Annotated in this window: 99 protein-coding genes (1 of these 99 running past the window's edge); 48 read left to right on the top strand and 51 right to left on the bottom strand. The window is 64.7% G+C overall.

Going from position 1 to position 115,343, the window contains the following annotated elements:
* Positions 1-5: 5 nt before the first annotated feature.
* The 5 genes from pcaF to SALB1_RS05160 form a co-directional block, all read right to left on the bottom strand.
* Positions 6-1,214 (bottom strand): 3-oxoadipyl-CoA thiolase, encoded by a 1,209-nt coding sequence (gene pcaF / locus SALB1_RS05185; protein ID WP_109992889.1) that lies wholly within the window; start codon positions 1,212-1,214, stop codon positions 6-8.
* 390 nt (positions 1,215-1,604) lie between these two features.
* On the bottom strand, positions 1,605-2,378 hold the full coding sequence (locus tag SALB1_RS05175; RefSeq protein ID WP_109992887.1) for a CoA-transferase subunit beta: 774 nt from the start codon (positions 2,376-2,378) through the stop codon (positions 1,605-1,607).
* On the bottom strand, positions 2,375-3,196 hold the full coding sequence (locus tag SALB1_RS05170) for a CoA transferase subunit A (protein WP_109992886.1): 822 nt from the start codon (positions 3,194-3,196) through the stop codon (positions 2,375-2,377). The genes SALB1_RS05175 and SALB1_RS05170 overlap by 4 nt, the downstream gene beginning before the upstream one ends.
* A gap of 160 nt (positions 3,197-3,356) precedes the next feature.
* On the bottom strand, positions 3,357-4,691 hold the full coding sequence (locus SALB1_RS05165; protein WP_109992885.1) for an adenylosuccinate lyase family protein: 1,335 nt from the start codon (positions 4,689-4,691) through the stop codon (positions 3,357-3,359).
* A 198-nt stretch (positions 4,692-4,889) separates the two neighbouring features.
* A complete protein-coding gene (locus SALB1_RS05160) occupies positions 4,890-5,687 on the bottom strand; it encodes an IclR family transcriptional regulator C-terminal domain-containing protein (RefSeq protein ID WP_255414504.1) in 798 nt (265 codons plus the stop codon).
* 265 nt (positions 5,688-5,952) lie between these two features.
* Between SALB1_RS05160 and aroQ the strand changes: the two genes are divergently transcribed.
* The 3 genes from aroQ to SALB1_RS05145 all read left to right on the top strand — a co-directional run bounded on the left by aroQ (position 5,953) and on the right by SALB1_RS05145 (position 9,043).
* On the top strand, positions 5,953-6,399 hold the full coding sequence (gene aroQ, locus SALB1_RS05155; protein WP_109992884.1) for a type II 3-dehydroquinate dehydratase: 447 nt from the start codon (positions 5,953-5,955) through the stop codon (positions 6,397-6,399).
* 156 nt (positions 6,400-6,555) lie between these two features.
* Positions 6,556-8,010: an aldehyde dehydrogenase family protein gene (locus tag SALB1_RS05150; protein WP_109992883.1), complete on the top strand. Its 1,455-nt coding sequence runs from the start codon at positions 6,556-6,558 to the stop codon at positions 8,008-8,010.
* 238 nt (positions 8,011-8,248) lie between these two features.
* Positions 8,249-9,043 carry an alpha/beta fold hydrolase gene (locus tag SALB1_RS05145; protein WP_109995283.1) on the top strand — a complete coding sequence of 265 codons (795 nt, stop codon included), beginning with the start codon at positions 8,249-8,251 and terminating at the stop codon, positions 9,041-9,043.
* 355 nt (positions 9,044-9,398) lie between these two features.
* Here the strand turns inward: SALB1_RS05145 and SALB1_RS05140 are convergent, their stop codons facing one another.
* Positions 9,399-10,787, bottom strand: coding sequence for a sigma-54-dependent Fis family transcriptional regulator (locus SALB1_RS05140; protein ID WP_109992882.1), 1,389 nt, complete (start codon positions 10,785-10,787; stop codon positions 9,399-9,401).
* A 166-nt stretch (positions 10,788-10,953) separates the two neighbouring features.
* Here SALB1_RS05140 and speB point away from each other — a divergent pair, with 166 nt between their 5' ends.
* The 3 genes from speB (at position 10,954) to SALB1_RS05125 (ending at position 13,708) form a co-directional block, all read left to right on the top strand.
* Positions 10,954-11,910 carry an agmatinase gene (gene speB / locus SALB1_RS05135; RefSeq protein WP_109992881.1) on the top strand — a complete coding sequence of 319 codons (957 nt, stop codon included), beginning with the start codon at positions 10,954-10,956 and terminating at the stop codon, positions 11,908-11,910.
* A gap of 58 nt (positions 11,911-11,968) precedes the next feature.
* The gene (locus SALB1_RS05130; protein WP_109992880.1) at positions 11,969-13,414 is read left to right on the top strand and encodes a cytosine permease; all 1,446 of its coding nucleotides are present in this window, start codon (positions 11,969-11,971) and stop codon (positions 13,412-13,414) included.
* Positions 13,415-13,489: 75 nt separating this feature from the next.
* Positions 13,490-13,708: a DUF3820 family protein gene (locus SALB1_RS05125; protein WP_109995282.1), complete on the top strand. Its 219-nt coding sequence runs from the start codon at positions 13,490-13,492 to the stop codon at positions 13,706-13,708.
* Between the two features lie 25 nt (positions 13,709-13,733).
* Here the strand turns inward: SALB1_RS05125 and SALB1_RS05120 are convergent, their stop codons facing one another.
* The gene (locus tag SALB1_RS05120; RefSeq protein WP_109992879.1) at positions 13,734-15,350 is read right to left on the bottom strand and encodes an FGGY-family carbohydrate kinase; all 1,617 of its coding nucleotides are present in this window, start codon (positions 15,348-15,350) and stop codon (positions 13,734-13,736) included.
* 258 nt (positions 15,351-15,608) lie between these two features.
* Here SALB1_RS05120 and SALB1_RS05115 point away from each other — a divergent pair, with 258 nt between their 5' ends.
* The 4 genes from SALB1_RS05115 (at position 15,609) to SALB1_RS05100 (ending at position 20,305) form a co-directional block, all read left to right on the top strand.
* The gene (locus SALB1_RS05115) at positions 15,609-16,565 is read left to right on the top strand and encodes an ABC transporter substrate-binding protein (RefSeq protein ID WP_109995281.1); all 957 of its coding nucleotides are present in this window, start codon (positions 15,609-15,611) and stop codon (positions 16,563-16,565) included.
* Between the two features lie 64 nt (positions 16,566-16,629).
* Positions 16,630-18,171, top strand: a complete 1,542-nt coding sequence (locus SALB1_RS05110) for a sugar ABC transporter ATP-binding protein (RefSeq protein WP_109992878.1) — start codon at positions 16,630-16,632, stop codon at positions 18,169-18,171.
* On the top strand, positions 18,168-19,154 hold the full coding sequence (locus SALB1_RS05105) for an ABC transporter permease (RefSeq protein ID WP_109992877.1): 987 nt from the start codon (positions 18,168-18,170) through the stop codon (positions 19,152-19,154). The genes SALB1_RS05110 and SALB1_RS05105 overlap by 4 nt, the downstream gene beginning before the upstream one ends.
* Before the next feature lie 422 nt (positions 19,155-19,576).
* Complete coding sequence (locus SALB1_RS05100) at positions 19,577-20,305, top strand: SDR family oxidoreductase (RefSeq protein ID WP_109992876.1); 729 nt, start codon at positions 19,577-19,579, stop codon at positions 20,303-20,305.
* A 24-nt stretch (positions 20,306-20,329) separates the two neighbouring features.
* On the opposite strand, the gene SALB1_RS05095 is transcribed toward SALB1_RS05100, so the two are convergent.
* Positions 20,330-21,361 carry a LacI family DNA-binding transcriptional regulator gene (locus tag SALB1_RS05095; RefSeq protein ID WP_109992875.1) on the bottom strand — a complete coding sequence of 344 codons (1,032 nt, stop codon included), beginning with the start codon at positions 21,359-21,361 and terminating at the stop codon, positions 20,330-20,332.
* 158 nt (positions 21,362-21,519) lie between these two features.
* Positions 21,520-23,028 carry a DHA2 family efflux MFS transporter permease subunit gene (locus tag SALB1_RS05090; protein WP_109992874.1) on the bottom strand — a complete coding sequence of 503 codons (1,509 nt, stop codon included), beginning with the start codon at positions 23,026-23,028 and terminating at the stop codon, positions 21,520-21,522.
* Between the two features lie 114 nt (positions 23,029-23,142).
* Here SALB1_RS05090 and SALB1_RS05085 point away from each other — a divergent pair, with 114 nt between their 5' ends.
* Positions 23,143-23,526 carry a DUF2267 domain-containing protein gene (locus SALB1_RS05085; RefSeq protein WP_109992873.1) on the top strand — a complete coding sequence of 128 codons (384 nt, stop codon included), beginning with the start codon at positions 23,143-23,145 and terminating at the stop codon, positions 23,524-23,526.
* Between the two features lie 27 nt (positions 23,527-23,553).
* Here the strand turns inward: SALB1_RS05085 and SALB1_RS05080 are convergent, their stop codons facing one another.
* From SALB1_RS05080 to SALB1_RS05045, 8 genes are all read right to left on the bottom strand, one after another.
* Positions 23,554-24,402, bottom strand: coding sequence for a nuclease (locus tag SALB1_RS05080; RefSeq protein WP_109992872.1), 849 nt, complete (start codon positions 24,400-24,402; stop codon positions 23,554-23,556).
* Between the two features lie 214 nt (positions 24,403-24,616).
* Positions 24,617-25,084, bottom strand: coding sequence for a nuclear transport factor 2 family protein (locus SALB1_RS05075; protein ID WP_109992871.1), 468 nt, complete (start codon positions 25,082-25,084; stop codon positions 24,617-24,619).
* A 36-nt stretch (positions 25,085-25,120) separates the two neighbouring features.
* Positions 25,121-25,828 carry an MgtC/SapB family protein gene (locus SALB1_RS05070; protein ID WP_199678701.1) on the bottom strand — a complete coding sequence of 236 codons (708 nt, stop codon included), beginning with the start codon at positions 25,826-25,828 and terminating at the stop codon, positions 25,121-25,123.
* Positions 25,829-25,914: 86 nt separating this feature from the next.
* Positions 25,915-26,685, bottom strand: coding sequence for an SDR family oxidoreductase (locus SALB1_RS05065; protein WP_109992870.1), 771 nt, complete (start codon positions 26,683-26,685; stop codon positions 25,915-25,917).
* Positions 26,686-26,694: 9 nt separating this feature from the next.
* A complete protein-coding gene (locus SALB1_RS05060) occupies positions 26,695-27,537 on the bottom strand; it encodes an amidohydrolase (RefSeq protein ID WP_109992869.1) in 843 nt (280 codons plus the stop codon).
* Between the two features lie 9 nt (positions 27,538-27,546).
* Positions 27,547-28,827: an L-fuconate dehydratase gene (locus tag SALB1_RS05055; RefSeq protein WP_109992868.1), complete on the bottom strand. Its 1,281-nt coding sequence runs from the start codon at positions 28,825-28,827 to the stop codon at positions 27,547-27,549.
* Entirely contained in the window at positions 28,824-29,666 is an 843-nt protein-coding gene (locus tag SALB1_RS05050; RefSeq protein ID WP_109992867.1) for a fumarylacetoacetate hydrolase family protein, read from the bottom strand. The genes SALB1_RS05055 and SALB1_RS05050 overlap by 4 nt, the downstream gene beginning before the upstream one ends.
* 31 nt (positions 29,667-29,697) lie before the next feature.
* Positions 29,698-30,435, bottom strand: coding sequence for an SDR family oxidoreductase (locus tag SALB1_RS05045; protein ID WP_109992866.1), 738 nt, complete (start codon positions 30,433-30,435; stop codon positions 29,698-29,700).
* A gap of 147 nt (positions 30,436-30,582) precedes the next feature.
* Between SALB1_RS05045 and SALB1_RS05040 the strand changes: the two genes are divergently transcribed.
* The 5 genes from SALB1_RS05040 (at position 30,583) to SALB1_RS05020 (ending at position 36,311) form a co-directional block, all read left to right on the top strand.
* Positions 30,583-31,341: a FadR/GntR family transcriptional regulator gene (locus SALB1_RS05040; protein WP_109992865.1), complete on the top strand. Its 759-nt coding sequence runs from the start codon at positions 30,583-30,585 to the stop codon at positions 31,339-31,341.
* 233 nt (positions 31,342-31,574) lie between these two features.
* On the top strand, positions 31,575-33,119 hold the full coding sequence (locus SALB1_RS05035) for a sugar ABC transporter ATP-binding protein (protein WP_109992864.1): 1,545 nt from the start codon (positions 31,575-31,577) through the stop codon (positions 33,117-33,119).
* A gap of 36 nt (positions 33,120-33,155) precedes the next feature.
* Complete coding sequence (locus tag SALB1_RS05030; protein WP_199678700.1) at positions 33,156-34,148, top strand: ABC transporter permease; 993 nt, start codon at positions 33,156-33,158, stop codon at positions 34,146-34,148.
* A 51-nt stretch (positions 34,149-34,199) separates the two neighbouring features.
* Positions 34,200-35,156 (top strand): ABC transporter substrate-binding protein, encoded by a 957-nt coding sequence (locus SALB1_RS05025; RefSeq protein WP_109992863.1) that lies wholly within the window; start codon positions 34,200-34,202, stop codon positions 35,154-35,156.
* A gap of 75 nt (positions 35,157-35,231) precedes the next feature.
* A complete protein-coding gene (locus tag SALB1_RS05020; protein WP_199678699.1) occupies positions 35,232-36,311 on the top strand; it encodes an alpha-hydroxy acid oxidase in 1,080 nt (359 codons plus the stop codon).
* 40 nt (positions 36,312-36,351) lie between these two features.
* On the opposite strand, the gene arnF is transcribed toward SALB1_RS05020, so the two are convergent.
* The 7 genes from arnF to arnB are packed head-to-tail and all read right to left on the bottom strand — an operon-like array spanning position 36,352 to position 43,768.
* Positions 36,352-36,762, bottom strand: coding sequence for a 4-amino-4-deoxy-L-arabinose-phosphoundecaprenol flippase subunit ArnF (gene arnF, locus SALB1_RS05015; RefSeq protein WP_109992862.1), 411 nt, complete (start codon positions 36,760-36,762; stop codon positions 36,352-36,354).
* On the bottom strand, positions 36,741-37,079 hold the full coding sequence (arnE, locus tag SALB1_RS05010; protein ID WP_109992861.1) for a 4-amino-4-deoxy-L-arabinose-phosphoundecaprenol flippase subunit ArnE: 339 nt from the start codon (positions 37,077-37,079) through the stop codon (positions 36,741-36,743). Before arnE ends, arnF begins: the two co-directional genes overlap by 22 nt.
* 3 nt (positions 37,080-37,082) lie before the next feature.
* Positions 37,083-38,741 (bottom strand): lipid IV(A) 4-amino-4-deoxy-L-arabinosyltransferase, encoded by a 1,659-nt coding sequence (arnT, locus tag SALB1_RS05005; RefSeq protein ID WP_109992860.1) that lies wholly within the window; start codon positions 38,739-38,741, stop codon positions 37,083-37,085.
* Complete coding sequence (arnD, locus tag SALB1_RS05000; protein ID WP_109995277.1) at positions 38,728-39,639, bottom strand: 4-deoxy-4-formamido-L-arabinose-phosphoundecaprenol deformylase; 912 nt, start codon at positions 39,637-39,639, stop codon at positions 38,728-38,730. Before arnD ends, arnT begins: the two co-directional genes overlap by 14 nt.
* On the bottom strand, positions 39,635-41,632 hold the full coding sequence (gene arnA / locus SALB1_RS04995) for a bifunctional UDP-4-amino-4-deoxy-L-arabinose formyltransferase/UDP-glucuronic acid oxidase ArnA (protein ID WP_109992859.1): 1,998 nt from the start codon (positions 41,630-41,632) through the stop codon (positions 39,635-39,637). Before arnA ends, arnD begins: the two co-directional genes overlap by 5 nt.
* Entirely contained in the window at positions 41,629-42,612 is a 984-nt protein-coding gene (locus tag SALB1_RS04990; protein ID WP_109992858.1) for a glycosyltransferase, read from the bottom strand. Before SALB1_RS04990 ends, arnA begins: the two co-directional genes overlap by 4 nt.
* Positions 42,605-43,768, bottom strand: a complete 1,164-nt coding sequence (gene arnB / locus SALB1_RS04985) for a UDP-4-amino-4-deoxy-L-arabinose aminotransferase (protein WP_109992857.1) — start codon at positions 43,766-43,768, stop codon at positions 42,605-42,607. Before arnB ends, SALB1_RS04990 begins: the two co-directional genes overlap by 8 nt.
* Before the next feature lie 193 nt (positions 43,769-43,961).
* Here arnB and SALB1_RS04980 point away from each other — a divergent pair, with 193 nt between their 5' ends.
* Positions 43,962-44,609, top strand: a complete 648-nt coding sequence (locus SALB1_RS04980; RefSeq protein ID WP_109992856.1) for a hypothetical protein — start codon at positions 43,962-43,964, stop codon at positions 44,607-44,609.
* 21 nt (positions 44,610-44,630) lie between these two features.
* Here the strand turns inward: SALB1_RS04980 and SALB1_RS04975 are convergent, their stop codons facing one another.
* Both SALB1_RS04975 and asd read right to left on the bottom strand, forming a co-directional pair.
* A complete protein-coding gene (locus tag SALB1_RS04975) occupies positions 44,631-45,713 on the bottom strand; it encodes a low specificity L-threonine aldolase (protein ID WP_109992855.1) in 1,083 nt (360 codons plus the stop codon).
* A 379-nt stretch (positions 45,714-46,092) separates the two neighbouring features.
* Positions 46,093-47,208 (bottom strand): aspartate-semialdehyde dehydrogenase, encoded by a 1,116-nt coding sequence (asd, locus tag SALB1_RS04970; RefSeq protein WP_109992854.1) that lies wholly within the window; start codon positions 47,206-47,208, stop codon positions 46,093-46,095.
* On the opposite strand from asd, the gene purU reads away from it, so the two are divergent.
* The 6 genes from purU to SALB1_RS04940 all read left to right on the top strand — a co-directional run bounded on the left by purU (position 47,174) and on the right by SALB1_RS04940 (position 54,473).
* Entirely contained in the window at positions 47,174-48,457 is a 1,284-nt protein-coding gene (gene purU / locus SALB1_RS04965) for a formyltetrahydrofolate deformylase (RefSeq protein WP_222843059.1), read from the top strand. The two genes, asd and purU, sit on opposite strands and share 35 nt — an antisense overlap.
* The gene (locus SALB1_RS04960; protein ID WP_179950707.1) at positions 48,390-50,093 is read left to right on the top strand and encodes a folylpolyglutamate synthase/dihydrofolate synthase family protein; all 1,704 of its coding nucleotides are present in this window, start codon (positions 48,390-48,392) and stop codon (positions 50,091-50,093) included. The genes purU and SALB1_RS04960 overlap by 68 nt, the downstream gene beginning before the upstream one ends.
* A 12-nt stretch (positions 50,094-50,105) precedes the next feature.
* Entirely contained in the window at positions 50,106-51,059 is a 954-nt protein-coding gene (locus tag SALB1_RS04955; RefSeq protein ID WP_109992852.1) for a PLP-dependent cysteine synthase family protein, read from the top strand.
* 242 nt (positions 51,060-51,301) lie between these two features.
* Positions 51,302-52,492 (top strand): glycine cleavage T C-terminal barrel domain-containing protein, encoded by a 1,191-nt coding sequence (locus SALB1_RS04950; protein WP_109992851.1) that lies wholly within the window; start codon positions 51,302-51,304, stop codon positions 52,490-52,492.
* Positions 52,493-52,516: 24 nt separating this feature from the next.
* Positions 52,517-53,395, top strand: a complete 879-nt coding sequence (locus SALB1_RS04945; RefSeq protein WP_109992850.1) for a methylenetetrahydrofolate reductase — start codon at positions 52,517-52,519, stop codon at positions 53,393-53,395.
* Positions 53,396-53,594: 199 nt separating this feature from the next.
* Positions 53,595-54,473 (top strand): glycine betaine ABC transporter substrate-binding protein, encoded by an 879-nt coding sequence (locus SALB1_RS04940; protein ID WP_109992849.1) that lies wholly within the window; start codon positions 53,595-53,597, stop codon positions 54,471-54,473.
* A 46-nt stretch (positions 54,474-54,519) separates the two neighbouring features.
* Here SALB1_RS04940 and SALB1_RS04935 read toward each other — a convergent pair whose 3' ends face one another.
* From SALB1_RS04935 to SALB1_RS04920, 4 genes are all read right to left on the bottom strand, one after another.
* Entirely contained in the window at positions 54,520-55,176 is a 657-nt protein-coding gene (locus tag SALB1_RS04935) for an amino acid ABC transporter permease (protein WP_109992848.1), read from the bottom strand.
* A complete protein-coding gene (locus SALB1_RS04930; protein ID WP_109992847.1) occupies positions 55,173-55,958 on the bottom strand; it encodes an amino acid ABC transporter ATP-binding protein in 786 nt (261 codons plus the stop codon). The genes SALB1_RS04935 and SALB1_RS04930 overlap by 4 nt, the downstream gene beginning before the upstream one ends.
* 9 nt (positions 55,959-55,967) lie before the next feature.
* Entirely contained in the window at positions 55,968-56,627 is a 660-nt protein-coding gene (locus SALB1_RS04925) for an amino acid ABC transporter permease (RefSeq protein ID WP_109992846.1), read from the bottom strand.
* 80 nt (positions 56,628-56,707) lie between these two features.
* A complete protein-coding gene (locus SALB1_RS04920) occupies positions 56,708-57,532 on the bottom strand; it encodes a transporter substrate-binding domain-containing protein (protein ID WP_109992845.1) in 825 nt (274 codons plus the stop codon).
* Positions 57,533-57,721: 189 nt separating this feature from the next.
* Here SALB1_RS04920 and SALB1_RS04915 point away from each other — a divergent pair, with 189 nt between their 5' ends.
* The 3 genes from SALB1_RS04915 (at position 57,722) to SALB1_RS04905 (ending at position 61,726) form a co-directional block, all read left to right on the top strand.
* Positions 57,722-58,021, top strand: a complete 300-nt coding sequence (locus SALB1_RS04915) for a hypothetical protein (protein WP_109992844.1) — start codon at positions 57,722-57,724, stop codon at positions 58,019-58,021.
* A 322-nt stretch (positions 58,022-58,343) separates the two neighbouring features.
* On the top strand, positions 58,344-60,275 hold the full coding sequence (locus SALB1_RS04910; RefSeq protein ID WP_109992843.1) for an OPT family oligopeptide transporter: 1,932 nt from the start codon (positions 58,344-58,346) through the stop codon (positions 60,273-60,275).
* 146 nt (positions 60,276-60,421) lie between these two features.
* Positions 60,422-61,726, top strand: coding sequence for an NAD(P)/FAD-dependent oxidoreductase (locus tag SALB1_RS04905; protein WP_109992842.1), 1,305 nt, complete (start codon positions 60,422-60,424; stop codon positions 61,724-61,726).
* A 17-nt stretch (positions 61,727-61,743) separates the two neighbouring features.
* On the opposite strand, the gene SALB1_RS04900 is transcribed toward SALB1_RS04905, so the two are convergent.
* Positions 61,744-62,811 carry an NAD(P)/FAD-dependent oxidoreductase gene (locus SALB1_RS04900; protein ID WP_158590631.1) on the bottom strand — a complete coding sequence of 356 codons (1,068 nt, stop codon included), beginning with the start codon at positions 62,809-62,811 and terminating at the stop codon, positions 61,744-61,746.
* Positions 62,812-62,921: 110 nt separating this feature from the next.
* Here SALB1_RS04900 and SALB1_RS04895 point away from each other — a divergent pair, with 110 nt between their 5' ends.
* Positions 62,922-64,253 (top strand): alpha/beta hydrolase, encoded by a 1,332-nt coding sequence (locus tag SALB1_RS04895; protein WP_109992840.1) that lies wholly within the window; start codon positions 62,922-62,924, stop codon positions 64,251-64,253.
* A complete protein-coding gene (locus tag SALB1_RS04890) occupies positions 64,250-65,014 on the top strand; it encodes a VacJ family lipoprotein (protein ID WP_109992839.1) in 765 nt (254 codons plus the stop codon). Before SALB1_RS04895 ends, SALB1_RS04890 begins: the two co-directional genes overlap by 4 nt.
* 234 nt (positions 65,015-65,248) lie before the next feature.
* Here SALB1_RS04890 and SALB1_RS04885 read toward each other — a convergent pair whose 3' ends face one another.
* The 3 genes from SALB1_RS04885 to SALB1_RS04875 all read right to left on the bottom strand — a co-directional run bounded on the left by SALB1_RS04885 (position 65,249) and on the right by SALB1_RS04875 (position 71,808).
* Positions 65,249-69,058: an SIR2 family protein gene (locus SALB1_RS04885; RefSeq protein ID WP_109992838.1), complete on the bottom strand. Its 3,810-nt coding sequence runs from the start codon at positions 69,056-69,058 to the stop codon at positions 65,249-65,251.
* Between the two features lie 573 nt (positions 69,059-69,631).
* Positions 69,632-70,585: a magnesium/cobalt transporter CorA gene (gene corA / locus SALB1_RS04880; protein ID WP_109992837.1), complete on the bottom strand. Its 954-nt coding sequence runs from the start codon at positions 70,583-70,585 to the stop codon at positions 69,632-69,634.
* 92 nt (positions 70,586-70,677) lie between these two features.
* Positions 70,678-71,808 carry a glycerate kinase gene (locus SALB1_RS04875; protein WP_158590630.1) on the bottom strand — a complete coding sequence of 377 codons (1,131 nt, stop codon included), beginning with the start codon at positions 71,806-71,808 and terminating at the stop codon, positions 70,678-70,680.
* A gap of 98 nt (positions 71,809-71,906) precedes the next feature.
* On the opposite strand from SALB1_RS04875, the gene SALB1_RS04870 reads away from it, so the two are divergent.
* Positions 71,907-72,428, top strand: a complete 522-nt coding sequence (locus SALB1_RS04870; RefSeq protein ID WP_109992835.1) for a gamma-glutamylcyclotransferase family protein — start codon at positions 71,907-71,909, stop codon at positions 72,426-72,428.
* Here the strand turns inward: SALB1_RS04870 and SALB1_RS04865 are convergent.
* The 3 genes from SALB1_RS04865 to SALB1_RS04855 form a co-directional block, all read right to left on the bottom strand.
* Positions 72,415-73,527: a glycosyltransferase family 9 protein gene (locus tag SALB1_RS04865; RefSeq protein ID WP_109992834.1), complete on the bottom strand. Its 1,113-nt coding sequence runs from the start codon at positions 73,525-73,527 to the stop codon at positions 72,415-72,417. The genes SALB1_RS04870 and SALB1_RS04865 overlap by 14 nt on opposite strands.
* Positions 73,528-73,865: 338 nt before the next feature.
* Positions 73,866-75,143 carry a HAMP domain-containing sensor histidine kinase gene (locus SALB1_RS04860; protein ID WP_109992833.1) on the bottom strand — a complete coding sequence of 426 codons (1,278 nt, stop codon included), beginning with the start codon at positions 75,141-75,143 and terminating at the stop codon, positions 73,866-73,868.
* Between the two features lie 47 nt (positions 75,144-75,190).
* Positions 75,191-75,871, bottom strand: a complete 681-nt coding sequence (locus tag SALB1_RS04855) for a response regulator transcription factor (RefSeq protein WP_109992832.1) — start codon at positions 75,869-75,871, stop codon at positions 75,191-75,193.
* Positions 75,872-76,088: 217 nt separating this feature from the next.
* Between SALB1_RS04855 and SALB1_RS04850 the strand changes: the two genes are divergently transcribed.
* The 3 genes from SALB1_RS04850 to SALB1_RS04840 all read left to right on the top strand — a co-directional run bounded on the left by SALB1_RS04850 (position 76,089) and on the right by SALB1_RS04840 (position 78,763).
* Complete coding sequence (locus tag SALB1_RS04850) at positions 76,089-76,910, top strand: mannosyl-3-phosphoglycerate phosphatase (protein ID WP_109992831.1); 822 nt, start codon at positions 76,089-76,091, stop codon at positions 76,908-76,910.
* 49 nt (positions 76,911-76,959) lie between these two features.
* A complete protein-coding gene (locus SALB1_RS04845; RefSeq protein WP_109992830.1) occupies positions 76,960-78,195 on the top strand; it encodes a glycosyl transferase in 1,236 nt (411 codons plus the stop codon).
* 133 nt (positions 78,196-78,328) lie between these two features.
* The gene (locus SALB1_RS04840; RefSeq protein ID WP_109992829.1) at positions 78,329-78,763 is read left to right on the top strand and encodes an Ivy family c-type lysozyme inhibitor; all 435 of its coding nucleotides are present in this window, start codon (positions 78,329-78,331) and stop codon (positions 78,761-78,763) included.
* A gap of 57 nt (positions 78,764-78,820) precedes the next feature.
* Here the strand turns inward: SALB1_RS04840 and SALB1_RS04835 are convergent, their stop codons facing one another.
* Positions 78,821-80,545, bottom strand: a complete 1,725-nt coding sequence (locus SALB1_RS04835) for a sugar phosphorylase (protein WP_109992828.1) — start codon at positions 80,543-80,545, stop codon at positions 78,821-78,823.
* A gap of 277 nt (positions 80,546-80,822) precedes the next feature.
* Between SALB1_RS04835 and SALB1_RS04830 the strand changes: the two genes are divergently transcribed.
* The 7 genes from SALB1_RS04830 to SALB1_RS04800 all read left to right on the top strand — a co-directional run bounded on the left by SALB1_RS04830 (position 80,823) and on the right by SALB1_RS04800 (position 90,613).
* On the top strand, positions 80,823-82,196 hold the full coding sequence (locus tag SALB1_RS04830) for a DUF945 family protein (RefSeq protein ID WP_158590628.1): 1,374 nt from the start codon (positions 80,823-80,825) through the stop codon (positions 82,194-82,196).
* A 267-nt stretch (positions 82,197-82,463) separates the two neighbouring features.
* Positions 82,464-84,380: a tRNA uridine-5-carboxymethylaminomethyl(34) synthesis enzyme MnmG gene (gene mnmG / locus SALB1_RS04825; protein WP_109992826.1), complete on the top strand. Its 1,917-nt coding sequence runs from the start codon at positions 82,464-82,466 to the stop codon at positions 84,378-84,380.
* Between the two features lie 222 nt (positions 84,381-84,602).
* Entirely contained in the window at positions 84,603-86,234 is a 1,632-nt protein-coding gene (locus SALB1_RS04820; RefSeq protein ID WP_158590627.1) for an ABC transporter substrate-binding protein, read from the top strand.
* Between the two features lie 70 nt (positions 86,235-86,304).
* A complete protein-coding gene (oppB, locus tag SALB1_RS04815; protein ID WP_109992824.1) occupies positions 86,305-87,219 on the top strand; it encodes an oligopeptide ABC transporter permease OppB in 915 nt (304 codons plus the stop codon).
* Entirely contained in the window at positions 87,219-88,106 is an 888-nt protein-coding gene (locus tag SALB1_RS04810; protein WP_109992823.1) for an ABC transporter permease subunit, read from the top strand. The genes oppB and SALB1_RS04810 overlap by 1 nt, the downstream gene beginning before the upstream one ends.
* 6 nt (positions 88,107-88,112) lie before the next feature.
* Complete coding sequence (locus SALB1_RS04805) at positions 88,113-88,916, top strand: ABC transporter ATP-binding protein (RefSeq protein ID WP_109992822.1); 804 nt, start codon at positions 88,113-88,115, stop codon at positions 88,914-88,916.
* A 248-nt stretch (positions 88,917-89,164) separates the two neighbouring features.
* Positions 89,165-90,613, top strand: coding sequence for a phosphatidylserine/phosphatidylglycerophosphate/cardiolipin synthase family protein (locus SALB1_RS04800; RefSeq protein ID WP_109992821.1), 1,449 nt, complete (start codon positions 89,165-89,167; stop codon positions 90,611-90,613).
* Positions 90,614-90,660: 47 nt separating this feature from the next.
* On the opposite strand, the gene SALB1_RS04795 is transcribed toward SALB1_RS04800, so the two are convergent.
* A complete protein-coding gene (locus SALB1_RS04795; RefSeq protein ID WP_109992820.1) occupies positions 90,661-91,461 on the bottom strand; it encodes an endonuclease/exonuclease/phosphatase family protein in 801 nt (266 codons plus the stop codon).
* A 162-nt stretch (positions 91,462-91,623) separates the two neighbouring features.
* Here SALB1_RS04795 and SALB1_RS04790 point away from each other — a divergent pair, with 162 nt between their 5' ends.
* Positions 91,624-92,655, top strand: coding sequence for an ABC transporter ATP-binding protein (locus tag SALB1_RS04790; protein WP_255414503.1), 1,032 nt, complete (start codon positions 91,624-91,626; stop codon positions 92,653-92,655).
* A gap of 9 nt (positions 92,656-92,664) precedes the next feature.
* Positions 92,665-93,909 (top strand): hypothetical protein, encoded by a 1,245-nt coding sequence (locus tag SALB1_RS04785; RefSeq protein ID WP_109992818.1) that lies wholly within the window; start codon positions 92,665-92,667, stop codon positions 93,907-93,909.
* Positions 93,910-94,021: 112 nt separating this feature from the next.
* Here the strand turns inward: SALB1_RS04785 and SALB1_RS04780 are convergent, their stop codons facing one another.
* Positions 94,022-94,294 (bottom strand): RNA-binding protein, encoded by a 273-nt coding sequence (locus tag SALB1_RS04780; protein WP_109992817.1) that lies wholly within the window; start codon positions 94,292-94,294, stop codon positions 94,022-94,024.
* 228 nt (positions 94,295-94,522) lie between these two features.
* Positions 94,523-95,332 carry a M48 family metallopeptidase gene (locus tag SALB1_RS04775; protein ID WP_255414502.1) on the bottom strand — a complete coding sequence of 270 codons (810 nt, stop codon included), beginning with the start codon at positions 95,330-95,332 and terminating at the stop codon, positions 94,523-94,525.
* Between the two features lie 84 nt (positions 95,333-95,416).
* Here SALB1_RS04775 and uvrD point away from each other — a divergent pair, with 84 nt between their 5' ends.
* Both uvrD and SALB1_RS04765 read left to right on the top strand, forming a co-directional pair.
* The gene (gene uvrD / locus SALB1_RS04770; protein ID WP_109992816.1) at positions 95,417-97,588 is read left to right on the top strand and encodes a DNA helicase II; all 2,172 of its coding nucleotides are present in this window, start codon (positions 95,417-95,419) and stop codon (positions 97,586-97,588) included.
* Between the two features lie 75 nt (positions 97,589-97,663).
* Entirely contained in the window at positions 97,664-98,818 is a 1,155-nt protein-coding gene (locus tag SALB1_RS04765; protein WP_109992815.1) for a transporter substrate-binding domain-containing protein, read from the top strand.
* Positions 98,819-98,823: 5 nt separating this feature from the next.
* On the opposite strand, the gene SALB1_RS04760 is transcribed toward SALB1_RS04765, so the two are convergent.
* The 9 genes from SALB1_RS04760 to SALB1_RS04715 form a co-directional block, all read right to left on the bottom strand.
* Complete coding sequence (locus tag SALB1_RS04760) at positions 98,824-99,666, bottom strand: SPOR domain-containing protein (protein WP_109992814.1); 843 nt, start codon at positions 99,664-99,666, stop codon at positions 98,824-98,826.
* Between the two features lie 32 nt (positions 99,667-99,698).
* Positions 99,699-101,366 carry an arginine--tRNA ligase gene (argS, locus tag SALB1_RS04755; RefSeq protein WP_109992813.1) on the bottom strand — a complete coding sequence of 556 codons (1,668 nt, stop codon included), beginning with the start codon at positions 101,364-101,366 and terminating at the stop codon, positions 99,699-99,701.
* Positions 101,367-102,001: 635 nt separating this feature from the next.
* Complete coding sequence (locus SALB1_RS04750) at positions 102,002-102,286, bottom strand: hypothetical protein (protein WP_109992812.1); 285 nt, start codon at positions 102,284-102,286, stop codon at positions 102,002-102,004.
* Between the two features lie 441 nt (positions 102,287-102,727).
* Complete coding sequence (locus SALB1_RS04740) at positions 102,728-104,929, bottom strand: primosomal protein N' (protein ID WP_109992810.1); 2,202 nt, start codon at positions 104,927-104,929, stop codon at positions 102,728-102,730.
* A 281-nt stretch (positions 104,930-105,210) separates the two neighbouring features.
* Positions 105,211-105,804: a CoA pyrophosphatase gene (locus SALB1_RS04735; RefSeq protein WP_158590626.1), complete on the bottom strand. Its 594-nt coding sequence runs from the start codon at positions 105,802-105,804 to the stop codon at positions 105,211-105,213.
* A gap of 101 nt (positions 105,805-105,905) precedes the next feature.
* On the bottom strand, positions 105,906-107,303 hold the full coding sequence (locus SALB1_RS04730; RefSeq protein ID WP_109992808.1) for an NAD(P)(+) transhydrogenase (Re/Si-specific) subunit beta: 1,398 nt from the start codon (positions 107,301-107,303) through the stop codon (positions 105,906-105,908).
* A gap of 34 nt (positions 107,304-107,337) precedes the next feature.
* Positions 107,338-107,622 (bottom strand): NAD(P) transhydrogenase subunit alpha, encoded by a 285-nt coding sequence (locus SALB1_RS04725; RefSeq protein ID WP_109992807.1) that lies wholly within the window; start codon positions 107,620-107,622, stop codon positions 107,338-107,340.
* A gap of 30 nt (positions 107,623-107,652) precedes the next feature.
* Positions 107,653-108,852, bottom strand: coding sequence for an NAD(P) transhydrogenase subunit alpha (locus tag SALB1_RS04720; RefSeq protein WP_109992806.1), 1,200 nt, complete (start codon positions 108,850-108,852; stop codon positions 107,653-107,655).
* 203 nt (positions 108,853-109,055) lie between these two features.
* Positions 109,056-109,826: a hypothetical protein gene (locus SALB1_RS04715; RefSeq protein ID WP_109992805.1), complete on the bottom strand. Its 771-nt coding sequence runs from the start codon at positions 109,824-109,826 to the stop codon at positions 109,056-109,058.
* Between the two features lie 68 nt (positions 109,827-109,894).
* Here SALB1_RS04715 and SALB1_RS04710 point away from each other — a divergent pair, with 68 nt between their 5' ends.
* The 4 genes from SALB1_RS04710 (at position 109,895) to SALB1_RS04695 (ending at position 113,932) form a co-directional block, all read left to right on the top strand.
* Positions 109,895-110,773, top strand: coding sequence for a 5'-3' exonuclease H3TH domain-containing protein (locus tag SALB1_RS04710; protein WP_109992804.1), 879 nt, complete (start codon positions 109,895-109,897; stop codon positions 110,771-110,773).
* On the top strand, positions 110,770-111,648 hold the full coding sequence (locus tag SALB1_RS04705) for a fructosamine kinase family protein (RefSeq protein ID WP_109992803.1): 879 nt from the start codon (positions 110,770-110,772) through the stop codon (positions 111,646-111,648). Before SALB1_RS04710 ends, SALB1_RS04705 begins: the two co-directional genes overlap by 4 nt.
* Before the next feature lie 92 nt (positions 111,649-111,740).
* Positions 111,741-112,577, top strand: a complete 837-nt coding sequence (ttcA, locus tag SALB1_RS04700; protein WP_109992802.1) for a tRNA 2-thiocytidine(32) synthetase TtcA — start codon at positions 111,741-111,743, stop codon at positions 112,575-112,577.
* A gap of 149 nt (positions 112,578-112,726) precedes the next feature.
* Entirely contained in the window at positions 112,727-113,932 is a 1,206-nt protein-coding gene (locus SALB1_RS04695; RefSeq protein WP_255414501.1) for an acyl-CoA desaturase, read from the top strand.
* Positions 113,933-114,077: 145 nt separating this feature from the next.
* Here the strand turns inward: SALB1_RS04695 and SALB1_RS04690 are convergent, their stop codons facing one another.
* On the bottom strand, positions 114,078-114,671 hold the full coding sequence (locus SALB1_RS04690; protein WP_199678694.1) for a C40 family peptidase: 594 nt from the start codon (positions 114,669-114,671) through the stop codon (positions 114,078-114,080).
* Positions 114,672-114,783: 112 nt separating this feature from the next.
* Between SALB1_RS04690 and SALB1_RS04685 the strand changes: the two genes are divergently transcribed.
* On the top strand, positions 114,784-115,343 hold the start of the coding sequence (locus SALB1_RS04685; RefSeq protein ID WP_109992801.1) for a Ppx/GppA phosphatase family protein. It continues 967 nt past the right edge of the window; 560 of the gene's 1,527 nt are visible here — the first part of the coding sequence; the start codon lies at positions 114,784-114,786; its stop codon lies beyond the right edge, outside the window.

Genomic DNA, 115,343 nt, shown 5'->3' with positions numbered 1-115,343 from the left:
GCATATCAGACCCGCTCCAGCACGGTGGCAATCCCCTGGCCGACGCCGATGCACATGGTCGCCAGCCCGTAGCCGGCGTTGCGGCGTACCATTTCGTGCAGCGCGAACTGGATGATGCGCACGCCGGACATGCCGAGCGGGTGGCCGAGCGCGATAGCGCCCCCGTTGGGGTTGACGCGCTCGTCGTCGTCGGCGAGGCCCCAGCCGCGCATGACCGCCAGCGTCTGGCTGGCAAACGCCTCGTTGAGCTCGATGACATCCATGTCGTCGATCGACAGCCCGAGGCGGGCAAGCAGTTTGTTGGAGGCGTGCAGCGGGCCCATGCCCATGATCCGCGGCTCGACCCCGGCGGTGGCCATGCCGCGGATGCGGGCCATGGGTTTCAGGCCGAAATCCTTGACCGCCTGTTCGCCGGCCACCAGCAGCGCGCCGGCGCCGTCGTTGACGCCCGAGGCGTTGCCGGCGGTGACCGTGCCGTTGTCACGAAAGGGCGTGGGCAGCTTGGCCAGCTTGTCGAGGGTGGATTCGGGGCGCGGGTGCTCGTCGCTATCGAAGACCAGCGGCTCTTGCTTGCGGCGCGGGATCTCGATGGGCGTGATCTGTTCGGCCAGCCGCCCGGCCTCGCGCGCCGCCCAGGCTGTCTGCTGCGAGCGGTAAGCGAAGGCGTCCTGATCCTCGCGGGATACCTCGAACTGCTCGGCGACGTTCTCGCCGGTCACGGGCATGGAGTCGACGCCGTACTGCTTCTTGAGCAGGGGATTGATGAAGCGCCAGCCGATGGTCGTATCTTCCATGGTCTGGCTGCGGGCGAACGCGCTCGGCGCCTTGGAAACCACATACGGCGCCCGCGACATCGATTCCACGCCACCGGCCAGCATCAGTCCCGTCTCGCCGGCCTTGATCGCCCGCGCGGCGGTGCCGACCGCGTCCATGCTCGAGCCGCACAGGCGGTTGATGGTGGCCCCGGGCACGGTGTGCGGCAGGCCGGCCAGCAGCAGCGACATGCGGGCGACGTTGCGGTTGTCCTCGCCGGCCTGATTGGCGCAGCCGGCGATCACGTCGTCGATCGCGGCCGGGTCCAGGTTCGGCGCTTCGGCCAGCACCGCCTTGAAGACATGCGCGAGCATGTCGTCGGGCCGGACCGCGGCCAGCGTGCCGCCGAAGCGGCCGACCGCGGTGCGGCGGGGTTGGCAGAGAAAGACTTCGTTGGCCATGGGTTACTCCGGGAAAGAGATTCGTTTTTTTCCGCAGATCGACGCCGATCTACGCAGATACAAAGAAGACGATTTCGAGTGCTGGTCTTGCTTCGAGTCGGTTCAGGGGCTGCGAGTCCGCGAACGAAACTCGATTCGCCAGTTGCTGAACACGAAATCCATGCAAGCGATCTCTTAAATTATGTACAAAGTTCAGTCCAAGCCTTGAGGGTGCCATTGCTAGCGCACCTGAAGCAGCAGTGCCTTGATCTTGCTTCTTATTTGCGCTCATTCGCGTGCATTTGCGGACAAAATGCCCCGGCTTATTCAGCCCGCTGAGTGTCGTACATAATCAAGCGCGACCTTACTTTCTTCATCTGCGTGAATCTGCGGACAAATCCGCAAGAAAGATCACGCCTCGCTGTGATGGCGCTCCGTGCGTGCCTTCAACTCGCGCAGCACGGTCAATTCGTTGTCGTCCGGCTCGGCGGTGGTGGTCAGGTCGTCGGCGAAAGCGATGTCCCAGCCGGTGGCGCCGGTCACATCCTCGCGCGAGATGCCGGGATGCAGCGAGGTCACTGTCAGTTCCTTCGTCGCCGGGTCGGGCTGCATGACGCACAAATCGGTGATCACGCGGGTGGGGCCTGCGCCGATGTTGGGCACGCCGTCGCGGGCGGTGCCGTCACGGCCGAAGCCGACGGTGGTCACGAAATCGACCGCTTCCACAAACGTCCGCCTGGAATGCTTGAGGGTGATGAAGATCTCGCCGGTGCAGGTGGCCATTTCCGGCGCCCCGCCGCCGCCCGGCAGGCGCACCTTGGGTTCGCGATAGTCGCCGATCAGCGTGGTGTTGAGGTTGGCGTATTTGTCGACCTGGGCCGCGCCCAGAAAGCCGACATCGATCTTGCCGCCCTGGACCCAGTAACGAAACATCTCCGGCACGGAGACAGTGGTCAGCGCGGTTTCGCACAGCTCGCCGTCGCCGATCGACAGCGGCAGTACCTCGGGTTTGGTTTCGAGCGTGCCGGACTCATAGATCAGCACCACATCGGGCGCGTGGGTCAGGCGGGCCAGGTTGGCGGCTTCGCTCGGCAGGCCGATGCCGACAAAGCAACTCTGGCCGTTGCGCAGGGCGCGCGAGGCGGTGACCGTCATCATTTCGGCGGCACTATAGTGTTCGCTCATGCCGAGGCTCCGTGGGTGTGGAACACGTGTTCGTCCAGCCAGGCGGAAAATGCCTCGCGGTCGCGGGAAATCGGGTCCCAGTCCTTGTAGAACTTGTTCGAGCGCGGGTAGTAGCCGTGCGTGTACGAGGGCCGGGCGCCGCCCGGCGCCGCGCAGACCGCGCCGATTACCCAGGCCGGGATCACGCAGGCGTTGGGGCCGCAGTCCAGCTCGTCGACAATCTCCTCGACCGTGACGATCGAGTGCTTCGCGGCCATGACCGCTTCCTTCTGCACGCCGACGATCCCCTCGACCAGTACGTTGCCGTGCCGGTCGGCCTTCTGGGCGTGCACGATCGATACATCCGGCCGGATCGACGGCACGGCGGCCAGACGCTCGCCGGTGAACGGGCACTCGATGAACTTGATCTGGTCGTTGACCTTGGGCAGGTCCGAGCCGATATAGCCGCGCAGGATCGCCAGCGGCAAACCAGCCGCACCCGCTTCAAAGGCGTTGGCCATGGCCGCATGGCTGTGTTCGAGAATCTCGATCGGATGCGGCCAGCCGTGTTCGACCGCATCGCGCAACCGGTGCAGCGAGCCCACGCCCGGGTTGCCGCCCCAGGAGAAAATCAGCTTCTTCGCGCAGCCGGCGCCGATCATCTGGTCGTAGATCAGATCCGGCGTCATGCGGATCAGGGTCAGCTCGCGTTTCTTCTGGCGAATGATCTCGTGGCCGGCCGCAAATGGAATCAGATGCGTAAAGCCTTCCAGGGCCACGGTGGCGCCATCGGCCACATATCGATCCACCGCCTCTGCCAGGGGCAGGAATTCGGACATGGATGCACTCCGGCTTGCTGATTCGCTATGCGAACCAAGGTTTGCTATGCGAATAATCTAGGGCGGCCGGCGCCGATCGTCAATTCGTCTTTGGTCAACCGTGGATCAAGGCGCTGCAGAGTCGACGCGCCGTGGGGCTTGCTATGGGCAGCGATGAGCGTCAGCGATTGCGCAGCGCAGCCTCGACACGTGATACCTGGGCCGCACTGGTGCCGACGTAGGCGGCGGGATCGACCGCCGCGCGAACGCGCTCGGCCTCGAACGCCGCGGCGATCTCGGGAATGGCCAGCAGCGCATCGGCGTAGTCGCAGCGCTCCCGCAGCGCGGTTTCCGCGGCCTGTGCCGCCAGTGTTCGGGCGCGATCGAGCGGCATCGCCTTTCGTAACAGCGCAACCGTCGGTGCCGAGAGATTGGCGCCGCCGGACAGCGCCAGATTGGTACGCATGGCTTCGGTATCGACTTGCAACTCGCCGACCAGCGGCACGAGTGTTTCGAGCGCGCCTTCGAGTAGCAGCACGGCATCGACCATCGGCGCCCATTCGGCATGCCATTCGCCGAAGGCGCGTTCATGGGCCTGGGCGCCCGCGCTGTGCATCGTGCCCACGGCGGCATGGATCTGGCGTGCCGCGGCCCGGATTCGCGCGCTGCCCACCGGGTTGGCCTTGTGTGGCATGGACGACGAGCCGCCGGCGCCGGTCGCGGCCGGTTCGCGCGCTTCGCCGACCTCGGTCTGGGCCATCCAGGCGATGTCGGTCGCCATCTTTTCGGCCGCCACGGCGACCGCGCCCACCGCATCCACGATCGAAAGCATCGGTTGGCGATCGGTATGCCAGGGCAGTAGCGGGCAGTTCAGCCCCAGTGCCGCGGCCAGCGCCGTCATCAGCTCGAGCCCATCGTCCAGGCCGTGATGCGCCGCCACCGGGCCGCCGAACTGCACGAACAGGCCTTCGGCCGCCACCTGCTTCAGGCGTTTTTCGGCGGCGGCCAGACCCGTCAGCCATTGCCCGACCTTGGCGCCGAAGGTGATCGGCAGGGCCTGCTGGGTCAGCGTTCGTCCGATCATCGGGGTGTCGCGGTGATGCCGCATGAGCGCGCTGCCGCCATCGATGGTCGCCTCGATATAGCCCAGACAGCATTCCAGGCGCGGCTTGATCATCAGCATGAGCGCCGAGTCGATCACGTCCTGGCTGGTCGCGCCCTTGTGGAAATAGGGTTTGAGTTCGCCGGGCAGCAGGGCCTTGGCCTGCTTGACGAACGGAATGGCGACATTGCCGCCATCGGCGGCCTCGCGGGCCAGCATTTCGGCATCGAATGCCTCGGCGCGAATCGTGCCGGCGATGGCCTCTGCGGTGCCCGCGGGCAGATGACCGGCCGCTTCCTCGACCCGGGCCAACGCGATCTCGAACCGACACATGGCTTCGATGAACGCCTGCGCGTCGCAGGCGGCGATGCCGGCCGGGCTCATGAACGGATGACGGAGGAACAGGTCGTACATGGCGTTTCTGCAGTAATGGATGCCGGCTGGTGGCGTCAACGCGCGCAATGGGGCCTAGTGCACGCCAACGTCGTTCTGTATGACGGGCCTCGCGAGCACGTTACGCGATCAAGTCTTCGGCCCGACACGCACGATAGCCAGCCGAGCGTGTCGCCGGCAAACCGGCGGAGCGCCCGCCGTCGGCCCCGCCCGGGTTGTTCACTCGACCGTGCGTTCGATTTCGCGGGCCGTCTCCAGCAGCAGCGGCAGGAAGTCCTGTTCCAGCGTGTCGCGGGCAACGCGTGCCGCATTGGTGCTGACGTTCAACGCGCCCAGCAGTTTGCCGTGCTGATTGTGCACCGGCACCGCCAGAGACCGTAGGCCGGACTCCAGTTCCTGATCGACAATACAATACCCATTGCTGCGTACCTCAGCGATGCAGGCGCGCAGCGCCTTCGCATCGGTGATTGTGTTCGGGGTATGGGCCACCAGGGCGTCCCGGGCCAGAATCTGGTCGAGCCGATCGGGCGTGAACGCCAACAACACGCGCCCCATCGAGGTCGCGACCGCGGGCAGGCGCGAGCCGATGTTGAGTGCGACGGTCATCAATCGGTGCGGAGCGGCGGAACGCGCGACATAGATCACGTCGGCGCCGTCCAGTACGCCCATCGAGGAGGATTCGCCGGTCACTTCCGTGATGTGTTCGAGATGCTGGCGCACGATGGATTGATAACCATTGGCCGACAGGAAGGCATAGCCGAGATCGAGCGTTCGCGGCGCCAGCTCGAAATAGCGGTCCTGTTTGCGGACATAGCCCAGCCCGTGGAGAGTGAGCAGAAAGCGCCGCGCCTTGGCCCGGTTGATGCCGTTGCGGGCCGCGACTTCGCTGAGCGTCATCCGGGGATGCTCGCGATCGAAGGTACGGATGATTTCCAGCCCCGTGGCCAGGGCGCTGACGAAATCGCGATGATCGGGCGCCAGGGCGGCGGTTTCGGTCTCCGGGAGATCCTGTTTCAAGCTGCGCAATCCTCTATCGATGTGCATGGGCGACACGCGCGGCGACAGTTTGGCAGCTTTTGTGCGCAATGCGAACAAGGTGACGGTGTCGGCGCGGCGATAAGCCCATGCGTGGGTGGCCTGCGCGCTCTTGCCGCGAAACGCCGGGCACTGCCCCGCGCCGGTCGTGTGAACGGCCCCGGATCGCGCTCGAGAGACGCGCCTGTCGGTACATGTCGCCGGGCGGCTATGATGGGGCCGATTCATTCAGGCGTGGGAGCGCGGCGTGAAGATTCTGTTGCTCAATGGGCCCAACCTCAATCTGCTCGGCGAGCGCGAACCCGAGATCTACGGCGCGACCACGCTGGCCGATATCGAAGCCGCGCTGGCGCGCCGTGCCGAGGCCGGCGGGGCGTCGCTCGAGACCTTTCAGACCAACCATGAGGGCGAGGCGATCGAGCGCATTCACGCCGCCCGTAGGGCCGCCGATGCCATCATCATTAATCCGGCGGCCTGGACGCATACGTCCGTGGCTTTGCTGGATGCGCTGAACGCGTTCGATGGGCCGGTGGTGGAGGTGCATTTGTCGAACGTGCACAAGCGGGAATCGTTTCGCCACCATTCCTATGTCTCGATGCGGGCCGATGGCGTCATCGCCGGTTTGGGCGCCTTCGGCTATGCCGCCGCGCTGGATTTCGTGCTTCGGCAGCGCGAAGGGGCCGCCTTCCCCTGACACGGCCACCGGCCCGGCGTGATCGGTCGGCCTTGTTGTGCGACTTGCGGCCAACTGGTCGTAGTGCGAACTTAAGGCGAGCGCTGGCTGGACCGATGGGGCAAAGGTGCTCACGGTCTGTGGCGCAATGAATTCGAATAACGAGGAGCGACCGACATGAAGGAACTGGCATTGCTGATCGGCGGGCAAGCGCGCGCCGCGGCCAACGGCGCGACGTTCGAACGGTGCAATCCGGCGGGGGGCGATGTGGTGACGCGGGCGTCGGCGGCGGCGGTGGCCGATGCCGAAGCGGCGGCCGAGGCCGCGTCGAAGGCATTCGCGAATTGGTCCGCAACCGGTCCCGGCGAGCGCCGAACCCGGTTGCTGGCCGCCGCCGAGGCGCTCGAAGCCCGCGCCCAGGCTTTTACCCGCGCCATGGTCGAAGAGACCGGGGCAACCTCCGGTTGGGCCGGTTTCAACGTGCACGTGGCCGCCGGCATGCTGCGCGAGGCGGCCGGGCTGACCACCCAGATTCAGGGCGCGACCATCCCGACCGACGTGCCGGGCAACCTGGCGATGTCGATGCGCGTGCCCTGTGGCCCGGTGCTGGGTATCGCGCCGTGGAATGCGCCGGTGATCCTGGGCGTTCGTGCCATTGCGACGGCGCTGGCCTGCGGCAACAGCGTGGTGCTCAAGGCCTCGGAGCAGTGCCCGGCCGTGCATCACCTGATCGGCGAGGCGCTGATCGAGGCCGGCATGGGGGAGGGCGTGGTGAATGTCGTGACCAACGCGCCGGAAGATGCGGCCGACGTGGTTCGGGCCCTGATCGAACATCCGGCGATTGCGCGCGTGAACTTCACCGGCTCGAGCCCGGTCGGGCGGATCATTGGCCAGACCGCGGCCGGGGTGTTCAAGCCGGCGCTGCTGGAACTGGGCGGCAAGGCGCCGTTTGTGGTCGCCGATGACGCGGATCTGGATGCTGCCGTCGCCGCGGCCGCCTTCGGGGCGTTCTTTCACCAGGGCCAGATCTGCATGTCGACGGAACGGCTGGTGGTCGCCGAGGCGGTGGCCGATGCCTTTGCCGAAAAGCTCGCGGCCAAGGTCGCGACGCTCAAGGCCGGTGATCCGCGCCATGAGGATACGCCGCTCGGCACGTTGATCGGCGAGCCGTCGCGCGTTCATCTCAACGAGCTGATCGCGGATGCCCGCGCCAAGGGGGCGGCCGTGCTCGTTGGCGGCGAAGCGGATTCGGTGATCATGCAGCCGACCGTGCTCGATCAGGTGACCCCCGACATGCGTATCTACGGCGAGGAATCCTTCGGCCCGGTGGTTGCCATGGTGCGCGTGGCCGGCGGTGACGATGAACTGGTGCGAGTGGCCAACGATACGGAATACGGGCTGTCGGCAGCCGTATTCTCCGGCGATGGCGCCCGCGGCATGGCGATCGCCCAGCGCATTCGCTCGGGCATCTGCCACGTCAACGGCCCGACCGTGCATGACGAGCCGCAGATGCCCTTCGGCGGCGTGAAAGCGTCGGGCCACGGCCGTTTCGGCGGCCAGGCCGGGATTGCGGAGTTCACCGAGCTGCGCTGGGTCACGCTGCAGACCGGGCCGCGCCACTACCCGATCTGAACCGTGTTGCGCGCGGCGGCCCTCGGCGAGGGCCGCGGCTGACGCGATCCGCCGGGTCGTGATTGCCTATTATTAATCCGACGCTAAAACAGCTGACTTCATCCGCTGTTTTCAAAGGTTTCGCGGCCGATGGCCGCGACGAGCATGCGGTCGCATACTCGCGCTATTAACCTGACAAAATCATCTATTTCTGTGCAGGGTTGATAGCTTGGCCGCCAACAACAAGGGAGGCACAGCCATGCCGATAGCGCCCGTCAACGGTCAGCATTTGTTCTATCGCGATACCGGAGGCGATGGTCCGGTCCTTGTGTTTTCGCACGGGCTGCTGATGGATCACGAGATGTTCGAGCCGCAATTAGCGGCGTTCGGCTCGACCTGCCGCTGCATCGCCTGGGACGAACGTGCCCACGGCCAGACCGCCGACGACGATGTCGCGCCATTCAGCTACTACGACTCGGCCGACGACCTGGTGGCGTTGCTCGATTATCTGGGCATCGAGCGGGCTGTGCTGGTCGGCATGAGCCAGGGCGGCTATCTGTCGCTGCGCTGTGCGCTCACCCATCCGCAGCGTGTGGAGGCACTGGTATTGATCGATACCCAGGCCCGTGTCGAGGAGCCGGCCAAGCTAGCCGGCTATGAGCAGATGCTCGATGTCTGGACCAACCAGGGCCTGCCGGAGTCCATCGCCGACGATATTGCTGAAATCATTCTCGGACCAGCCTGGCACGGCGCCGAACAATGGAAGGCCAAGTGGCGTGGCTGGCAAGCGCATAATCTGAACCAGGCCTTCCGCACCCTGATTGACCGCGACGACATCAGCCACGATATCGCCCGTATCGAGGTTCCGGCGTTGGTCATCCACGGCGAGGCGGATCAGGCGATCACGCTGGATCGGGCCGAGGAAATGGCCGGGCACCTGCGGCATGCCGAGATGGTCACCGTGCCCGAAGCCGGCCATGCGTCGAATCTGACCCATCCGGAGCCCGTCAATGCGGCCATAAGCCGGTTTCTGAAACAGCTGGGATACATCTGAGGCAGCGCGCTTCGCTGGCACGTCCCTGGCCGTGCGGCCGATCGTGCATGATTTCGAACTTATAGGCGCCTGCTCCGCGTCGAAACGTGCGATAGATGTTCTGCCACGGCGCAAACGTTGCCGGGAACATGCACGCGCATAGCCCGTGTTTGCGACTTAAACAGCAGGCATCGACCCGTTACTGTGGGACCGAACAACAGGCGCTAATCCGGCCTGCGTAACGATCCGATATCGCTTTGATCCGCAGCCGTTGTTGGGTCGATACCCTCTTTTCCCTGCGGCATTTATCCGCAGATGAGCGCCGACTGACGGGGGCGTCTGCCCCGGGGTTACTGGCGCCGTGACCGGCGCGGATTCAGGAGGCGTTGGCGGTCAGGCCGTATTTTCGAAGCTTTCGGAAAATCGTGGGCTGGCTGGCGCCGAGTTCGCGGGCGATCTGATACGTGCTTGTACAGCGTTTCAACGCCGCCGCCAGGCAGTCCCGTTCCGCGGCTTCGACCGCCTCGCGCAGGCTCGGCAACGGGCTGGTTTCGCCCGCGCGGCCGGCGTCGTGAGTCGCGCCGGGCACGGGACCGAGGCTTGGTGCTGCATGAATCGTGGTTTCGTCGCTCAGGACGTAAAGCCGCTCGATCCCGTTTTCCAGTTCGCGCAGATTGCCGTCCCAGCGTTGTGTCAGCAGCGCCGACCAGGCATCCGGCGCCAATGATTTGCGTTTTCCGTAGCGCTGGTTGAGCGCTGCCAGCATGCGTTGGATGAATAGCGGGATATCTTCGGCCCGGTCTCGCAGCGCCGGAATCGTGATCGGCACGACATTGATCCGGTGATACAGATCGAGACGGAAATGCCCGTCCGCCACCATGGCATCGAGGTCGCGGTTGGTCGCTGCCACGAGTCGGAAGTCCGCCACACGCGATTCGGTGCTGCCCAGCCGCGTGACGCGTCGGTCCTGCAGGATGCGCAGCAGCTTGGTCTGCATGGCCGGCGAGAGTTCGGCAACCTCATCCAGAAACAGCGTGCCGCCGTGGGCGCGCTCGGCCAGCCCGGGCTTGCCGTTGCGCGCCGCGCCGCTGAACGCGCCCGCGACATAGCCGAACATCTCCGACTCGAACAGCGTCTCCGGAATGGCGCCGCAATTGGCTTCGACGAACGAGCCGTCCGCGCGTGGGCTGCGGCGGTGGAGCAGGCCCGCGATCCGTGTCTTGCCCACGCCGGTTTCCCCCAGCAACACGACACTCGCATCGGTGGGGGCCACGCGTTCCAGCAGCGACACGATCTCGCGCATGCGCGGGTTGCAGGTCGGGATATCCGCGTCGGCATCGAGTGCGGTCGGCGGGGCGGTTTCGCGCGCGGCCAACTGGCGCTGCAGCAATTCGTACTCGCGCTGCAGCGTACGGATGTCGGTCATGTCCTTGGACAGACTCACGACCCGAACCAACCGGTCGCCATCCCAGACCGGGTAGGCGCTGGCCATCACCGAGCGGCCGGTACGCGTGGCCTGCATGAGGTGGCAGGGTTGGCGCTGTTCGAGTACGCGCACCGTGATCGACGGCGAAAGAATGCCATCGCGCTGCAGATCGTATGTGGAGGCGTTGATGAAGTCTCGCAGCGGCAGGCCATAGACGCCGGCGCAACTTTCGCTGGCCTTGAGAATGCGGCCGCGCTCGTCGGTGATCACGATGTGGTCGTGGGAATAGGCGAGAACCGCATCGAGTTCCAGGGCATTCAGGGGGGCGATTGACGGCATGGCGATCGAGTCGTAATTGAATCAGATAAATCTATTTTGAATCGCCTGTCTCCGTCAAAGATTCATTACTGAATTGCTCAGCCGGCTCGCTCGTCGAAGAATCAAGGGGTTACATCCCGGCCCGCTTCTTGCTCGACAAGACGCAGATGTAACGGAGGCGAGAACCATGGCCAGCAACGAACGCAATCAACCGCTCGGCGGCAACGCCATGCCGCGCTTTGGCGGCCCGGCGACGATGATGCGCCTGCCGAGCCAGACCGATGCGACGGGCCTGGACGCCGCGTTCGTTGGCGTGCCGCTGGATATTGGCACCTCCAACCGGCCCGGCACCCGGCTCGGGCCGCGCCAGATCCGCGACGAATCCCGTATGTTGCGGCCATACAACATGGCCACCGGCGCGGCCCCGTTCGATGCCCTGCAGGTCGCCGATATCGGCGATGTGCCGATCAATACCTTCGATCTGAAAAAGAGCGTGGACATCATCGAGGCCTTCCATGCCGAGATCATCGCCACCGGCTGCCGGCCGCTGACGCTGGGCGGCGACCACACGCTCACGCTGCCGATCCTGCGGGCCATGGCCCGGCGGCATGGCCCGGTGGGGTTGATCCATGTCGACGCTCACGCCGACACCAACGAGCACATGTTCGGCGAGGCAATCGCCCACGGCACGCCGTTCCGGCGCGCCATCGAGGAAGGGCTGATCGACACGCCGCGCATGATCCAGATCGGGCTGCGCGGCACCGGCTACACCGCCGACGATTTCGACTGGGCGCGCCAGCAGGGCGCCCGCGTGGTGCCGGCCGAACAGTGCTGGCACAAGAGTCTGTCACCACTCATGGCCGAAACGCGTGAGCAGGTCGGCGGCGGCCCGGTTTACCTGAGTTTCGACATCGACAGCCTCGATCCCGGGTTCGCGCCCGGCACCGGCACCGCCGAGATCGCCGGCCTGACGCCGCCGCAAGCACTGGAGATCGTGCGCGGCTGCCGCGGCCTGGATCTAGTCGGAGCCGATCTGGTCGAGGTGGCGCCGCCCTACGACCCGAGCGGCAACACCGCGCTGCTGGGCGCCAATCTGCTCTACGAAATGCTCTGTGTGCTGCCGGGCGTGACGTATCGCGAATGACCCATCGCCGGGTAGCGGCCGGCATGGCCCAACCGACATAAAAAGCAAAGGGGAGACAATGAGCCAAACAACAAGCGATAACGCACGGTCCGCGGTCCGTGCCGGCGTGGTCGAGGTCCGCTCGATCGATTACGTGCCCAAGTCCGAGCGCCACGGCAAGGTCTGGCATCAGGGGCCGTTCTGGTTCACGGGCAATTTCGTGCTCACGACCATGGTGACTGGCTTCGTCGGCCCCTCGCTGGGAATGGGCGTGTGGTGGAGCGTGCTCGCTGTGGTGCTGGGCGCGGCTTTCGGCACGTTCTTCATGGCGTTTCATGCCAATCAGGGGCCGCGTCTCGGGCTGCCGCAGATGATCCAGTCGCGCGCCCAGTTCGGCTCGCGCGGGGCGATTCTGCCGTTTGCCGCCACCATCTTCGTCTACTGCGGCTTCAACGTGTTCAACGTCATTCTGGCCACCGAAGCACTGCGGCTGGTACTGCCCGGCGGGCCGTTGTTCTGGTATCCGTTGCTGGTGCTGCTGGCCATCGGCATTGCCGTCATTGGCCACGATCTGCTGCATTTCGTGCAGCGCTGGCTCACGCCGATCCTGATTGCCGTGTTCGCATTGCTCACGATTGGCGCGGTCGTGCTGCACGGGCACGCCGCGGCGCATCAGTCCGGCGCGGGCTGGGCCGTTTTTCTGGTCCAGTTCTCGGCCGCGGCCGGTTACCAGATCAGTTATGCCGTGTATGTGTCCGATTATTCGCGTTATCTGCCAAGCAACGTGTCGTCGCGCGGCGTGATTTCCTGGACCTATCTCGGCGCGGGCGGTTCGGCGATCTGGCTGATGTCGCTGGGGGCATTTCTGGCCGCGGCGCTGCCGCACCCGGAAGCGATCAGCAGTCTGCAGTCGGTCGGCAACGAAATGCTGCCCGGCTTCGGTACCTTCGCCGTGCTGGCCTCGGTGCCCGCGCTGATCAGCGTGATGGCCGTGAACATGTACGGCGCCATGCTCACCGGTATCAGCACCGTCGACGCCTACCGGCCGGTCCGGCCGACGATCTCGATACGCGTGGTCGGCATCGTGTTGTTCGGCGCGATCGCGACCGCGGTTGCACTCACGATTCCGGACAGTTATCTCGGCAGCTTCAACAACTTCGTCATCCTGATGCTGTATTTCCTGGTGCCGTGGACCGCCGTGAATCTGATCGATTTCTATATCGTGCGCCACGGCCGTTACGCGATTACCGAGATCTTCAATCCGAACGGCATCTACGGGCAATGGTCCTGGCGCGGCATGCTGGCCTACGGGGTGGGTTTCGTCGCCATGATCCCGTTCTTCGATATTTCGTTTTACACCGGCACCGTGACGCACTGGCTCGGCGGGGCGGATATCTCGTTTCTCGTCGGTCTGGTCGTCGCGGGCGGATTGTATTGGTGGCTCGCTTCGGGGATCGATACCGTTGCCGAACGCCATGCGATCGAGGCGTCCGACCGGGCTCTGGCCGAGCGCGAAGCCAGTTGATGAGGCGCGGGCGCCGACTTCGTTTAAGATGGATGGCGCCCGAGCCACGCTCGAGCTTTGCGCATCGAGGCCGTTGTGAACCCCCAGGATCTGGAAAAACTGGTCACGCGCACCATGCCGTTCGGCAAGTACGAAGGGCGCGTGATCGCCGATCTGCCCGGCGGGTATCTGGCCTGGTTCTCGCGCGCCGGTTTTCCGGCCGGCGAACTGGGCCGGCTGCTGGCGTTGATGTATCAGATCGACCACAACGATCTGCGCGGCCTGCTGGCGCCACTGCGTCGGCAGGCGCGTTAGAAAGCGAGGGCCGGGCCTCCCGGGTTCAATCGATGCCCGCCATGATCTCGCGATACGCGAGCTGATCGGCATGTATCGCGCGATAGACCCGGTATTTGGCCTCGTGAAAAGCACGGCGCTCGGCGCGGGGCTCTATCACGCGGTCGGTGCTGCTCATCGCGGCCGCCGCGGTGCGCAGGTCGGGCTGATCGCCACAGGCGGTCGCGGCCAGCATGGCGCTGCCCAGCAGCACGGTTTCGGTCTCCGCCGGTAGTTCGATCGGCAGCCCGGTGGCATCGGCGGTTTCGGCCAGCCAGCGTTCGTTCTTGAGTATGCCGCCACACAGACGGAGCCGGTTCACCGCATGCCCGTGCTCGTTGAGCGCTTCGACGATGTGACGCGTGCCGTAGGACACGGCCTGTAGCGTGGCCAGATAGCGCAAGGCGAGGTCGTCGATGTTCTCGGCCAGCGTCAACCCGGTGAAAACACCGGTCAGCGAGGCATCGGCGAGTGGTGAGCGGTTGCCGTGGTGGTAATCGAGCACGTGGATATCCCGCGTTAGCGGCGCGTCGCCGGCTTCGGCCTCCATGGCGTCGAGCCGGGCATTGAGGATATCGAAGTGGCTCACACCCTGGGCTTCGGCCGCGGCCATCAGCGCGCCGTGGGCGGCGTGATCGCGGAGCACGTGATCGATCAGGGCGCCGACCGCGCTCTGGCCGCCTTCGTTGATCCAGCCGTCGGGCAGCACCGCGCCCCAGTAGGGGCCCCAGACGCCGGGCACGAAGCAGGGCTCGTGCGAGAAGGCGATGTGGCAAGTGGATGTGCCGGCAATCACGGCCAGGCTTGCTTCCGGGGCGCCGCCCAGCATACCGAGTGCCCCCGCATGGGCATCGATCAGGCCGGTGGCCACCGTGATCTCGCCGGTCAGGCCGAACGCTTCGGCCACCTCGGGCGCGAGACGGCCCGCCGGGGCGCCCGGCGCGCGGATCGGCCCGGTCATGCGCGGCTTGTCGAGCAGGGATTCGAGGCCGAGCTGTTGCAGCAGATCGGTTGGCCAGCGGCCCTCGTGCGCCAGATACAGCCATTTGCAGACCTGGGTGCACACGCTCTTGGTCGGCGCGGCTTCGCCGCCAAGCCCGCCGACCGCGCGGGCGGTCATGTAGTCGGCCAGATCGAGAAATATGGCGGCACGTTCGTATTGATCCGGGCGGTGGCGCGCCAGCCACAACAGTTTCGGCAATTCCAGCTCCGGGCTGACCTGGCCGCCGATATAGCGCAGCGCTTCATGTCTGGTGGCCGTGATCTCGCGCGCCTCGGCGGTGGCGCGATGATCCATCCACATAACGATGTTCTGCGTATCGTCGTCGGTCGGCGAAACCGAGACCGGCTTGCCGTCGGCGCCGAGGGCGACCAGCGAGCAGGTGGCATCGAAGCCGATCGCCCGCACGCTGTCGGCGGACACGCCGGCTTCGGTCACGGCGCCTCGCACCGCCGCCACGCAGGCCTGCCAGATATCGTCGCTCGACTGTTCGACGAAATCTGTCTCGGGGCGGAACTGGGCAATCGGCCGGGCGGCCTGAGCCAAGCAACGGCCGGTGCCGTCGAACACGCCAGCCCGGACGCTGGCGGAACCGACATCGATGCCGAGATAGTGTGCGTTCATGAACTGTCCTCGCTGGGCATGGAAGGGCCGGTACCGTCTGCGGTGGCCGCCCTGGGGCGATTACTGTGCCGCGTTCGCATGGCTGGCGCTCGCGGCACGGTCTCGACTTTAGTCGTTATAGCCAAAAGTTGGATTGTGCCGTCTTGCGGTTGGGGATTAGCGTGAAATGACAACGTTAACATCAATAATCGCATTGAGATTTTGTGCTTATGGCAAATAAGCACACTGATCGCCAATGCATCGATCGAGGAGATCACCATGCCAGGCATCAAACTCCCTTCCCTGCGCCGGGCCGTCGCGCTCGCGCTGATACCGCTCGCCGCCGTCGCTCTGCCCGCCGCCGCGGCTGATAGCCACAACAAGCCGAACGACCAGCTCGTTATCGGTATGTCGTTCCAGGAACTGAATAATCCCTACTTCGTGACGATGCAGAAGGCGTTGCAGAAGCAGGTCGACAAGATGGGTGCCAAGCTCATCGTCACCGACGCGCATCACGATATCTCCAAGCAGACCAGCGACGTCGAGGACATGATCCAGCGCGGCGTGGATATTCTGCTGCTCAACCCGACCGATACGGTGGGTGTGCAGTCGGCGGTGGTCTCGGCGCATAACGCCGGTATTCCGGTGGTGGCGGTCGATGCCCAGGCCGATGGGCCGGTCTCCGGCTTTGTCGGTTCGAAGAATTTCAAGGCGGGCTATCTGTCTTGCCAGTATCTGGCCAAGAGCCTGAATGGCAAGGGCAAGGTCGCGATCCTCAACGGTATTCCGGTAACGCCGATCCTGCAGCGCGTCAAGGGTTGCAAGAAGGCGCTGGGCGAAGCCAAGGGCATCCAGATTGTCGACGAGCAGAACGGTCATCAAGAGCGCAATACGGCCATGAACGTGACCGAGAACATGCTGCAGTCACATCCGGATCTGGACGGCCTGTTTAGCGTCAACGACGGCGGCACGCTGGGCGCGCTGGTGGCCCTGAATTCGTCCAGCAACCACGTGAAGCTGGCCACCATCGACGGCAATCCGGAGGTGATCAAGGCCATGCAGAAGCCGAACACGCCGATCGTCGTCGACGTAGCACAGCATCCGGACGTCGAGGTCGTGAAGGCGCTGCATCTGGCGCTGAAGAAGTACCACGGCGTGAAGAGTCCGGACACGATCCCGGTGGACGTCACGCCGGTGACGCCCAAGACCGCGGCCAGCTTCCACTGGGGCAGCTGAGCGGGCTATCCCAAGCGCGCCGGTTGCCATGCCGGCGCGCTTCGCTTGCCCGAGGAGTTGATCAATGACCGTCGTGTTGTCGCTAGAAAACGTGAGCAAGGGTTTTCCGGGTGTCAAGGCGCTGGATGACGTCAGCCTGACGGTCGAAGCCGGCGAGATTCATGCGTTGCTCGGTGAGAACGGCGCCGGCAAGTCGACGCTGATGAAGATCCTGTGCGGAATCTATCAACCCGATGCCGGCACCATCCGTCTGGATGGCAAGCCCCGGCAGTTCCACAGTTATCGCGATGCCTGTGCCGCCGGCGTGGGCATCGTGTTCCAGGAATTCAGCCTGGTGCCTTGGTTGGCGGTGGTCGACAATATCTTCCTCGGCCGCGAGCCGCGCAACCGGCTTGGCCTGATCCGGCGCTCGGCGATGCTCGCCGAGGCCCACGAGTTGTTCGACCGGCTCGATATCGACATCGACCCCGAGATCCCGGTGCATCGCTTGAGCGTGGCCGATCAGCAGTTCGTCGAGATCGCCAAGGCGCTGTCCCTCAACGCCCGTGTGCTGGTGCTCGACGAGCCGACTGCGCCGCTGACGCCGACCGAGGTCGAGCGTCTGTTCAGGATCATGCGCAAGCTGCGTAGCGATGGTGTGGCGATGGTGTTCATCTCCCATCATCTCGACGAGATCTTTCAGGTCTGCGACCGGATCACCGTGCTGCGTGACGGCGCCTATGTCGCCAGCTGTCCGGTCACCGAGACCGACCATGATGCGCTCGTGGAGATGATGATCGGCCGCAGGGTCGACAACATCTTCCCGCCGCGCGAGCCTCGCAACGCCGACGCGCCGATCCTGCTCGAAGCCGAGATCGGCATGAAGCACACCACGCATACCGATTCGCTCACGCTGGCGAAAGGCGAGATCCTCGGTTTTGCCGGCCTGGTTGGCTCCGGGCGCAGCGAGATGGCGATGGCGCTGATCGGCGCTTATCCATCGCGGGTCGCACGGATCCGGCTCGATGGTCGCGAGGTGAAGTTTGGCTCGCCCGCCGATGCGCTGGCCGCCGGCATCGGCCTGTTGCCGGAGGATCGCAAGCGCCAGGGACTGGTGCTGCCGTTTTCCTGCGCCGACAACATCACGTTGAATCATCTGGCCCAGTTCTACCACCCGGCCCCATTCATCAGCCGATCCCGCGAGGCGGCCATGGTCGAGACGGCGATGGACCAGGTGCGAGTGAAGGCGCCGAGCCCGGAGACCCCGGTGCAGTCGTTGTCGGGCGGTAACCAGCAGAAGGTGGTAATCGCCCGCTGGCTGGATCGCGGTTGTCGTATTCTGATCTTCGACGAGCCGACGCGCGGCATCGACGTAGGTGCCAAATCCGAAATCTACGCCCTGATGAAGCGGCTGGCCCACCAGGGCATCGCCATCATCATGATTTCTTCCGAGCTGCCTGAAATAACCGGGCTGTGCGATCGCGTGCTGGTGTTCAGCCACGGCCGCATCGTGGCCGAGCTGGCCGATGACGCAATCGAGGCCGATACCATCATGCGCCACGCGGTGACTGAACCACGCCGCGATGCCGAGGCTGTTTCCCAACCTGTGACCGAGGACGCCCGATGAGCGATTCCACCCAATCCGCCGCGGTCGCCGCGCCGCGTCGCCAGCGTCGGTCGCGCTGGCAGCGCATGCTGCATTCGCCGATGTTCTTCCCGCTTCTGGGCTTCATCGCCGTGTTCATCATCATGAGCCTGGTCAACGACCGCTTTCTGGATGTGTCGAACATCGAGAACGTGGCCCGCCAGGGCTCAGTGATCGGCATCATTGCGGTGGGCATGAGCTTTGCCATTTTCACCGGCGGTATCGATCTGTCGGTGGGCCCGGTGATGGCGCTGTCCGGCACCATCATGGCGGGATTGATGGCGGCCGGCTGGCCGGCGCCGTTGGCGATCGTCGCCGGGCTATGCGTCGGCAGCCTGTTCGGCGCCTTCAACGGCTTCTGTGTGGCCTTCGGCCGGATGCCGCCGATCATCGTCACGCTGGCGACCATGGGTGCGGCTCACGGGCTGGCGCTGCTGTATACCGGCGGTTATCCGATCTCCGGGTTGCCCTCGTGGTTCTCGTGGTTCGGCCGCGGTAATCTGGTCGGCCTGCAGGTGCCGATCATGATCATGCTGCTCGTCTATGCGGCCGGCTATGTGGTGCTGCATCACACGCCGTTCGGGCGCTATGTCTATGCCGTGGGCGGCAACGAGGAAGCCACGCGCCTGACCGGCATCCGCGTGCCGCGCACCAAGATGTTCGTCTACACCATCAGCGGCCTGACCGCGGCGATTGCCGGACTGGTGATCACCTCGCGCCTGATGAGCGGCCAGCCGGGTATCGGTGAGGGCTTCGAACTGGATGCGATCGCGGCCGTGGTGCTCGGCGGTGCGGCGATCTCCGGCGGGCGCGGCGTCGTACTCGGTACGCTGGTCGGCGCCATGCTGCTGGCGATCCTCAACAACGGCCTGAACCTGATGGGCGTGTCGTCCTATCTCCAGGACGTTATCAAGGGCGGCATCATCCTGCTCGCGGTCTATATCGGCCGTGGCCGCGAGGGCTAGCACAACTGCCCATGCAAAGCCGCTATGCGCATCGGCAGGCTGATCGCTGGTGGAGATGCTTGCCAATGAGGATGTCGACAAATTAACTGACGGTGATAAACGCAATATCAGAACGTTACGTAGGTCGGATCAGGTGCTCGCACTGTAATCCGACAGCCGAGCCTCAGAGCCCGCCGATCGAGCGTCGGATTACGCGCTGCGCGCTAATCCGACCTACCGCCTGGGTGATCGCTGGTGGAGATGTCCGCCGATTTTTCTAACAAAGTTGCGGCAACAGCAGGCGACTGAACGCGGATCGTCAATCGCAAAACCGGACAAGCCGGGCTTTGTTCGAGTGCGAGTGCGTGGCTGTTCGCGAACTGATGTTGTCCGTCGGATACATGACGATTGAAACAACGAATACCACTTGGGAGAAACCAGATATGACAAACGAGCTACAGGGCAAGATCGCCGCGGTCACAGGGGCCGCCTCCGGTATCGGCTGGGCGAGTGCGCAGGCCATGCTCGATGCCGGCGCCACGGTGGTGCTGATCGATCGCGACGAGGCCGCTCTGAACGACGTGCGGCAGGGCTATGGCGAACGCGCGATACCGTTGGTTATCGATCTGCTGGACCCGGCGCAGTGCGCCACCCTGCTCTCGGGCATTCTCAAAAGAGTCGATCATCTCGATATTTTTCACGCCAATGCCGGGACGTATATCGGCGGCGATTTCATGGAAACCGACGAAGCCACGATCGACCGCATGTTGAATCTGAACGTGAACGTGGTCATGAAGAACGTGCGCAATATCCTGCCGCACCTGATCGAACGCGGTACCGGCGATATCCTCGTCACCTGTTCGGTAGCCGGGCATCATCCGGTGTGGTGGGAGCCGGTTTATGCCTCATCCAAATGGGCCATCAACTGCTTCGTGCAGACGATCCGGCGGCAGATGATCAAGCACGGCATCCGGGTTGGCGAAGTCGCGCCCGGCCCGGTCAGCAGCGCGCTGCTCAAGGACTGGCCCGAGGAGAATCTGCGCCAGGCCAAGGAGTCCGGCAGCCTGATCGAGCCCAGGGACGTCGCCGATGTCATCATGTTCATGTTGACCCGGCCGCGCAACGTCACCATTCGTGACGTCGTGGTACTGCCGAGTAATTTCGATATGTAGCGGGACGCCGTCGCGCGCCGGCGGCTATTCGACCAGCGTGCCGCGCACCGTGACGGTCTGCGGCGGCAGCTCCGGGTCGGCGATGCGTTCGAGCAACAGTTCTAGGGCGCGCTGGCCGGCATGGAAGCCGTCGTGCACCACGCAGGGCACGCGGATATCGAAGATATCCAGATAGGGCAGACGGTCGATGCTGATCACGCTCAGCGTATCCGGTGCGATGCCGCGGGCTTTCATTGCCTGCAGCGCGCCGAGCGTGATCAGCTGGTTCATGCCGAAGATCGCGCCTGGCATGCCATGGGCCGCGATATACGTGCCCACCGCCTCGCGCGCCGGCTCCAGCGTGTAGTCGCCCCAGAGCACATCGAGATCGACCCCGGTCTCGTTTTCGGCCAGCGTGGTCTGTACACCGGCCAATCGCTCGCGGGTGATGATGGAGTGCGCCGGGCCGGCGGCCACGAGCAGGCGCGAGGGCTCGTCCGTCGCCGGTTCCGTCGCCTCGGCGAATACGCGCTTGAGCAGGTGTGCGGCCACGCACTGGCCGGCCCAGACGTTATCCAGCACCACCGAACTGAAGTCGGCGTTGTAGAGCGTACGATCGAGCTGCACCACGGCCACGTCGCTGTTGTGCAGGCGTTCGATATAGTCCGGCCGATAGTCGGGTTCGTCGGATATCGGCGAGAGAATGATGCCTGCCGCCTGATAGCTCAGCAGCGTCTCGATGGCGTTGGCTTCGAGCCAGGCTTCGCCATCGGTGTCGAACAACAGGATGGCGTAGTTGTGGCGCTTGGCGTGGCGCGAAACGGCCTTGATCATCTCGGCGTAGAACGGGTTGTCCACGCTGGCGGTGACGAAGCCGATCAGCCGACTCTCGCTGTGCTTCAAGCCCCGCGCGAAAGCGTTGGGTACATAACCGAGCTCGCTGGCCGCGGCCTCGATCTTCGAGCGCGTTTCCGCCTTCACCATTTCCGGGCGGTTGAGCGCGCGCGAGACCGTGATGTTGGTCAGGCCGACGCGGGCGGCGACGTCGGCGATGGTCACGCGGCGGTTCTTGGCCATGAAACAGCGTTATCCGAACGATGGGTAGGTGTATTGGCCCATCTTAGCCCAAATGCGATCGCTCCCAGGGCTTGAGCGGTCACGGTTTTCGCCATCGCGCCAAGCCACCATCCGAGGCCGGCTTACCCGGCGCCGAGCGCCTGACCGGGCCCATCGACTCAGGTCTCGTTGTCGTGCCCGGCGTTCGACGCCGACTCGCCGCGGGACAGTGCGTGCGCGTGCCGGCGGCGCTCTTGCCGATGCAACAGGCCCATGGCAGTCGCCAGCCCGACGCCGACGACAAACAGCATGCTGAATACGGCGAACGTATCGTGAAAGGCCCGGGTGATATCGGCCAGCGTCCGTGCCGACGGCGCCTGACCCTGATAGAGCGAACGCAGGTCGATCCGGCCGCCCAGATGATGCGCCGCGCGGATTTCCAGTAGCAGGGCAAACAGGTTCACCCCCAGCGTGCCGCCCAGCTGGCGGGCGAAGCTGATTACACTCGAACCTTGCTGGGTGAGGTCGGTCGGCAGTCCGCGCAGCCCGCCGATATTGAGCGCCGGCATCATGATGCCGAGCGCCATGCGACCAACGGCGACCAGTGCCGCCAGCAGCCAGAATGGGGTCGATGGGTCGGTCAGCGCCAGGCCGAGTGTGCCGAGGGCGAAACCGCCGCAGCCGACGATATTGAGCCAGTGGGCGGGGAATCGATCGGCCAGGCGGCCGCCGATCGGAAAGATCGCGAGCAGCGTCAGCCCGGCCGGCATCATCACCAGTCCGGTCGTGCTCGGCGACAGGCGTTGCACGCTCTGGGCCAGCAGTGGCACCAGATAGGTCGAGGCGTACAGGCCGGCACCATAGAGCGCGGCGATACCGCTGGCGAGCACGAAGCGCGGGTAGGCGAACACGGCGAGCCGGATCAGCGGATGGGGCGAGGTGACCAGGCGGAGCACGAAGCCGACGCCGAAGACGACGCCGGCCCCGGTCACCAGGCTGCCGCGCAGGGTGGCGTATTCCGAAAGCTCGGTCAGACCCGTGAGCAGCAGTACGAGTGCCGCGCCGAGCAGCCCGAAGCCGAGCCAGTCGAAGGGTTCGCGCTGGCTGCTGCGTTCGTGCGGCAGGATGCGCCAGCCGCCGGCCAGCCCCAGCAGGCAGAACGGAATCGACGGCAGAAACACGGCCCGCCACGACAGCCAGTCGATCAGCACGCCGCCAACGGTCGGGCCCAGCGCCGGTGCCAGCACCACGCCCATGCCGTAGAGCCCGAGCGCCCGGCCGCGTTCGGCGTCGTCGAAGCTGTCGAAGATCACCACCAGCGCCAGCGGCTGGATGATACCGGCGGTGGCCCCCTGGACCACGCGGGCGGCGATCAGCACCCCGGCACTCGGGCTCGCGGCTGCCACCAGGCACGCCACCAGGAATACCGACAGGGCCAGGGTGAACGTGCGTCGTTGCCCGAGCCGTTCGATCACCCGGGCGCTGGCGAGCATGGCCGCGGTCATGGCGGCCAGAAAACCGGTCGAGATCCATTGCGCGCCGGCCTGGCTCAGGCCGAAGTGGGCCATGATCGGCGGGATCGCCACGTTGATCACGGTCGCGTTCAGGACCACGGCGATGGTGCCCATCAATACCGTCAGGGCGAGCGGCCAGCGCCGGGGTCGAGCGTCGTCGCGGGACAAGGGCATGCGGCATTCTACCGCCACCGGGGCGCGAACTCAGGGTTTGCCACCATATTCGCGCGGCGTCGTGGCCGCCATGCTAAGGGCAACACTTGTTGGCAAGCGCAGTCGAGAGACCACATGCAGACCGATCGATTCATCGCCCATGTCTACGAAGACTGTCCGCAACTGGCGCCGGACGTGGTGCATCAGTGCACCCTGATCGCGCTGGATTCGCTGTGCGAGCAGCTGCCCAAGGACCAGACCGCGCGCATGGCCGAACAACTGCCCGACGAGATCTCAGATGCGATCCGCGCTGGCGGCGAGCGGTCGGATACATCCTACGTTCCGATTTCGCTCGACGATTTTTACGGCAAGGTCGAATTCCGGACCGAGCTGCCCAGCCGGGATACGCGGCAACTCGTCGCCAGCGTGATCCGGACGTTGGACAAAGCGCTCAGCGACGGCGAGGCCGAAGCCGTGGCGCTGGACCTGCCGAGCGAGCTGGATCGGCTGTTGCACTAATCCGGAGCCTGCCGGCCGTGCGCGGCACTACTCGGCGAAGACGAGTTGCTCCGGCGGCTCGGTCAGGCGCACGGTACTGCCATTCTGTTCGATCAAGTTGTCCAGATGCGTGGAATGCGCCTGGGGCAGCACCATCACCCGATCCGGATTGCGCGCCAGATACGCCTTGAACCCCTTCACCGTACCGCCGGTGCCGAGATATTCGATCAGGCGACGGAACAGCTTGGGCAGGATTACGGCGTCTTCGGTGATCGCGGCCAGGCTGTCCACAGTCACACCGGCGTTGGTGCGATCGGCCGGCCACAGGCCGCGTTCGGCGTTGCGGGCAGCGCGTGTCTGCTCGGCGAAACGGGCGCGCAGATCGTGGAACAGTCCGGTATAGAACGTCGGGTAGGCCAGGCCCTGATTGAGCAGCGCCGCATTGGCCGTGGTCGAGAGATCGTCGGGCGTGACGAAGTGCTCGCCGCCGTCTGTGAGCCCCAGTTGTTTGCCGGCGTCGGCGGATAAGGCGAACGAGACGGGCCGGCCATAGGTGCCGGTGGTCCGCGCCAGAATGAAACCGGGCACGGCATCGTCGGCGCTCGTGACCTTGTAGTGATCGGCGTCCCATTTCACGTCGTGGATACCGAGCGCCGCGAATAGTTCGTGCGCGGCCTTTTCGGCGTATGTCAGCGGCTGATGGTGGCCGCGGTAATGGGTTTCCAACGTGTCGATGGCTTCCAGTCGGAGCTGGACGTGGCCGCGTGCGTTGGGCGTCGCCGGGCGCCCGGAAAGCACATCCCAGGCCTGCTCGCGGTCTGCGGCAAAACGGATCGAATCGCCGTCCGGCGAATAGCCCTGGATATGAAACGTGCCGGCGATGACATGAAACGACAAGATGAACCCCGGGGTCGGGTTGCGCCATGGCTATTCATCCTGCGCGTGTCAGGTGACACATCAATGACTTGGGCCGGTGCTCCGGAGCATTTCCGCCTTTCCCGACGCACGGCTTGCTGGAAGATAGGCACAACGGAACGTGGATCGACGCCGGTAACAAGGCGAACATGGCATCTGTGTCGATCTGCGGATAAATGCCCTGGGGAAATAGAAATCAGAGTCCGAGCTCGCTCAACCCCGGGTGGTCGTCCGGGCGCCGGCCCTGGGGCCAGAAAAACAGCCGCTCGGATTCGCTGATCGGAAGATCGTTGATGCTGGCCAGCCGCACGGCCATCAGGCCGTTGGCGTCGAACTTCCAATTCTCGTTGCCGTAGGCGCGGTACCACTGACCGGAATCGTCGCGGAATTCATAGGCAAAACGCACGGCGATGCGATTGTCGCCGAAGGCCCAGAGTTCCTTGATCAGGCGATATTCCAGCTCGCGCTGCCATTTGCGGGTGAGAAACGCATGAATCTCGTCGCGCCCGTCGATGAATTCGGCGCGATTGCGCCAGCGGCTGTCCGGTGTATAGGCCAGCACGACCTTGTCCGGGTCACGTGTGTTCCAGGCGTCTTCGGCCAGGCGCACTTTTTCGGCAGCGGTTTCGGCCGTGAAGGGAGGGAGCGGCGGCTTGGTTTCCATGGTCTGGGTTCTCCGGCAAGAGCAGGACTTGGGCGATCAGTCGTCGTCGTTTTCGATGCGCACCGAGGTCACCCCGGCGATCTCGCCGAGGGCGATGTAGAGCTGTTGACTTGGTTGGCGGCCACGAATATGCAGGGTGGCGCGGGCCGTATCGTCATCGTTCGCCGTATCGGGCATGGAGATATCGCTGATTGTGAATTTCTGTTCCGCACAGCGCTTGAACACGCGGTGCATCACGTCCTCGCGCACACGATAGGTCAGCTGGACTACGAAGTCGCGATTGAGCACGCGGCGGTTGAAGGGCGTATAGACATAAATGGCGGTGAAATGCGCGGCTGTGGCGATGATGGCCAGCACTGGCAGGCCCGCCGCACAGGCCATGCCGATGGCCGCTGTGAGCCAGACCACCGCGGCGGTGGTCAGCCCGCGCACGGCATCGCCGCGCACGAAGATCAGCCCGCCACCGATGAAGCCGATGCCGGAAACGATCTGAGCGGCCACGCGTGACGGGTCGAACGAGACATGGACGCCGCCCGTCACATCGCCGAAACCGTATTTCGACACCAGCATGATCAAGGCTGCGCCGATGCCGACCAGCGCGTGGGTCCGCAGGCCAGCGCTTTTCATGCGGAACTCGCGTTCCAGACCGATCAGTGACGACAGTACGAAGGCCAGCGCCAGTTCGCCGATCTGAGGCCAGCCCTGGCCGCCGGTGTCGGGGAAGAAAAAATGCATGATGCTCATGGCGTCATCGATATCCGAAATGTCGCGGCCGCGTGACCATGCGGTTCAAGATATCGCTATCGCGCTGCGACGATAAGAGCGGTTGATCAGGTCGCTGCGCGATCGAGGTGAGTGTAGCCGCCATCGACCACGACCCATTGCCCGGTTGTGTGCGCGGTACGGGGCGAGAGCAGGAAGACTGCGCTGTCGGCGATCTCCTCCGGGCGGGTCATGCGGCGGCCGAGCGGGATGCGCGCGGTGATGCGTTCGCGGGCGGCGGCCGGGTCGTCGAAGGTTTCCAGCCAGCGTTCGTACATGGGCGTCGCGACCTCGGCGGGCACCACCGCGTTCACGCGCACGCCGTGTTCGGCCAGCGAGACGGCCCATTCGCGGGTCAGCGCGAGGGCCGCGCCCTTGGCCGCGCAATAACCGCTGGTGCCGCCCTGGCCGGTGAGTGCGGTCTTGGAGGCGATGTTCACGATCGCGCCACGACTGGCCTTGAGCTGGGCTTCGCACAGATGTGCCATCAAGTAGTAGTGCAGCAGGTTGCGATCCAGCGACTGCCGGAACGCGGCCAGCCCGGCGCCCAGGCCGACGCCGTCGTTGGCCCCGGCGTTGTTGACCAGGCCGTAAATGGGGCCTATTTCGGCCGCCGCGGAGACAGCCTCGCGACAGGCAGTTTCATCGGTCAGATCCGCCGCGATATGCCGGGCGCGGGGCTGGCTCGCCTGAAGTGCCTCGACGAAGGCGGCATCTTCACCGCGATCGATGATGACCGGGATCGCGCCCTCGGTGGCCAGGCTTCGGCTGATGGCGCCGCCGATGCCCGCCAAGCCGCCGGTGACGATCACGACCTTGTCGGTGAGCTCCAGATCCACGGGGCGCTCTCAGAGATTCAGGGCGTAGATCGACGCCGCGTTGGTGCCGAGCAGCCTGGCGTGGCAATCGGCGCCCTGGGCGCGGGCCCAGGCATCGATCAGCGCGAACCAATCGCCGTAGGTCATCGCCAACTGGCAGACCGGCCAGTCGGAGCCGAAGATGAGCCGATCCTCGCCGAAAAGTGCCAGCGCCGTATCCAGATGCCGATGGATACCGTCGATATCCGGTGGTTCGCTTGGCGCGGCCCGGGCCTCGGTCGCCAGCCCCGAGATCTTGACCGCGACATGGGGCATCGCAGCCAGCTCGGCCATCGCACGCCGCCAGGCGGCAAAGTCGGCTTCGCTGCCGGTGATCGCCGGCTTGGCGAGATGATCGAGTACCAGCGTGTGTCGATCGTGGTGGGCGCAGAAGGTGACGGCGTCGCCGAGTTGGCGGTGATTGACCAGCACGTCATAGACCAGCCCGTGGCGCTGCACGGCGTCCACGCCGGCATCGAAGGCGCGGTCGTCCAGGCGCGCCGGGTCGCCTTCGATCGGGTGGCGGAGGCCGACCAGCGGGCCGGCCTGTTGCCAGTCGGCGATGCGTTCGTCGGCATCCGCCGTCGCGAGATCGACCCAGCCGACCACGCCGGCGATCCAGTCCTCGGCCTCGGCCTGCTCCATCAGGAAGGCGGTTTCCGCCTCGTCGCCCGTGGCCTGTACGGCGATGGTGCGATCAATCCCGGTTTCGGCCATCGGACCGGCCAGATCGACCGGCAACCAGTCGTGCATCAGCTCTTCCATGCCGGGGCCGATCCAGTCCAGCCGGATCGGGTCGTAACGCCAGAAGTGCTGATGCGCGTCGATGATCATGAGGGTTGCTCAGTGGCCCTTGAAGCGATATTGCTCGAGTGACTCCGCTTTCATCTCGCCGGAATAGCCGGGCGCGCTGGGTGGCATGTAGGCCGCATTGCGCACTACGCAGGGGTCGACGAAATGCTCATGCAGATGATCGACGTATTCGGTCACGCGGCCTTCCATGGTGCCGGAGAAGCACAGATAATCGATCATCGACAGATGCTGGACATATTCGCACAGGCCGACGCCGCCGGCATGCGGACAGACCGGCAACTCGTATTTGGCGGCCATCAGCAGCACTGCCAGCACTTCGTTGACGCCGCCGAGCCGGCAGGCATCGAGCTGCACCACGTCGATCGCGTCGCGCATCATGAACTGCTTGAAGAGCACGCGGTTCTGGCACATCTCGCCGGTGGCGACCTTCACCGGGGCCACGCCTTGCTTGATCGCACGATGGGCTTCGACGTCGTCCGGACTGGTCGGTTCCTCGATGAACCAGGGGCGGGCGAAGGCCAGTTCGTTGACCCAGTCGATGGCCTCGTCGACTTCCCACATCTGGTTGGCATCGATCATCAGCGCGCGCTGGTCGCCGATCACTTCGCGGGCGATGGTCACGCGGCGCTTGTCGTCATCGAGGTTGCCGCCGCACTTGAGCTTGACGTGGTTGTAGCCTTCGTCGACCGCTTCCTGGCACAACCGGCGCAGTTTGTCCTCGCTGTAGCCGAGCCAGCCGGCGGAGGTGGTGTAGCAGGGGTAGCCATGGGCTTCGAGCGCGGCGATGCGTTCGGCCTTGCCTTGTTCACGCTCGCGCAGCAGCGCCAGCGCCTCATCGCGTGTAATGCAGTCGGTCATGTAGCGGAAATCGATGCAGCGCACGATGTCCTCCGGCGACATTTCGGCGACCAGTCGCCAGACCGGCTTGCCCTCGGACTTGGCCCAGAGATCCCAGACCGCATTGACCACCGCGGCGGTCGCCAGATGGATCGCGCCCTTCTCCGGGCCGATCCAGCGCAGCTGGCTGTCGCCGGTCACACGGCGCCAGAACGCACCCATGTCGGCGGCGATATCGGCCAGATCGAGGCCGATCACCAGATGCCGCATCGATCCGATCGCGGCACAGGCCAGCTCGTTGCCGCGGCCAATGGTGAAGGTCAGGCCGTGGCCTTCCAGATCCGGCGTATCGGTTTCCAGGATGCAATAGGCGGCCGAGTAATCCGGATCCGGGTTCATGGCATCCGAGCCGTCGAGCTGCTCGGAGGTGGGAAAGCGCACGTCGATGACGCGCATGTCGACGATTCGGGTCATGCGTCCACCGTATGCTGGGATTGTTCGCCCAGGCCTTCGATGCCGAGCCGGAGTTGCTGGCCGGCGCGCAGAAAGACCTGGGGTGACTGGCCAGCGCCCACGCCGGGCGGCGTGCCGGTGGAGATGATGTCGCCGGGCTGCAGGCTCATGAAGCGGCTCAGATACGACACCAGATAAGCCACCTCGTAGACCATCGTCGACGTATTGCCGTTCTGGTAAGTCTTGCCATCCACCGACAGCCACATGTCGAGCTGCTGTGGGTCGGCGATCTCGTCGCGCGTGACCAGCCAGGGGCCGATCGGGCCGAAGGTGTCGCAGCCCTTGCCCTTGTCCCAGGTGCCGCTGCGTTCGAGCTGGAATTCGCGTTCGGAGACGTCGTTGACCACGCAATAGCCGGCGACATGGTCCATCGCCGCCCCGGGTTCGATATAACGCCCGCCGCGGCCGATGATCACGCCGAGTTCGACTTCCCAGTCGGTCTTGTGCGAATCGCGCGGGATCTCGATATCGTCGTTCGGCCCGCAGATCGCACTGGTCCATTTATTGAAAATCACCGGCTCGGGCGGTACCTCGGCACCGGTTTCGGCGGCATGATCGGAATAGTTCAGGCCGATGCAGATGAACTTGCCGACCCGCCCCACGCAGGGGCCGAGGCGGGTGTCCGGATCGACGGCCGGCAGGCTCGTCAGATCGTGCCGGCGCAGCCGGTCGAGCGAGTCCGGGTCGAGCATGTCACCGGCGATATCGTCGACCAGCGAGGAAATATCGCGGATCGTGCCGTCGGCATCGATTACACCGGGTTTTTCCTGGCCCGGCGGGCCGTATCTGAGCAGTTTCACAAAGGGCTCCTTGGAACAGATGAAGGTTCGGTCAGTTTGCCCAGCCCCCGTCGATGAGCTGGGCGGTGCCGGTGATGAAGGCGGATTCGTCCGAAGCCAGAAACGCGGCCAGCGCGGCGATTTCGTCCGGAGTGCCGAGCCGGGCCATGGGCTGACGGGCAATGAACTCATTGCGCACCAAAGCCTCGCTGCGGCCTTCGGCGGCGGCCTGGGCGGCGATGCGTTCGCGCAGCGACGGCGAATCGACCGTGCCCGGGCAAATGGCGTTGCAGCGAATCTCCGCGGTCATGAAATCGGCGGCCACCGACTTGGTCAGACCGATCACCGCGGCCTTGCTGGCGCCGTAGGCGCAGCGCTCGCGCACCCCTTTTACGCTGGAGGCCAGCGAGGCCATGTTGATGATGCTGCTGCCGGGGGGCATGTAACCGATGAAGGCGTGGATCATGTCGAACATCGAGGTGACGTTCAGATCGAAGGTGCGCTGCCAGGTGGAGCGTCCGCAATGCAGGATGTCGCCGGTCGGCACCATGCCGGCACAGTTGAACAGCACATCCAGCGGCGGCAGCACCAGGGCCAGGGCGGTAATTGCCTCCGGGTCGGTGACATCGAGTTGGTAGGTCTCGATGTCGGCTTCGTCGGCCAGCGGGCCGATGTCGATATCGGTGGCGATCACCCGCGCGCCCTCGGCGCGAAAGCGCTCTACCGTGGCCCGGCCGATACCCTGGGCGGCGGCAGTAATGAGCGCCGTCTTGTTTTCCAGTCGCTGCATTGCACCTCTCCCGGCAGTTGCTCTACATCCAACGGCCTATTGGTCAGGCCAATAGGCCAAGCGTAGAGTGACCGTGGGCCGCTGGCAATCTTCGCGATGCCGGTTTGGGCTCGAACTTTTGTCTGATTCCGTGTCCGGAGCCGTCACGTGCCCATCGCCGCTGTCCGTTCAACCCGCCTGTACCGCCAGATCGCCGATCAGCTCCAGCGGCTGATCCGTGACGGCGAGTTCCCGCCCGGCACCCGATTGCCGCCGGAGCGTGAGCTGTCGCAGCAGCTGGGCGTGAGCCGGGCTTCGGTACGCGAGGCGCTGATCGCGCTGGAAGTGGTCGGCGACGTGGAGGTTCGCGTCGGTCACGGCGTGGTGGTGCTGGATTCGAGCCATGCCTCGGCCGAACCGGTGATGCGGGCGGCGGCCCGGAGCGAGCCGTGGCGGATCGATCCGGAATTCGCCAGCGAGGTCGAGCTCAACCTCGACGAGGAGATCCCGCCGTTCGCGTTGCTTCAGGCGCGGCGCCACATCGAACCGGAAACCGCCGCGCTCGCGGCCGTGAACGCCGATGCCGATGATCTGGCGGCATTGCGCGAGGCGCTGGATCGCAACATCGAGGACAACCGCGAGCCCGGGGGCAATCGCTTCGTCGGCGATCGGCTGCTGCATATCCGCATCGCCGAGGCCTCGAACAACGCCGCCTATGCCCTGCTCATCAAGCATCTGCTGGGTCATCAATACGGCGTGATGTTCCGCCGGCTGCAGGCCTACTACATGGAAAACCGGATGTGGAACCGCTCGCAGACGGATCACGAGCGGATCGTGTCGGCCATCGAGGCGGGCGACGAAGCCGGCGCCCGCCAGGCGATGGAAAAACATCTGGATCACGTGCTCGGCGTGTTCTTTTCCGAATGAGGCGCCGCCGGTGCCGGCGGCTCCGAGCGCGGCAAAACCGCGAGTCGAGGATCGAACGTGCCACTAACGTATAAAGGTCAGGCCATTGGACGTTTGCTTCAATCGAAGACAGGAGGCGTTCCGCACGGCAACTGACGCACAGACGCGTCGGCCGGCCCGCGATGCCATCGACACGGAAGTCGCCAGGGACGGATACGCCGTTCCAGACAAGCCGTGCTAAACAAGGAGTAGACATGACGTCATCGACCGCAGCGCATACGGCGGGTGCCATGCCGCTGCTGTCGATGCGCGGTGTCAGCAAGGGCTTTCCCGGCGTACAGGCCTTGTCCGGCGTCGATCTCGAGCTCTATCCGGGGGAGGTCCTGGCCCTGGCCGGCGAGAACGGGGCCGGTAAGTCGACGCTGATGAAGCTGCTCAGCGGTATCCACACCGCAGATGCCGGCGACATCGTGCTCGAGGGCGAGACGCTGCATCTCACCGGCCCGGCCGATGCCCAGGCCCGTGGCATCGGCATCATCCATCAGGAATTCAACCTGATTCCGCATCTGACCGTGGCCCAGAACCTGTTCATCGGCCGCGAGCCGCGGCGCTGGGGCTGGCTCGATCACCGCGCGCTCAATCGCCGGGCCCAGGCCCATCTCGACGAACTGCAGCTGCCGCTGGGGGCGCGCCAGATCGTGGGTGACCTGACGGTCGCCCATCAACAGATGGTCGAGATCGCGAAGGCGCTGATGCAAAAACCCAAAGTCCTGATCATGGACGAGCCGACGGCGGCACTGAACGACAACGAGGTCTCACTGCTGCACGCTTTGATCCGGCATTTCATGACGCCGGACATGGGCGTGATCTATATCTCGCACCGCATGGAAGAACTGAAGGTGATCGCCAACCGGGTGTCGGTGATCCGCGACGGCGCGAACGTCGGCGTGCGCGAGGTGGCGACCACCGACATGGACGAAATCATCGCCATGATGGTGGGACGCTCGGTCTCCGGCGCGCATCGGCCCGAGCATGTGCGGCCCGACCGCGCCGAATTGCTGCGGGTGGCAGGGTTGTCGACGCGCGGCTTGCTGCGGGACGTGTCCTTCGATCTGCGCGAGGGCGAGATTCTCGGCTTTGCCGGGCTGATGGGGGCCGGGCGTACCGAAGTGGCGCGCGCGCTGATCGGCGCCGACCGGATCGAGTCCGGCACGATTTCCCTGCGCGGCCAGACCATTCGCATCGGCAGCCCGGCCGAGGCGGCGAAGCATCGGATCGGCTATCTGTCGGAGGATCGCAAGCGGCTCGGCCTGCTGCTCGAGCAGGACGTGAAATTCAATATCACGCTCGGCACCGTCACCGATCTGTTCTCTGCGGGCGGCATGGTGCGCGACCGGCCGATGGCCGAGCGTTCGCGGCAACTGGTGGAGTCGTTGCGCATCAAGACCCCGTCGATCCGTCAGCCGGTGAAGAACCTGTCGGGCGGCAACCAGCAGAAGGTCGTCATCGCCAAGTGGCTGCTCAAGGGCTGCGACATTCTGATCTTCGACGAGCCGACCCGCGGCATCGATGTCGGCGCCAAGGAAGAGATTTACCGGCTGATGAACGATCTGGTGGCCGAGGGTAAGTCGATCATCATGATTTCGTCGGAGCTGCCGGAGGTGCTGCGCATGTCGCACCGCATTGCCGTGATGTGCGAGGGCCGGTTGACCGCGGTGCTCGATGCCGCCGATGCCAATCAGGAAAAAGTCATGCACTACGCCACGTTGTCGTCGTCGCCTGCGGTCGAGACCGCCTGAGGAGGGATGATGAGTACTGTCAGGGGAAACACGTCTATGGCAGAAAAAGACACACCGGCGGTCGCCGGCCGATTGCCACCCGGCCTGCGCGGCAAGTTCCAACAGTTTCTGGCCTTCGCCGGGCTGATCCTGATCTTTGCCTTCTTTTCCTTCGCCAGCCCGAATTTCCTGACCTTCGCCAATGTGATGTCGATCCTGCTGGCCACCGTGGTCATCGGGACGCTGGCGATCGGCACGACGTTCGTGATCATCTCGGCCGGCATCGACCTGTCGCTGGGCACCGGCATGTCGCTGTGCGCGGTCATGTCCGGCGTGTTCATCACCCACTGGGGCCTGCCCATGCCGCTCGGGGTGGTGTTCACGGTACTCTTCGGCGGCCTGATCGGCTTCGTCAACGGCTTCAACGTGACCGTGCTCAAGATCCCCCCGTTCATCGCCACGCTGGCCATGATGCTGGTTGCCGAAGGGCTGGCGCTGGTGATCTCGGGTAGCGCGCCGATCTATTTCAGCAACACGCCGAGCTACTACATGCTGTCCAACGGCAGCATCTTCCCGGGGCTGGCCATTCCCAACGCCGTACTGTTGTGGGCGGCGGTCGCCATCATTGCGGCGATCATCCTCAACAAGAGCGTGTTCGGGCGCTATACCTATGCCATCGGCAGCAACGAGGACGCCACCGCGCTCTCCGGCATCAACACGCGGCGCTGGAAGATCCTGATCTACAGCTTCGGCGGGCTGTTCATCGGCCTGGCCGGGGTGCTGATCTCGGCCCGGCTGAATTCGGCCCAGCCGGCGCTCGGCATGGGCTACGAGCTGAAAGCCATCGCCGCGGTGGTGATCGGCGGCACCTCGCTGTTCGGGGGCGTGGGTTCGATCCTCGGCACGGTCATCGGCGCGCTGATCATGTCCGTGCTCACCAATGGTCTGCAGATCATTTCGGTGCCGCAGGAATGGCAGACCGTCATTCTCGGCGTGGTGATCCTGGCGGCCGTCTATCTCGACAATTTCCGGCGCAACGCCGCGGCCTGAGCCGCGCTCGCGCCAGACCAGAATGTCCACAAGAACGAAACGGAGGAGATCATGAACCCTATTCGATCCGCGCTGCTCGCCGCAGCCGCCGGGCTTGCCCTGTCGGTCGGTGCCGCGGCACCGGCGCTCGCCGACAGCGGCAAACCTTATATCGCGATCGTCTCGAAAGGCTTTTCGCAGCAGTACTGGCAGGCCGTGAAGCACGGGGCCGAGCAAGAGGCGCAGAAAAAAGGCGCCCGCATCACTTTTGAAGGCCCGCCGACCGAGTCGGATGTCGCCATCCAGATGAACCAGCTGAGTGCCGTACTCAACAAGCATCCGGATGCCATCGGCTTCGCCGCGCTCGACAGTCAGGCGGCCGCGCCCATGATGATGCAGGCCAAGAGCCAGGGCATTCCCGTGATCGCCTTCGACTCGGGGGTGAAGAGCGATGTGCCGGTTTCCACCGTGGCCACCGACAACAAGGCCGCGGGCGCCGAAGCCGCCAGGCACATGGCGAAGCTGCTGCACGACAAGGGCACGGTGGGGCTGATCATCCACGACCAGACCAGCGTGTCGGGCACGGATCGACGCGACGGCTTCATGAACTGGATGAAGAAGAACGCGCCGAACATCAAGATGCTGCGCCCGCAATACAGCAACAGTGACATGTCCAAGGCCGCCGACATCACCAAGGCGATCCTGTCGTCGCACCCGCATCTCGATGGCATGTTCGCATCCAACGAAGCCTCGGCCGAAGGCATGGCGCTGGGGCTCAAGGAAAGCGGCCGCAAGAACATCGTCGCCATCGGTTTCGACTCGGGCAAGGCCCAGATCGATGCGATCAAGAACGGCGTGTTGACCGGCTCGATCACCCAGAACCCGGTCGGCATGGGTAAGGACATGGTCGATACCGCGCTCAAGGTCATTCATGGCAAGAGTGTGCCCAAGACCATCGATACCGGTTTCTACTGGTACGACAAATCCAATATGGATCAGCCGAAGATTCAGAAGAATCTCTATCAGTAGAGGGATCGCGCCACGGCGCGGCACAGCCCGAGCCGTGGCGTTGCCGTATTGCACGTCTCGTCGCGGGCATGGAATATGGAACTCGCCGCCCATGTGATGCCGGAGGCCGGGATCAGTATTCGTCACATACAGGCGCTGGCTGAAGAGGCCGAAGCCCGGCTGCCGAGTGCCGTTGCCCGTTACTTCCGTCAGGGCTCCGGTGCGTCGGTGTCCGCGGCCGAGGCGGTGGCCGCCTGGGAGGGGCGGCGTCTGCTGCCGCATGCGCTGACCGATGTAGCGCGGATCGACACTGGCACGTCTTTGTTGGGCACGCCCGTTCGCACGCCGATCGCCGTGGCCCCGAGCACCTTCCAGCGGGCAGCGGACCCCGACGGTGAACGGGCCATGGCGGCGGCGGTCGCCGATGTCGGCGGTTTGCTGACGGTCTCGAGCAACGCCGGCACCCGTTTCGAAGCAATCGCCGAAACCGGGGTCGCCTGGTGGCTGCAGGCGTATCTGCCGGCCGATCGGCAGGCCGCGCTGCCGTTGCTGGACCGGGCGGTGGCCGCCGGCGTCGGCGCGATCGTGCTGACCGCGGATACGCCGGTGGTGGCACGCAAGGACGACGGCGGCGCCGAGACGATATGGGAGATCGCCGAAGACGATTGGCTGCAGGTTAATTTCGAGCCCGGTTACGGCAGCCGGCCGGGGCACGCCAAGGCGCGCGATCTCGGCCCGGCGGATGTCGCCTGGTTGCGTGAGCGCACCGGGCTGCCGGTGGTGGTCAAGGGCATTCTGCGCGGGGATGATGCCGAGCGTTGTATCGCCGCTGGGGCGGCCGCGATCTGGGTCTCCAATCATGGCGGGCGTCAGCTCGACGGCGCGGCGGCCACCGCGGATTGTCTGCTCGATGTGGCCGCAGCGGTCGGCGAGCGCGCCGAGGTCTATGTCGACGGCGGGATTCGTTCAGGGCGCCATGTGCTGACCGCGCTGGCCATGGGCGCGCGGGCCGTATTCCTGGGGCGTCCGCCGTTATGGGCGCTGGCGGCCGGCGGGCGCGATCGGGTGGTGTGCGAGCTGAACGCGCTGGGCGAGGAACTGGTCGAAGCCATGCAATTGGCGGGCATGCGTCGCCCGGGCGCGGATCCGAGCCTGTTGGCCGCGGTGCGTCGTTGAAATCACGGGTTCTGTTTCGAGTGGGCGGCCCGCCGATTTCTCAAGGCATATCACGCGGCGAGCGACGCAGATTGATCAACACGACCCCCGCGCCGATCAGTCCCACGCCGAGGACGCCGCGCGCCGAGATCGTATCCGGGTACCAGGGCAGCGCCGCACCGGCCAGATAGACCAGTGCATAACTCAGGCCCAGCAGCGGATAGGCCCGATTGAGGGGCAGGTAAGCCAGCGCCCCCATCCAGCAGGCCATGGATACCAGGTAGGCCAGCAGGCCGGACGCCACGAAGAACAGCGCCTCGGCCCATGCCGCGCTGTCCGCCCCGACCCAGGCGGCATAGTGCAGCGGCGGCAGGTGCGCCATGCCCCATTTCTGCGCCAGTTGGGCATAGGTGACCAGGGCGATGCTGGCGCCGGCCAACTGGAAGCCTGTTACAACGCCGGCGCGAGACATGAGATACCTGCGATGATCAACGCGATGCCGGCCGCATGCTGCCAACCCACCGGTTCGTTGAACAGGAAACGGGCGGCCATCGTGACCCAGACGAAATTCAGGCTGAGCATGGGATAGGCCACACCCACCGGCAGGACTCGGAGCGCTAGTAGCCATATCATCATGCCCAGCCCCAGAAAGACCAGTGCGGCCCACAGCCATGGCGAACGGAGCTTGATCGACAGCGGGATCGCCCGGTCCCGCCAGCCTTCCACCGCCTGCTTCTGGCAAAGCTGGCCGGCGCATACCAGTACGCTCACGATCAGGACATAGGCCATGATTCAGGTCGTCGGCGGATAGACGAGCAGAATTAAATCGCCCGCGGCGGTGAGTTTATAGCCGGGCGGGAAGTCGCGGGTATATTGCGCCGGCGTTGTCCTCCGGCGATGAAACTTGAGCAGGAGGACGACCTTGCCTTTATGGCGCGCCTTCCTCAGCCAGCCGGGGAAGGCATCACGGGCGATGTTCTTGTCGGCGGCGACATCCGGGTAATCCAGACCGTAGGCCAGTTCGCCGCGATTATCCAGCAGCTTGATGTCGCTGCGATCCAGCGCCCAGGCCAGACTGTAGGCGACCCCGTCGTCGTTGGTGAGCACATCGACCGCCTGCGTGAACGCCGGCGCGTGCGCGTTGATGAACCAGCCGGGCTGCTTGGCATCGATAACCGACTGCGGCAGGGCCCAGGCCAGCAAAAGCGCGAGCACGCCCGGGCAGAGTGCGGCCGCCGCCCATCCGCGCAACGGCCAGCGCAGCTGCACGAGGCCGAACAGGCTCCAGCCGGCGAAGCTGACCAGGCTGAGCGCGAGCGCCCGGGTGTCGCCGGCGCCGTAAATGTGTTGATCGGGCCGCGACAGCCAATACACCGCGCCCACACCGATGAGGCCGAAAACGATATTGATGGCACCGTTGACCCGCAGCACCCGGGTCGCGGCGCGGTCCACCGCCGCCATCACGCCGTGGCCGGCAAGCAGGGCCAGCGGCGCGAAGCAGGGCAGGATATAGGTCGGCAGCTTGCCCTTGGCCACGCTGAAAAACAGCAGCGGGAACACCAGCCAGCACAGCAGATAAATGAATTCGGGCGCTTCGCGCCGTTCGCGCCAGGCGTGCCACCAGGTGACGGGGGCGACCCCCAGCCAGGGCAGGCTCCCCGCCAGCAGCAGGGGAAGGTAATACCAGACCGGCCCCGCGTGCTGGGCATGGGCACCGGCGAAGCGCTTGATGTGCTGCACCCAGAAGAAGTAGCGCCAGTAGTCCGGCGCCAGCAGTTGAATCCAGATCGCCCACGGTGCGCTGATCACAGCGGCCGCGATGACGGCCACCGGGCCGTATACGAGCAGTTCGATGAAGCGTCGCCGATAGATCATGTACGGCAGGATCGCCACTACCGGCAGGGCCAGCGCGATGAATCCCTTGGTCAGAAAACCGGCGCCGCAGGCCAGGCCGAACACGATATAGCGCGCGATGCGGGCTCTGGGTGTCCGCGCGTCCAGGCACAGGCAGAACGTCGCCATGGCGGCGGTCATCCAGAACGAAAACATGGCATCGAGCACGCTCATGGTGCCGACGCCGTAGACCAGCAGCATCGATAGGTAGATCAGCGACGCGGCGACGGCGGTTTGTGCCGAGTGCCAGAAACGGCGCGCCAGCCAGGCCACCAGGGCCGCGCTTGCCGCGGTCGCCGCCACCGACGCAAAACGAACGGCGAAGTTGTCGTGGCCGAAGATCAGCTGCGACAGATTATTCAGCCAGTACCCGAGGACGGGCTTTTCGAAATAACGCAGGCCCAGCAGGTGGGGCACGATCCAGTGGCCGGTGGCCAGCATTTCCCGGCTGATTTCCGCATAGCGGGCCTCGTCGGGGATCCAGAGCCCACGGGTGGCGCTCGGAAACAGATAGAACAGCCCGAAGAACAGGGCCACGCTCCATTTATTCAGCCGCATCGTTGTTTGCGTCCTCGGGCGCCTGCTGTGCCAACCATCCTTCCCGGCCTTCGATAGGCCCCGCAGTGATCCGGCCCGGCGGTATGCGCTCGATATCCGTCGGGAGCAGCTCGCCGAGCGGGCGGAATCGAATGCCGCGTTCGTGCGCGCGTGCCAGCAAGCGGTCGAACGCATCGGCCAGCACACCGCCTTCGACCTCGGCATGCACGGTATACACGTTCAGCCGGTTCGGGCGGATCCGGTCCAATACGAGGTCGTTGAAGGCCGCGGCATCCACATCGCCTCCGGCCCGTTCGTCGTAGGTCGGCAGATCCACCGGGATCTGCGGTGCGCCGAGGCTGTGGTCGGCCAGTCGTGGCCGGAAGATCGAGTGGCCCCGGCAATCGCTGTTGTAGCGAAAACCGAAGCGCTGCTTGGCTTCGATCACGGCCGGCGTGGTTCGCCAGCCGGCGGTGGCGGAACAGTCGACGTCCCGGCCGAGGATCTCGGCCAGCGCCCGTGTCCCGCGTTCGATTTCCTGGTCCAGCCAGCGTGCCGGCCGGCGATCCACGTTGACTTGCCAGCCGTGATGATCCCAGGCATGCAGGCCGATCTCGTGGCCAGCCCGGTCGGCGCTGCGAATGACGTCGGCCAGGCCGCGCCCGATCCTGCGCCCCGGCCAGGCCGTGCCCGCCAGCAAGATCGGCCAGCCATACAGCGCGGCCGCATCCGAGCGCAGCATCTTGCGCAGGAACGCCGGCTTGAACAGACGCCAGACATGACGGCCCATGTTGTCGGGCCCGACCGAGAAGAAAAATGTCGCGCGCAGGTGGTGTTTGTCCAGCGTCCGCAAAAGCTGCGGCACGCCGTCGCGCGTGCCGCGAAAGGTGTCGACATCGATGCGCAGGCCGGCGTCAATCATCCGTGTTCGGGTCTTCGAAGAGCCCGGTCAGGAAAAAGTCCAGCGTTTTCTCGACGGTCTCCTCCAGCGCGATGGTGGGCGTCCAGTCCAGCAGGCGCCGGGCGTTGTCGATGCTGGGCCTCCGGTGTGAGACGTCCTGGTAGCCTTTGCCGTAGTACGCTTGGCTCTCGGTCACGTGAAGGCCGGCGAACGGCGGGAATCGATCGCGCAGTGGATGCCGGTCGAAGCGGTCGACCAGCAGCTCGGCCAGTTCGCGGATGCTCGCTTCATTGTCGGGGTTGCCGATATTGATGATGCGGCCATCGCAGCGCCCGCCCTTGTTCTCGACAATACGAAACAGGGCCTCGATGCCGTCCTCGATATCGGTGAAGCAGCGCTGCTGCGTGCCGCCGTCGATCAACTGAATCGGCGTCCCGCTGACCAGGTTGAGGATGAGCTGCGTGATCGCGCGCGAACTGCCGATGCGGGCCGAATCCAGGCTATCCAGCCGCGGCCCCATCCAGTTGAACGGGCGGAACAGCGTGAACGCCAGCCCCTCTTTCTCCCCGTAGGCCCAGATGATGCGGTCGAGCAGCTGCTTGGAAGTCGAATAGATCCAGCGCTGCTTGTTGATCGGGCCGACCACGAGCTTGGATGTTTCCTCATCGAATTTATCGTCCTCGCACATGCCATAGACTTCGGATGTGGAGGGGAAAACGATGCGTTTGCCGTATTTCACGCAGTAACGCACGATCCGGAGGTTTTCCTCGAAGTCCAGCTCGAACACCCGCAGCGGGTTGCGCACGTACTCGATCGGCGTGGCGATGGCGACCAGCGGCAGAATCACATCGCACTTCTTGATGTGATATTCGATCCATTCGTGATGAATGCCGATGTCGCCTTCAACGAAATGAAAATGCGGCCGGTCCAGGAAACGGGCGATGGTATGGGTGCCGATATCCATGCCATAGACTTCATAGCCGCCATCGGCGAGCAGTCTTTCCACCAGATGATTGCCGATGAAGCCGTTGACGCCAAGAATCAATACCTTGGTGCGTGGCTTTTGCCGTACGACGGTTCTGTCGCGCGGACCAAGCTGCATGCCCGCGACCAGCCCCATTTCACGCGCGAGTTGGGCGCCGCCGACCGGCAGCCCGCCACTGGCCTGGCCGGACCGGATCTCCAGCAGGTTTTCGCCGCAGGCGATACGCAGCGGGCTCGCCGATACGACCGTTCCCGGGGCCGGCGTTTGCTGGTCCGTGGTCTGGACAACCGCCGCCTCCCAGACCCACAGCTTGCGATCGCCGGCAAAGGAAAACGCCCCCGGGTAGGGTGCGGTCACCGCGCGCACGAGTCGCTCGAGCCGATCGGCGGGCAGGTGCCAGTCGAGTTCGCCATCGGCGGGTGTGCGGCGGCCGAAATAACTGGCCGCGGTCTCGTCCTGGGGCGCGAGCGTCACGCGGCCGGCGCGCAAATCGGCAAGACAGTCCGCGAGTAGCGCCTGGGCCGCGGCGTTGAGCTTGCGGTGCAGCGACAGCGCCGTTTCGTCGACATCGATGGCGACCTCGCGCTGGGCGACGATCGGGCCGGCATCCGGGCGCTTGATCATCTGGTGCAGCGTCACCCCGGTGCGCTGCTCGCCATTGACCAGGACCCAGTTGGCCGGGGCTCGGCCGCGATAGGCCGGCAGCAACGAACCGTGCAGGTTGTAGGCGCCCCCGCCCGGAATGGCCAGAATGTCGGCGTTGAGCAGGTTTCGGTAGTAGAAGGAAAAAATGTAGTCCGGCGCGAGCGCGCGAATATGTTCGACCCAGAACGGGCTGTTGACGTCTTCCGGGGCATGCACCGGAATATCGAGCCGCGCACACAGGCGTGCCACGGATTCGAAGAACGGCACCTCGCCGGGGGCGTCGGCATGGGTGAACACGGCCGCGATATCGAAGCCCGCCTCGACCAGCGCGCGAATACCGGTACAACCGATATCGTGATAAGCGAATACGACGACTTTCACGATTCTTCTCCCTCTGGCTGGCTGGCCGGCGCGTTGCTACGCACGACTTCCTGGACGAAATAACGCGGCCGGGCCCGGACGTCGTGGTACATGCGTCCGATGTACTCGCCGAGCAGGCCCATGGCGATGAACTGGGCACCGACGAAGCCGAACAGAATGGCGAACAAGGTGAAAACACCATTCCCGGACCAGGCGGCGCCGAACAGAATACGGGTCACGATCAGCAATGCGGCGAGCAGAAAACCACAGAACGCGATCACACCGCCCAGGATGCTCAGCAAACGAAGCGGCGCCGTGGTCATGGAGGTGACCAGGTCGAACATGAGATGGATCAGGCGCAGCGGCGTGTACTTGGACTCGCCGTAGCCGCGTTCTTCGTGGTTGACCTCGATTTCCGTGGTATCGCGCGCGAAGCTGTTGGCCAGGATCGGGATGAAGGTGCTGCGCTCGTGGCAACCCAGCATGGCTTCGACGATATGCCGACGGTACGCGCGCAGCATGCAGCCGTAATCGTGCATGTCCACGCCGGTCGAACGTTTGGCCGCGTAGTTGATCAGCCGCGACGCCCAGCGCCGTGCCCGGGAGTCCTGGCGATCCACGCGTACCGTGCCGATGACGTCGTAGCCGCGATCGGCGGCCTCGACCAGTCGGCCGATCTCCTCGGGCGGATTCTGCAGGTCGGCATCCAGCGTGACCACGAGATCGCCCCGGGCCTGTTCGAATCCGGCCATGATCGCAGCATGCTGGCCGTAGTTGCGGTTGAGTATCACCGCGATGACGGGCGCGTGCTCGCGGGCGGCTTCGGCCAGCACGCCGGGCGAACCGTCGCGACTGCCATCGTCCACCAGGATGATCTCGTAGCGCCGGCCCAGCGCCTCGCAGGCCGCCAGGGTACGGCGCAGGAGTTCTTCCAGCCCCGGGCGCTCGTTGAACACTGGAATGACGACAGAAACACAGGCGATGGGATGGCGGCTACGCACGATCGATATCCAGAATGTGGTTCAACGCCGTGCCCACGCGGTCGACGTCGGTGTGGGTCATGTCCGGGAACAGCGGCAGGCTCACCAGGCGTTCCGAATTCCATTCCGTATTCGGCAGGCTCAGGCCGCTGAAGCGTTCCCGGTAATATTTCTGTCGGTGTACGGCCTTGAAGTGGATGCCGCTGCCGATGCCCTGCTCCTGCAGTTGCCGCATCAGGCCGGCGCGATCGATGCCGCAGCTATTTTCGTCCACACGCACGATCAACAAGTGCCAGGCGTGCGTCTCGGTATGGGCGGGCACGGCCAGCGGCTGCAGCGGCGTTCGCGCCAACCACTCTGCGTAACGTGCGGCGAGCGCGGCGCGGCGCGCGTTCATATCGGCAAGTCGATCGAGTTGCACGATGGCGATGGCCGCGTTGATGTCCGCCAGGTTGTACTTGTAGCCGGGCTCGATGACTTCCGCCTGCGGTTTGCGGCCGTGGCTCTGCCGGTCGTAGGCATCCACGCCCAGGCCATGAAATTTCAGGCTGCGTACCCGGTCGGCGAGTGTGGCGTCGTCGGTCACGACGACCCCGCCCTCGGCGCAGGTCGCGTTCTTGATCGCATGCAGGGAAAAGATGGCCGTTCCGGTCTCGCCGATCCAGCGGCCGGCATAGCGGGTGCCCAGCGCGTGCGCCGCGTCCTCGATCACGGCGATGCCGTGGCGCTCGGCCCGTTGGCGGATCGGATCGATATCGACCGCCGCGCCGGCGTAATGGACCGGCACAACGGCCTTGGTGCGCGGGGTGATCGCGGCTTCCACACGCTCGGCATCAAGCATCAACGTATCGCGATCGACATCCACGAAAACCGGGCGCGCGCCCAGCAGACAGATGAGATTGATCGTCGATACCCAGGTCTGCGACGGGGTGATGACTTCATCGCCCGGGCTGATGTTCAACGCCGCCAGTGTGACGTGCATGCCGGCAGTCGCCGACGACACCACGACCGCATGGCGGCTGCCGAATCGCTGGCAGAAAAGCGCTTCCAGTTCCTGATTCCTGGCCCCGGTGGTAATCCAGCCCGAGCGCAGTACGGCACTCGCGGCCTCGATCTCCCGCTCGCCGATCGAAGGGCGGGAGAACGGGAGGAAGTCCGAATCGAAATCTGGCCCCACGTTTCAACCTCAGCAGTAATGTGAGCGCCATGGTAGTGCCTTGGCGTCAAATAAAAGTTAACCCCGTTTCCCGCAACGCCGATCAGCGGGCCGGGCGCACCGGCGGCCGACGGGTTTCGGCGTCATGCCGCCGGCCGGCGCCGTCCGCCCGGGTTCGGGCACAATCGCAGGCCTGACTCGTTCCGGAGCCTGTATGCGTCATGCCGAGCCCCGTGCAGCCGTCGCCACGGCCGATCCCCTGCAGGCCACGCGCTATGTTCTGCGAAGCCGCTTCTTCCGGTTGTTCGGCGGTGCTTACGAACTGCACGACAGCCGGGGCCGCCTGTGCCTGTACGCCGAGATGAAGCGCTTCCGGCTGAAGGAGGATATTCGGATCTACGCCGATGCCGGCCGGCGCGACGAAGTCCTCCGTATCCGGACCGACAGCATCTTTGACTTCTCCGGCGCCTACGACGTCGAGGACAGCCGCGCGCAGGCGCGTATCGGCACCCTGCGCCGCTCGGGTCTGCGCTCGACCTTCGTGCGCGATCATTGGCAGATGCTGGATGCCGCCGGCCAGCCCTTGGCGGAGCTGACCGAGGATTCGCTCGGCAAGTCGCTGTTGCGCCGGCTGATCGAGTTCGCCGGCGAGATACCACTGGTGGGGCTGCTCGGCTACTTCTTTCCGCAGCGCTACGCGCTGACCCGGCACGACCGGCCCGTCGCGCATTTTCGCCAGCACTTCAATCCGTTCATCTACAAGCTCGACATCGACCTGTCGCCGGGCGAGAGCGGCGCGGTTGACCGGCGTCTGGCGATTGCCATGGCCGTGCTGCTGGCCGCCATCGAGGGGCGGCAATAACCCCCGGGGCTCGGGTGCGCATCAGGCCGCCACGACGGCCTGATGGATATCGGCGACCAGCGAATCGATCAGTTCCGGCGTGGTATTCCAGCTGCAGACAAAACGCACGCCGCCCTCGCCGATGAAGGTGTAGAACGTCCAGTGGCGGGCCCGCAGCGCGTTCTGCAAGGCCGCCGGCATCTCCAGGAACACGCTGTTGGCCTGGACGTCGAACATCAGCTTCACGTCCGCCAGATCGGCCACACCGTCGGCCAGGCGCCGGGCCATGGCGTTGGCGTGGCGTGCGTTGGACAACCAGGCGCCGGTTTCCAGCAGGCCGAGCCAGGGGGCGGCCAGGTAGCGCATCTTCGAGGCCAGCTGGCCGGCCTGCTTGCAGCGGTATTCGAAATCCAGCGCGAGCCGCTTGTCGAAGAAGATCACGGCCTCGCCGAAGGCCAGCCCGTTCTTGGTGCCGGAAAAACACAGCACATCGACACCGGCGCGCCAGGTCAGCTCGGCCGGCGATACATCCAGCCCGGCGCAGGCGTTGGCAAAGCGGGCACCATCCATGTGCACGCGCAGGTCGTGGTGGTCGGCGACCTCGCGGATCGCGCGCAGTTGTTCCAGGTCGTAGACGGTGCCGACCTCCGTGGCCTGCGTCAGCGAGACCACCCGCGGGCGCGGGTAGTGAATGTCGCCGCGCTTGGTCACGGTGGTTTCGATGCCGCCGGGCGTGATGCGGCCGGAGTCGCCCGGTACGGTCAGCAGCTTGGAACCGTTGGAGAAGAACTCGGGGCCGCCGCATTCATCGGTCTCGATATGCGCCAGCTGATGACAGATCACGCTGTGGTACGACTGGCACAGCGACGCCAGCACCAGCGAATTTGCCGCCGTGCCGTTGAACACGAAGAACACTTCGCAGTCAGTCTCGAACAGATCGCGAAACGCATCGGACGCTTCGGCCGTCCAGCGGTCGTTGCCATAGGCCAGATCATCCGCCGCATTGGCGCGATGCAGATAATCCATCGCCTCGGGGCAGATCCCCGACGTGTTATCGCTGGCTAAAAAACGCGGGGAGCTGGCGTCGTCGTCGGCCACCGTTGTAGCGGTCTTGGTTGTGGACATGCGCAAACCTCGGTTCTTGGACGTTTCAGCGGCGTATCGCAAGGCGGCACGGTTGCGTTGTCAGGTGTCCGTGCTGGCCGTTGCCTTCGATGGCATGCAGGAATCGTGCGATCGCGACGGCGATGACAGGGCGGCGTGTTCAGGCTGTGCCGCGCATCTTACACCCGCATTACTCTGGGGCGCGTCGAGGTTTGTTGCGTGCCTGCGGCCGGCGCTGCGTTACCGCGCGCCCGTGCAGTATCACTGAAGCCGCGGCCGCGTGCGCTTATGCCACCATCACTGCCCCCGGGAAAGCCATGCAAAAACGCCGCCTCGCGGGCGGCGTTGCGTGACGGTACGATGCCGGCTGTGCCCGGCATCGGCGATGGCATCGTCGCGATCAGATCTGGCCGCGAATGATTGCCAGCATGCGCTTGAGCGGCTCGGCTGCGCCCCAGAGCAGTTGATCGCCCACGGTGTAGGCGGTGAGATATTCGCCGCCCATGGCCAGTTTGCGGATACGTCCGACCGGTACGGTCAGTGTGCCGGACACGGCCGCCGCGGTGAGATGCTCGAGCGTGGCGTCCTTGTCGTTGGGCACGACCTTCACCCATTCGTTGTGGTCGGCCAGCATCTGCTCGATCTCGGCCGTGGGGATGTCGCGCTTGAGCTTGATGGTGAACGCCTGGGCATGACAGCGCATGGAGCCGATGCGTACGCACAGGCCGTCCATCGGGATCGGCTGATCCTGGCGGCCGAGAATCTTGTTGGATTCGGCGCCGGCCTTCCATTCCTCCTTGGACTGGCCGGATTCCATCGGCGCGTCGATCCAGGGCAGGGCCGAGCCGGCCAGCGGATAGCCGAACTGTTCGACCGGGAAATCCGCGCCGCGCATGGTGGCGGTGACGTCGCGGTCGATGTCGAGAATCGCGGAGGACGGCGTGTCGAGCTGGGGCTTGACCGCGTCGTGCAGCGCGCCCATCTGGTTGAGCAGCTCGCGCATGTGGGTCGCCCCCGAGCCGGAGGCGGCCTGATAGGTCATCGCTGACATCCACTCGATCAGGTCGCGCTCGAACAGCCCGCCCAGGCTCATGAGCATCAGGCTGACCGTGCAATTGCCACCGCAGAAGGTTTTGGTGCCTTTTTCCAGCTCGGCATCGATCACGTCGCGGTTGACCGGATCGAGCACGATGGTCGAATCGTCGGCCATGCGCAGCTTGCTGGCGGCATCGATCCAGTAGCCGTTCCAACCGGAATCGCGCAGCGGGCCGTACACCTCGCCGGTGTAATCGCCGCCCTGGCAGGTCACGATCACGTCCATCTCGGCCAAGGCAGCGATGTCCTTGGCGTCGGCCAGGGCCGGTACGTCGCGGCCGATATCCGGGCCGGGCTGGCCGGCCTGAGAGGTGGAAAAGAAGACCGGTTCCAGCCCCTCGTAGTCGTTGTCGGCCAGCATGCGTTGCATGAGGACCGAGCCCACCATGCCGCGCCAGCCCACGAAACCGACTTTCAACATTGTATTACCTCGAATGTCGTCTGGTTGCGTTGTATCCATGCCGAAGTCTAACGCGGACCGCGCCTTTCGCCGAATCGGCCGGCCCGGACGCGATCGTGGGTCGCCCTGGGCGGGCCGCCGCGCACTCTATATTCCGAAGGAAATGCCTGTGCGCGCCCATCACCGCTTTGCGTTCCTTTGCCATAGGCACGCTATGGCGCAGTCGCGCGTGTTGTCCGTGGATAGTCTTCGGATGCTCGGCTCCCGAGGCCGGCGTCTGACGACAACAATCGGTCGCCTGCGAAACAGCCGCATCAGTTTTCGCGACCCTATTATTAATGTTCCGAGCCCGGGTCGGGCGATGTCACAGAAACTCAAAGTGAAGGCCGGGACAATGGAAAGTCGGGACAAATATGGCAAGGCATTCATTCTGAACACGGTATGTCCCGGTCGTGCCGGTACCGTGGCGTTGATTTCGGAGTTTCTCGCGGAATGTGATTGCTACATCATCGAAATGGATCAGCATGATGATTCGCGGACCGGTCTGTTCTTTGCCCGTACCATGTTTCGGGTCAGCGCCGATCGGCCGTTATCGGCCGAATTCATCCGTGAGGAATTTGCCGAGCGGTCGGCCGACTGGGCGATGGACTGGCGGCTCTACGACCCCGATGAGCCCGTACGGACCATCATCATGGTGTCGAAGACGGATCATTGTCTGCTCAGCCTCCTGTATCGACAGCAGCTGGGTAAACTCAACATCGAGATCACCGCGATCGTATCCAACCATCGAACGCTCGAGGATACGGCACGAATGTACGACGTGCCGTTCCACTACCTGCCTGTCAACAAGGACAACAAGATCGAACAGGAGGACAAGCTGCTCGAGTTGATGCGTGAGACTGATACCGAGTTGCTTGTTCTGGCCCGTTACATGCAGATTCTTTCCGAGCATGCCTGCGATAAACTGCATGCGCGTGCGATCAATATTCATCACTCGTTTCTGCCGGGTTTCAAGGGCGCGCATCCCTACGAGCAGGCGTTCGAGCGCGGGGTGAAGGTGATTGGTGCGACCGCGCATTATGTCACCGCCAATCTCGATGACGGGCCGATCATCGAGCAGGTCGTCGAGCGGGTGGACAATCCGTACTCACCGACCGATCTGTCCGATGTGGGACGGGATATCGAAACATGGTCGCTGGTTCGTGCGGTTCAGCTTCACGTTGAACGCCGTGTGTTCATCGATGGCAGAAAGACCATCGTGTTCCGCTAGGCGCGATGCATCGTCACGCCCGGGGTGTCGGAATCGTCGAACATGCACTCTCGGGGCCTGTCTTGATGTCAAAGTGCGCTGTCGAATCATGAACTCTTTCGGGGCGCTCGATGCCGGTACGTGGATCGACCACTACCTGAATGATCTCGCCCGAGCGCCGTCGTCCCGGATGCGTGATTCGCCGCGCACCGCCCTGGCTACGTTGCTATCACGCCACGGCGATCCACAGCGGGGCCTGCGCGTCGTGCGTATTGCCGGATCCAAGGGAAAAGGCAGCACCGCGTTGATGCTCGAAGCCATGCTGACTCAGGCGGGGTGGCGCACCGGTGCTTTTGTTTCACCACATATTGAACACTGGTGCGAGCGTATTCGCGTGGCGGGCGGGCCCGTGCCCGCCGATGAATTCGCCGCTGTTCTCGCCGAATTGGCCCCCGATGTGGCAGCGCTGCGCCGGCGACCCGGGAGCGGGCCGGATTTCTTCGAAGTCTGTCTGGTGGCGGCGCTGTTGATATTCGTGCGCCGTGGGCTTGATGTGGTTATTGTCGAAGCGGGCATTGGAGCGGCTACCGACGCGACGGCCGTACTGGACGCCGGTCTAGCGGTGCTGACGACCGTCGAGCCCGAACATTTGCAGGTCATCGGTCCGGAGCTTGGTGATGTGGCCCGCGAAAAGGCCGGGGTGCTTGCGGCCGACCGCACCGCGATCATCGGACGTTTGCCGCCGGTAGCGGCTAGGGAAGTCGAGCTTCGGCGACAGGCGATCGGTGCGCGCCTGCTTTGGCTGGGCCAGGATTTCCATGTGGAGCGCGATGCCCGACCGTCATCGGGCCAACTGCGGTACTTTGAGCCCGATTATGAACTGCCTCTGACGCTTGCACCGGCCCTCTACTGGCTGGCCGATAATCTGGCCCTGGCGGTCGCGGCAGCCCGTCGAATACCCGATATCACAGTCGACGAACGCAACATTGCCAACGCCTTGATCGATCTGCGATTGCCAGGGCGGTTGGAGCACTTGGGCGACGCGCCGATATTTCTGGCCGACGGCGCGCATACGCCAGCGTCCTCGGTGTTGCTGGCCCGGATGCTGTCCGAATACGACGTCAGGCCCCGCATTCTGGTGGTGGCTTTTTCTGCCGGGCACGGGCCCGACGCTTTGTCGCCCGGGCTTTGGGGGCTGGCGGATGGCATCGTAGTCACACAAGCGGATGCAGCGCGTGGTCGTGACCCCAACGATATAGCCGGCGAAATCGAGGCGTTGCACTGCGCTGCGGCACCGGTCCATGTCGAGGTCGATCCGACGACAGCGCTACGCGGGGCCGCAAGATTGGCCGGTCGGAACGGATTGGTCTGTGCCACCGGATCGGTTCATCTCGTGGGCCGAACCCGGGCTTATGCGCGAGAAAGAGGCTGGTCCGAGCCCGAGGATCAAAGTTCGAAGCAACGAGCCGGCTTGTCGGGAAGGCGCGGGGCGGCTCGGCCATGTGGCGGGGCAGTCCATCGAAATCCAGACATACCAGGCGACGGCTCAGCGCAACATGACGTCGCATGGGTTCATGCACTCCGAAAAGAACTGTCGCAAGTTGATAAGCATCACACTGAGTCGGAGTCGCAAGGCGCTCCCGACGGCTGCAACTGAAAGAGGACTGCGATGATCGGTCAAGGCATGATCAGCAACATACTGGAAACCATCGGTAACACGCCGCTGATGGAGGTCGACGGCATATTTGTGAAACTGGAGTTCACCAATCCCTCGGGGTCGATCAAAGCGCGGATTGCCAAATACATGATCGAGCGCGCCGAACAGGACGGTCGACTTTCGCCCGGCGACACAATCGTCGAAGCCACCAGCGGCAATACAGGCAATGCGCTGGCCATGGTGGCGGCAGTCAAGGGCTATCGGATGCTGGTGGTCATGCCCCGAGGCATGACCAGTGAACGTGTTGCGATCTCCCAGGCCTATGGCGCCGAGATCCTTTTCACCGGACAATTCCATGTCAACGAGGCTCTGGACAAGGCGCGGGAGCTGGGCCAGCAGCCGGGTTATTTCTGCCCGTCGCAGTTCGAATCGGAAGACAACGCAGAGGAGAACCGCGTACTGCTGGGGCGCGAGATTCTGGATCAATTGCCGGCTGGCCGTGTGCCGGATGCGTTGGTCATGGGCGTGGGCACCGGCGGTACGCTGATCGGGGTCGGTCAGGCGTTCCGGCAGGTCAACCCGAATGTCCGCCTGTTTGCCATGGAGCCGTCGGAATCCGCCACGATCAGCTGTGGCGAGGTCGGGGAACACGCGATCGAGGGTATTTCCGACGGTTTCGTGCCGGGCATCTATGCCAGCAGCCGCCATCTGGTCGACGCGGTTTATCCGGTGACCAGTCAACAGTCGCTGCAAACCATGCGAGAGCTCGCTCGCAAGCACGGTTTGCTCGTGGGGCCGAGTTCGGGCGCTCATATGGCCGCCGCGCGACAAGTGCGCGAACAATTCCCGGAGTTGAAGACGATCGTCACGCTGTTTTGCGACGAGGGCGAGAAATATGTCAATGAGCATTTCCTGACGGATGATGGGGCCGAACAGGAATCCGCTTCGGAGACGCAAAACGCCTGATCGACTGGCGCCGGACGCTGAATATTGATCCAGCCGTTACTGCCAGGCCCATGGCTGGGTTAGCGGATGGCAAAAGTGGGGATGGCGTCACTGCATAACCGGAAGTCGTCTGCCGGCCAGCGGCCTGGCCGCAGCTGTGGTCAGGTAAAAGTAACGGCGGCGCAGTCGCAGGCAATGGTTTTCCAGTATGCGACTGCTGCCGGAGGCCACCAATTGCTGTCAAAAAATCAGTGAGGCCGCCAATGAGTGCTACTGCTCCACAACGCCACGTCAATCCCGACCCGGGCATGCTGTTGTATCCCCGGATCCGCAAATCGCCGTTCTTTTATGCTTCGCGGCAACACGGCGTGGCGCAATACAGTGTCTACAACCACCACTATCATCCGCGCCATTACGGCGATCCGGTCGCCGAATACTGGGCTCTGGTGAACGACGTCACGTTATGGGATGTCGGCGTCGAACGCCAGATCGAAATTTCCGGGCCGGATGCCTTTGAATTCACCAACAGCCTGGTTTCGCGCGATCTGCGGCAGTGTGATGTCTACCAGTGCAAATATGCCTTCGTCACGCTGCCCGACGGCGGTATCCAGAATGATCCGGTGCTGCTGCGTCTGGAAGAGAACAAATTCTGGCTGTCGCTGGCCGATAGCGACGTCATACTCTGGGCCAAGGGCGTGGCCTACCAATCCAACTACGATGTCACTATCCAGGAAGTGGATGTGGCGCCGGTCCAGGTTCAGGGCCCCAAAGCCAAGAAGGTCATGATCGATCTGGTCGGGGAATCGATCCTCGAGATGCCCTACTACTACATGGGCGAGTTCATGATCGACGACATGAGCGTGGTCGTCTCGCGGACCGGCTACACGGGCGAGCTCGGTTACGAGATTTATCTACGCAATGCGACGGCCAACGGCCAGCGATTGTGGAACCGGGTGCTCGAAGCCGGCCGCCCGCATGGCATGCAGGTGATCGGCCCCTGCCATATACGCCGCATCGAGGGCGGCATTCTCGCCTTCGGCTGCGACATCTGGTACGACACCAACCCATTCGAAGTCGGCATGGGCTACAAGTGGATGGTCGACCTGCGCAACGACGATGACTTCGTCGGACGTGCTGCACTCGAGCGCGTCAAGGCGCAAGGCGTATCGCGCAAGCTGGTCGGCGTTGAAATCGGCGGCGCCTCGGTCGGCTCCTTCAACGATGGCTCGATGATCGACGTGTTCCCGGTCTATACCGGCGACGAGCGAATCGGACAGGTCACTTCGGCCTGCTACTCGCCGCGCCTGGAAAAAAACATTGGCCTGGCCATGGTCCCGATCGAGCAGACCGAGATCGGAACCGAGCTGTCGGTGACCACGCAGCATGGCCCGCAGGACGCGATCGTGGTCGAGAAGCCTTTCTACGATCCGAAAAAGGAAATCCCGAAAGGCTAAAAATTCACGGATACGGTGTTTGCCATGACCAGCGACGAAAAAACGGGAATGGGGCGGGCGTTAGCCCGCCCCGACTTCGAAATCATGCCGATCAAGAACGGGCTGGACGCCGCCCGCAATCTGCCAGCGGGCGCAATAGCTACCGTGACCTGTTCGCCGGATCAGGGCGTGGACGGTACGGTCGAGTTCGCGGCCAAGCTGCAAGCCATGAATCTGACGGCGGTCGCGCATCTGGCGGCGCGGCGCATCGTGGATCGAAACCATCTCGATCGACTGCTGACGCGCATGGACGATGCCGGCGTTCGCCACGTGTTTGTGATCGCCGGTGATCGTACCGATACCCCGGGCGCGTTCGCCAGTGGCTATGAATTGGTGCGTACGCTCCGGGATTCCGGAGCCGAACTCGCCAGCATCGGTGTGCCCTGCTATCCGGAAGGGCACGGCTTCATCGACGATGCGACGCTCAGCCAGGCTCTGGTCGCCAAGGCCGAGCATGCTGACTACATGGTCAGCCAGATCTGTTTCAACGCTCAATCCACGCTCGACTGGCTCCGGCGGACGCGGCGCGAGAGCGGTGTGTCATTACCGCTGTATGTCGGCATACCCGGGGTGGTCGCACGGACCAAACTGATCAATATCGCGATGCGTATCGGAATCGGCGATTCGATCCGTTTCCTGCGCAAGAACGCCGGTCTTATCGGCGGGTTGATCAGTGGCTCGAAGTATCGGCCGGATGCGCTCATCCGCGATCTCGCGGCGGCTTTCGACGACCGGTCGCTGAATCTGGCCGGGCTCCACATCAACACCTTCAACCAGGTCGAGGCAACCGAAGCCTGGCGGCAGGAACAGCTCAAGGCGTGGCACATGGAAAACGCCGTTGGGGACGCCGCGGGTTACGACTGAGAGCCACGGCGACCGGCGACGATAGCAGCAGTTTGGTTCCGCAGACCATCCGGGCATGGCGCTGGATGCGCGGCCCGTTTTACGCTCGCCTATACACACTGCGGTGGTGCACGGCTCATCGCGCCGTGTTCAGTCCGTATTGCATCTTCCGTCGAGGCTTGTCATGTTCAAGCTTTATTGAAATGGAAGGTGCCTCAGGATGAACTCGTTTCTGTGTTGTATTCGCGCCGTCACGGCTGCCCTGTTGCTTGCGGTCGTCGTCACGGGCACCGCGATGGCCGCCACGGCGCCGATTACCATTTACACCGACAACTATGCTGGCGACGAAGCCATGAGTCGCGTGGCCCGGGACCTGATCGAACAACACTACGATGCCCGTGTCCGGCTCAAGTCGGTTTCGGTGGGGGTGGCGTTTCTCGGCACGGCCCACAACGACAACGCCCTGTTCATGGCGGCCTGGCTGCCCAAGACCCACGCCGCCTACATGAAGCGGGTCAAGGATCAGGTCGATATCCTCGGCACGATCTACAACGGCGCGCGTATTGGCTGGGTGGTGCCGAGCTATGTGCCGAAGGATCAGTTGAACAGTATCGCCGACCTTGAGAAACCGGCGATCCAGAAAAAACTGCATCACAAGATCCAGGGCATCTCGGCTGGTGCCGGCGAAATGCAGGCCTCGCATCAGGCGCTCAAGGCTTATGGTCTGAATCACATGCGCCTGATCACCGCCAGCGGCCCGGCGATGACCGCCGCGCTCAAGCGCGCGATCGCCAACCATCAGTGGATCGTGGTCACGGGCTGGAGCCCGCACTGGATGTGGCAGCGCTTCGACCTGCGCTATCTCAAGGACCCGAAGAAGGCGCTGGGCAGTGCGGAACACGTCGATACCATTGCCAACCCGTCGCTGAAGCAGAACTATCCGCGGGTCGCCGCGATGTTCTCGCGCATGCACTTCAAGCTGGATGATGTCAACGCGATGCTGGCCGACGCCAACAAGACGTCCTACGACGCCGCGGCCAAGCGCTTCATCGCGCAGCACCCGGACCTGGTCAAATCGTGGCTCGGGAGTCATTCATGACACTCGACAGCCCCGGCCCCGGTGCCGGCCGGGGCCCGCGACCCGTCTACTGCCGCAGTGCGTAGCGCCGCTCGACCTGATCGAGTACCAGCGTGATTGCGCTGACCAGTACCAGATAGATCAACGCGGCGACCAGAAAGATCTGGAAATACTTGAAGCTGTCGGCCCCGATCATCTTCGCCTGGCCCATGAGTTCGGGCACGCTGATGGCGAATGCCACCGAAGTGTATTTCAGTTCGATGATGACTTCGTTGGACCACTGCGGCAGGGCGATGCGCCAGGCCTGCGGCAACACGATGTGACCGATGGTTTGCATCCGGGTCAGCCCGATCGCGCGTCCGGCGGCGAGCTGGCCCGGGCGTACCGCGCGAATGCCGGCGCGGAAATACTCGGCTTGGTAGGCAGCGGTGTTGATGCCGATCGCGACCATCGCAGCGGTGAGCGGCGCGAACACGATCCCCACCTGCGGCAGCCCCTGATAGACGATGAACATCTGCACCAGCAGCGGCGTGCCGCGGATGAGTTCGATATAGCCCGTGGCCAGCGCGCGCGAGACCGGGTCGCCGTAGACCCGGGCCACGGCCAGAATCCAGCCGGCGATAAATCCGCCGATCATTGCCACCGCCCAGATCGCCAGCGTGTAGCCGGTGCCGTGCAGCAAGGCCGGCAGATTCGCCCAGGCGAAGGCGAACCAGCCGCTCATCGCGCCTGCCCGGTGTCGTCGGCCTCGCCGACCAGCGCGGCGGCGATACCGTCGATGAAGTCGCGGGTGCGTTGTTCGCGCGCTTCGTGGAAGATCTGGTGGGCCGGGCCTTCTTCCACCACGCGCCCCTCGGCCATGAACAGCACGTCGTCGGCCACGGCCTCGATGAAGGCCATCTCATGCGAGACGATGATCATGGTCATGCCTTCGGCCACGAGTTCGCGCATCACCCGCAGCACGCTGCCCACCGATTCCGGGTCGAGTGCGGAGGTCGGTTCGTCGAACAGCATCAGTTCCGGTTGCATGGCCAGTGCCCGCGCGATCGAAACACGCTGCTGCTGACCGCCGGACAGCTCCGCCGGAAAGGCCTGCCATTTCGCGGCCAGGCCGACGCGCTCGAGCTCGCGCCGGGCGATGGTCTCGGCCTCGGCGCGCTTGAAGCCGCGCACCCGGCGCAGCCCGAGCATGAGATTGTCGGCCACGGTCAGGTGGGTGAACAGGTTGAAGTCCTGAAACACGAAGCCGATGCGCGAACGCAGGGCGTCCAGGTCGGCTTTTCTCGCCGTGAGTTCGGTGTCATCGAGCCAGATTGCGCCCGCATCGATCGGTTCCAGGCCGTTCAGACAACGGATCAGCGTTGACTTGCCGGCTCCGGACGGGCCGATGACGCCCTTCACCTCGCCGGCCGTGACGTCGAGCGACACGTCGTCGAGCACGGTATGTTCGCCGAAGCGTTTGGTCAGATGCGAAACCCGCATCAGGTGCGTGGCGGATACAGTCATGGCGGACGGCTAGTGGGCGAAACCGGGCACGCGCAGACGGCGATCGAGCCGCGACAGGCCCCAGGTCGCGGTGAGCGAGAGCACGAGATAAACGACGGCGGCGGCCGAGTAGACCACCAGTGTATGGCCGTAGTTGGCGGATACGATGTAGTCGGCCTGACGCATCAACTCGACCACGCCGATGGTATAGGCCAGTGAGGTGTCCTTGAGTTCCGACAGCGCCTCGTTGGTCCAGGGGCCGAGCGCCTGGCGCATCGCCTGTGGCAGCACGATATGCACGATGGCCGCGCGCCGCGTCAGCCCGATGGCGCGGGCCGCGGCCATCTGCCCGGATGGCACCGAGGCGATCGCGCCGCGCACGATCTGCGATTGATAGGCGGCCGAGCGCAGGCCGAGCGCAAGCGCGGCGGCCGCGAACGACGAAATATCGTAGAACCCGGAAATGCCGTAGTAAAACAGGAACAGCAGCACGACCGCCGGTATCGCGCGGAACAGCCGCTCGATGAGCGTGGCGCCGACACGCAACGTCCAGTGGCCATAGCTCTGGGCCAGCCCGAGGGTCGTGCCCACCACCACGCCGATCGCGAGCAGCGCTACGGCCAGGGCGACCGTGACCGCCGCGCCTTCGGCGAGGTAGGGCAGATTTTCCCAAAGGGCCTGATAGATCATCGGCGTGAAGGCGCGCGCAATCGAATCAAAAAAGCCGGCGATCGCGGTGGGCGAGCGCCGGCCCGTTCATGAGAGAACTCTTACTGCGACAGACCGGGAATCGGTTTGTGGTAGGAGTCGATGCCGGCCGGCATCGGGCCCGGCACCGGCGTAATCTTCGCGCTCGGCATGTACTTGTGCACGATCCTGGCCCATTCGCCGGACTTGTAGATCGCCACTTCGCCGGCATTGAGCTTCTTCAACAGCGCCGTGTTGCCCTTCTTCACGCCGATGGCATACACCTGCGGCGGCTTGGGGCTGATCTCGCCGGCGATCTTGACCTTGCCCGGGTTGTCGGCGACGAACTTCCGGGCGGTATCGTCGTCCAGGAACTGCGCGTCGATACGCCCGATCAGCAAGTCCTGCAGGGCGGTGGTGCCCTGTTCATAGGTCTTGATTTGGATGTTGCCGCCCTTGTCCACGATCTGATGCTTCAGATAGTCGTAATTGGTGGTGCCGGTCTGCACGCCGACGGTATGGCCGCCTGACAGTGCCGTCTTGGCGGTGAGTTTGGAGTCGGCCGGCACCAGCACATCGAGCTTGATCTGCCACCAGGGCACGGTGAAGTCGATCTGCTGCGCACGCTTGGGCGTAACGGTCAGCCCGGTGACCAGCAGGTCGATCTTGCCGGCCTTGAGCGCCGGGATCAGTGACGAGAACGACATCGAGCGAAACTTGACGTCGAAACCCTGTTGCTTGGCGATGGCCCGTACGGCGTCCGGCGCAATGCCGACCACCTGACCGTGATCGACCGCGGCCCATGGCGGGAAGGACGGTTCCACGCCGGCGATATAGGTTTTGGCCAGCGCGGCCGTGGAGCCCAGCATCGCGGCCAGCGCGATCGAGAGAATACAAATCAGGCGCATCGCAAGTTCCGGTTTTTAAAAAAGACGAAATCCACCCAGGCCCCGCCGGCGACTACCCGAGTTCGCGGCGGCGACCGCTTATTGAAGCATACCGCGATCGGAGATTCAGCCATTGCAACGATGGATCGTTGTCCCGAACGGCAAAGTCTGATTAGTTGACTGCCCGGATCACATCGGCTGGGAGGCGTTTTGGGTCTGCTGCTGTTATCGACAATCGCTTATTTGCCGCTGGTCGCCGTTGTTCTTCTTAACCTGATCGTGCCGGCGCGCCGCGTGCTGCTTGCCAAAGCGTATCAGGGTTTGCCCGACGAGGAGGCCAGCCGGGATGCGTCGCGACAGACACGGGTCGGGATTGCGTTGCTTGTCTGCCTGACGCTCGCTCAATGCTGCGCGCTGGTCTATTCGCTGCAGACTCAGCAACGTGCGGTCGCTAACGATCGTGGCGATCGGGTCCTGCATGGCATGGATCTGGCGGGGCCGTCGGATTAGACGGCCGCCCCGACGCCGGTGCTGCGCCACCAGGTGCGCGGCTGGGCTGTGTGACCATCGGGCATCGGCCGACGTGTTCAGGTGCGCTGGCATCGGCCGGCCGGCGCAGATTGCGCGCTGCGGTCGACGGTCAACGCCCGGTGGGATCCGGCCATTCCGAGGCATCGCGGCGGGGCGCGCCGCCGCGGTCGGCCCGAGTCTTGAATAGCCGGATCGTACCGGTGTCGTGACACGCTACACTGGGCGAATCACGCCCGCGTGGCGTAGGGAAACAACGTCTCTTGGGGGTAGCGTGCGTCGTAAGACCAGCCAACGCTCGGGCATGGCCGAGCTGACCGTCCGGGGTATTCTCCTGGGCGGCTTGATTACCTTGTTCTTCACCGCGGCCAACGTCTATCTCGGCTTGAAGGTCGGTTTGACGTTCGCCACCTCGATCCCCGCCGCCGTGATCTCGATGGCGGTGCTGCGGGTGTTTTCGGATTCGACGATTCTGGAAAACAATATCGTCCAGACGGTGGCCTCGGCCGCCGGCACCCTGTCGGCGATCATCTTCGTGCTGCCCGGGCTGGTGATGATCGGCTGGTGGCAGGGCTTCGATTTCGTCACCACGGCCGTGATCTGCGCCACGGGCGGGCTGCTCGGCGTGATGTTCTCGGTACCGCTGCGGCGGGCGCTGGTGGTCGATACCGATCTGCCCTATCCGGAAGGCCGGGCGGCGGCCGAGGTGCTCAAGGTCGGCGCCGGCTCGCGCGAAGGCGCGGCCGAGAGCACGGCCGGGCTGGCGGTGATCGCGGTCAACGGCCTGGCCTCCGCGGCGTTCGCTCTGGCCGCCCAGATGAAGGTGGTGGCCGGCGAGGCGTCGCTGTGGTTCCGCACCGGCGCCGGTGGTGCCACCGGTATTTCCGGCAGCCTCTCGTTCGCGCTGCTCGGTGCCGGTCATCTGGTGGGGCTGTCGGTGGGCATGGCCATGCTGGTCGGCCTGGTCATTGGCTGGTGGGTCGCGTTGCCGCTGCTCACCGCCATGAGTGCGGTCACCGGTTCGCCGGCGCACATCGCACAGACCGTGTTTTCCGGCGACGTGCGTTTTCTCGGCGCCGGGGTGATCGGAGTGGCCGCGATCTGGACGCTGCTGCGCATCATTGGCCCGGTGCTGGCCGGCATCCGTTCGGCCCTGGCGGCCTCGTCCGCGGTGCGTGCCGGCGGCGAACGGCCGGTCGAGGAACGCGACATACCCATCGGCATCGTCGGGGGCGTCGCGCTGGCCACGCTGGTGCCGATCGGCGTGCTGTTCTGGGTGCTGATCGCCGGCGGTGCGCTGGCCCCGGCTGCCGTGCCGTTGATCGCGGGGTCGCTGGTGTTTGTGGTGGTGGCCGGGCTGATCATCGCTGCCGTTTCGGGCTATATGGCCGGGCTGATCGGCTCGTCGAACAGCCCGATTTCCGGCATCGGCATTCTCTCGATCGTGGCGGCCTCGTTGCTGCTGGTGGGCCTGTTCGGGCGCGATCATGCGCCGGCGACCACACAGGCGCTGGTAGCGTACGGGCTGATCGTCACCGGCGTGGTGTTTGGCGTGGCCACCATTTCCAACGACAACATGCAGGATCTCAAGACCGGCCAACTGGTTGGGGCGACGCCGTGGAAACAGCAGGTGGCGCTGGTGTTCGGCGTGGCCTTCGGTTCGCTCGTGATTCCGCCGGTGATGGAATTGCTCAATACCGCCTTCGGGTTCGCCGGGGCCGCGAATGCGACGGCCAATGCCTTACCGGCGCCCCAGGCCGCGCTGATTTCGTCGCTGGCGAAGGGCGTGCTGGGCGGTAATCTCAACTGGGGCATGATCGGGATGGGCGCCGGTATCGGCGTGCTTGCGGTGGGGGTCGACGAAGTGCTGGAACGCAGCGGCCGCATGCGGTTGCCGCCGCTGGCGATCGGCATCGGCGTGTATCTGCCCATGAGCGTGACGCTGCCGGTGGTGGTCGGCGCGGTGATCGGGCGGTTCTACGATCGCTGGGCCGCGCGTCGGCAGAACGCCGAATTCGCCAAGCGATTGGGCGTGCTGACCGCGACCGGGATGATTGTCGGCGAGAGTCTGTTCGGCGTGGTGTTCGCCGGCATCGTGGCGGGCAGCGGTACCGATTCACCGCTGGCCGTGGTCGGGCCCGGATTTGCGCCGACCGCTCTGGTTCTTGGCACGGTAGTATTCTTTGTCGTGGTCGCCGCGCTGTACCGGGCCACCATGCGGCGCGTGGGCGACTGACAGGAGCTTGCCAGCGCCGCACCGGGTGTTCGGTACCGATCATTAGACTAAAGTATGATGCGCCTGAGTGACCGCGTCATGGAAAGTGACGCGGGCCTGGTTCTGTCGGTGCGTGATCGTGCCGGCCCCGGAGGAACGACAGCAATATGTCCGATACACCGCGCATTGTTGTCGTCGGCGGAGGCGCCGGCGGCCTGGAACTGGTCACGCGACTGGGGCGCAAGCTCGGCCGTCGCGGCAAGGCCGAGGTGATCCTCGTTGATGCCAATCCGACGCATATCTGGAAACCGCTGTTGCACGAGGTGGCGACCGGCGCGCTGGACCAGAGCCTGGACGAAGTGTCCTATCCGGCGCATGCGCGCACCCATGGCTATCGCTACCAGCTGGGCGCGATGACCGGCATCGATCGCGCCGAACGCCGGGTTCGTCTGGCCCCGATTCACGATGAGGACGGCACACAGATCCTGGCCGAGCGCGAGCTGCCCTACGATTACCTCGTACTGGCCATCGGCAGTGTGTCGAACGATTTCGGCACGCCGGGGGTGGCCGATCATTGTTATTTCCTCGACAGCACGCGCCAGGCCGAAACCTTCCGGCGCGCGTTGCTCAATACATTCCTGCGCCACAGCGACGGTGGCCCCGGGCATGCCTCCCAGCTTTCAATCGCCATCGTCGGGGGTGGCGCCACCGGCGTGGAATTGTCGGCCGAGTTGTTGTCCGCCACCGACATGCTCTCGTCCTACGGCTATTCGAAGATCGATCGCGAGCAACTCGATGTGCACCTGATCGAGGCGGCGCCGCGGATCCTGCCGGCGTTGCCGGAACGGATCAGCCGCTCGGTGGCCGGTCAGCTGGACAACCTGGGGGTGACGATTCACACCGAGACCATGATCACCCAGGCCGATGAAAGCGGCTTCCTGACCAAGGCCGGCGAGCGCATCGATGCCGATCTGACCGTCTGGGCCGCCGGGGTACGCGGCGCCTCGGTACTCTCGGAGCTGGGGCTGACCACGCGACCCAATAATCAGATCCGGGTGCGCGATACGCTGGTGAGTATCGACGATGAACGCATCTTTGCCATCGGCGACTGTGCCGCCTGCCCGATGGGCGAGGACAAATGGGTGCCGCCGCGCGCCCAGTCGGCGCATCAGATGGCAAGCACGGTCTACCACAATCTGCTGGCCACGATCGAGGGCAAGTCGCCGAAGCCGTTCAAATACCGTGATTTCGGCTCGTTGATCTCATTGGCGCATTTCGATGCGGTGGGCAGCCTGATGCGCGGGCGTGCCGCCGGGCGCAGCCTGTTCATCGAAGGCAAGCTGGCCAAGATGTTCTATGTGTCGCTGTACCGGATGCACCAGCGGGCCATTCACGGCATCTTCAAGACCACGCTCAAGGCGGTCGTGGATGGCCTCAACAGCGTGCTTCGGCCGCGGCTGAAGCTGCATTAGCGAGACCCGGGGTGGGTTTATCCGGGCCGACTTGAGCCCGGCTTATCGCGGCCCGGCGAGTGACCGAGTGCGTAGGCTGCGATCAAGCGCCGGGCGGCTTCGCGGCCCGACAGCCAGGCACCTTCGATGCGGCCGCCGGCAAGCCAGTCGCCGGCGATCGCCAGCCCGGAATCGGTATCGGCCCAGCACAGCTCGTCGGCATCCGGGGCGCCCGGGCCCGGCCGGGCGTAACGCCAGCGATGGGTGCGCACGATTTCCATGTCGCTGGCGCGCTGCGCGGTCGCGGTCGCGAATTCCGAGATCAGCGCGTCTGCCAGTTCGGCAGTGGGTGTTTCGATGTGGGATTCGCTGAATTGTGCATCCGCGTGCAGTGTCCAGAGATGGCGGTCGCCGCTGCGCCCGGCCTTGTGCGTATTGTCGGCCACCCAGGACAGCCGCCCCGATTTGAAGAAGATCGCCTGGCGTTCGGGCAGGGCGGGCCCACGAACCACCACTGAATGACAGGCCGCGAGGGCGGCCTCCGGGTGCGCCAGCGCGTCGATACCCACGGCGCGCGGCCCGAGCAGCGCCGCGGTTTGTACCGCCGGCGGGGTACAGACGACGACGTCGGCCCACTCGGCGCTGCCGTCGGCGTAGTCGATGCGCCAGCGCCCGCCCTCGGCGACAATTCGCTGAACCTGGCGCTCGGTTGCGACCTCGAGGCGGGCGGCCTGCAGTCGCTGGCGAACCCAGGCATTGAGTCCGCGTGGTCCGATCAGGCGTTCGCGATCATCGGGCGAGGGCGTCAGCAGCCAGGTGCCGGCCACCCGTTCGGCGCTGGCGATGGCCGGCGACCAGTGCGCGAGACGCCCGGCCTGGAGGTCGGCATCGACCAGCGCGCGAAATCCCTCATCGCGAACGGTGAAATACTGCGCGCCGTAGTCGAACCAGTCGGCGTCCAGCTCCGCGGCAATCCGCCGTGTGGCGCAGCGGCCGCCCGGCCGTGCCGCCTTGTCGACCAGCTTCGGCGCATAGCCGGCAGCGGTCAGGTGCTCGGCGGCGGCCATGCCGGCTACGCCGGCGCCAACGATCAGAATCTGGGTCATGGGCAATACTCGGAAATAACATCCCCCCGGCGAACCGGTTGTCGGTATGATGAAGCAAATTTTGAGGTCGTTCAGGTAGGCCCGTGTTTTCAGTCTCATGCCGGCGATTCATGGCCGGTCTACTGCTTTTGTCCGCCCTGGCCGGGTGCGCCACACAGGGCGGCCCGCCGCCCGCGACGGCGACTAAAGCAGGGACATCATCGACCACGCATCATGCCGCCGCCCAGGGTTCCCATGTCAAACCCTATCCGTTCAAGAACCCACTGACGGCCACGGTGCTCGGTACGCCGGACCGGATGAAAGCCGAGCTGCCGAAGAAAGCGAATCTCTCGATTCGGACGCTCAAGCCGCTGGTCGATCGTAAAACGCCGCCCACGCTGCGCTATGCCCGCCCTCTAAAGTATATGCTGGCCGCCCAGAATCATCCGGCGCCGCTGGCGTTCGTGATTGCCGGAACCGGCGACTCGGCACTGTCGAGCAAATGTCTGCTGCTCTCGCGTGCGCTCTATCAGGTGGGTTACAGCGTGGCCTGCCTGCCGTCGCCCACCAGTGTGACATTCATGCTGGGCGCCGCCAGACACCCCGTGCCGGGGCGCATGAAGACCGACGTGGCCGATCTGTATCGGATGATGCAGGCCGTGCGCGACGATGTGTCCGGGGATATCGATATTACCGGCTATTCGTTGACAGGCTGGAGTCTGGGTGCGACCGAAGCAGCGTTCGTCGCCCATCTGGATCAGAAGCGCCAGGTGTTTCACTTCCAGCACGTATTACTGCTCAACCCCGCGGTCAGCCTATGGGCCTCGGTCGGTCGGATGGACAACCTGTTGCAACGGAATCTGCCCGGCGGCTTCGCTGCGCTGCCCCGGTTCCTGGCGCAGGTCCTGGGCAACATCCAGCAGAGTGAAGGCCATGGTAAGCCCTTGCGCTTCAATGAAGATGCGCTGTATCAGGCCTACGAGAAAGGCGCCTTCGACAAGAAGGATATCGGCGCCATCGTGGGCCTGGCGTTCCGGCTGTCGCTGGCCAACATGGCATTCGCCGCCGATGTGCTGACGCATTCCGACGTGATCGTGCCGAAGAACGTCAACCTCGGGCCCTATGCTTCGCTCGGGGTCTATTTCCGTCGTTCCTTCCGGATGTCGTTTTCCAATTACATCAACCAGCTGTTGGTGCCGTACTGGAATCGCGACGGCCGGCATGTGAGCAAGGCGCAGTTGATATCCGAGGGCGATATGCACCGCATCGCGCCGTTTCTGGCCAGCGATGACCACATCGCAGTGTTCACGAACGCGGACGATCCGATCCTGAATGCCGACGAGGTCCAGTTCCTGCGCCATACCTTCAAGGGCCGCGCGCGGATCCGGCCACATGGCGGCCACCTCGGTAACCTGAGTTACAAGAAAACGATTCACGCGCTGCAGGATTACTTTACCCAATGAATGCCTTGCAACACGCTCGATCCCGCCGGCCGTTGCCCCTGGTAATGGCCCTGTGCCTGTTTCTGGGGGCCTGTGCCTCGACACCGCCGCCCAAAACCATCGACAACTCGACGCCCGCCAGCACGCCGGTGAGCCAGACCACGGCCAACCCGCTGGCGATCTCGGACCCGGCGGAAGGATTCAATCGTCGTGTCTACCGCTTCAACGCGCTGACCGACGAGTACGTGCTTCTGCCGGTGGTGCACGTCTATGATCGCTACACCCCCGGCTTCATGCGCACCGGCGTGGCCAATTTCTTTTCCAATATCGGCGAGATCACGACCCTCACCAACAGCGTGCTGCAGCTCAAGCCGAAGAGTTCGGCGGTGACCGCATCGCGTTTCGTGATCAATTCCACGGTCGGTATCGGCGGGCTGTTCGATCCGGCCACGCATATCGGGCTGAAACAGCGCGACGAGGATTTCGGCCAGACGCTCGGCCATTACGGCGTGGGTACCGGGCCCTATCTCGTGCTGCCGTTCTTCGGCCCCTCCGATGTGCGCGACGCAACCGGGCTGGCGGCCGATCAGGGCTTGTTGTACGTGCTCGATCCGACGCAGACCAATGGCAACGTGCCGGCCAGTGTGGCCTACAACCTGATGTACGTGATCAACAAGCGTGACCAGACCAACTTCCGCTATTACCAGACCGGCTCGCCGTTCGAGTACACGCTGGTGCGGCTGGTTTACATGAACTATCGGGCGTTGCAGGTCGCGCACTAGATCCGTGGGAAGTGGTCACCGGAATGGGAACAGTTGGCTTTGGGCCGACTACGACCCGAAGCGGTCCTTCGTGCCAAGTGCAGCATGATGCGCTAATCCGACATGAAGGGCGGGAACCAGCCGTCGATGCGGACGCAAGAAGAACTTTCAGTCTCAACATTTCAAAGCTTTCTTTGCAGCAACGGTGCAATGTCTGGCTAGAAACAGAGGCCTGCCGTTCAACTTGCCTGGGAATTAGCTTCGCTCAACCAGATCAATCAGGCGCAAATACCGACCATCTGATGTCAGCTTGGGTTCAGTTTCGGCGATCAAGGCCAGAACTTTCGGTAACTCATACGGTGGCCGAGCTAGAGCCTGTGGTGTGACCCTGTTCATTAAATCCAATGTAGCTTCAGGGTAGCGCACCGTAATGGGTTCTTCGTCATTGATCTCTCGGGTGAACCTGTAGAAGGGATGGTCGTTCGTCTCGACTGGAACCAGAAACTTCTTCACGGCTTCGTAGACCGCCGGAAAGCTGTCGCCGGTATCGTCTAGGAGGCCGACCCATGCCCGTACCGAAGCCGATGTTCGATACTTGCGTTCCCTGGGCCAGACCTCGTTAATGAACGGGATGACGAGTTTGGCCCAGCCACCCTCGTTCTCCTGACCCACCATGCCCAACCAGAAGACGAACTGGTTCCGCGTCTCGTCAGACATCGCCCGAAGGGCCGAACGCATTTCCTTTTTTGATAGGCCAGCGGGCTCGCCAGGGTGGAACACCCGCATGAAGCCTAGCCATTGGGCGGCGATCTCCGAAAGTTCGCGATCCCAAGAAAAGCCCTCAACCCACGGGAACAGTTCAAGCAGGAGCGGCTTTATGACTTCGACCAGCGGTGGCCGCGGAATTTGGCCACTATGCAGGAAGCCATTCCATGCTGGTTCCGAGGCTGGATGATCGAACGCAAGCATCGGAACAAGGCGATGCCCAGTCCATTCAGGATCGACGAACATGAGCCAGTTGAGCTTGCTCATCGTGACCGAAACAGCGTGATCCGAACCTTCCCCCGGTGCAGCGAAGAGGCGTTCCACCCGGCCCTTGATATGTTCCGGGACAAGCGAACCAGCTTCCTGCTTCTCGCCCGGAACGGCGCGGTAAAGAGCCTCGGCGCACATGCCGAGCGGACCATTGATCGCATGTCCGTATGTCCTCCTGGACCGCTCCACCACTTCGCGCCTGACGCTCATCTCGCCGAGACCACTCTCGGCTGCATCCGCACCGCCGCTCAGGATGCCGTCAACAACGTGATCGAAGATTGCCCACCCGAGCTTGTCATCGAACTCTAGGATTGCGACCAGGTTGTTTTCGAGCCATCGCCCCAGTGTGTGCCGCAGCTCTGCGACTACTGCGCCCGGAAGTCGGGTCAGCCTGTGCAAGAAGACTCGTCGTAGCCGCGGAGAAATGTCCTCAGGCAGTTCGTTGATCATGGATGACCAGAAGGCCTGCGGGTAGTCACCGCTCTTGCCTGCAACGGTAAGGGCAGACAGCGCCTTGCGGGGGTTGGCTTTCACTAGCCCGGTGAATGGGCGTTTTTCGGTGAAGCTGCCGAAGTCCCGCTTCAGATCATCCTTGGCCTGCGCCACGATCTCATTCACAGGAAGGTCCCAAACGGCTTCGGGGTTCTCGTCAGTTCCTACAAAGCCGACGTGGGAACCGCGCTCGGTGACCGTTGAAGTCGCCCAGCCATCGCTCCACCGAGGAATGCCCCGGATCATCGCGTCGAGGCGCTCGTTGCGATCAGCGGCAAGGGCACAGCCCTCTAGCTGGAGGTGGCGGGCATATCGCGCCGCGAACTCGTCCCGAAGCTCGGGGAACTTCTCGTCTGACCAATGGGGAAGTTGTTCCGGCCCTTCCAGTATTCGATCAATCAGCCTGTTCTGGCTGTCTTGTGAAAACTCCGGCCAGCGGTCCACCAGCAGGAAAAGAAGCTCTCGAGCTACGTTGATATCCCAGAAAGCCGTCTGGTCGAAGGACAGAATGGTTTTGGCAACTTGGTCAGCTTCGAAGACACTCTTCTTACTGTAGGCATACAGCTTGAGTTTCCGAAAGAAGAACTGATCCGACTCCGGCCAGATCGTGGCATGGGCTCGTACCAGGTCGGGCCGTGTTTGAGACAGGCGATCGAGGAGCTCGACGAACCATTTCATGATCTTGGCGGCTTTAGTGACATGCTGTCGGCCATCGACTACGCGATCCGGATAGTATGTCGGGGGCTTGAAGTAGACTGTCCCGATGTCTGCCAGCAGACCCGACGCGTTGGTTAGCTGCGCTTCCAGAATCGCGAATACCTGCGGCAAGACCTCGTCGGGTACTGCAAGATCGTCGTTGTGTCGTTCAAGGAATTTGACCTCGAACTGACCAAGATCGCGGAGGCGAATGTCATCCCACGACACGGACGGCGGCTTCGACTGCCCCAAGCCGACGAGTGGTCGGATATCAACCCTCGGAGTTGCCACCCGTCGGAAGTCGCGAAGAACGCTGGCCGTCCATCCTTCTTTGGCTACCCTATTCTTCAGGTGAAACCAACTGCCGTCCCATTGGCGGCCCCGGGGGTCCCGGTGGTGCTCAAGGACCATGTTCCAAATGTGGCGCGCCCGCTCGTGAAGGCCTTCCCAGTGCTTCATCTGCCATTGGATCTGTTCCAGCAGGCGAGGGTGCAGGCCGCTTTGCCGAATTGCCCACCAGGCCAGAACGGGGCTATCGATCGCCTTGCTAATCCACGTGATGAGGTGCCCAAGCCGAATTGGAGTTGCTTCATACCCTTCGGCTTGCCGCCCAGCGAGGCGATGACCGTCATGCGGGTTGTCGTCCCCGTCTCGCCAGACGAGAAGATTGTCGTTGCTGACACCCTGCCGCTGCTCATCTTCCGAGATGTGTTCGAGATCGTCGTCGAGCCCGTAGGCTGCCCTTGGATCAAATGTTTCGGCTTCTTGACCGTAGTCCTTGCTCGGTTTGGCTGATCGCACATTGTCATCGATCACACACACCCATTCTGGATCGGGCGTCGGATGGGCCAAAGAAAACAACTTGGCACCTTGCACGGTCCGGAGAACGTGGGCGACTTGCCCACGCTCATGGGCCGACATTACTTTGGGGTCCGCTCGGCTGCGCGTAATCACCGAAGACCGCCATTGCCGAGGATCGTCGGCGCGATCCGCCCAGGCCTCCATTGTCTTCCACAGATCAGCGTGGTCGGCGTAGGCTATAGCAGTCACGCCTCGATCACTCCATTTGGCTTCAATCTCTTCCGGCAGGCCCCGGTCGAACGCATAGAGCCGAGATCGATCAAACTGGCCATCATGGTTCAGGCCCTGGAGGAGGTATTTGATCGGAGGGTCTTCGGCTTGGTAGCCGACGAGCACCACCGTGTATCGGCCCAATAGGCTTCGGATGAAGTTTGTCGCCCATCCTTCCGACAGATAGGCGCGCCCGAAGTCTGCGCTACTCAGCACGTAGCGATGATGATCCGAGCCAGGGTCGGCCAAGCGTCCATGAAGATAGGTGATTCCCTCGATCGTCGCTCCGATCGCCAGATCGGGGAAGACTGGAGGCACATGCCTTGCTAGCTTGTCGCCAACCGCTCCGGTCTCGAACATCAGGTCGAAGTTCGTGGTCACGATCTGTGGAACGCCGCTTGGATTTGTCGAAATCCGTTTGATCAGAGCGTGTTCACGCCCAACCTCTCCCCCCGATGGCGGGACACGCAGTCTTTCGGTGACCAGCGCATTAACCTCGTCTCTACCGTACTCTTGGTGCAGCAGGTTAAAGATTTGATCGAGCGGGACGTTTGGTCCGGAAGGGTCGTCCAGCCAAGGCTGGAAGGCCGTCATGATCCGTGAATCCTCCGGGGGGTCGAAAAACTCGATGACGTGCTGAGTGAGTCCTACAAAGCTCGGCATTCCCGATGGTTGGGAAACACCTGCGCCACACAGGAATACAACTCGCCCAGCATCGCAGCGGGCGAGGAGGACATCTGGGATGGAAGGGCCATCGGCGTAAAACCTCATAGTCCGAACCTCTCGGGGATGCTCGTGGATTCTACTTTAGAACTTGTGGGTGTAATCCAATGTGCGCTTCTACGGGTTTCTGGGTGGCGTCGTTGCTTGGAGCGGACGGCAGGTTTTGGCCGTAAACCGACACGGCCAAGCGCGCCGGCCCGTGTGGAGTTCGGCCCGTCGGATTTCGCTTCGCTAATCCGATCTACGCGGCTGGGGGATTTCAAATCAGGCGGAAGATATCCAAGCTACGTAGGCCGGATTAGGTGCTCGCACCGTAATCCGACAGCCGGGCCCCGGCATCTTCGGATTGAACGTCGGATCAGGTGCGGCGTGCTGATGCGATCTGCCGGCAAGGCATTGTTTTAAAGCCTGTATGCGGAAGACGGCCCGCATACACCGGCTTTCGTTCGGACAAGCCAACGCAAGCGACTCGCGCTACGGTGCGAAACCGAACCTCGCTGTCTTCCGTGGCCCGATGCAAACAGCGTCGAGACCGTAGCCGTTGTGAAGGTTCCCCATCAGACGGGCCGCTCGAAGTCGACCGCATGCCGGCAGGCGCCGGCGCCCGTCTGTTCGGTTCCGTCAGAGCCAGTTCTTGTGCTTGAAGTACAGATACGGCGCGATGCCGGCGGCGACCATGAGCCCGAGCGCCATCGGATAGCCGTAATGCCAGGACAGCTCGGGCATGTGCTGGAAGTTCATGCCGTAGATGCTGGCTACCAGCGTGGGCGGCAGGAACACCACCGCGGCGATCGAAAAGATCTTGATGATCTGGTTCTGCTCGATGTTGATGAAGCTCACGGTGGAGTCCATCAGGAAGTTGATCTTGTCGAACAGGAACGCGATGTGGCTCATCAGTGTGTCCACGTCCGACAGGATTTCCCGCGCGATTTCGCGTTCGGGCGCACGGGCCGGCAGATGGCGAAGTATGAACGAGATGGAGCGCTGGGTGTCCATCAGACACAGCCGGATCTTGCCGGACGAGTCCTCCAGCTTGGCCAGGGCATCGATGGCGGCCTCGTAGTCGGCGTCTTCGTCCTCGAGCACGGTATGGCTGACTTTTTCCAGATCGAGGTGGATGTCCTCGACGGTGTCGGCGAGGTTCTCCACCTTTTGATCGAAGATGGTGACCAGCAGTGATTCGGGCGAATCGACCTCGAGCTGGCCGGCGCGGGCGCGCAGGCGCAGTAGCCGAAAATCGGCCAGGTCGTCATCACGCAGGGTGATCAGGCGCTCGGGCTGCAGAATGAACGCCACGGTTTCGGTGTCGTGCCGGCCCTCGCTCTGCGCGAGAAACAGCGAATGTACGTGGATGCCGTCGGGGTCGACGAAGTAACGTGCCGAGGCCTCGATTTCCTCGACGTCCTCGTCCTCGGGCAACTCATCGGTGAGAAATCGAGTCAGTTCGGCGCGTTCGGCCTCGTCGGCCTCCAGCGCATCAATCCAGTGGGCATGGGCGAGCCGTTCGGCGACCGGGGTGTCCTGCGAACGGTCCTCGACGATACGGCCGTGGTCGATGGCAAAGCTGCGCAGCATGGCCAGTCTCCGGTCTGTGGGGCGAGCGAGCGCGGCCAATGATAGGGCAGCATCCGGCGGATGTCGCCCCGGCCCCACGCACTATCGAGGGATCATGCCGGGAGTTCGGCGATCACGTCGGCCAGGTCCGCGCCGATCTCGAACAGCCAGCGCGCGGGTGTGGCCATGGCGGCCTCTATGCTGCCGGCGCGTTCGACCAGTGTGTAGGTGCCGGTAAAATGGGTTTCCAGTTCGCGGCGTGCATCGTCGGCGATGTCGCCGCAGACCAATAGCGTCGGCGTGGGCCGGGCGGCGCGGGCCACGGCCAGCGGCAATTTGCCGGACAGGGTCTGGCGGTCGGAACGGCCCTCGCCGGTGATCACGCAGCGGGCCTGGCGCATGTGGCCGGCCAGCCCGGTCATCTTCAGCACGGCTTCGGCGCCGGATTCGAGTCGGCCGCCGATCCTTGCGAGCGCGAAGCCGAGGCCGCCGGCGGCGCCGCTGCCGGGCCATGTCGTCCGGTCGCGTGCGCCGGTGGTCTCGGCCAGGTGTTCGAAGGCGGCCTCGACCTCGACGATGTCGTCGTCGGTTAATCCTTTTTGCGGGCCGTAGACGCGGCTGGCGCCGTTTTCGCCCAGCAGCGGGTTGTCGACATCGCAGAGCACGCGGATACGGACATCGGCCAGGCGAGCGTCCAGCCCGGACAGATCCAGCCGCGCGAGCGCCAGCAGGCCGTGCATGCTCGGCGCAATGACCTCGCCCGCGGCGTTGTAAGGGGTGGCCCCGAGCGCGGCCAGCATGCCGAGCCCGGCGTCGTTGCAGGCACTGCCGCCCAGCCCGATGGCGAGATCCGTGGCGCCGGAATCCAGCGCATCCGCGATCAGCATGCCGAGCGCGTAACTGCTGCGCTCGGCCAGTGGCGGGGCATCGTCCATGGCCTCGATCAACGGCAGGCCCAGCACGGTGGCCGATTCCAGCACCACCGGGCCGTCGGTCATGGCGTACCACGGCGCATCCAGCGACCGGCCATGAATGCCGACCAGCGTTGTCGTCTGCCAATGACCGTCGCAGGTCGCGGCCACGGCATCGAGCAGGCCTTCGCCGCCGTCGGCCATGGGCGCAATCAGCGTGCGCGGTGGATTGTCGTGGGCGGTCAGGCCCTCGGCAATCGCCCGGGCGACGTCGATCGCCGCGAGGCTGCCCTTGAAACTGTCCGGAGCGATCACGACGGTTTTGTCGGCCATACCTCGTCTCTTTTGCCGGCCGTGGGCCGCCGGCCGGTTGGGTGTCGGGTCTGCCATAGTACGATATCGGCCGATTGGCCGGTTCCATCTCGATTCCTATGTATTACTTCGCTTACGGCTCCAACATGTGTACCGCGCGCCTGGCCCGGCGCGTACCCAGCGTTCGACCGGTCGGGCCGGCCTGGCTCGACCGGCACCGATTGTGCTGGCATCTCGTCGGCCATGACGGATCGGGCAAGTGCAACGTGGTGGAGACGGGTGACCCGGCCGATCGGGTGCATGGGGTGCTGTTTGAGCTGGACGCGACGCGCCTGGATGCGCTGCATGCGGCCGAGGGCCCGGCCTATGATTTTCTGGAGCTGGCCACCGGCCATGCGGGGGGCGAGATCACGGCGGCGATCTATCGCGGGCGCGCGAAGTGGCTGGACGATACGCTCACCCCGTTTGCCTGGTATCGCGATTTCGTGGTCGCCGGCGCGGCCGAACATGGTCTGCCGGTCGACTGGATCGCCAGCCTGGGCCGCGTGCCGACGCGCCCCGACCCGGATGTCGAGCGCGCGCGCGAGAACCGGGCGATTCTTGAGGAAACGCCCGACAACGTGGTGACTACAGCCCGCTGACCCGCGGTTTCGCCTGCCGGCGGCGGGCGATCCGCTCGGCCAGCCGTTGCGCTACGTGCGCCGGCGTCAGTTCGTCGCCGGCGACGGTTTCGCAATCCTGGCCGAGCGGGGCATAGTCGCTGGGCAGGGTGGCCCGGAACAGCCCGATGACCGGCGTGCCCGAGGCTGCCGCCAGGTGCATCGGCCCGCTGTCGGCGGCGACGAACTGATCCAGGCGCGACATCAGTGCGGCCAGCTCTGTCAGCGGTTTGATCGCGACATGAGCGATCTCGGGGATCACCGGCTCGGCGTCTGCGCCGGGCAGTATCTCCAGCAGTATGGCTTCCGGGACGGCGCGGCGAACCTCCAGAATCCACGCCTGCCACCAGTGACGCGGCAGCATCTTGCGCCCGGTCGCCCGACTGAAGAAGCCGATCACCGGCGCGCCGGGAGGGCGCTCGCCGAGGGCGGCCTGCCAACGGTCGTCAGCGGCCTTCTGGTCGGCCGCATCCGGAAAGACGGCCAGCGTGTCGAAGGTTGTGACCGGCGGTTGCGAAATGGCATTCGTGAGCAGTTCGACGGCCTGCAATGCCTGGTGGCGACTCTCGCTTTTGCTCGCGGCGTGGGTCAGCGGCAGCCACTGGTCGCTCCGGGCGAAGCCCATGCGCTGGCGTGCGGGAATGAGCACCATGCCGAAGCGGTTGCTGGCGGAGTTGCCGGTCGGGTCGATCGTCAGGTCGTAGCGCTGTGCGCGGATGGCGCGCAGCGTGCGCACCATCGGCAGCAGGCGGTTTTCCTGAATCCAGATGCGGCCGATGCCGGGCAGACTCTGCAACAGCTTCGCCTGAGCCGGGGTCTGGATGAGCACATCGATCCGGGCTTCGGGCAGGGTTGCGGCCAGGCTGCGCAGCATCGGGGTGAGGAAAAGGATATTGCCGAGGCGCTTGTTCAGGCGCACCACGAGTATGCGCCGGGTGTCGGGCGCCAGCGGGCGGCGCCGGGCCTCGGGTGTGCCCAGCAGGCGGGCCAGCAGGCTATGAAAACGGCGCCGGTTGTTGCGCTGCCAACGCTTGCCGGCCGCGCGTATGCTTTCGAATGGTACGGTGCGCTTGTTGCTCACGGTTCGGTTCGGCGGGTAGAAGTATCAAGGCTGTGGATGTTGCGTCGGGGCGCCGCCCAGGGCGCAAGTCGCCGCCAGGGCGAACGGCCCGGTCGTGGCGCGCGACGGCACCCGGGTCGGACATGCCCGGGCCGCAGGACCGCGCGGCGGGCGCTACGCCTCGTCTTGCCGTCCATGGTCAATTTTCAGGCCGCGCCCGGCGCGGACTCATACGAAACATCAACGGGCCCCAGGATGGCCAGCGTTGTCTGCCAACGCTGTCAGCGATATATCAAGCGAAGATTAAACCGGCCCGGCCCCGGCGTCGATCACGATAAACCCCGATCCGGCGCCAGCGCTCAGACCCATTGCAGTTCGATTCGTGTGCCTTCCTCGGGCCGGCTGGCCAGTCGTATGCGCCAGTGGTACCGATCGGCCACGCGCTTGACCAGATAAAGCCCGAGCCCCAGTCCGGCACCGGGGCCGGAACGATAACCGCGCTCGAAGGCATGCTGTAGTGCTTCGGTGGTCATGCCATCGCCATTGTCGGCGACGGTCAGACGGTGGTCGGCCAGGGTAATGCGGATCTCGTCGCCCCCGTGGCGCAGGGCGTTGCGCAGCAGGTTGCCGAAGGCGATAACGACAGCGATGCGGGGCGCCCCGATCTCGCAATGATCGAGTGTGCTGATTTCGATCGTCTTGCGGCCCATCAGCGGACGGTAGGCATCCACCACTTCGGTGATCACCTGATCCGCCCGGCAATACGGCGTGGCTCCATCGGCCTGCTCGTCGCGGGCGAGAAACAACAGCGACTCGATGAGCTCGGCCATCTGGTGCGAAGCGCGATCAATACGGGTCAGCGGGCCGCTGTCGGCGAGTTGGGGGTCCTGTTGCAGCACTTCCACCGCCCCCTGGATCACCGCCAGCGGGGTACGCAGTTCATGACTGGCATCGGCGGTGAAGTTGCGCTCGCGCTCGACGAATTCCTCCAGCCGGCTCATGAAGCGATCAAAGGCATGGGCGATCACGCCGACTTCATAGTGTTCGAATTGCGCTGCCAGTCGGGTTGAGCCGGCGCCCGGCTGCAGATTGGCCACGTGTTCGGCCAGGGCGTTGATCGGCTTGAGGCTGATGCGGGCGATCCAGGCGCCGAGCGGCACCGCCAATGCCAGCACCAGCAGCGCGGCGATAATGGCGATGAGCTTGAACAGCGATTCTCGATTTTCGATCGCGGTGATGTCGTAAGCCAGGTACGCCTGCTTGTTGCCAATGGCCTGGGTGCGTACCCGATAGGTGTGATGGTCGAAGGTCAGCGTCACGCCCTTGACGTCGGGCCCGAGACCACGCAGCGCGTCGGGCAGCTCATCGCGCTGGTTCGGGCCCACGACATAGCCGGTCAGGTTGGCCGAATGCGGGATCGCGGCCGCGCCCTCGGTGGGATAATCGGCGACCAGTTCCTTCATTTCGTGGGCGACGAGAACGTTGAGCAGATCGTCCTTGAGCCGGCCATTGATGGTGAATAAGGCCAGCAGGACGGTGCTGACCACCACGGCCACGAACAGAGCCAGCGCAAACGCGACACGAAACTGAAGGCTGTCCCAGGGATTGCGCAGCAGCCGGCCAATCGCTGTCTTCATCGGCCCTGGTCCCGGCCACCCGTACGAAATTGCCGTCGCAACACGCGTCAGGCCGCGTCCGGAGCGACCAGGCGGTATCCCATGGTCGGCACCGTTTGCAGCATGGGCTTGGAAAACGGCTTGTCGATGGCCGCGCGCAGGGCGTGGATGTGGGTGCGCAACGCCTCCGAATCCGGCGGATGATCGCCCCAGATGGCGGCTTCGAGTTCGGCCCGCCGCACCAGGCGGGGCGAGGCCCGCAGGAGCACTTCCAGCAGCCGCAGAGCGGTGGGTGTGAGCGTGAGCGTCCGTCCCTCGCGTTCGGCCTGCCAGGTGTCCAGATTGAGGCTGAGTTCGCCGGCCTTGAGCTGGTGGTTGCTGCGCCGTGGGCCGCGATTGCCGAGCGCGGCCAGTCTGGCCTCGAGCTCGAGCAGCGAGAACGGTTTGATCAGGTAATCGTCGGCGCCCGAGGCAAACCCGGCGAGCTTGTCATCGATCGTGTCGCGGGCGGTGAGCATCAGAATCGGCGTCTGTTTGTCCGCCTCGCCGCGCAGGCGTTCGCACAGGGCGAGACCGTCGATTCCGGGCAGCATCAGATCGAGCACGATTGCGTCGAAATTATCCACCACCGCGAGATGCAGTCCGGTGACGCCGTCGGTCGCGCTGTCGACCACATGCCCCCGGGCGGACAGGAATTCGATGATGTTGGCCGCGAGGTCTTCGTTGTCCTCGATGACGAGTATGCGCATGGGGCTGTTTCCGACGTTGTTGCGCTGATTCTAGGGTCTGTTGCCGTTTCGTGCGAGCGCCGCGTTGGAGGCCGCTGTCGGCACGCCGGCCAATGGACGAGCACGCTGGCGGCTGGCCGGCGCCGAGGCTGCGAACAGATCGGGTCGGATGCAAGCAAGCCGCCGCCCAGCCGGGAATTGAGGCAAACTGAAGCGCATCGTCCCGGCCTCTGTTGTCATGTCCGAACTGCGCCCCCGGCCCGTCGTGTTCACCGATCTCGATGCCACGCTGCTCGACCACGACAGCTACGGCTGGTCGCCCGCGGCCGGCGCGCTGGCCGCCCTTGCCGCACGCGATGTACCGGTGTGCCTCTGCACCAGCAAGACCGCGGTCGAGATTTGCGTTTTGCGCCGCGCGCTCGGCAACAGCGCGCCGTTCGCCGCCGAGAATGGCGGTGTGGTCGCGGTGCCGCGGGGTTATTTCGCGCCCGAGGGCGCGTCCGATCCGGACGATCTGGTCATCACGACGCTCGGGGCGGATCGTGACAAGCTGCGCGAACTCGCCGTGGCCCTGCGCCAATCGCACGGCTACCGCTACACCGGGTTCGGCGACATGAGCGTCGGGCAGGTGGCCGCCGCCACCGGCCTGGATCGTGAAGCCGCCGCCGCCGCGAAGGCGCGCGATGCCTCCGAGCCGCTGCTGTGGCAAGACAGCGAGGCCGCGGAACGGGATTTCGCGGCCCGGACCGAAGCCGCCGGCTTCACCACCCGACGCGGCGGGCGGTTCGTGCATCTGCTCGGCCGTGCCGACAAGGGGGATGCGCTGAACTGGCTGCGGCAGCGTTTTGCCGCCGCGCACGGCCCGATTCTTGCAATTGCCCTGGGAGACTCCGCCAACGACGCCGACATGCTCGCCGCCGCCGACATCGGGTACTGGGTGGCACGGCCGGACGGCAGCTACCAGGCGCCGGCCACGGGGCGGATTCGCCACGCGCCGGGGATCGGGCCGGCCGGTTGGGCCGCGGCCATCCAGGCGCTGATCGACAACAACGAAATCTAGCCCGCAACGCCGGTCTTCTCAAGCGGCGATTCGGGCGGGGAGACACCGCATGGCCGATTTTCATCAGAACGGCATCATCACCACCCTGCATCGTCTGCACGAGCGGCCCATCGCCGATCTCGAGGCCGAACTGGCCAAGTATTCGCGCCAGCGGCCCATGTCGCTGATCCTGCCCTGTCTTTATTCCGAACTGGAGGGCGACGCGCTGCCGGCGATCGTGGCCGAGCTGGCCAACGTCGATTATCTGTCGGAGATCATCATCGGTCTGGACGGCGCCAACGCCGAGCAGTATGCCCACGCCCATGAGTTCTTCAGCGGGCTTGCCCCGCGCCATCGGCTGCTCTGGAACGACGGCCCGCGGCTGCAGTCGCTCTACGATCAGCTCGACAGCGAAGGCCTGGCCCCGGCGCGCCCGGGCAAGGGCGCCAACGTCTGGAACTGCATGGGTTATTTCCTGGCCTCCGGCCGTGGCCGCGTACTGGCCATGCACGACTGCGACATTCGTACCTACGACCGCGACATGCTGGCGCGGCTGTTCTACCCGATGGTGCATCCGAACTTCACCTACAAGTTCGCAAAAGGCTACTACGCGCGCGTGGCCGAAGGCAGCATCAACGGTCGCGTGGTGCGCCTGTTCATGACGCCGATCCTGCGCGCGCTAACGACCGTGGTCGGCCATATGGAATATCTCGATTACATGGACAGCTTCCGCTATCCGTTGTCCGGTGAGTGCGCGATGAGCGCTTCGGTGGCGGAATCCATCCGTATCCCGAGCGACTGGGGCCTGGAAGTCGGCATTCTGGCGGAAGTGCATCGCACTTACGGGCCGAACGCGGTCTGCCAGGTCGATATCGCCGACCACTACGATCACAAGCACCAGGACGTTTCGAACCACGAAGCCAACGGTGGGCTGGCCAAGATGAGTGCCGACATCGCCAAGGCGCTGTATCGCAAGCTCGCCACCTACGGCGTGACCATGAACCCGGAAACCATCCGCACGATCAAGGCGGTGTATCTGCGCAACGCCCTCGACGCAGTGGAACGCTTCTATTTCGATGCCCAGATCAATGGCCTGACGCTGGATCGGCACAAGGAGGAGAAGACGGTCGAAGTGTTCGTTGAATCCATCATCCATGCCGGCGACGAATACCTGGCCAACCCCATGGAAGTGCCGTTCATGCCGACCTGGAACCGGGTGCGCGCGGCGTTCCCGGATTTTCTCGACCACTTCTACGATGCCGTGGAAGCCGATCATGACGAAGCCGTGGGCAAGCGGCGCGAGTAGAACAGGCGCCCGGCCGTAAACGTCATGGCGCGACGGGTGGCGTATTCTCGCTTGCGGACCGGCTTCGGGCGTGGCTCGCGTCAAGCCTGTGGCGCTTGTCCCCGGCCGGCTGTTTCATCATCCAGGAGTCGCCATGCGTCGAATCATGTTCGCCGGTGTTGTTCTCGTCGTTTCGCTCGCAACGGCCACGGCTTTCGCCGCCGGCTCGGATACGGTTTATCCAACGCAATGGCTCAAGACCAAGCCGGCGCGGATGGCCCAGTATGAAAAGCTCGTGGCGCCGATCCGGGCCAAACACGGCTGGGTCGCCTCGATGGGCACGGAAACGCCGGTCTCGCACATTACCCTCGAGGGCCAACGCTATGCCGTGCTCACCGGTTGCAAGCCGCACGACTGTTCCGGCCAGAGCCTGGTGAGCCTGATGACGCCGTCATCGAATACGGCCGTGGGCGCGCTGGTGGTCAACCAGGGGCAGCAGGCGATGGGCCCGAAATCCTCGAAGATCACCTGGCTCGGCCAGCCGGATCGGCCGCAGCGCCGTTTCATCGCGGCCTATCTGTTTCGCTGATCGGCCGGCGGCGCGGGGCTTGGCGACAGCGCGCCCCGCGCGGGTTGTGTTGCGGGCCTAATCGCTGATCCAGGCGATTTCGTAGGGCGCCAGCGATATCGTGCGCTGGGCGCCGCTGATCTGGGTGGACGCCGTGACGTTCCGGCGCACGCGCGCCTCGGGCAGTATGTGCCCCGGCACCTTGACTGGCTTGTCGGTGACGTTGTGCAGGGCGAGCAGGGTCTGGTCGCTTGTGCTGCGCTGCACGGCGAACAGCGAGGGGCCGAGGTCGACGATGGACTGGGCCGCGTCGGGGTGAAAGGCCGGCTGGCGGGCGCGTACCACCAGCAGGCGCTTGAGCCGGGCCAGCACGCGGGCGTGGTGCGAATCGATGCCGAGTTGGTAGTTGAGCTCGCCGAGATCGTAGCGCCGCCGGTTGATCGAACGACTGTGGCCGGAGGCTTCGACCCCTTCCAGGTCGTTGTGGGTGCCGACCAGACTGTGGAAATACAGCGCCGGAATGCCGGCCAGCGCCATCGCGATCGCCTGGCTGACGACGAACCGGTCGATATGGTTCTGGCTGTCGCGTTCCCCGGGCGCGCCCAGCAGGTCGTAATAGGTGATGTTGAGTTCGTAGGGACGCGTGCTGCCGTCGGGCATGGCCCGGGTCGACACGAAGCCGCCACGCTCGCGGGTGGTCGCGACCAGTGCGTCGCGCTGGTCGTCGGAAAGAATCGATTCGACCGAGCGCAGGCCTATGCCGTCGTGGCTGGCGGTGAAATTCAGAAAATGACAGCCCGCGGGCAGCGGCGGCAGGCTGGAGGCCCATTCGGTCAGCCGCGTGGCGTCGCCGGTGAGCAGGGTATGGGCGGCCAGCGGCGGAAGTACGAATTGGTAGGCGACGTGGGCCTCGTCGCCATCGGTGAGGTACGAGATGTTTTCGGCGTGCGGCACGTTGGTTTCGGTGATCAACTGCAGGCCCGGGGCATAGTATTCGAGCACCGCCCGCAGGAACTTGATCACGCGGTGGGTCTGCCACAGGTGGATGCAGGGCGTGCCGATCTCCTTCCAGAGAAAGGCCACCGCATCCAGGCGTAAAAGCCGCGCGCCGTGGGCGACGTACCCGAAGATGATGTCGATGAATTCGTTCATCACTCGCGGGTTGGCGAAGTTCAGGTCGATCTGGTCGTCCGAGAAGGTGGCCCAGAGATGTTTCGTGCCGCGGGCCGTGACCACTTCGGCCAGTAGCGGTGTGGCGCGCGGGCGGACCACCGAGCGCAGGTCCGCGGCCGGGTCGACCTCGATGAAATAGTCACGCCCGGGATCGGCATCGGCCAGATAATGCGCGAACCACACGCCCTTGCGCGAGGCATGGTTGAGCACGAGATCGAACATCAGCGGCTTGTCGTCGGCCAGCGCGTGGATGTCTTCCCAGGCGCCGAAATCCGGGTTGACCTCGCGATAGTTCATCACCGAAAACCCTTCGTCCGAGCTGTGCGGAAAGAATGGCAGGAGATGCACGGCGGTAATGGCATCGCCGATGTTCTGGGCGATGAAATCACGCAGGGTGGCCAGCGGCGCTTGACCCGGGTGCTGGATGATATCGGGGTAGGTGATCATCAGGTTGAGCGACTGATCGACCGCCATGTCGGTGCTGCGGGGCAGATTGTGGTGCCGTGCCGACTCGGCCATCGCGTCGATGCAGTCGCGGGCGGCGCCGTCGCCGTAGAGCGGCGCGAGCCACTCGATGAAGGTTTCCTGGGTCGCCTCGTCGGGCGTGGCGCCTCGGGCAGCATCGGTCATGGAGTCAGCCTGTTCTGATGTCGAGCGCCGTGATGGTGCGTATGCACGCGCCGGTGCGCTATAAAAGTGCAACGGCGCAAACGCGCCGGTTCCGGGACAGTCTTATCAAGATACATACCAGACCGGCGCGGTCCCCACCCGAATGCATCGGCGCGCCGGGGCCGACTTCGCGGTTGCCGCCGACTGCGCCTAATATGCGACTCATGAACGGTCGGCGATTCCGGGTTCGAATTCAGCGCGTCGCGCGTGCAGGCGCGACCGACGGCCGGGCGTTGTCTTGCGGCGGCTGATCAAGACGCTGCTCTGGGGCCTGGCGGCGCTCGCGCTGTTGGGCGTGGCGGCGCCGTATGGCGTTGGCTGGGTGCTGGCTGCGCGTTTCGATGCCGTGGTGGCGCATCTCGCGGTGCCGGGCTATCTGCAAGTGGTGCGCCGGACTTTCGATCGCGGCTGGTTCGTCTCGCATGCGACGGTCGTATTGCGCCCGATCGGTCCTCTTTGTCACGCCCAACCCTGCCCGGCGCTCGCGCTCGCCAGCCGTATCGATCATGGTCCGCTGGCCTGGGGCGCGACGCCGGTGTCGCTGAGTCCGGTGCTGGCAGTGGTCGAGACACGCGCCGATCTGACGTCGCTCTGGCCGCATTATGCCTTCTCGCCGGCGCCCGGCCCGCTGACCGTCACCTCGCATATCCGGCTGGATGGCCGTGGGCGGGCGCATCTGTCATTCACAGGGATGACCTTCAGTGTCGCCCGTCGAAAGCCGGTGGCACAGGTGGAGACCGCGACCGTATCCGGGGCGCTGCGGTTCGGCTGGCTCGCCCGCCGGATCCATGGCCTGAGCCTGGACTGGCCCTCGTTTTCGTTGGTGCGCCAGTCGGCGGGCCATATCGCCTGGCGCCATCTGCATTTCCAGGCGCGCGCGGCACCCGGCGGAGAACTCGCCAACAGTCGACTTACCGCCGATTCGATCACGTTGGACAACGGTCACGGACACGCGACTCGGCTGAGCCATTTAAAATTGACCACTCGCTGCCCCGCACCGGGCACCACCGCGGTCTCGCTCCATATCGGGAAACTCGTGTTGCCCGACAGCACCCAGGGCGCGGTCATTCTCCATGCGCGCCAGCACGGCCTGCATCCGCTGGCCTGGGCCGCACTGCCCGACCGCTGGCGCCGGCTCGGCGGCTGGTCGGGCGGGGCGCTCGACGCCCCCGAGCTGTATCACGACATCCTGCCCGGGTTGTTGCCGCCGGGCTCGCAAGTGCAGGTCGGCCGGTTCGAACTCGCCACGCGCGACGGCGCAATCCGGGCTGGCGCGCATATCCAGGTGCCACCAGACTTCAAGCCTTCCCGCGATGCGGCGGCGGCGTTGTCTCAGCTGCAGGCACGGCTGCGACTTTCGTTGCCACGGCCCATTCTGCGCCGGTTGCTGGGGCGTACGCTGGGGGCCACGGCCGGCGCGCCGCCCGAGGCCGCCATCGATGCCCGCGTGCAGGCACTGGTGGCGCGCAATCTGATTGCGCCCTCCGACGACGGGCAACGTTACCGCATGCGGCTCGTGCTGGGCGACGGCCGGATGCGGATCAACGGCCGCAATCGTCCCCAATGGCGTGCGCTGGTCGGCCAGTTCGTCGCGGCGGCGCAGGGCCTGTAGTCGATCGGGTCGAAGCCGCCGTAGCGGCTCGGCGAACGGGCGATAACATGATGCGGTGCCGGCTGTTGCGGCGCGCGCATGGGCCGGTCCGGCGCCGTGAGCTGAAATTCGGCCGGATTCGTCTCGGGACGTTGTGCGAAGCGTTATAATGCGGCGTTTCAGACACGGCGCCCACACGCGTCGTTTGCTGGCAAGACGGCATGCAGGGCGCGCATGCGCCTGCCGCGATCCATTCGAACAACACGCCCGTGCAGGGTGCGAATTGCCATGCTCCAGAGTCAGACCCGGTTCGACGTCATCGTGGTCGGCGGCGGCCACGCCGGCACCGAGGCCGCCACCGCGGCGGCCCGGGCCGGTGCGCGCACGCTGCTGCTGACCGACAACATCGAAACCATCGGCCAGATGTCCTGCAATCCCGCCATCGGCGGTATCGGCAAGGGCCACCTCGTGCGCGAGATCGATGCGCTGGGCGGGGTGATGGCGCGCGCCGCCGATCGCGGCGGCATCCAGTTTCGTACGCTCAACGCCCGCAAGGGCCCCGCCGTACGTGCCACCCGGGCCCAGGCCGATCGCGCGTTGTACAAGGCGGCGGCGCGGGAAATGGTGGAAAACCAGCCGAATCTGCATCTGTTCCAGCAGTCGGTGGCCGATCTGATCGTCGATGACGGGCATGTCGCCGGCGTAATGACGGCGATGGGGCTGGCGTTTCACGCGCCCACCGTGGTGCTGACCGTCGGCACGTTCCTGGGCGGCACGATCCATGTCGGTGAAAAACGCTTCGGCGGCGGGCGCGCGGGCGATGCGCCCTCCAACGCCCTGGCTGAGCGCCTGCGCGCGCTGGACCTGCCGGTCGGGCGGCTCAAGACCGGCACGCCGCCGCGCATCGATGCCAAGTCGATCGATTATTCGCGGCTGGCCGAGCAGCCGGGCGATACGCCGGCGCCGGTGTTTTCGTTCATGGGCAGCCGGGACGAGCATCCGCAGCAGATCCCCTGCCATATCACCTACACCAACGCGCGCACGCACGAAATCATCCGTGAGCGGCTGCATGAATCGGCGATCTATTCCGGCGCGATCGATTCGGCCGGTCCGCGTTACTGTCCGTCGATCGAGGACAAGGTGGTGCGCTTCGCCGACAAGGACAGCCACCAGATCTTCATCGAGCCGGAGGGGCTGACCGCGGCCGAGGTTTATCCCAACGGTATTTCCACCAGCCTGTCGTTCGCCACCCAGCTGGCGCTGGTGCGCACCATCGAGGGCTTCGAGAACGCGCATATCACGCGTCCCGGCTATGCCATCGAATACGACTACTTCGACCCGCGGGCGCTGAACTACAGCCTGGAGACCCAGGCTATCGGTGGCCTGTACTTCGCCGGCCAGATCAACGGCACCACCGGCTACGAGGAGGCCGCCGCCCAGGGGCTGCTGGCCGGCATCAATGCCGCGCGGGCGGCCGCGGGCGAGCCTGCCTGGTGGCCGGGCCGGCACGAAGCCTATATCGGTGTGCTGGTCGACGACCTGATCACCCGCGGCACGATCGAGCCGTATCGCATGTTCACCTCACGCGCCGAGCATCGCCTGCTGCTGCGCGAGGACAACGCCGATGCCCGCCTGACGCCGGCCGGGCGCGATCTCGGCCTGGTCGACGACGCGCGCTGGTCGGCATTCACCGCCAAGCGCGATGCCGTGATCGCCGAACAGGCGCGGCTGGCGGCGATTACCATCAAGCCGCATGATCTCGGCGCGGACCGCGGCGAGGCGCTGCTCGGCGGGCCGCTGAAGGAAGCCACGCCCGCGGCGGAGCTGTTGAAGCGCCCCGGCATCGGGCATGCGGATCTGGCCGGGCTGGCCATGATCGGCCCGGCCAACACGGGCGGGCTGTCGGCCGAAGCCTCGACGGCTGTGGGCGAGCAGGTCGAGATTCAGGCTAAGTACGCCGGCTACATCGCTCGCCAGGCCGAGGAAATCGAGCGCGCCGCCGCCCACGAAGCCACCGTTTTGCCGGCGGATATCGATTACACGGCGGTCACAGGCCTGTCCAACGAATTGACGGGCAAGCTCGCCGAGGTTCGCCCAGCGACCATCGGCCAGGCCGCGCGTATCCCGGGCATGACGCCGGCGGCGATTTCCCTGCTATTGGTGCACCTCAAGAAATCCGGCGCGAAACTTGCTAAGAGCGCGTAGGCGTTGTTTGACGCGGGTCTGAATCACATGCGTGTCGTTTTGAAAAATCTTCGAGCGATGCGCGGTTAGCGGTGAACGACCTTGGCGGTACGCCCAGCGAATGATCGACTGAAACGACGGTCAGCACAGCGTTCGGCGGGGGCGATTGCAGATGATCCGGCCGGCTTGGGTCCGGAGGCGGGGACGCGATTTTTTATGTTCAAATGCCGAATTGTGTTGTGCTTGGCCGCCGCGACGGGGTTACTCGCGGCCTGCGGAGGCAGCGATGACCGCTTTCCCGATCGCATCCAGCCCGCGATCGCCCCCGATGGAACCAAGACACTGCGCATGGGCAACGGCGCGGAGCCCCAATCGCTGGATCCGGACGAGTCGAGTGGTGTGCCGGCCGCCAATATCGAGGTCAATCTCTATGAAGGGCTGGTCAGTCATGCCGCTGATGGCAAGCTGATTCCGGGGGACGCCAAATCCTGGGATATCAGCGCTAATCACAAGACCTATATCTTTCATCTGCGCCACGACGCGAAGTGGTCCAACGGAGCGCCGGTCAGTGCCCAGCAGTACGTTTACAGCCTGCGGCGCTCGGTCGCGCCGGCCACCGCTTCGCCGTATGCCGATATTCATTCGCCGATCGTCAACGCCACTGCAATCGTCGATGGCAAGAAGAAGCCGGCCACGCTCGGCGTGAAGGCTCTGGACAAGCACACGCTCCAGATCAAGCTCAAAAAGCCGACGCCGTTCTTCATCAATACGCTGGCGCACCCGAGCAGCTTTCCAGTCTATCCGCCGGCGGTGAAAAAGTGGGGGCATTCCTTTACCCAGCCCGGCCACGCCGTGACCAACGGCGCCTACCAAATGGAAAGCTGGCGCGTGAATGACAAGATCGCGCTCAAGCGCAACCCCTACTTTTGGGACAACAAGGACACGAAGATCGATCGGGTGGTGTTCTATCCGATTACCGACGGCAACTCGGAACTCGCCCGCTATCAGGCGGGAGCGCTCGACTGGACCTCGGGTGTGCCGACATCGAAAATCCAGACGATCAAGCAACACATTCCGGGGCAGTATCACTCAGTACCCACGCTCGGCAGCTTTTATCTCGACCTGAACGTGACCCGGCCACCGTTCAAGGGCAATCGTAAGCTGCGCATGGCTCTGTCCATGGCGCTCAATCGTAAGGTCATGGTCAACAAGATCCTGCGCGGCAACGAGCCGCCGGCTTACAGCTGGATACCTACGGTGGTCAGGGGCTACAAGAGCGTGCAGTTTCCCTGGGCAGACTGGCCGGCGAAGAAACGCATAGCCCGAGCCCGGCAGTTGTATCACGAGGCCGGCTATTCCAAGGATCATCCGCTCAAGGCCGAGTTGCTCTACGTTTCCAGCAGTGAAAGCGAAAAACGGATTTCGATCGTGGCCGCGGCCATGTGGCGCAAGGTGCTCGGTGCCCAGATCACGACCACCAACCAGGAATGGAAGGTCTATTTACAAACCGCGCGCCGCAAGATAGATACCCAGATCGTGTTCGCCGGCTGGTACGGCGATTACCAGGATCCGAACACGTTCTTCTCGATCATGAAGTCAGGCTCGGGTAACAACTACACGGGCTACGACAGCAAAGTCTACGATCGCGCGATCACCGCCTCGGAACATACGCCGAGCGGACCGAAACGCACCGCGCTCATGCACAAGGCCGAGAAGGTCCTGCTACACGACAGCCCGATCATTCCGTTGTTTTTTGTGACCGCGCATCACTTGATCAAGCCGTATGTGAAGGGCTTTGTACACAATCCACTGGACATGTATTCCGCGCGTTTTTTCAACATCGTGCCGGTGAACAACAGCCGGAAGTCGCAGTGAGGGTTTTTGCCGCCGCCAGGTCTCGCTCATTGCCAGGCTCGGACAACCTCATTTTCAGGGGGGTGTGAGGATGCTGTCCTATACCGTGCGGCGCGTACTCGGCGCGATTCCGACGCTGTTCGTGCTGCTGACGCTGTCGTTTCTTCTGGTGCATCTGGCACCGGGCAGCCCGTTCGATACCGCGCGTCAGATGCCGCCCGAGGTGCGTGCCAACCTCATGGCCAAGTATCACCTCAACGAACCGATCTACGAGCAGTACGGCCGCTATCTGTACAACATCGCGCATTTCGACTTCGGGCCGTCCTACCAGTACAAGGACACCAGCGTGAACAGCCTGATCGCGACCGGTTTTCCGGTTTCGCTAACGGTCGGTGGTTTCGCGCTGCTGATCGCGCTGGCCTTGGGCGTGCCGCTCGGCATGCTGGCCGCAGTACGCCAGAATCATGCCGTGGATTACTCGGCTTCTGCGTTCGCGCTGCTCGGCATATCCATCCCCAACTTCGTGATCGGACCGTTGCTTATCCTCTGGTTCGCAGTCGATAACGACTGGCTGCCGGCCGGCGGTCTCGGAAGCTGGGAGAGTTATGTGTTGCCGGTCATTGCTTTGGCCGTGGCCTTCATTGCCTATGTAGCGCGCCTGATGCGTGCCTCAACCATTGAGGTGCTGCGTTCGAACTACGTGCGCACTGCGCGGGCGAAGGGGCTGTCGTCCTATCGCATCTTCTTCATTCACGTGTTGCCGGCGGCGATTCTGCCGGTGGTGTCGTTCCTCGGGCCGGCGACCGCGGCGATCCTGACGGGCTCGGTGGTCATCGAGCAGGTGTTCGGCATTCCGGGGCTGGGCCGGTTCTTCGTCAACGGCGCGCTCAACCGCGACTACACCCTCGTGCTCGGCATCACACTCTTCTACGGCATCATCATCATCTTTTTTAATTTGCTTGTGGATATTCTCTACGGCTGGCTCGATCCGCGGGTGGCCTACTGATGTTCACCCGCAAGCGGAGCACGCTGGAAAAGGCCGCCGGCGGCAATAGTTTGGGCCGTGATGCCATACGCCGACTACGGGCCAACAAGGCCGCCATGGGCTCGCTCATTGTGCTTGGCCTCATTGTGCTGATGGTGATCGTCGCGCCCTGGCTGACGCCCAACAATTATTTCAGCCAGGATTACAATTCCATCTGGACCGCGCCCACGCTGGCGCATGGCCATATCTTCGGCACCGACAGCGTCGGCCGCGATCTGTTCGTGCGGACCATGGTCGGCGGCCGGATATCGCTGATGGTGGGCGTGGTCACCGCCTTCGTGAGCCTGATCATCGGCGTGATCTATGGTGCCACGGCCGGCTACGTCGGTGGCCGGGTGGACGGCTTTCTGATGCGCACGGTGGACGTGCTCTATGCGCTGCCGTTCTTCTTCTTCGTTATACTGCTGGTCGTCTACTTTGGCCAGAACCTGTTTCTGATGTTCATCGCGATCGGCGCGGTGAGCTGGCTGGACATGGCGCGGATTGTCCGTGGCCAGACGCTGACCATCAAGCAGCAGCCTTATGTCGAGGCGGCGCGGATGGCCGGGGCCGGCGGCGGTGCCATCATCGCGCGTCACGTGGTGCCGAATCTGTTAGGGCTGATCATCGTCTACGTCACCCTCACGATCCCACAGGTGATGCTGTTCGAATCGTTCCTGAGCTATCTCGGTCTCGGCGTGCAGGAGCCGATGACCTCCTGGGGCGCGCTGATCAACGACGGCACCGGCGAAATGGGGGTGGCGCCGTGGCTTCTGATCATTCCGTCGATCTTTCTGGCGGTGACGCTGTTCTGCTTCAACTTCATCGGCGACGGGCTGCGTGACGCCCTCGATCCGAACGATCGGTAGGGGCTCATGCTGCTTGAAGTCCAGAACCTGAAGATCGACTTCAAGACCCACGACGGCACGATCGACGCGGTGCACGATCTGTCGTTCTCGATCGAGCGCGGCGAGGCGGTCGGCATCGTCGGTGAGTCGGGATCGGGCAAGAGCCAGAGCGTGCTGGCGCTGATGGGTCTGCTGGCCGGCAACGCCCGGGTCACGGGCTCGGCGCGACTGGCGCCGGGCAGCAAAGGCGGGGCGCCGGTTGAACTGCTGGGGGCGAAACCGCGGGTGCTGCGGCGCGTGCGCGGCGCGCGCATCGCCATGATCTTCCAGGACCCGATGACGGCGCTCAACCCGCATCTGAAAATATCCACCCAGATGATCGAGCTGCTGCGGGCGCACCGCGGCATGGGCAAGCGCGCCGCGATGCGCGCCGCCATCGACATGCTCGAAGCGGTGCGCATTCCCGAGGCCGCGCGGCGTATCAAGTACTACCCGCATCAGTTCTCGGGCGGCATGCGCCAGCGCGTGATGATCGCCATGGCGTTGTCCTGCGAGCCGGAGCTGTTGATCGCCGACGAGCCCACCACCGCGCTCGATGTGACCGTGCAGGACGAGATCCTCGAGCTGATCGCCGAGCTGCGCGAACGCAGCAACACGGCGCTGCTGCTGATCACCCACGATCTGGGCGTGGTCGCGGGCCAGTGCAGCCGGGCGCTGGTCATGCGCGGCGGCGATCTGGTCGAGCACGGCTCGATCGAAAAGGTATTCAACGCGCCCGAAGCCCAATACACCCGCGACCTGCTGGCCGCTATTCCGCGTCTGGAAGGCTGAATTCCGGTTTCGTTCTGCGCGCTCGTTGCCGTGGCTTGCGGGCATTTCGCCCCCGGCGGCGCGCGTTGGTCATCCTCGATGGCCCCGATGTATCGCGCGCCGTGAGTGCATGTTTTTCATTCAGGCCCTAAGATCGACGCCGGCCGCCGTGATCGAGGGCGGGGATCGTTGGGAATACGGGTGACGGGAATGACCAGCCGGCAGTCGACAGGTGCGCGGGAATCCGGCCGATCACGGGGCCGGCCGCGATGATCACGGCCGAGGCGGTGCTGGCCGGCATCGAATTCTGGCTGCCGATCGCGATCGTCGTCGGCAGCGCCGTGACCGCTGCCGCGCATGCCTTGCTGACCCGCGAAACACCGAGCAGCGCCTTCGGCTGGATCGGCATCTCACTGCTGTTTCCGCCGCTCGGCCCTTTGTTGTATTACATGTTCGGCGTCAATCGCGTGCGCATTCGTGCCCAGCGGCTGGATCGCGCGTCGCGCCACGGGCTGGGCGCGCGCCGGCCGGGCGCGAATGCGGTGCTGCGCGATTACCGCAGTTTCATCGGGCATCGGCGGTTGGGCCTGGCGGCTGCTGGCGATCGCTTGTCCGCGTGGCCGGTGGTCGGCGGCAATCGGGCGGATGTGCTCAACAATGGCGACAAGGCCTATCCGCCGATGATCGAGGCGATCGAGGCGGCCACGGATTTCGTCTATCTGACCACCTATATCTTCGAGACGAACCGCGTCGGGCAGCGATTCATCAAGACGCTGTCACGCGCCGTCGACCGCGGCGTGGACGTGCGCGTGCTGATCGACGGCGTGGGCGAATGGTATGCATGGCCGGGCAAGCGTCCGGTTGGCGAGCTCGAAGCCGAGGGGATTACGGTCGCCCGTTTCCTGCCGCCACGGCTGTGGCCGCCAGCGCTGCGCCTGAATCTGCGCAATCATCGCAAGATCCTGGTCACCGACGGCGGTATCGCGTTCACCGGCGGCATGAATATCGGGGACCGGCATTTCGTCTCCAGCGTCGGCGGCGTGGCCGACATGCATTTCCGGCTCTCCGGCCCCATTGTGCGCCAGATCGAGGCGGTGTTTTTGTCCGACTGGGCGTTCGCCACCGGCCAGCAGAGCGCAGTCAGCCAGCGCGTGCTGCCGGCGATGGGGCATGCCGCCTGTCGCACGATCGAGAACGGGCCCACCCACGATATCGAACGGTTGAGCACGTTGCTCGTGACCGCGGTGTCCAGCGCCTATGAGCGGGTGTTGATCGTCACCCCTTATTTTCTTCCGGGCTCGGCCCTGGTGGGCGTGTTGCAGGCCGCGGCGCTGCGCGGTGTCGAGGTCTCGATCGTGCTGCCGGAGCGCAACAACCTGCCGCCGGTGGCCTGGGCGGCGCATCACGATCTGGGCGAGCTGGTGGCGCGCGGGGTCCATGTGTACTTCCAGCCGCCGCCGTTCGCGCATACCAAGTTGTTCATCATCGACCACGATTATGCGCTGATCGGTTCGCCGAACATCGACCCGCGCAGTCTGCGATTGAATTTCGAGCTGGCCGTCGAGCTGTTCCACGTCGAAACCATCGCCACGCTGGCCGCGCATGTGACCGCCACCATCGAGCGCAGCAAAGTCTATACGCACAAGGACGCCACGGCCCGGCGTTTGCCTACGCGCCTGCGCGATTCGTTCTTCTGGTTGTTTTCGCCGTATCTATAGCGCCCGTGGCCGGCTGCCGTGCGCCGGCGCCTGTGGCCATGGGCTTTTCAGCCCGCAGCGGCCGAATCCGCGCCCGCCAGGGCCCGGCCGAGATCGCGCGGCAGACTGATGCACATCTCGACCGGGCGGTGATCGGAGAGCAGGGTGTCGATCACCCCGGCCCGTTGCACTGGCAGCGACGCCGACGTGAGCACATGGTCGATTCCGCGCCGGGGGCGCCAGCTTGGAAAGGTGGGCAGCGGCCGGTCGTAGACGCACAGCCCGCTGGCGGCCAGCGCGGGGTCGGCCAGTAGATCGTGCGCGCTGCAATTGGTGTCGCCCATGACGATGACGTGCGTGTCCTCGGCCACCATGTCGCAGATGGCCGCCAGTTGCTGGCTCCGGCTGCCCGCGCCCAGCGACAGATGGGTGACCACCACGGTCAGGGCGTGCTCCGGCGAGCCGAAGCGCGCCACCAGCGCGCCGCGCCCCGGCAGGCGGCCCGGCAGCTTGTGCTCGGTGACCGAAAACGGTTGATACCGGCTGATCAATCCCAGCCCGTGCTGGGCCACCCGGCCCAGATCGCGATTGACCTGGACCCGCCAATAGGCGAAGCCAGCCTGCTCGGCCAGAGCCTGGATCTGGTTCTCGTAGCGGCTGCGGCGGCTGCCGGCATCGATCTCCTGCAGCCCGATGATGTCGTGATCGCCCAGCAGATCGGCGATGCGTGCGAGGTTGTCGCGCACGCCCTGGCTCGGCAGTACGTGCCGCCAGCCGCGCGTGACGTATTCGCGATAGCGCTTGGTGCCGACGCCGACCTGCATGTTGAAGCTCAATACGGAGAGATCCGTCGGTGCCGCGCGGTTCATGCCTTACCTTGTTGATCGTCACGCTTCGCTGATCGTGGAAGCGACTGTCTGGCCCGGTTCTTGTATGGTGGCCTGCCGATAGCGGTACGCAAGCAATGTTCCGTTCGCGCTGTTCAGGGCCGCATCCGGGTGGGCGCGTATGCCGTTCCAGCGTACCATTCGATGTCTGCCGTTCTTCGCGAGTTCCGCCCCATGCCCAGCCAACCGGTTCTTTCCGCTCACGATATCAAGGTCCATTTTCCGCTGCGTGCGGACTGGCCCTGGCAGAGCGCCCCGGTACTGCGCGCCGTCGACGGGGCGAGCCTCGAGCTGCGGGCCGGGCACACGCTCGGATTGGTGGGTGAGTCCGGCTGCGGCAAGTCGACCCTGGCCCGGGCGCTTACCGGGCTGGCGCCGATCACCGCCGGCACGCTGCATCTGGGCGAGCGCGATATCACGGCCGGCTCGAATCGCGATTGGCAGGCGCTGCGCCGCGAGGTGCAGATGATCTTCCAGGATCCGCTCGCCAGCCTCGACCCGCGTATGACGGTCGGCCAGATCGTGGCCGAGCCGCTGCGCCATCTGCATCCGGCGCTATCGCGCGCCGAGCGTCGCCAGCGTGTGGCCGAGATGCTCGATCGCGTGGGGCTCACCCGGGCCCACCTGAACCGCTATCCGCACGAGTTCTCCGGCGGGCAGTGTCAGCGCATCGGTATCGCCCGGGCGTTGGTGGTCGAGCCCAGGGTGCTGATCTGCGACGAACCGGTATCCGCGCTCGATGTTTCCATCCAGGCGCGTATCGTCGAGTTGCTCATGGCACTCCAGCGCGAGACCGGCGTCGCCATGCTGTTCATTGCCCACGATCTGGCCGTGGTGCGCCAGATCAGCCACGACGTGCGCGTGATGTATCTCGGCCGGCTGATGGAACAGGCGCCGGCAGATCAATTGTTCGATGCGCCGCGGCATCCCTATACCAAGGCGCTGCTGTCGGCCGTGCCGCGCCCCGATCTGGAAGCCGAGCGCGCGCGTCGGCGCATTCGCCTGCCGGGGGATCTGCCGTCGCCGGCCGATCCGCCCTCGGGCTGCGTGTTTCGGACGCGCTGCCCCTGGGCGCAGGCCGATTGCGCCCGCGAGGTGCCGCAGGCGCGTCCGTTGCGCGGCGGCGTGGTGGCCTGTCATCACGCCGAGTCGATCGACCAGGCCGCGGCCGCCTGAGGCGTGCGTATGCGACGGTTCATTGCCCGGCGGCGAACGACGTTGGCCTGGGGCTTTCTGACCGCGGTGCTCGCCCTGGCATTGCTGGTCGTGTTGTGGTGGCCGCACTGGATGGCCCGGCATGGCGCGGGCTGGACCCATGCCCCGGAGGATGCGGCCTGGGTGCTGCCGGCCGCCTCGCAGAAGCTGATCAAGCAGGCGTTTGCCGGCACCGACGGTCACGCGGTGGTGGATCATGGCGTCGGGATCGTGTCGCGCGGGCAACTGTCCGGGCCGGATTTTGCCAACGACAGCCAGGAAAGCGGCCACGGCATGCCAGGGATCAGCGTGTGGTTATCGCGGATGCTGCGCGATCGCGCCGCCGGCATCGTCAGCGACGATACTGCCGACGCCGACTACATCTCGCGCCTGCTGCGCCAGATACGCGCCATGCCGAAGCCGTATCGCGCCGAGATCACCGGCCGGGCCGGCGTGTTCGACAAGCAGGGCGCGCCGCTGGACGATCAGTCCGAGCCGATGGTGTCGAATCGTTATGTCGCCTGGCTTGCCAAGCGTGCGCCGAAGGCGCTCGTGACCGAGGTGTCGATTCACCCGCGTCAGCCGGATGCACTGGCCGCGATCAAACGCTGGGCCAAGGCCGGGGTCAAGGACGTGCGCTGGTGGCCGGTCGCGCAGCGGATCAACCTGGATGGCAAGGCGGCAAAGGCGGTCTACAAGGTGATGGCGGCGCATCACATGCGTCTCGATGTGGCCGTGGGCCAGCTGCGCCGCCCCGATCACGATCCGGCCTGGGTGGCGCCGGCAGCGGTCGAGCCGGCGCTCGCGGCCGGCGTCGCCGTAAGGCTGCGCCTGGGCGGGGCGACTGGCGGCGATGGCCAGCAGCTGATGCCGGCCCTGTTCGGTCTTTTGCGCCGCCACGGCCAGGCCAAGTCCAAGCCGGCGCTGACGATAAGCCTGGCCGGCCTGTTAACCGGGAATCGGCCGAACACCGAACTGGAACCGTTGCTTCAGCATCCCCAGTTTTTCGGCCATCTACGCTACGGCAGCGGTTATCCCGCGATTGCGCGGGCGGATGCGATCGATCTGGACGCACTGGCCGGCGCCGGCTTCATCACCCGCGCCGAGGTCGCGCCCTTGCACGCCATCTACGACGTGAACCCGCTGCTGTTCGCGCTGGTCGTGATGCGTCGCGTGCATCTGCCTTATACGACGCTGCGTTTCCCGGCCTCGGTGTTCACCGCTGGCGGCGATTGAACACCTGCACCATCAGCGCGACACGAAAAAAGCCGGCCATGCGAACACGACCGGCTCGATGCACACGCGCGGGCCGGCCTGCGACCGACCCGCTACGATCAGCGGTTTTGTTTTAGAAGCGACGCGGGCCGCGGGGGCGATCATCACGCGGACGGGCTTCGTTGACACGCAGTGAACGACCCTGCAGGTCCTTGTCGTTCATGCCTTCGATGGCCTGGCGGGCCGCGTTGTCATCGGACATTTCTACGAATCCGAAACCGCGCGAACGCCCGGTCTCGCGATCCATGATGACCTTCGCGGAAGACACTTCTCCGAACGCCTCGAAGGCGGTGCGCAGGTCGTCGTCCGTGGTGTTCCACGACAGGTTGCCGACGTAAATATTCATCTGGACTGATCCTAGCTAACAAACGTGTGTCATTACTTTAAAACCGTCCGGACTCGTCAATGACACCAAAACTAAGACCAACGGAATGTGGCACGAAGCCACCTTGATCGAAGTCTACCGCTTTTGTAGCCCACCGCAATACCCGTTTTGAGTAAGAGCCTATTGGAATAGGCTCTGAAGCGCCCGGTGCCGGGCCGCACGCCGCCACGGCTGGTGGCAATAGGGGCGTCAGGGATGCGGGCAGTGCGGATGATGGTTGGCCTGATGATAGAGTTGCATCGCCTTGTTCATGTGCGCTTCCAGCGCCTGGATCCGGTTGTCGTTCGATGGGTGGGTCGAAAGAAACTGATTGGGCTGCTGGCCATGCGACGCGGCCGTCATGTTCTGCCACAGCTTGACCGACTGGCGAGGATCGAAGCCGGCCCGGGCCATGAGTTCCAGCCCGATGAGATCGGCCTCGCTTTCCTGGGCGCGCGAAAATGGCAACAGAATGCCGACCTGGGCGCCGACGCCGAGTGCGGACATGAGGGCCTGGTTGCTCGCGCTGGAGGCCCCGCCAAGTGCGGCGGACAGCACGGACAGGCCGCCTTGCGTGGCATATTGTTCCGACATCCGTTCGTTGGGGTGGCCGGCCAGAACGTGGCCGACTTCGTGGCCGATCACGGCGGCGAGCTGGGCACCGTTCCGGGTGACCGGCAACAGCCCGGAGTAGACGCCGATGTTGCCGCCGGGCAGGGCGAAGGCGTTGATCTGCTTCGACTTGAACACCGTGACATGCCACGGCCCATTCGTGGCCTTGTCGACGCCGGGCACCGACGTGATGGCACGGGCCACGCAATCGACGAAGCGATTATCGGCGGCGTTGTGGTCGATCGGCGTCTTCTGCTTGAGCTCGGCATAGCTCTGGTCGCCCATGGCCGCCATTTTCTGGGCGCCGAAAAGTTTGAGCTGGCTGCGCCCGGTCGGCGAAGTGGTGCAGCCGGCAAGCACGGCCGTAAACAGGACGATCACCAGCATGCGGTGCATCGGACGGGTCATGGCGTCGGGGTTGAATGACTCGATCGTGAAAGATTACCAGCGTCTGCTGAACTGCCGGTGTCCTCCTTTGGTTACAATCCGCGCATGGACGATGTATCCGCAATCCTCGACGGTCTCAATGATGCCCAGCGCGAAGCGGTCGGCGCGCCGCCGGCGCACATGCGCGTGCTGGCCGGCGCCGGCTCCGGCAAGACGCGTGTGCTCATCCACCGCATTGCCTGGCTGATCGGTGTGGAAGGGGTCTCGCCGCAGTCGATCCTGGCGGTGACCTTCACCAACAAGGCCGCCGGCGAGATGCGCGCACGCCTCGAGCCGATGCTGCGCGTGCCGGCCCGCGCCATGTGGGTGGGCACGTTCCACGGTATCGCGCATCGGCTGCTGCGCCTGCACTACAAGGAAGCGAAGCTGCCGCAGACGTTCCAGATCATCGATTCGGACGATCAGCTGCGCCTGGTCAAGCGCGCCATGCGCGGTCTGGAGATCGACGAACAGCGCTGGCCGCCGCGCCAGATGGCCGGCTTCATCAACAGCTGCAAGGAAGACGCCGAGCGCCCGCGAGACCTGGCCGATACCGGGGATTACGCCCGATCCCAGATGATCCGGGTCTATACCGCCTACGAGAACGCGCGCGAGGCGGCCGGGCTGGTGGATTTCCCCGAGTTGTTGCTACGTGCCTACGAGACCTGCCGCGACAACGCCGACCTGCTGGCCCACTATCGTCGCCGTTTTTCGCATCTGCTGGTCGACGAGTTCCAGGATACCAACGCGCTGCAGTACGCCTGGATCCGGCTGCTCGCCGGCCCCCACGGCAAGGTCTTCATCGTCGGCGACGACGATCAGTCGATTTATTCCTGGCGCGGTGCGCGGGTCGACAATATTCTCAGTTTCGAGAACGACTTCGCCGGCACCCGGACCGTGCGCCTCGAGCAGAATTATCGCTCGACCGGCACCATCCTGGCGGCGGCCAACGGGCTGATCGGGCACAATCTGTCGCGGCTCGGCAAGGAGCTGTGGACTGCCGGCGCCGACGGTGAGCCGATCGATGTCTATGCCGCTTTCAACGAATACGACGAGGCCCAGCACGTCGTCACCCGCATCCAGAACTGGATCGCCGACGGCGGGGCGCGTTCGGATGTGGCGATCCTGTATCGCTCCAACGCCCAGTCGCGGGTGCTGGAAGAGCGCCTGATCGCCGCCGAGATCCCGTATCGCATCTACGGCGGCCAGAAGTTCTTCGAGCGCGCCGAGATCAAGGACGCGCTGGCCTATCTGCGGCTGATGCAGTCGCGCTCCGACGATGCCGCCTTCGAACGGGTGGTGAACACGCCCACCCGCGGCATCGGCAACACCACGGTCGACAAGATCCGCACCCACGCCCGGGCCGGCGCCATGAATCTCTGGCAGGCGGCCTACGAACTGGCGGACCCCGATAACAAACAGGGCCTGCCGGCGCGCGCCGCCAACGCCGTACTGAACTTCATCCGGCTCATCGACGAACTCGATGCCAGCGCCGAGGGCATGGCATTGCACGAGGCCACCGAGCACGTCATCGCGGTTACCGATCTCAAGGGTCATCACGGCAAGGGCAACGACGAAAAGGCCGAGGCCCGCAAGGACAACCTCGACGAACTGGTTTCCGCCGCCCGTGCGTATACCGCGGACGACGACGAGACCATGGACGAGATCACCCAGTTCCTGGCCTATGCCTCGCTGGAAGCCGGCGAGGCCCAGGCCGGCGAGTGGGATGATTCGGTCCAGCTGATGACGCTGCATGCCGCCAAGGGGCTGGAATTCCCGCTGGTGTTCATGGTCGGCATGGAAGAAGGACTGTTTCCGCACCAGCGCTCGGTCGCGGACGACAATGGCCTGGAGGAAGAGCGCCGGCTGGCTTATGTCGGCATGACCCGGGCAATGGAAAAGCTCAATCTCTCGCACGCCGAAGTACGCCGGCTGCACGGCCAGGAGAATCTGGCCGCGCCGTCACGCTTTCTGCGCGAGATCCCGTCCGATTATCTGCGCGAAACCCGCCCCCAGGCCGGCATCTCCCAGCCGGTGTTCCGGCCCGGCCCGATCGGCCGCAACGAAGGCAAATCCGCTGGGCTCGGGCTCGGCCAGCGTGTCATGCACAAGAAATTTGGCGAGGGCACCGTACTGGCCTTCGAGGGCGACGGCGCGCGGGCCCGGGTCCAGGTCAACTTCGATGGCGCCGGCAGTAAATGGCTGATCGCCGGTTACGCCAAGCTCGATCCGATCTGATTCCTGCTCGCCGATAATCGCGGTAACCCGCGCTATACTCGCGCATCGATCGAATTTTTGGGGTCAGGGGGATCGATGCAGTATCGGGGGAGCGCTGCACGCGCGGCAGCGATGGTGCTGTGTCTGCTGGCGGGGCTGTGCCCGGCGGCGGCATCGGCGCAGGGCCCGGCGCCGGCCGGCATGGCGCCCGACGACGCGAGTATCGCCGGCGCGCTGCCGCCCGCTGAGCGCGGCAAGACACTGACTGTGGGGACCAAGCTCACGCCGCCATTCGTCATGCGCGACGGCGCCAACGGCTATACCGGCCTGTCGATTGCGCTGTGGCAGCGGGTGGCGGCGAAACTGGGCCTGAAAACCCATTATGTCGAGCGCGATTTGCCGGGCCTGTTCACCGGGCTGGAAAACGGCAGTCTCGATGTATCGGTCGCCGCGCTTACGGTCACCGAGCCGCGCGAGGCCCGGGTGGACTTCACCTATCCGTTCTATGCCACCGGTCTGGCGATCGCCCTGCCGGCGTCGCAGGGCAGCAGTCTCTGGCTGACCATTCGGCACCTGTTCTCCTGGCCGTTTTTCACCGCGCTGGCGGCGCTGGCCGGCGTGTTGTTGCTTGTGGGTGTGGTTGTCTGGGCCTTCGAGCACCGTCACAACCGCGAGGAATTCGGCGGCGGCGTGCTCAGGGGCCTGGGCAGCGGATTCTGGTGGGCCGCGGTGACCATGACCACGGTCGGCTACGGCGACAAGTCGCCGCGCACATTGGGCGGGCGCCTGGTGGGTCTGGTCTGGATGTTCGCGGCGATCATCATCATTTCCAGCTTCACTGCCGCCATCGCCACGTCGCTGACCGTGGACAGGCTCTCGACCGGGATCCAGGGCGTCAGCGATCTGGCCCACGCCCGGGTGGCGACGGTGAGCGGCTCCGCGGCCGCCGCCGCGCTCGCCGATCGCGGTATCGGCTTTCGTGCCACGCATTCGCTGGACGCGGCGCTGACCGCGCTGGCCGATGATCGCGTCGATGCCGTAGTCTACGACGCGCCGTTGCTCAAATACCGTATCCGTAAGGTATTTCCGGACCGGCTGCAGGTGCTCGCCACGACCTTCGAGCGTCAGGACTATGCCTTCGCGCTGCCCCAGGGCAGCCCGCTGCGTGAGCCGATCGACCGGGCGATTCTGGCGACGCTGGCCGGCAGCGACTGGAATCGGCTCGTGGCCCGCTTCGTCGGCTCATCCTGAGCGGATCAGTGCGTGTGCCGCACCATGGTTTCAATGCCGTGCGATTGCAGCCGCTGGGCGAGCGAGTGCGCGGTATTGCTGGATTCGAGCGTGTTGCTCTGCACCCGGTAGACCGTTTTGCCCGACGAGGTCCGGACATCGACGATATCGGCGGTCACGCCGAGCAGGGCGAGCTGGGCCTTGCGGTGATCCGCGTCTTTCTCGGTGGAGAAGGCGCCGGCCTGGATGACGTAGCCCGGGCCCGCCGTGTCCGACTTCGACGGCGTCGACGCGTGCGCGGTGTCGTTCGAGTGATCGGCGGCATGGCTCGGCGCGCTGGGCGCCGGCGTATTGGCGGACGGCTCGACTTCGTGCGGCTCTTTGTTGTCGGTGATCGGTTGCTGGGCTTGCTGTCCGGCCGGCACTTCCACCTTGTAGTTCGGCAGCATCTTGTAGAACGAGAACCGCGGGTGGTTCTTCTTTTGCTCCGGGGACGCGGCCTCGGTCTTGTCCGCGCCGTGACTCGAAGTCCCGCCCGCGCTTGGGGCGTTGTTGCCCGAACTCGCGCCGGACTGATTGACGGGGAGCTTGACGTTCACGCTTTCCGGGCCGTGGCCGGCCGGGCGGCTGGCGATGTAATAGACCGATACGCCCGCCACCCCGAGTAACAGAGCGCACAAAAGCCAGATACAGCCCGGAGCGCCAGCGCCACGGCTCGCTGCGCCGCCGCCACTGCCGCCCTTTTTACGCGGCGGGGTCTTCGGCTTCGAGCGCACCGGGCGCGCGGCGGGTGTCGGCCGCTTGGCGGACTTGCGCTTGCCGTTTTTGTCCGGCGGATTGTTACGGCGCGAAGAGTAGTCGCGGGCCATTTACCACACCTTCTCGATCGAAGCAGACTGCGTTACATCCGGTCCGGCGCCGATACACCCATCAATGCGAGACCGTTCGCCAGCACCTGACGCGCGGCCGAGATCAGGGTCAGACGGGCGTTGCGTAACGGCTCATCATCGATAACGAATTTCTGCGCATTGTAGTAGCTGTGAAATGCGTCGGCGGTATCGCGCAGATAATGCGCCACGCTTTGCACGGCCGAATCCGCGGCCGCGGCGGCGACCACTTCCGGGAAGCGTGACAAGGCCGTGATCAGGCGTTGCTCGTGTTCCGAATCCAGGCGTGCCATCTCCGCCGAATCGCGATCATACGCCAGGCCCTGTTCGTCGAGCTGACGAAACACGCTGGCGATGCGCGCGTGGGCGTACTGGATGTAGTAGACCGGGTTGTCCTCCGACTGGCTGCGGGCCAGGTCGATATCGAAGGTCAGATGCGAGTCCGACTTGCGCGCGACCAGGAAATAACGCGTCGCGTCGCGGCCGACCTCGTCGATGAGATCGCGCACCGTGACGTAGGAACCGGCACGCTTGGACAGTTTCACTTCCTCGCCACCGCGCATGACGGTGACCATCTGGTGCAGCACGTACGCCGGCCAGCCTTCCGGAATGCCGACATCCAACGCCTGCAGCCCGGCGCGAACACGAGCGATGGTGCCGTGGTGGTCGGCGCCCTGGACGTTGATGGCGTGGGTGAAGCCGCGCTCCCACTTGGCGCGGTGATAGGCGACATCCGGCACGAAGTAGGTGTAACCACCCTCGGCCTTGCGCATGACGCGATCCTTGTCGTCGCCGTAGTCGGTGGTCTTGAGCCACAGCGCGCCATCGGCCTCGTAGGTGTGCCCGGCCGCGACCAGCGCAGCGACGGTCTGTTCGACCCGGCCGTCGGCATACAGGGCCGACTCCAGCGCGTAGTTGTCGAATACCACGCCGAAGGCGCGCAGGTCCTCGTCCTGTTCGCGGCGCAGATAGGCCACCGCGAATTCGCGAATGGCCTGCATGTCGTTCGGGTCGGCCGCGCCGGTGACCTCGCGATCGTCGGCGACCACGGTGGCGCCCTCGAGATAGGCGCTCGCCAGATCCGAAAGATACTCGCCGCGATATCCGCCTTCCGGCCAGTCGGCGTCCTCGGGGGTGAGCCCGGCGCAGCGTGCGGCGACCGATTTCGCCAGCATCTCGATCTGGTTGCCGGCGTCGTTGTAGTAGAACTCGCGGGTGACGTCCCAGCCGATCGCCTCGTAGAGTCGGGCCAGGCAGTCGCCGATCGCGGCCTGGCGGCCGTGGCCGACGTGCAGCGGCCCGGTCGGGTTGGCCGAGACGAACTCGATCAGCACCTTACGGCCCTGGCCTTCATCCGAGCGGCCATAGGCTTCGCCGGCCGCCAGCACATCGTCGATCACCGATCGGAAAGCCGCCGGCGCCAGGAAGAAGTTGATGAAGCCGGGACCGGCGATCTCGACCCTGGCGATGCGTTCGTCGCCGCTGAGCTGATCCACGATTGCCTGGGCGATCTCGCGCGGATTGCGGCGTGCGGCCTTGGTCAGTTGCATGGCCAGGTTGGAGGCGAAATCGCCGTGCGCGGCGTCGCGTGTGCGCTCGACGTGGGGATCCGCCGGGATGTCGATATCGGGCCAGGCGCGGGTGGCGGCGTCGACGAGCAGATCTTGGACTAGTGCTTTCACGGCGAGAACAACGCAGAGGGTCGGGTGAAAACCGTGCAGTCTAACGCCGCCCAGTGGCGCGGGCCATGTTTCAGCCCCGAGTAAACTGGATCGCAGTCTCGGCACGCGGCTCAGGCCCGGGTCGCGCCGGTCGCCGCTGGTTCGTTGGCATTTCACGTTTTCAGTCCGCAAATCAACGCAAAAGCGCAAATGGCGGATTGGGTTCTCGGCCTCCTTGGTTTCGGGGCGCCGCTTGACCTGTCTCTTCGTTCCTTAAGGCATTTGTCCGCAGATCAACACAGATGCACGCAGATGGCGATTCGTCATTTGGGAGCATTGGTTCGATCGTGGCGCAAACGGCTGTGCGCGCTTCGCCCCCAAACCAGTTATTCGAGTTGCAAGCTTTGTTCAACTCAGTCGCCTTTTAGCGCCTCGAATCCGCTACGTCGCGAAAGTACAACCGAATCTGCGTAATCTGTGAAATCTGCGGATCATTTTCTTCGCCGAACGAAGCCCGAAAAGCACAACGACGCCGCTCATCCGTCAGGTCGAAATGCCAGTCCGCTATTGGCGTATTTCGCGTTCATTTGCGGACCGGTTCGCGACCGACCTGGTTTCGGGCTCCCCGTGACCTTTGTCGTCGTTCCTTAAGGCGTTTATCCGCAGATCGACACCGATTCACGCAGATGGCGGTTAGTCGTGAGGGACGCTAGCTCGATCTGGGCGCGAACGGCTGCCTGTGCTTTGTTCCCAACGATAGCCTTCGAGTTCGGCGTGCTGGCCGACTCCGTCGCCGGTTCGCGCCTCGAATCTGCTATGCCGCGAAAGTACAACCGCATCTGCGTAATCTGCGAAATCTGCGGATCATTTTCTTCGACGAACGAAGCCCGAAAAGCACAACGGCGCCGCTCATCCGTCAGGTCGAAATGCCAGTCCGTCATTGGCGTATTTCGCGTTCATTTGCGGACCGGTTCGCGACCGACCTGGTTTCGGGCTCCCCGTGACCTTTGTCGTCGTTCCTTAAGGCGTTTATCCGCAGATCGACACAGATTCACGCAGATGGCGGTTAGTCGTGAGGGACGCTAGCTCGATCTGGGCGCGAACGGCTGCCTGTGCTTTGTTCCCAACGATAGCCTTCGAGTTCGGCGTGCTGGCCGACTCCGTCGCCGGTTCGCGCCTCGAATCGGCTATGCCGCGAAAGCCCAACCGCATCTGCGTAATCTGTGAAATCTGCGGATCATTTCCTTCGCCGAACGAAGCCCGAAAAGCACGACGGCGCCGCTCATCCATCAGGTCGAAATGCCAGTCCGCTATTGGCGTATTTCGCGTTCATTTGCGGACGGTCTTCTGCGATGACCGAAACACAAAAGGCACAACGTCGGCTACAACAGATCCTGCGGATCGACATCGATCGACCAGCGCACGCGCCGGGCGGCCGGCAGCTCGGCGAGCTGGCTCTGCCAGCGGTCGAGAACGGGATGCAGCAGGGCCCGACGCGCCGCGTGCAGCAGCAGATGCGCGCGATAGCGGCCGGCACGCCGGGCCATGGGGGCCGGCACCGGCCCCCAGCAGGCCAGCTCGCCCCCCATGGGGACCGTTTCAGCGGCCGCCGCCAGAAAGGCGTGGGGATATTGTTGCTCGTGCGCTTCGGCGCGCAGCAGGGCGAGATGACCGTAGGGCGGCAGTGCGGTGGCCTCGCGCTCGGCCAGCGCGGCCTCGGCGAAGCCCGGATAGCCGCCGCCCAGCAGGCGTACCAGCATCGGGTGTTCGGGGTTGCGCGTCTGCAGCCAGACTTCCCCCGGCCGGTCGGCACGGCCGGCACGGCCGGCAACCTGGGTGACGACCTGGGCCATATGCTCGGTGGCGCGGAAATCGGCCGAGAACAGGCCGCCGTCGACATCCAGTACGCCGACACAGGTCAGGCGCGCGAAATCGTGGCCCTTGGCCAGCATCTGGGTGCCGACCAGCAGTTGCGTCTTGCCGCTGGCGACATCGGCGAGCTGGGCTTCGAGCCGGCCGCGGCGGCTCATGCTGTCGCGGTCGAAGCGGGCGATGGAAACGTCGGGGAAATGACTGCGCAGCGCGCCCGCTACGCGCTGGGTGCCGGCGCCGAGTGCGACTAGCGTTTCGCTGCCGCACGATGGGCAGGTGGTCGGCGCATTTTCGGCACTGCCGCAGTGGTGACAGATCAGCCGGCTCATCGCGCCATGGATAGTCATCGGCGCATCGCAGCGATGACAGGGCGCGCTCCAGCCGCAGTCGTGGCAGAGCAGGGCTGGGGCGAAGCCGCGCCGGTTGATGAAGATCATCACCTGATTGCCGGCCTCCAGATGCGGCCGGATGCGGTTGATCAGCGGGTCGGACAGGCCGCCGTCGAGCGGGCGCGAGCGGATGTCGATCAGCCGGATCGCCGGCAGGGCCGCACCGGTGGCGCGCCGGGCCAGCCGGAGATGATCGAAGCGCCCGGCGCGGGCGTTGTGCAGGGTTTCCAGCGCGGGCGTGGCACTGCCCAGCAGAACGGGAATAGCGGCGTCCTGGGCGCGCTTCAAGGCCACATCGCGGGCGTGGTAGCGCAGCCCGTCGCCCTGCTTGTAGGAGCCGTCGTGCTCTTCGTCGACGATGATCAGGCCGAGCCGCGGCATGGGCGTGAACACGGCCGAGCGCGTGCCGATCACGATGTCGGCCTCGCCGGCCGCCGCCGCGCGCCAGACATCGGCCCGTTCGCCGTCGCTGCGCTGGGAATGCAGCACGCCGATCGCCGCCGCAAAGCGCGCGCGCAGGCGATCGATGAGCTGCGGCGTGAGGCCGATCTCCGGCGCCAGAAACAGGGCCTGGCGGCCCGCAGCCAGGGTGTCGGCCATGCGCTGGAAATAGATCTCGGTCTTGCCGGAACCGGTCACGCCTTCGATCAACGCCGGCGCAAAGCCATTGGCCTCGCGCAGCCGATCCACGACCGCCTGTTGGTCGGCGGTCAGCGGCGGCGGGGCGCCGGCGCTGCCGGTCTCCAGCCCGCCCGGCAGCTCGATGGCCTCGATCAGGCCGCGCTCGGCCAGCGCCTGCAATGGCCGCCCGGCGCCGGGAAAGCGGGCCAGCAATGTGCTGTGGGCCACGGCGTTATCGGCCGCGCGAATGACAGCGAGCAGCTCTCGCTGGCGCGGCGCGCGGGGGAGTGTGGTCTCGGCATCGGCCGGTGGCTCGGCCACGGCCTGCCAGCCGCGATTGCGGGTACTATCGCTGTCGGCAGCGCTCCGGGTCCGCCGCAGGGCCGCCGGCAACGCAGTGGCCAGCGTATCGCCGAGCGGATGGTGATAATAACGGGCGGTCCAGCGCAGCAGCTTGAGCAGCGCGTCGTCGAACAAGGGGGTGTCGTCCAGCACCCGCAACACGGGTTTGAGCTTGTCCACCGCGACCTGGCTTGCCACATCGACGGCCACGATCACGCCCACCAGCGGTCGGCGCCCGAAGCGAACCTGGACACGCGCGCCCACCGATACCGCCGCATCCGGCGCGATAAGGTAGTCGAAAGTGCCGTAAAGCGGCACGGGGACGGCGACTCGAACAACGGGGGAAGCCTGCTCGCTCAACGCTCTAGCGCCTGTGGATAAGTACGTGGATGAAATCGGGACGGTTCATTCATAGGAACAAGCTAATATTGCCGCCGTCATGAAAGTGTTAATAAATATATATTTTAATCAGATGCTTGCGGTCGTATTTTGCGCGGCTTATGCGCGGCGCGTGGGTTTGCGACAAGAAGGCAACACTGTGGATTTGTGCACAATTGGTTGTGTATTCGATGCTGTATTCGCGACCGCAGCGCCTGATGCGGCGATACAGGATGTGACGCGGCCGGGCAGTTTGGATGCCGTCATCCGCGCCCCCCGGGGCCGGCGCGGCGCAGCTCGTCGAGCATGAGCAGGGTCAGGCCCCAGATCCGGCGACCATCGCCGCAGTCGTAGCAGGGCATCGACTTGGGCACGCCGCGAACGCGCCAGGTGAACCGCCCCCGATTCGCGGGCTCGTCGAGCCAGGCCAGCGGTACCCAGGTCCAGTCGGCGATTTCGGCGTTCGTCGTGATCGTCGCATCGCGCGGCCAGCGATAAACGAACGGCGATATCACCATCGGTCGGCGCCGACGATGATCGAGTGTGAGCTGGTCGCAGAGCCGGCCAATGCCGAGTGATCGATCGATTGCCACGCCAATTTCCTCGGCGGTTTCGCGACAGGCCGCGCGCGACGCGCTGGCCTCGTCGACGGCCTCGATGCGCCCGCCGGGCAGGGCCATGTCGCCGGACCAGGGATCGCCCGGGCGATGCGCGCGTTCGACCACCAGGACTTCGGCGCCCTGGCGCGAATCGCGCAGCAGTGCGGCCACCGCGGCGCGCTTGAGTCGCCGACGCAACGGATTGCGCCGTGCGCGATGGCGCTGCAGGCGGGCGATGAGTGGGGCGAGCTCATGCATGACCGTCGAGGATACGGCCGATCGTCGATGGCTGCATCGGGACATGAAAAAAGCCGCCCGGATGGGCGGCTTGCGAGCACGATTCGACGGCCGGAGCGCGACTAGATCTGCTTGAGCCCGCTGGTCAGGTCGGCACAAACCTGCTTGGCGTCGCCGAATACCATGCGCGTGTTTTCGCCAAAGAACAGATGGTTGGTCACGCCGGAAAAGCCCGTGCCCTTGCCGCGCTTGATCACGTAGACCTCGCGCGCGGCATCGACGTTGAGGATCGGCATGCCGTAGATGGGGCTGCCCTTGTCCTCCTTGGCGGCCGGGTTGACCACGTCGTTGGCGCCGATCACGAGCGCGGCATCGGCCGCGCCGAACTCGGGATTGATTTCTTCCAGGTCGTAGATCAGGTCGTAGGGCACGCCCGCTTCGGCCAGCAGCACGTTCATGTGCCCGGGCATGCGGCCCGCCACCGGATGGATGGCGAACTTCACGTCCACGCCGTGCTCCTTCTGCAGCGCCTGAACGAACTCCCAGAGCTTGTGCTGGGCCTGCGCCACGGCGAGACCGTAGCCCGGCACGATGATCAGGGAATCGGCATAGGCCATGGACGCCGAGGCGTCGAAGGCCTCGACCGACTTCATTTCGCCCTCGGGGTCTTCGGCCTGACTGCCCTCATCCACGCCGAAGCCGGCGAACAGCACGTTGGTCAGCGAGCGGTTCATGCCCTTGGCCATGAGATAGGTCAGCAGCGAACCGGCCGCGCCCACCACCATGCCGGCGATGATCATCGCCGTGTTGTCGATGACATAGCCTTCGAAGGCCACCGCCAGACCGGTGAAGGCGTTGTACATCGAGATCACGACCGGCATGTCGGCGCCGCCGATCGGGATCGTCAGCAACACGCCGAAGGCCAGACTCATGAAGAAGAACACCGTGACCAGCACCGGCGCCGAGAAATCGGACGCCACGATCGCCCAGCCGAAGATCACGATCAGCACGGCCAGCGCCAGCGTCGCAATCTGTTGGCCCGGGATGCGGAACGCGCGGGTCAGCTTGCCTTCCAGCTTGGCCCAGGCGATCAGCGAGCCGGCGAACGACACGCCGCCGATCAGCGCGCCCACAACGGCCATGATGATCAGCCCGAAACCGGCCGAGAACGCCTCGTGCGAGTACATCTCTACCAGCGCGATGGCCGCGGCCGCGCCGCCGCCCATGCCGTTGTACAGCGCGACCATTTGCGGCATGGCCGTCATCTGCACGCGTTTGCCCGAGATCCAGGCCGCGGACCCGCCGATGGCGATGGCCACGATCATCAGGATGTAGTGCCAGGCGCTCGCGTGAATGGCCGGATGGAAGAAGGTGAAGATCGTCGCTACCAGCATGCCGGCGCCGGCGACCTTGATGCCGTTGCGCGCGGTGCGCGGCGAGCCCATCTGCTTCAGGCCGTAGATGAACAGCACCGCGGCGACGAAATAACTCGCGTTGACCAGAAAGCCCCAGAAACCCATAGGTGACCCCTTTATTATCGTGGTTGTTCTTGGATCAGTCCTTGGAGGACTTGAACATTTCGAGCATGCGCTCGGTCACGACATAACCGCCCACCGCGTTGCCCGCGGCCAGCATCGTGCCCACGAAGCCGATCAGGGTCTCCCAGAAACCGTCGGCGTTGCCGAGCGCGACCATCGCGCCGACCAGCACAATGCCGTGAACGAAGTTCGAGCCCGACATCAGCGGCGTGTGCAGGATACTGGGTACACGGCCGATGATCTCGTAGCCGGTGAAGGCGGCCAGCATGAAGATATACAGCGCTACAAAACCCGTAATCATGATCGTCTCTCCCCGAATGCTTTCTCGAATCTAAGTGTTCTGTTCAGCGTTGCGCGCTTGAACGGCGGCGTCGAGCGCGGCCTTGACCGTTTCGTTGACCAGTTCGCCGTCGCGGGTCAGCACCGACTTGGCCAGGATCTCGTCCTCCCAGTCGAAGGCGAGCTTGTGTTTCTTTTCGCCCGGCTTGGCGTCGTCCTGGCCTTCGTCCTCGACCACGATCAGCTGCAGGAAGTTGAATACGTTCTGGGCATACATTTCGCTGGCGTGCTCGGCCAGCAGGGACGGTACGTTGGACGGGCCGTGGATGGTGACCGCGCCATGGGTAACGATCTCGTCGGGCTTGGTCAGCTCGCAGTTGCCGCCGCCGGCTGCCGCCAGATCGACCAGCACTGCGCCGGGCTTCATGGCCTCGACCATGGCCTTGGACACGATCTTGGGCGCCGGCTTGCCGGGCACGGCGGCCGTGGTGATCACGGCGTCGGCATCGGCCATGTTGTCGACCAGCATCTGTTGCTGCTGGGCTTTTTCCTCGTCGGTCAGTTCGCGCGCATAGCCGCCGTCGGCCTCGGCCTTGATCCCCTTGGCCACCAGGAACTCGGCGCCCAGCGATTCCACCTGTTCCTTGGTGTCGGTGCGCACATCGTAGCCGTAGACCTTGGCGCCGAGGCGCCCGGCGGTGGCGATGGCCTGCAGGCCGGCCACGCCCGCGCCGATGACCAGTACCTTGGCCGGCCGGATGGTGCCGGCGGCCGTGGTCAGCATGGGCAGGAAGCGTTCCAGCGCATTGGCGGCAATCAATGCCGCCTTGTAGCCGGCGGCATTGGCCTGGGAAGACAGCGCATCCATCGACTGGGCCCGGCTGATGCGCGGGACCAGTTCCATGGCAAAGCAGGTGATGCCGTTGTTCTGCAGCGCCTCGACCACATCGGGGTTGTTGTGCCCCTGGACGAAGCTGATCAGCACCGACCCCTTCTTCATTTTGTTGATTTGTTTGACTTCAGGCGCATTGACCGCGAGCACCACATCGGCGGCGTAGATCTCGTCGGCCCGCCCCGACAGCGTCACGCGCTCGTCGTAGGATTCGTCGGGAATGCGGCTGCCCTCGCCAGCGCCCTTGGCGACGGTGAGCGCCACGTCGAGCTTGGTGAGCTTCGCGGCGATCTTGGGCACCATGGCAACGCGCTTCTCGCCCGCTGCCGTCTCCTTCGCTACAGCAATCGATACGGTCATATTCTTGTTCGGCCCGTGTTCGAGTCGTCGATGGTGTTGTTATATGTCGGCCGGCGGGCGGCCGTATCTCCCTGGCCGGTGACTCACCGGTGCCTAAAGTCTAACCATAGTTTCGGTTAGATAGCGAGGGTATAAGAATATGCTTTTCATTTATTTCGAATGGGAATTGATATTCCAGGCCAGTTGTTGTTCGCGCTGTGGCTTTAACGACTGGCGGACGGGGCCTCGGGTTTCTTCTCGACATAGTTGCCGGGAATCTCGAAACGGCTGTCGGCAATGGGTTTGTGGTTCAACGCGGTGAGGGTGCGCTGTTCACCGGACAGGCTGTCGTGGAAGCGAATCGGCATGCCCGAAAGATTACGGTATGGCAGGCCGATGCCTTCCAGGCCGGTGCCGGCGAGCATGTCGCGCAACAAGGCGAACATCGATTTCACGGTATGGAAGCTATCGCTGGACAGCCCCAGCGCCTCGGCGCTGGCCACGCACATCTTGTGCGCCGGCCGGCCGCCGCGAACGACCTGGATGACTTGGCAGGCAATGCCATCCACCTTGTCGGTGGCCCCGGTATGATCCAGTCCGATGGACTGCGGTTTGCCGTTCAGTCCGGGAATTTTTTCGGCCATGGCCGCGCGGGCGGCCCGGCGTTGATCCGGGGGCAGCTGTTGCAGGCGATGGTCGATTCGGGCGCGCAACGCATTCATCTGGTGGCGAATTTCGCCGGCCGTGTTCTTGTCGAGCCGGGTATAGGTCTGATCCTTCGGCGACACCGAGATGATCGCCGGGTCGCCGCGTTTGTACAGCTGCCAGCCGCTGCCGTCGCCGTCGATGCGCACGGCATCGGGCGTGATATAGACCTTGTACTGGCCGCTGGCGCCCACGTAGGTCAGGGTGGTATCGGCCTGAACGGCGCTTGCCATGCCGGTGAGGCCGATCAGGGCAGCCACGGCGAGCGCGCGCCATATCATGCGAATCATAGAGCGTCTCCGAATGGGATGCCGGTAGCGCATGGCGCAGGCCGGGCGTCGGTCAGTACACTACCCACATGCTGCTGATCGACGCCAGTGTCTATATCTTCCGGGCGTTTCATGCGCTGCCGGACTCTATCACCGGCGCCGATGGCCGCCCGCTGAACGCCGTGCATGGCTATGTCGGGTTTCTGACTGCCTTGCTCGCGACCACTGACGAGACATACGTCGCGGCCGCATTCGACGAATCGCTGACCCATTCGTTTCGCAACGAGTTCTTCGCCGATTACAAGGCCAACCGCGAACAGCCGCCGGCGGACCTGGTGAATCAGATCGGCGTCTGCCGGGCGATCACCGAGGCGCTCGGCGTGGCAACCCTGTCCAGCCCCCGGTATGAAGCGGACGATCTGATCGCTACGCTGGCCGCCGCGGCCGACGAACCGGTCACGATGGTGACCTCGGACAAGGATCTGGCCCAGATTCTGGGCTCGGGCGACATCCTCTGGGACTACGCCCGCGAAACCCGCTACGACGCGGCTGCGATTCGCGCGCGTTTCGGCGTGGCGCCGGCCGCGATCCCCGATTATCTCGCCCTGGTCGGCGACACGGTCGACAACATCCCGGGCGTGCCCGGCATCGGCGCCAAGACGGCGGCGGCGTTATTGTCGCGCTTTGCCGATATCGACACTCTGCTGGCCGATATCGACGCCGTGCGCGCGGCCGACCTGCGCGGTGCGAAAGCGCTGGCGACCCGGCTCGAGACCCATGCCGAGCAGGCGCGATTGTCGCGGCGCCTGGCCACCGTGGTGCGCGATATCGCGCTCGATGCCGCGCAGCGCGACATCGCCCGACGGGCGCCCGACACGGCGCGTCTGCAACAACTGTGCGACGAACACGGCGTGGGCCCGCGGCTGCGCGGTCAACTCGGCCTCGAGGCCGAGAGTGAGGCGATATGAGCGACTGGGCGGCCATCGAATCCGCGATCGGCGCGGCCACCGGGCGCCCGTTCACCGTGGTCGATCACCGCACGGCGCTCGGCGGCGACATCAACCAGGCACATGTGGTTTCCGACGGCGAGCGCCGTTTCTTCGTCAAGACCAACCGGGCCGACCGGCACGCCATGTTCCAGGCCGAGGCGGCCGGGCTGTCGGAGCTGCGACAGGCCACGCTGCTGCGGGTACCCGAGCCGATCGCGGTCGCGGCCAGCGCTGATACCGCCTTCATCGTGCTCGAATATCTCGAACTGGCGCGGCCGACGCGGGCGTCGATGACGCGGCTTGGCGAAGGGCTGGCCGAGATGCATGGCATCGTGGCCACGCGCCACGGCTGGGAGCGTGACAACACGCTCGGCCCGAACACCCAGCACAATGCCCGCCATGCCGACTGGACTGAGTTCTGGCGCGAGAATCGCCTGGCCGTAATGCTCGACGCGCTCGCGCCGGATTATCCCGAACTCGCGCGCGCGGGTGATCGGCTGCTGGCTGTCCTGCCGGATCTGCTGGCTGGCCATAAACCCGAGGCCTCGCTGCTGCACGGCGACCTCTGGGGCGGCAACGCCGGGGCCGACCGTGCCGGCCGGCCGGTGATCTACGATCCCGCCGTCTATTATGGCGATCGCGAGACCGATCTCGCGCTCACTGAATTGTTCGGGGGCTTCTCCCCCGATTTCTACGAAGCCTACTGGGGCGCCTGGCCGGCATCGCCGGGCTATCGCGAGATCCGGCGGCCGTTGTATCAACTGCATCACCTGCTCAATCACGCGCGTCTGTTCGGCGGCGGTTATGCGGCCCAGGCGCGGCGCGTGATGGACCAGCTCGTCGCGCGTGTCTGAGTTCGTTGCCGGCGCGCGCCGGCCGGGCGTAGCGGCGCCGATCGACGCGCCGGTACAATGAGCGTCGATTCATTTCCAGCGCGCGGCGCGCCATGAGCGATATTCCCGTTCTCGATACCCGTGCCCCGACCGGACTGACGCCCGGTTCGAATGCGGCCGAAAAACTGACCAAGCGGCTGCGTCGCCAGGCCGGCCAGGCGATCGTCGATTACGGCATGATCCGCGACGGCGAGCGCATCATGGTCTGCCTGTCCGGCGGCAAGGACAGCTATACCCTGCTGGATACGCTGCTTCATCTGCAGCAGGTCGCCCCGGTGTCGTTCACCCTGCGGGCGGTCAATCTCGATCAGAAACAGCCCGGTTTTCCCGAGCATATTCTGCCGAATTACCTGGCCGGGCTTGGCGTCGACTACGACATTATCGAGCGCGACACCTACTCGGTGGTCACGGAGAAGATCGCACCGGGTGCGACCATGTGCGGACTGTGCTCGCGTCTGCGCCGCGGCATTCTGTATCGCTATGCGCGCGAGAACGGCTTCACCCGCATCGCGCTCGGCCATCACCGCGACGACATCGTGGAAACCATGTTCCTGAACATGTTCCACGGTGCGCGCCTGGCGGCCATGCCGCCGAAGCTGAAGTCCGACGACGGCGACAACGTCGTGATCCGGCCGCTGGCGTACTGCGCCGAGGCCGAGATCGAGAAATATTCCCGGCTCAGGCAGTTCCCGATCATTCCCTGCAATCTGTGCGGCTCGCAGGAGAATCTGGCGCGCCAGAACGTCAAGGCGATGCTGGCGGCCTGGGAGGCCGAGGACCCGGGGCGCAGTGAGCGCATCTTCCGATCGATGACGCGAATCGCGCCGTCGCAGATGGCCGATGGCGCGCTGTTCGATTTCGCGGGCCTGGAAACCGACGCGGATACATGACGATCCGCGGCCCGGCACCGGTGGCATGGACGAATAAGAGGGCGAGTTCTTGAAAACGATTCTCAACCTCCGCATACTCACGGACACGCTGTGCACGTTTGTACACTGCGGCTAAAAGACTGACGATTTCTGACGAGGCTCGCCAAGCAATGAGCGAAAAAACCAAGCGGTTGCGGTTCCCCCAGAACCAGCACATGGACGACCACTTCGATTGGTGGAACTTCCTGCCCATGGGGATCATGCATCTGGGCCTGATCGGTATCTGGTGGACCGGTTTCACCTGGGTATCGGTGTCGCTGTGCGTTTTCCTTTACGTGACCCGCGTATTCGGCATCACCGCCGGCTATCACCGTTATTTCTCGCACCGCGGGTACAAGACCAGCCGCGTGTTCCAGTTCATTCTGGCGTTTCTCGGCGCCACCGCGATGCAAAAAGGCCCGCTCTGGTGGTCGGCCAAGCATCGCGAGCACCATCGTGATACCGACGAGCCCGAGGATGCGCATTCGCCGCGTCACTACGGCTTCTTCGACGCCCACATCGGCTGGGTCTATCGCGAGGCGCGCTCCAACCCGGACATGGACCTGATCAAGGACTTCTCCAAGTATCCGGAGTTGCGTTGGATCGAGCGCCACCAGTACATGCCGGGCATCATCACGGCCGTGATCTGCACGCTGCTAGGCGGCTGGTCGGGTTTTCTGGTGGGCTTCCTGCTGTCGACCATCCTGGTCTATCACGCCACGTTCACGATCAACTCGCTGGACCATATGTTCGGTCGCCAGCGTTATCTGACCGGCGATGATTCGCGCAACAACTGGCTGATGGCGATCCTGTCCATGGGCGAGGGCTGGCACAACAACCATCACTACTATCCGGCCACCGCGCGCAACGGCTTCTTCTGGTGGGAGTTCGATCCGACCTACTACATGCTGGTCGCGCTCTCCAAGGTCGGTCTGGTCTGGGATCTGCGCCAGCCGCCGAAGTCGATTCTCGCCAACGAGAAGCCGCCGACGCAGAAGATTATCGACAAGTGCGCGGTCTACATCGCGGCCGGTTTCTCGGCCGATCGCATCAGCGCGAACATCCGCGAGCGCTGGGAAGGCAGCCACGTCATGGACGACCTGCGCAACCACGCGCGCGACAAATGGAGCGCGGCCGAGGCCTATCTGGCCGAGGTCGAGTTGCCGGAATTCCCGAGCGTGGATGAGCTCAAGGCCCGCGCACACAAGCAGTTCAAGATCCGCCATGAAGGCCTGGACCGGGCCATCGAGCGGGCCCAGGACATGCTGCGTCGTTCGGTCGCCCATCGGCTGATCGAGCAGGCGCAGTCCGACCAGGGACGCGTGCAACAGATCTGAGGGCTCGAAGAACCGAGACGTCGGTCATCATCGGCCCGCGACGGTAACCGTCGCGGGCTTTTTTTGGTTTACCGCAGGGTAGCGGGGCGCGCTATCGTGAAGGGTGTGCCGAACACGGGCCGCGGCGTGTCGCCGCGATCGGCGATCACATCTGGCGATTGCCGGGAATGCGCCGTGCTTGCCAGTAGTGATTGCGCCAGTACACATTGTCCAGGCGCGAGATGGTCACGCCCTGGCTGCTCGAGGCATGCATGAAGCGCCCGCGGCCGAGGTAGATGCCGACATGATGCGACACGGCACCGGTCTTGAAGAACACCAGATCCCCGGCCTTGAGGTTCCGGCGCGGGACCGACATCCCGACCTGCGCCTGTGCCACGGCGGTACGCGGCAGTTCGTAGGACTCGACCCGATCCACCGTCTGGCGCACGAAGCTCGAACAATCAACGCCGTTGCGACTCTGGCCGCCGTAACGATACGGCGTGCCCGCCCAGCGTTCATAGACCCGATGCAGCGCGGCGTCCAGCCTGGCTGTCGCGCCGGCGCGCATACCGAGGTCGGATTCGGCGCTTTCGCTTTTGTCGCGATACTTCGAGCCGCCACCGGCCCGGCTGAGGTCGGAATGGCCCCGCTGCAGCCCCTGGCTGGCGCATCCGCCCGCCGCCAGAGCAACGGCGACGATGATGAGCAGGCGGTAGCTGCGCAGGCGGGGCGGTGTCGCCGCCCGTTGGGCCAGCGCCATGGCTGTCGGGCTTGTGCCGTCCGTTGTCGTGCTCGTCAAGCCGTGCCCTCGCAACCCCTGCCCAAGCTGCTTAAGATAGTCGCATGAACTGCGACTTGAAAAGCCCCGCCGTATGAATCTGCCCGTCACGGTCGCCGCCGTCGACCTCGGTTCCAACAGTTTTCACATGCTTATCGTCCGGGCCGAGCAGGGCCAGAGGCGCGTACTGGATCGCATCAAGGAGTCGGTACGACTGGCGGGCGGGCTTTCGGCCGACGGCCGGATCGATGCGGCAACCCAGCAGCGCGCGCTCGATTGTCTGGCCCGCTTCGGCCAGCGGCTGGCCCAGCTGGACGAGGCCCGGGTGCGTGTGGTCGGGACCAATACCCTGCGCCAGGCTCGGGGCGCCGATGAATTCATCGCCCGCGCCGAGGCCGCGTTGGGGCACCCGATCGAGATCATCTACGGGGTCGAAGAGGCCCGCCTGATCTATGCCGGGGTGGCCGAAGACCTGGAAGCCGTTGACGCGCAGCGGCTCGTGGTGGATATCGGCGGCGGCTCGACCGAACTGGTGATTGGTCGTGGTGCCCAGGTGCGCCGGGCGGAGAGCGTGGCGCTCGGGGCGGTTACACACACCACGCGCTTCTTTGCCGACGGGCGTGTCGACAAGGCAAAGTGGAAGGCGGCGGTCAC

The organism is Salinisphaera sp. LB1 (genome assembly GCF_003177035.1).
In the GTDB taxonomy this organism is placed as follows: domain Bacteria; phylum Pseudomonadota; class Gammaproteobacteria; order Nevskiales; family Salinisphaeraceae; genus Salinisphaera.
The sequence above is the reverse complement of the archived record's forward strand: the minus strand, read 5'-3'. Positions and strand labels throughout refer to the sequence as shown.

Bases quoted from the DNA above. Each gene is read 5' to 3' on its own strand.
- SALB1_RS04775 (WP_255414502.1), bottom strand. From the start codon at position 95,332: ATGACCCGTCCGATGCACCGCATGCTGGTGATCGTCCTGTTTACGGCC.
- SALB1_RS04795 (WP_109992820.1), bottom strand. From the start codon at position 91,461: ATGAACCGCGCGGCACCGACGGATCTCTCCGTATTGAGCTTCAACATG.
- SALB1_RS05030 (WP_199678700.1), top strand. From the start codon at position 33,156: ATGGCAGAAAAAGACACACCGGCGGTCGCCGGCCGATTGCCACCCGGC.
- SALB1_RS04980 (WP_109992856.1), top strand. From the start codon at position 43,962: ATGCGTCATGCCGAGCCCCGTGCAGCCGTCGCCACGGCCGATCCCCTG.
- speB (WP_109992881.1), top strand. From the start codon at position 10,954: ATGGCCAGCAACGAACGCAATCAACCGCTCGGCGGCAACGCCATGCCG.
- SALB1_RS04930 (WP_109992847.1), bottom strand. From the start codon at position 55,958: ATGACTGTATCCGCCACGCACCTGATGCGGGTTTCGCATCTGACCAAA.
- SALB1_RS04955 (WP_109992852.1), top strand. From the start codon at position 50,106: ATGATCGGTCAAGGCATGATCAGCAACATACTGGAAACCATCGGTAAC.
- SALB1_RS04920 (WP_109992845.1), bottom strand. From the start codon at position 57,532: ATGCGCCTGATTTGTATTCTCTCGATCGCGCTGGCCGCGATGCTGGGC.
- SALB1_RS05025 (WP_109992863.1), top strand. From the start codon at position 34,200: ATGAACCCTATTCGATCCGCGCTGCTCGCCGCAGCCGCCGGGCTTGCC.
- arnT (WP_109992860.1), bottom strand. From the start codon at position 38,741: ATGCGGCTGAATAAATGGAGCGTGGCCCTGTTCTTCGGGCTGTTCTAT.
- SALB1_RS05130 (WP_109992880.1), top strand. From the start codon at position 11,969: ATGAGCCAAACAACAAGCGATAACGCACGGTCCGCGGTCCGTGCCGGC.
- SALB1_RS04695 (WP_255414501.1), top strand. From the start codon at position 112,727: ATGAGCGAAAAAACCAAGCGGTTGCGGTTCCCCCAGAACCAGCACATG.
- SALB1_RS05085 (WP_109992873.1), top strand. From the start codon at position 23,143: ATGCAGACCGATCGATTCATCGCCCATGTCTACGAAGACTGTCCGCAA.
- SALB1_RS04785 (WP_109992818.1), top strand. From the start codon at position 92,665: ATGCGACGGTTCATTGCCCGGCGGCGAACGACGTTGGCCTGGGGCTTT.
- SALB1_RS04870 (WP_109992835.1), top strand. From the start codon at position 71,907: ATGTATTACTTCGCTTACGGCTCCAACATGTGTACCGCGCGCCTGGCC.
- SALB1_RS04780 (WP_109992817.1), bottom strand. From the start codon at position 94,294: ATGAATATTTACGTCGGCAACCTGTCGTGGAACACCACGGACGACGAC.
- SALB1_RS05145 (WP_109995283.1), top strand. From the start codon at position 8,249: ATGCCGATAGCGCCCGTCAACGGTCAGCATTTGTTCTATCGCGATACC.
- SALB1_RS05075 (WP_109992871.1), bottom strand. From the start codon at position 25,084: ATGGAAACCAAGCCGCCGCTCCCTCCCTTCACGGCCGAAACCGCTGCC.
- SALB1_RS05095 (WP_109992875.1), bottom strand. From the start codon at position 21,361: ATGGCCAAGAACCGCCGCGTGACCATCGCCGACGTCGCCGCCCGCGTC.
- SALB1_RS04905 (WP_109992842.1), top strand. From the start codon at position 60,422: ATGTCCGATACACCGCGCATTGTTGTCGTCGGCGGAGGCGCCGGCGGC.
- SALB1_RS04940 (WP_109992849.1), top strand. From the start codon at position 53,595: ATGAACTCGTTTCTGTGTTGTATTCGCGCCGTCACGGCTGCCCTGTTG.
- purU (WP_222843059.1), top strand. From the start codon at position 47,174: ATGCCGCGCCAGCCCACGAAACCGACTTTCAACATTGTATTACCTCGA.
- asd (WP_109992854.1), bottom strand. From the start codon at position 47,208: ATGTTGAAAGTCGGTTTCGTGGGCTGGCGCGGCATGGTGGGCTCGGTC.
- SALB1_RS04750 (WP_109992812.1), bottom strand. From the start codon at position 102,286: ATGACGGACTGGCATTTCGACCTGACGGATGAGCGGCGCCGTTGTGCT.
- SALB1_RS04790 (WP_255414503.1), top strand. From the start codon at position 91,624: ATGTCTGCCGTTCTTCGCGAGTTCCGCCCCATGCCCAGCCAACCGGTT.
- SALB1_RS04760 (WP_109992814.1), bottom strand. From the start codon at position 99,666: ATGGCCCGCGACTACTCTTCGCGCCGTAACAATCCGCCGGACAAAAAC.
- arnF (WP_109992862.1), bottom strand. From the start codon at position 36,762: ATGTCTCGCGCCGGCGTTGTAACAGGCTTCCAGTTGGCCGGCGCCAGC.
- SALB1_RS04710 (WP_109992804.1), top strand. From the start codon at position 109,895: ATGCTGCTGATCGACGCCAGTGTCTATATCTTCCGGGCGTTTCATGCG.
- SALB1_RS04925 (WP_109992846.1), bottom strand. From the start codon at position 56,627: ATGATCTATCAGGCCCTTTGGGAAAATCTGCCCTACCTCGCCGAAGGC.
- SALB1_RS04835 (WP_109992828.1), bottom strand. From the start codon at position 80,545: ATGACCGATGCTGCCCGAGGCGCCACGCCCGACGAGGCGACCCAGGAA.
- SALB1_RS05035 (WP_109992864.1), top strand. From the start codon at position 31,575: ATGACGTCATCGACCGCAGCGCATACGGCGGGTGCCATGCCGCTGCTG.
- SALB1_RS05105 (WP_109992877.1), top strand. From the start codon at position 18,168: ATGAGCGATTCCACCCAATCCGCCGCGGTCGCCGCGCCGCGTCGCCAG.
- arnE (WP_109992861.1), bottom strand. From the start codon at position 37,079: ATGGCCTATGTCCTGATCGTGAGCGTACTGGTATGCGCCGGCCAGCTT.
- SALB1_RS04690 (WP_199678694.1), bottom strand. From the start codon at position 114,671: ATGGCGCTGGCCCAACGGGCGGCGACACCGCCCCGCCTGCGCAGCTAC.
- SALB1_RS05090 (WP_109992874.1), bottom strand. From the start codon at position 23,028: ATGCCCTTGTCCCGCGACGACGCTCGACCCCGGCGCTGGCCGCTCGCC.
- SALB1_RS04800 (WP_109992821.1), top strand. From the start codon at position 89,165: ATGATCACGGCCGAGGCGGTGCTGGCCGGCATCGAATTCTGGCTGCCG.
- SALB1_RS04850 (WP_109992831.1), top strand. From the start codon at position 76,089: ATGTCCGAACTGCGCCCCCGGCCCGTCGTGTTCACCGATCTCGATGCC.
- mnmG (WP_109992826.1), top strand. From the start codon at position 82,464: ATGCTCCAGAGTCAGACCCGGTTCGACGTCATCGTGGTCGGCGGCGGC.
- SALB1_RS05120 (WP_109992879.1), bottom strand. From the start codon at position 15,350: ATGAACGCACACTATCTCGGCATCGATGTCGGTTCCGCCAGCGTCCGG.
- SALB1_RS05165 (WP_109992885.1), bottom strand. From the start codon at position 4,691: ATGTACGACCTGTTCCTCCGTCATCCGTTCATGAGCCCGGCCGGCATC.
- SALB1_RS05020 (WP_199678699.1), top strand. From the start codon at position 35,232: ATGGAACTCGCCGCCCATGTGATGCCGGAGGCCGGGATCAGTATTCGT.
- SALB1_RS04765 (WP_109992815.1), top strand. From the start codon at position 97,664: ATGCAGTATCGGGGGAGCGCTGCACGCGCGGCAGCGATGGTGCTGTGT.
- SALB1_RS04875 (WP_158590630.1), bottom strand. From the start codon at position 71,808: ATGGCCGACAAAACCGTCGTGATCGCTCCGGACAGTTTCAAGGGCAGC.
- SALB1_RS04885 (WP_109992838.1), bottom strand. From the start codon at position 69,058: ATGAGGTTTTACGCCGATGGCCCTTCCATCCCAGATGTCCTCCTCGCC.
- SALB1_RS04705 (WP_109992803.1), top strand. From the start codon at position 110,770: ATGAGCGACTGGGCGGCCATCGAATCCGCGATCGGCGCGGCCACCGGG.
- SALB1_RS04810 (WP_109992823.1), top strand. From the start codon at position 87,219: ATGTTCACCCGCAAGCGGAGCACGCTGGAAAAGGCCGCCGGCGGCAAT.
- SALB1_RS05070 (WP_199678701.1), bottom strand. From the start codon at position 25,828: ATGAGCATCATGCATTTTTTCTTCCCCGACACCGGCGGCCAGGGCTGG.
- SALB1_RS04840 (WP_109992829.1), top strand. From the start codon at position 78,329: ATGCGTCGAATCATGTTCGCCGGTGTTGTTCTCGTCGTTTCGCTCGCA.
- SALB1_RS05115 (WP_109995281.1), top strand. From the start codon at position 15,609: ATGCCAGGCATCAAACTCCCTTCCCTGCGCCGGGCCGTCGCGCTCGCG.
- SALB1_RS04735 (WP_158590626.1), bottom strand. From the start codon at position 105,804: ATGCATGAGCTCGCCCCACTCATCGCCCGCCTGCAGCGCCATCGCGCA.
- corA (WP_109992837.1), bottom strand. From the start codon at position 70,585: ATGCTGCGCAGCTTTGCCATCGACCACGGCCGTATCGTCGAGGACCGT.
- SALB1_RS04890 (WP_109992839.1), top strand. From the start codon at position 64,250: ATGAATGCCTTGCAACACGCTCGATCCCGCCGGCCGTTGCCCCTGGTA.
- SALB1_RS04945 (WP_109992850.1), top strand. From the start codon at position 52,517: ATGACCAGCGACGAAAAAACGGGAATGGGGCGGGCGTTAGCCCGCCCC.
- SALB1_RS04950 (WP_109992851.1), top strand. From the start codon at position 51,302: ATGAGTGCTACTGCTCCACAACGCCACGTCAATCCCGACCCGGGCATG.
- SALB1_RS05060 (WP_109992869.1), bottom strand. From the start codon at position 27,537: ATGATCATCGACGCGCATCAGCACTTCTGGCGTTACGACCCGATCCGG.
- SALB1_RS05175 (WP_109992887.1), bottom strand. From the start codon at position 2,378: ATGAGCGAACACTATAGTGCCGCCGAAATGATGACGGTCACCGCCTCG.
- SALB1_RS05110 (WP_109992878.1), top strand. From the start codon at position 16,630: ATGACCGTCGTGTTGTCGCTAGAAAACGTGAGCAAGGGTTTTCCGGGT.
- SALB1_RS05055 (WP_109992868.1), bottom strand. From the start codon at position 28,827: ATGACCCGAATCGTCGACATGCGCGTCATCGACGTGCGCTTTCCCACC.
- uvrD (WP_109992816.1), top strand. From the start codon at position 95,417: ATGGACGATGTATCCGCAATCCTCGACGGTCTCAATGATGCCCAGCGC.
- pcaF (WP_109992889.1), bottom strand. From the start codon at position 1,214: ATGGCCAACGAAGTCTTTCTCTGCCAACCCCGCCGCACCGCGGTCGGC.
- SALB1_RS05170 (WP_109992886.1), bottom strand. From the start codon at position 3,196: ATGTCCGAATTCCTGCCCCTGGCAGAGGCGGTGGATCGATATGTGGCC.
- SALB1_RS04725 (WP_109992807.1), bottom strand. From the start codon at position 107,622: ATGATTACGGGTTTTGTAGCGCTGTATATCTTCATGCTGGCCGCCTTC.
- SALB1_RS04715 (WP_109992805.1), bottom strand. From the start codon at position 109,826: ATGATTCGCATGATATGGCGCGCGCTCGCCGTGGCTGCCCTGATCGGC.
- SALB1_RS04895 (WP_109992840.1), top strand. From the start codon at position 62,922: ATGGCCGGTCTACTGCTTTTGTCCGCCCTGGCCGGGTGCGCCACACAG.
- SALB1_RS04910 (WP_109992843.1), top strand. From the start codon at position 58,344: ATGGCCGAGCTGACCGTCCGGGGTATTCTCCTGGGCGGCTTGATTACC.
- SALB1_RS04730 (WP_109992808.1), bottom strand. From the start codon at position 107,303: ATGGGTTTCTGGGGCTTTCTGGTCAACGCGAGTTATTTCGTCGCCGCG.
- SALB1_RS04720 (WP_109992806.1), bottom strand. From the start codon at position 108,852: ATGACCGTATCGATTGCTGTAGCGAAGGAGACGGCAGCGGGCGAGAAG.
- SALB1_RS04975 (WP_109992855.1), bottom strand. From the start codon at position 45,713: ATGTCCACAACCAAGACCGCTACAACGGTGGCCGACGACGACGCCAGC.
- SALB1_RS04855 (WP_109992832.1), bottom strand. From the start codon at position 75,871: ATGCGCATACTCGTCATCGAGGACAACGAAGACCTCGCGGCCAACATC.
- SALB1_RS05140 (WP_109992882.1), bottom strand. From the start codon at position 10,787: ATGCCGTCAATCGCCCCCCTGAATGCCCTGGAACTCGATGCGGTTCTC.
- SALB1_RS04845 (WP_109992830.1), top strand. From the start codon at position 76,960: ATGGCCGATTTTCATCAGAACGGCATCATCACCACCCTGCATCGTCTG.
- SALB1_RS04935 (WP_109992848.1), bottom strand. From the start codon at position 55,176: ATGAGCGGCTGGTTCGCCTTCGCCTGGGCGAATCTGCCGGCCTTGCTG.
- SALB1_RS04900 (WP_158590631.1), bottom strand. From the start codon at position 62,811: ATGACCCAGATTCTGATCGTTGGCGCCGGCGTAGCCGGCATGGCCGCC.
- SALB1_RS04805 (WP_109992822.1), top strand. From the start codon at position 88,113: ATGCTGCTTGAAGTCCAGAACCTGAAGATCGACTTCAAGACCCACGAC.
- ttcA (WP_109992802.1), top strand. From the start codon at position 111,741: ATGAGCGATATTCCCGTTCTCGATACCCGTGCCCCGACCGGACTGACG.
- SALB1_RS05045 (WP_109992866.1), bottom strand. From the start codon at position 30,435: ATGCAGCGACTGGAAAACAAGACGGCGCTCATTACTGCCGCCGCCCAG.
- SALB1_RS05150 (WP_109992883.1), top strand. From the start codon at position 6,556: ATGAAGGAACTGGCATTGCTGATCGGCGGGCAAGCGCGCGCCGCGGCC.
- oppB (WP_109992824.1), top strand. From the start codon at position 86,305: ATGCTGTCCTATACCGTGCGGCGCGTACTCGGCGCGATTCCGACGCTG.
- SALB1_RS05100 (WP_109992876.1), top strand. From the start codon at position 19,577: ATGACAAACGAGCTACAGGGCAAGATCGCCGCGGTCACAGGGGCCGCC.
- SALB1_RS04860 (WP_109992833.1), bottom strand. From the start codon at position 75,143: ATGAAGACAGCGATTGGCCGGCTGCTGCGCAATCCCTGGGACAGCCTT.